Consider the following 110,412-nt stretch of genomic DNA (forward strand, 5'->3'; position numbering starts at 1 on the left):
CCTTTGGTACTTATTTCCAAAAACAAATAATGAATTTTTTTCCATAACAATAAGTTATATTCATATTCCTCCGCAAAATCCTGTTTATCTATGCAATGTAAGTGCATAACCCTAAAAATGAAGGGTTGCGCAGCAGGCTATCGGGATGGTACTGATACGTTGCTTTAAAAAACCCCGCTTAACACCTGATGTTTGTCATACCCCCTTTCAGTTTGTGACCTTCTCCTGAGTCAACAGCATGGGAATGGCGTTTTTTTGAGGAACTGTCGTCGTTATGAAAAACTTTAAAATGAGCCTGGCCTGGCAAATCTTGCTGGCGCTGGTGCTGGGCATTATCCTGGGAAGTTTTCTGCATTATCAAAGTGATAGCCGTGAATGGCTGGTCGCTAACCTGCTGTCACCGGCGGGTGATATCTTTATCCACCTGATCAAAATGATCGTCGTGCCGATTGTGATCTCCACCCTGGTGGTCGGGATTGCGGGCGTCGGCGACGCCAAGCAGCTTGGCCGCATCGGCGCTAAAACCATCATTTATTTCGAAGTGATCACGACGGTTGCCATCATTCTGGGCATTACGCTCGCGAATGTTTTCCAGCCGGGCCACGGCATAGATATGTCACAGCTTGCTACCGTGGATATTTCGAAATACCAGCACACGGCGCAGGACGTACAAAGCCATGCTCATGGCCTGATGGGGACTATTCTGTCACTCGTGCCTACCAACATTGTGGCATCAATGGCGAAGGGCGAGATGCTGCCGATCATCTTCTTCTCGGTGCTGTTTGGCCTGGGGCTGTCGTCGCTGCCCGCGACTCACCGCGAGCCGCTGGTGACCGTCTTCCGCTCCATCTCTGAAACCATGTTCAAAGTGACGCACATGGTGATGCGCTATGCGCCGGTGGGTGTTTTCGCGCTGATTTCCGTGACCGTTGCGAACTTTGGCTTTGCCTCGCTCTGGCCGCTGCTGAAGCTGGTGGTGCTGGTGTATGTGGCGATTGCCTTCTTTGCGCTGGTGGTGCTGGGCGCGGTGGCGCGCCTGTGCGGGCTGAAAATCACCATCCTGATGCGCATCCTGAAAGACGAACTGATTCTGGCGTTCTCTACCGCCAGCTCCGAGAGCGTGCTGCCACGCATCATCGAGAAGATGGAAGCCTATGGTGCTCCGGCGTCGATCACCAGCTTCGTGGTGCCGACCGGTTACTCGTTTAACCTGGACGGTTCCACGCTTTATCAGAGCATTGCGGCGATCTTCATCGCTCAGCTGTACGGCATTGAGCTGTCGCTGTGGCAGGAAATCATTCTGGTGCTGACGCTGATGGTGACCTCAAAGGGGATTGCCGGCGTGCCGGGCGTCTCTTTCGTGGTGCTGCTGGCCACGCTTGGCAGCGTCGGTATTCCGCTGGAAGGGCTGGCGTTTATTGCCGGGGTTGACCGTATTCTGGATATGGCGCGTACCGCGCTGAACGTGGTCGGCAACGCGCTGGCGGTGCTGGTTATCGCCAAGTGGGAACATAAATTCGACCATAAAAAAGCCCAGGCCTATGAGCGTGAGCTTTTTGGGAAGTTTGACAGTAAGGCGAACAGTTAAGTAAAGCCCCTCACCCCGGCCCTCTCCCCAAAGGGGAGAGGGTTAGGGTGAGGGGATGTTTTACCCCATCGCGCTTTCGCGCAGCCGGGCCTTCAGCTTATTGTACTCATCAATCACATACTGCTCGGCGGCCTGCTGGTCGACGATCGGCTCGACGCGCACGGCGCAGTACTTGTACTCCGGCGTTTTGGTTATCGGGCTCAGGTTCTCCGTCACCAGTTCATTACAGGCACCAATCCACCACTGATAGGTCATGTAAACTGCGCCTTTATTCGGACGCTCGCTGACCGCTGCCCGGGTAATAACCCGGCCTTTGCGCGAATTCACCCAAATCAGCGCATCATCTTCAATGCCCAGCCGGGCGGCATCTTCGACGTGGATTTGTGCATAGCCCGGTTCATCGGCCAGCGCGGCCAGTGCCGCACAGTTCCCGGTCATTGAACGGCAGGAGTAGTGACCCACTTCACGCACCGTAGAAAGCACCATCGGGTACTCGTCGGTGACGCGATCGATAGGCGGTGCCCAGTCGCAGGTGAAGAACTGCCCCCGGCCGTTAGGGCGCTCAAACTTGCTTTCATAAAGGTAAGAAGTCCCCTGATCCGCGTCAGATGTGTCCCGGCAAGGCCACTGGATATAGCCCAGCTCGCCCATCTTCTCGTAGGTTGCCCCGTAGAAGTCCGGACACAGGTGGCGCAGCTCGTCCCAGATTTCCTGGGTGTTGCTGTAGTGCATCGGGTAGCCCATGCGGGTGGCGATTTCACTGATAATCTGCCAGTCCGTTTTGAGATCCCACTTCGGCTCAACCGCTTTAAAGAAGCGCTGGAAACCGCGGTCGGCGGCGGTGAAGACGCCTTCATGCTCGCCCCATGAGGTGGACGGTAAAATAACGTCGGCCTCGGCGGCGGTTTTAGTCATGAAGATGTCCTGCACAATCACCAGCTCAAGCCCGGCAAACGCTTTGCGCACGGCGGAAAGCTCGGCGTCGGTCTGGAGCGGATCTTCCCCCATAATATAGGCCGCGCGAACTTCCCCGTGCTCAACCCGGTGAGGCAGTTCGCTGATGCGGTAGCCGTTAGCTTCCGGCAGCGCGTCAACGCCCCAGGCTGCTGCAAATTTACTGCGGGTTTCCGCGTCACGAACATACTGGTTGCCGGGGAACATGTCCGGCAGCGCGCCCATATCGCAGGCACCCTGCACGTTGTTCTGGCCGCGAACCGGGTTCACGCCCACGTTAGGCTTGCCGAGGTTGCCGGTCATCAGCGCCAGGCTGGTGAGCGAGCGTACGGTTTCCACGCCCTGATAGAACTGGGTCACGCCCATGCCCCACAGGATGGTGGCCGTTTTGGCTTTGGCGTACATGCGCGCCGCCGCACGGATTTCCCCGGCGCTGACGCCCGTGATTTCCTCTACGGATTCCGGCGTGTAGCCTTCAACAATTTTGCGATATTCCTCGAAGCCCTCGGTACGAGAAGCGACGAAAGCGTGGTCGTAAAGATTCTCTTCAATAATGACGTGGCCAATCGCATTCAGCAGCGCGATGTTTGAGCCGTTGCGTAACCTTAAATGCATATCGGCAATGCGCGCGGTTTCAATTTTGCGCGGATCGACAACGATAATCTGAGCCCCTTTCTGCTTTGCCTTAATCACGCGATTAGCCACGATAGGGTGTGAATCTGCTGGGTTGTACCCGAACACAAAGACTAAATCAGTATCCTCAATCTCGACGATAGAGTTACTCATCGCGCCATTCCCGACCGACTGGTGCAGACCTGCAACCGATGGGCCGTGTCAGACACGTGCGCAGCAATCGACGTTATTGGTTCCAATAACGGCGCGCGCAAATTTTTGCATTACATAGTTGGTTTCGTTGCCTGTTCCGCGTGAAGAGCCGGTGGTTTGAATGGCGTTCGGGCCATACTTGGCTTTGATCTCGCTCAGGCGTGAGCTGACGTAATCCAGCGCTTCGTCCCAGGATACGGCTTCCATCTTGCCGCCTCGCTCGCGGCGAATCATCGGGGTTTTCAAGCGCGGGGTAAGGATTTTGGTGTCGGTGATAAAATCCCAACCGTAATACCCCTTCAGGCACAGGTCGCCCTGGTTGGTTTTACCCTGTGCGCCTTCCGCCTTGACGATTTTGCCGTTATCCACCACCAGGTTTATCTTGCAACCCGAGGCGCAATAGGGGCAAACCGTGACGACTTTTTTCATCATGTTGCTCCAGTCAATGCTGTCATTTAAGTGCGGCGATAAAAGCAAACCGCCTTGCTGAGCCACTCAATGCATTATCTATGCCACATAGAATGCATGGGTAATGACGCAGGGTTCTGGGGGATCCGACGAGAGCACTGACGAGAGAAGCAGGATTTCGTCATAAATGACGTGTCGAACTGACGGCCATTTGTGACAGTGATAGAAAATTCTACATGGATCTGTGTTCTTTCTGCGGCGCGCAATCAACAATCGCTCACACTAAAAAGAACCTCCTCCCCTCCGGAGAAAATAATGAAACCTGCAATCCTGGTGGTGGATGACGACAAGGCCATTTGCGACGTGCTGCGCGACGTGCTCAGTGAACATGTCTTTGACGTGCTTGTGTGCCATAGCGGTAATGAAGCGCTGCAGATTGTGGCGGCAGAGCCTTCTGTCGCGCTGATTTTGCTGGATATGATGCTGCCGGATACCAACGGCCTGCTGGTACTTCAGCAGGTGCAGAAACTGCGTTCCGCTTTGCCGGTGGTGATGCTGACCGGCATGGGCAGCGAGTCCGACGTCGTCGTGGGCCTGGAAATGGGCGCCGATGACTACATCGCCAAACCGTTCAATGGGCGCGTGGTGGTGGCCCGAGTCAAAGCGGTGCTGAGGCGCAGCGGGGCGCTGGCCGTAGAAAGCAGCCCGACCAAAACCAGCGGGCTGCAGTTTAACGGCTGGCGGCTGGACACCGACCGCTGCCAGTTGATGAATGCTCAGCAACAGCAGGTTGATCTCACTCAGGGCGAATATGGCCTGCTGCTTTCCCTGGTGCAGAACGCCAGGAAAGTGCTGTCGCGGGAAAAGTTGCTCGAGCTCACCCACAGCGAAAGCCTGGAAGTGTTCGACCGCACTATCGACGTATTAATCATGCGGCTGCGGCGCAAAATTGAGGTCAACCCGCACCAGCCCACGCTGATTCGCACCATCCGCGGCGTGGGCTACGTTTTTGCCGCCGATATCACTCACGGCGAGAATAATGCGGTTTAGCGTCTAGTTCCCGGTCGAAAAGTAGCGGGCCGGTGAAGTGCCAAAGGCATTTTTGAACATATGGATAAAATTGCCCGGAGAGGCGTAGCCCAGTAATTCTGAAACCTCCGATACCGACATGCCTTGTGCCAGCTTATCCAGCCCGTGGGTCAGCCGGACCTGCCTCCGCCATTGGGCAAAATTTAGGCCGGTTTCTGCCACAAAAAGGCGACGCAGAGTGCGGGGCGAAAGCGCGCCGAATGCCGCCCAGGCTTCAAAAGTCCGCTCATCGCCGGGGTTAGCGAGCAGTGCAGAAGCCACTTTTTTCAGCCGATGATCTGTCGGCATTGGCAAATGCAGCGCCTCGTGCGGTGCGCGGCAAATCTCATCGTAAATAACGGCGGCCATACGCTGATGTTCCGGCTCGGGTTTTGCCTGCTTATCCCATTCGCAGGCGCGACGGGCGAGCGCGTGAAGTACCTCCGAAACGGCAATCACGCAGGGCTTTTCCGGCAACCCCGAGCAGCTTTCAGGCGTAATCAGCAGCGTCCAGCCTTTTACGGCTCCGCTGATGCTGACCTTGTGGATTACGCCCGGCGGCAGCCAGCTGGCGCGATGGGGAGGCAAAAACCAGGCTCCGTCAGCGGTGTGAACGTGCAGTAAGCCAGACTCCACGCAAAAAACCTGGCCGCGCAGGTGCTGGTGCCAGGCCACTTCCCGCGTGCCGAGCAGATATTCACTTTCAGGGGCGACGCTGCCTTCAAGGGCAATCAGCGCCGGGCCGCTAAGCCATTCGCTGTAATCGGGGGCTGGTGGCTGAGGAGGATGTTTTATCATGGCCGGTTTTCACTATTTATCGTCCGTATAACGTTATCCTTGCGCGGGCGAGCCGTGCAACTCTTTTGTGGAACCAGAACAAACCACAGAGGAAACCTCATGAGTACTTCAGGCGTTGCAATTATTGGTGCGGGACTGGGCGGGCTGGCGCTGGCTCAGGGCCTGAAAAGCCATGGAATCAGCGCCACCGTTTACGAGGCAGATCCGGCGCCCGACAGCCGTATCCAGGGCTACCGGATTAGAATCGACGGCCAAGGGCAGCAGGCACTTGCCAGGGTGTTGCCTCCTGCGCTTTATCAACTCTTTCGACAAACGGCCTCGGTAGCCAGTACGGAAGGACGTTATTTGGATAGAACCGGACAACAGGCTAATGGCCGTCAGCCTGAAGGCTGGCATCGGGCTGAACAAAACCCCGATCTTGCCCCAGATTTAAGCATTCATCGCCAGACCCTGCGGGAAATCCTGATGTGTGGCCTCGAGGGGGCTCTGCGCTACGGACACGCTTTAGAGGGTTACCATCAGGAAAGTGAAGGCCGGGTAGGGCTAAGGTTTGCTCATACGGCTGACGCAAGCTGCCAGCTTCTGGTCGGCGCGGACGGCGTCAATTCACGGGTCAGGGAACAGCTTGCCCCTGATGCCGTGCCGGCGGATTCGGGCTATCTCTGCCTGTATGGCAAAAGCGCTTTAACGGTGGAGAAGGCGTTGTACGAAGGCACTAACGTGCTGTTTTGCGACGGATTCAGCGCCATTATTGATGAAATGCGCTTTCGGCAGGATTTTACAGCGCTCGCGGCAAAGGCGGGTTTTAACGGCAGTCTCACGCAGACCGAAGATTATCTTTACTGGGCGCTGATCGGCCCCGGTTCACGGTTAGCTGTTCCCTTCGACAGCTTGTCTCTTCCCCCGATGCTGCAAAAGCTTATACAACGGACTTTGCCAGAACATATTGCGACGCTGCCGGTCCGCTACGGCAATTCGAATATTGTCTGGCAGCCCGGAAACGTCACCCTGCTGGGCGATGCCGTCCACGCCATGAGTCCGGCCGGTGGCATAGGGGCTAATACTGCGTTGAAAGATGCCGCCGATCTTGCCACCGCGCTTCACGGCAAGGGCCTGTCCGGTTTAGCTGAATATGAACGCCTGATGCTTGCCAGAGGCAAAGCGGCCGTGGCAGATTCCGCCGTGGCGGCCGCAAAGCTTTCCGGCTAGATAAACTGCCGGTACTCATGGCACAAAAGCAGGTCCGGGGAGGTATCTTCGGTAAGGGTGCTGAAGCGCTCAAGCGGTTTTAAAAAGCGATTGTCGTGGTCGTCATCGTTGACCATCGACACTTCGCCGACCAGCACGTCGCCGTAGCCCGGCTCACCCCAAAAGCTGTGGTACATCTCCGGCACCAGGCTGATGCTTTCTCCGGGCGATAAGCGCAGCTGGCTGCCCGCCGCGTGCGTCTGGCGGCAGCCGTCAATCACCACCGTGATGTCTGTTTCGTCAGGCTGTTCGAAGGGATCTGACTGCCACAGTTCGACAATCAAGTTCCCGCCGCCGCGGTTGATGATGTCCTCCTGTTTGCTCCAGTGAAAATGCATCGGCGTCATCTGGTTATCACGCACGTGCATGACTTTCTCTGCGTAGGATTTGGCGTAGGGCGCGCCTTCCGGCGAGCCATTGCGCAGGGTAAACAGCGTCAGGCCCATGGTCAGGAAGTCGCCGCCGCCGAAGTCGGTGATGTCCCACCCGAGTTTCAGATCGAATACCTCCTGCCAGCTGCGGGGGTTAACCTGCAGCCATTTTTGCGGCGAGAAGCTGGCGAACGGGGGCAGTTGCACCCCGTGGCGGGCAAAAAACTGCCGGGTTTCATTCAGGTACTGATTGACCTCGGAGCGTTTCATCTGGCCTTCCTTTGATGTGGACCCTCACCCTAACCCTCTTCCTGGAGGGAGAGGGGACTGGCGGCGTTCTGACTCGACCGGAGAGGATAAATTCTCACCCTAACCCTGGAAGGGAGAGAGGACTAACCATTTTCGCCCTCCCCCCTTTGGGGAGAGGGCCGGGGTGAGGGGCAAATTACTTCACCGTCCACCCTTTGTAGCTGCCGATATTGCTCTTATCGATCATCGTCACCGGGATCAGCACCGGGCCTTTCGGCGCGGGTTTGCCCTGCAAAATGTCATAGCCGATCTCGACCGCTTTCGCCGCCATCACCTGCGGATCCTGAGCCGGGGTCGCCACAAACAGCGAGCTGCCGCCGCGCTTCAGGGCTTCTTCACCGTCCGGGCTGCCGTCCACGCCGACAATGAAGAACTCGTTACGTTGAGCTTGTTTTGCCGCCAGATCGGCCCCGATCGCCGTCGGATCGTTGATCGCAAACACGCCGTCGATCTTCGGATTTGCCGCCAGCAGCGAGGTCATCACTTCCAGGCCACCTTCGCGGCTGCCCTTAGCATTCTGGTTAGACGAAAGGATCTTAATGTCCGGGTGTTTTTTGAATTCGGTTTCGCAGCCCTCAACGCGGTTCTGCACGGCGGAAACCGGCGGCCCGTTAATGATCACCACATTGCCTTTGTCTTTCAGGCGATCCGAAATGTATTTACAGGCCATTTGCCCGGCCTGAGTGTTATCGGAAGTGATCGTGGCATCGGCGCCGTCTGCCGCAACGTCCACCGCCACAACGACGATCCCGGCGTCTTTCGCGCGTTTTACCGCCGGGCCGATCCCTTTGGAATCCGCGGCGTTAAGAATGATCATGTCCACCTTCGCGGCAATGAAGTTATCGATCTGCGCCACCTGCTGGCCGAGATCGTAGCCGCTGGAGACCAGCGTCACTTTCACGTTATCACCGGCGAGCTTGCGGGCTTCCAGCTCGGCACCTTTGGTGATCTGCACGAAGAACGGGTTGGCGAGGTCGCCCACCGTCACGCCGATCGACTTTAACTCTTTCGCCTGGGCAAACGGCGCGCCTGCGATCATTGCACCAGCCAGTAACGCAGTAACTATAGGTTTCAAACGCATGCTGTTTTCCTCACTCGTAGGGTAGGGTTTTGTTGTTATGCACTTTGATTGTGACGGGTACGGTATTTGTCAATCAGCACCGCTATGATGATCACCGCCCCTTTGATCACCAATTGCCAGAAATAGGAGACGCCCATCAGCGTCATGCCGTTGTTGAGCGTGGCGATAATCAGCGCCCCCACCAGCGTGCCGGTGATGGTGCCAATCCCGCCCACGAAGCTGGTTCCGCCGAGGATAACGGCGGCGATGGCGTCCAGCTCGTAGCCCACGCCGAGGTTACCGTTGGCGCTGTATAGCCGTGACGCACTCATGATGCCGCCCAGGCCGGAAAGCAGCCCGCTCATGCCGTACACGAACAGCAGCACCATCCACACTTTGATGCCGGTCAGGCGTGCCGCCTGCATGTTGCCACCCACCGCGTAAATATGAACGCCCAGCGTGGTGCGGCGCAGAATGAACCAGCACACCGCAATCACCAGCAGGGCGATAACCACCAGCCACGGCACCGGGCCAAGATAGGCGTTGCCAATCCACTCGAAATTGATGTTGGAGTTAATCACCGTCGTGCCGTCGGCCAGCAGATACGCCGCGCCGCGCAGCGCGGTATAGGTGCCGAGCGTGACGATAAACGGCGGTAGCCCGGCCCAGGCGACCAACATGCCGTTAAACAGCCCCAGCCCGGTGCCCATCAACAGCGCCGCCGGAATCGACAGGCCTTCCCAGCCAGGCATCAGCGACACCACCATCGCCGTGACGGCGGTGGTGCCGAGGATAGATCCGACGGACAGGTCGATGCCGCCGGTCAGAATGATGAAGGTCATCCCTGCCGCCAGCACGATGTTAATAGACGACTGGCGAGCGATATTGAGCAGGTTAGATTCGGTGAAGAAGTTAGGGGCGACAAAGCCAAAGACGGCAATGATGAGCACCAGAATCGGCAAAATACCGACGGTTTGCATCAAATCGCCGAACAGGGCTTTTTTGAGCGAGGCGGATTTTGCCACCGGTTGCGTGCCTGAGTTAGTCATGGTGCACCTCTTTCTTATGGGCCTCGGTCACGCCGGTAGCCAGGGTCATAATATTTTCTTGTGTAATGTCGTGGCGCAGCAGCTCGCCGGCAATGCTGCCTTCGCGCATGACGTACACCCGGTCGCTCATGCCCACCACTTCGGGCAGCTCGCTGGAAATCATTAAAATGGCCACGCCCTGGCGGGCCAGCTGGTTCATGATGCGGTAAATTTCGCTTTTAGCCCCCACATCCACGCCGCGCGTTGGCTCGTCGAGGATCAGGATGCGTGGGCCAATGGCAACCCAGCGGGAAATCAGCAGTTTTTGCTGGTTGCCTCCGGAAAGACCCCCGGCACGAACCTGCGCGTGAGGGACGCGAATATTCAGCAGGCTGATGGCGTCGTCTGAAATGGTCTGGGCTTTTTTGCGGTCGAGCATGCCGAAGTGGGCGTCACGCTCAAGCGTGGCCATGGTGATGTTGTCCTGCGCGGCCAGCTCAAGGAACAGCCCCTGCTCTTTGCGGTTTTCGGTCAGGAAGCCAATGCCGTGCTGAATCGCCTCGCGGGGGGAATGCAGCGTCACAGGCTGGCCGTCGATCTCAATCGATCCGCCTGCAGGTTTGCGTACGCCGAAGATCAACTGCGCCAGCTCTGAACGTCCCGCGCCTACCAGCCCGGCCAGGCCGACTATTTCCCCGGAGCGAACGTGCAGGCTGACGGGCTGCACTTTGCCGTTGTCCGTCAGGTGATGAACATTCAGGCGCGGGCTGCCCAGCGGGATATCACGCTCTTTGTTAAACAGGTCGCTAAGGGGCCGACCCACCATCATTTTCACCAGCTCGCTGGCGTTCAGGTTTTCGCGCGTCAGGCTGCCGACATACTGGCCGTCGCGCAGCACGCTGACCCGGTCAGACAGCTCATAAATCTCTGCCATGCGGTGGCTGATGTAGATAATCGCCATGCCTTCATCGCGCAGGCGGAAAATCAGCTCAAACAGGCGATGCGTTTCGCGAGAGGAGAGGGCGGCGGTGGGTTCATCCATCACCAGAATACGGCTGTTGCGCTGGAGCGCGCGGGCAATCTCAACCTGCTGCTGCTCGGCAATGGTGAGCTTCATCACGAGGTCGGTGGCTTTGAACTGCGCGCCGAGGCGGTCAATCACCGCCTGCGCCTGCTGTACCATCTCTTTGCGCTGCACGAGGCCGCCGCGCGCCAGTTCGCTGCCGAGGAAAATGTTTTCCGCCACGGTGAGATTTGGCGCGAGCTGCATCTCCTGGTAGATCAGCGTGATACCCGCGTTGAGGGCATCTTTGGGGCCTTTGATGGCGTAGGGCTCACCGTCAATAAGCACTTCGCCGCTGGTGGCGATGTAAGCCCCGGCGAGGATCTTCATCAGGGTACTTTTGCCCGCGCCGTTCTCGCCCATTAGTGCATGGATTTCACCGGGAAAGACCGTTAAATCGACGCCTTTAAGCGCATAAAATTTGCCAAACGACTTGGCAATATTGCGCATTTCCAGAATGGGGACTCTGCTCATGGTGCGGCGCCTGTGGTGGTTATTTATGAGGCCAGTCAACCACGCGCCGGTAAATGCAAAATGTCAGCGGCCGTTCATATTTGTCATAGAGTTGAATAGTTAACCTGGATCACATTCCCGATGTGGAAATATTTATCAAAATTCGTGCAATGCTTAACTGGAGTGAATGTGTGACCCTCACCCCGGCCCTCTCCCTGCAAGGGAGAGGGGGAAAGACGGTGTGCAATGCTTAACTGGAGTGAATATGTGACCCTCACCCCGGCTCTCTCCCTGAAAGGGAGAGGGGGAAAGGCGGGACGCAATGCTTTGGCCTCAGTCCGTATTTGGGGAGAGGCTGCCCCCTTATTCCCTGTGCCACTTAGGGAGAGGTTACCCCCTTTTTTCCCTCTCCCCTCTGGGGAGAGGGTCAGGGTGAGGGGAAAAAAACAACCACGGAGCCCCTATGACCCAGCCTCGTCCGTCCTTCTTCGCCAGCGCCCGTGGCCGCCTGCTGTTTTTCAACCTGCTGGTAGTGGCGGTCACGCTGATGGTCTGCGGCGTGGCGGTGCTCGGTTTTCAACACGCCAGCCGCCTCCAGGAACAGGTGCAGGGGCAAACGCTGCTCGACATGTCCGGCAGCATGGAGCTGGCGCGCGACACCTCCAACGTGGCGACGGCGGCGGTCAGGCTTTCTCAGGTCGTCGGCGCGCTGGAATACCAGAGCGAAGCGGAAAGCCTGAAACAGACCCAGCTTTCGCTGCAAAACTCGCTTTCTCATCTGGCTACCGCGCCGCTGGCCCGGCGTGAACCGCAGCTGGTCGGCCGGATCATCGCCCGCAGCAACGAGCTGGAAAGCAGCGTCACCAACATGCTGGTGATGGGGCACCGCCGCCACTTGCAGCGCAACCTGCTGCTAAGCGCCCTGTACCAGAACCAGAGCTATCTTGAGCACCTGCAGGAGGTTAACGCGCGCGAAGGGCTGAACGTGCCGGATGCCGCGCTGCTGAAAGAGATGGATCGCCTGATGCTGGTGGCGATTCAGTCTTCCTCGCCGAGGCCGGCGGTACGCCAGCTGAGCGAAGTGATGCGGCTTCTGCCCGAACGAGCGCCGTCGCCGCTGGCGGACAGTATTTTGCAGCAGTTCAGAAGCGGCCTGCAGCAGCTGCCACCGCTCTCCGCCCAGCTTGAGGAGAGTGACCTGGGCATCGCCTGGCACATGTATCACATCAAAGCGCTGGTAGCTTTTCTGAATCAGGACATCAACCTGTACGTGCAAAAAGTCGGGGAAGAATCCCGGCAGCGCAGCCAGCAAAGCCACCGGGATTTGCAGTCCATTATCGCCTTTATCGGCCTGTTCGCCCTGCTGGCGCTGGTGATCACTGGCTTCGCCGGGCTGTATATCTACCGCAACCTCGGCTCTAACTTAACGGCCATTTCCCAGGCGATGACGCGGCTGGCGAAGGGTGAAAAAGAGGTCAGCGTGCCCGCGCAGCAGCGGCGCGATGAGCTGGGTGAACTGGCCAGGGCGTTTAACGTCTTTGCCCGCAATACGGCGTCGCTGGAGCACACTTCACGCCTGCTGAAAGAGAAAAGTACCCTGCTGGAAACCACCTTCCACGCCATGCGCGATGGCTTTGCGCTGTTCGACAGCGACGGTTTCCTGGTGGTGTGGAACCAGCAGTACCCGCTGCTGCTGGGGCTGGATCCGCAGCGCCTGCAGCGCGGCCAGCACTATCTTGGGCTGCTCAAACAGGTCACGCCGCTTCAGGAACACATGCTCGGCAATCTCTCCCGACCTCTGCCAAAGCCGCAGGAACTCAGGCTGGCGGACGGGCGCACCATCGAGCTGCGCTTTAGCCCGGTGCCGGGGCGGGGCATGGTGAACGTGGTGCTGGAGCGCAGCGAGCGCAAGGCGCTGGAGGAGGCGCTGGTGCACAGTCAAAAAATGAAGGCGGTGGGGCAGCTCACCGGCGGCCTGGCGCACGACTTCAACAACCTGCTGGCGGTGATCATCGGCAGCCTGGAGCTGACCGCGACAGACTCACCGGACGCCGTGCGCATTCAGCGCGCGCTGAAGGCCGCCGAACGTGGCGCGCAGCTTACCCAGCGGCTGCTTGCCTTTTCCCGTAAGCAATCGCTGCACCCGCGTGCGGTGGCGATGAAAAGCCTGCTGGAAAACCTCGACCCGCTGATGCGCCACTCTTTGCCCGCCCACCTCACGCTTGCTGTTGAAGCCCAGCAGCCCGCCTGGCCCGCGTGGATCGACGTCAACCAGTTGGAGAACGCGATCATCAACCTGGTGATGAACGCCAGGGATGCGATGGAAGGCCGCAGCGGGGAAATTAAGATCCGCACCTGGAACCAGCGCGTGGTGCGTGGCGAAGGGCGCAAACAGGATATGGTGGTGATTGAAGTGGCCGACACTGGCCACGGCATGACGGACGAAGTGAAAGCGCAGGTGTTTGAGCCGTTCTTTACCACCAAACAGACCGGGAGCGGCAGCGGGCTGGGGCTGTCGATGGTTTATGGCTTTGTGCGCCAGTCCGGCGGACGAGTGCAGATTGAAAGCGAGCCCGGCAAAGGGACTCGGGTCATACTGCAACTGCCTCGTGCGTCTGCGGAGGTGCAGCCGGAAGCCTTGCCGCTGGCCGGTGAACAGGCTGATATCGCCGACCAGCTTGTGCTGGTGCTTGAAGACGAGCCGGACGTGCGCCAGACGCTGTGCGAACAGCTGCACGAGCTGGGTTACCTGACGCTGGAAGCCAGCGACAGCCAGCAGGCGCTGGAGTTAATGGCTGAGGTACCGGACATCGGCCTCGTGATCAGCGACCTGATGCTGCCCGGCGAGCTAAGCGGCGCGGATGTGCTGCAGCAGGCTCGCCGCCACCATCCTCACCTGGATTTGCTGCTGATCAGCGGGCAGGACCTTCGCCGCAGCGAACAGCACCTGCCCGACGTGGAGCTGCTGCGTAAGCCGTTTACCCGAGCGCAGCTTGCTGAGGCGCTACGTAAAGCGCGGGCAGGAAACAGGCGCGGGCAAGCGTAGCCGCACCCTGAGCGCCATTGAAGGCCGAGGAAGACGCGTCGATAAAGCGCACGGCATCATGCGGCAAAGGACGGCGCAGATAGCGTTTCGTCTGTGCCACCAGCGCCTCGCGCGGAAAATCGACCATATCCATCACTCCGCCGCCGAGGATCACCGCATCCGGGTCGAACAGGTTGATGCTGGTGGCGATGGCGCGTGCCGCGTGGTCGATCAGGGCAGCGACAAACGGCGCCTGGGCGGCAAAGGTAAACAGCTCGCCAATTCCATACGTTTTCGGGCTGGCGTCGTACCAGCGTTTCAGGGCTATCCCCGAGCACACCGTCTCCAGACAGCCAGCATTGCCGCAGCCGCAGGTCAGGTGCATATCGCCCTGAGGAATATGGCCCAGTTCCCCGGCAACGCCGTGGGCGCCGGTCCAGGGGGCGCCGTTCAGCCAGACGGCAAAGCCCATGCCGGTGCCGAGATAAGCCCCCAGCACCTGCTGATGCTGCAGGCCATTTTGCGCGACATCGAAAGAGAGCTGCAGGTTTACATCCCGAGAAAACTCGACCGGGCAGCCGAGAGCATCCTCCAGCTTACCTGCCAGCTCGTTCAGTTCCAGCGCGGAAAGCGGCAAATTGGGGGTGGAGATGATCGTCCGCTTGTCTTTGCCCACCAGCGCCGGGAACCCCATCACCATGCCGCGGCAGCGGGCGTGAAGGCTGCCTAGCCGCTCGTTCAGCAGATGGGCGATCCCGCAGACCACGCCCCCTGCGATAATGTCTGCCGTGCGCTGTTTTTCACAATGCAGCACCGTGCCGGACTCGTCCTGCAAACACAGGCGGATATGGGTGGCGCCCATATCCACTCCGGCTACCACGTTAAGCGGTTTTGGCATGGGGCATAACCTCGTCTTTGGCCGCCAGGATCTGCTCGCTCATCACCTGCCAGGCCTCGTCGATATCCCGGGCGTGGTTAAACAGCCCGGAAGTGCCGACGATAAACACATCTGCCCCGGCGGCCATGAGTCGTTCATAGGTTGCCGCGTTGCAGGAACCGTCAATTTCAATCTCGTAGCTTAGCCCTTCGCGCTCGCGCCAGGCTTTCAGCTCGGCCACTTTGTCCAGCATTTCCGGGATAAACGGCTGGCCGGCAAACCCTGGGTCAACGGTCATCACCGTCACCTTGTCTGCCTTATGAATGTAGTACTTCATCGCCTCAACCGGCGTTTCCGGGTTCAAAATCAGGCCAACTTTCATGCCGTGGCGGCGAATCTCTTCGATGAGGCGGAAGGCCTGGCCGTTAATGGTTTCCGGGTGCAGGGTGATAATGTCCGCCCCGGCCTCCGCCAGTGGGACGATGTAATCCTGCGGACGGGTGACCATTAAGTGGCAGTCCAGCGGCTTACTGGCAAGCTTCCTGACCTGGCCGACGAAGAACGGGGACAGCGTCAGGTTCGGCACAAAGTGACCGTCCATAATGTCGATATGGAAGTAGTCCGCGTGCAGGTCGATAAACGCAATCTGTTCCTGGAATTTTGCCAGATCCATGCACATCAACGAGGGGGAAATTTTCATTACAAGCTCCTGTAAATCTATGGATTTCTGACAGCGGGTGCGGCCAACGCATCTGCCGTTCTTATTTACTGATTAACCGATCCAGGGCCACCGCAGCGATGATAAGCCCCCCCATCACCACCAGTTGGTAATAGGTTTGTACCTGGAGAATATTGAGCCCGTTGTTGATGGTGCCGATGATCAGGCCGCCAATCACCACCGAGAAAATCCGGCCCTTGCCGCCGAAGAAGCTGGTGCCGCCGATGATGGCGCTGGCGATGGCGTAGGTTTCAAACCCCATGCCTGCCAGCGGCTCTGCCGCACCAAGACGCGCGGTTGAGACCACGCCCGCCAGCCCGGCGCAGATGCCGGAGATGATGAACACCACCAGCATGTGGAACTTCACGTCGATGCCGGAGTAGAACGCCGAGTTCTTATTGCCGCCGAGGGCGTAAATATTGCGGCCCAGGCGCGTGCGGGTGGTCAGGAACCACAGTATCCCGGCGACAATCAGCGAGAAGATCACCGGCACCGGAATGCCGAGCGGCGTGGCGGCGAAGAAATTCACGAAATCGAACGAGAAGCCGTACACCGAGTTGGCATCAGAGATAACCAGCGTGATGCCGCGGAAAATGGCGTTGGTGCCGAGGGTGATGATGAACGGATGCAGCCCCGTCCAGTTCACCAGGCAACCGTTAATCGCCCCCAGCAGCCCGCCGACAATCACGCCGCCAATCAGCGCCGCAAGGAACGGATCGACGCCCGCCAGCATCAGTTTGGCGGTGACCATGCCGGAAAGTGCCAGAATCGCGCCCACCGACAGATCGATCCCCGCCACCAGAATGGCGAAGAACTCCCCCATCCCGATAAGCACCGTCACCGAGCTTTGCACAAAGATGGCGCTGATGTTGCTGGCCGTCAGGAAGTACTCAGCGGAGAGCGTGCCGAAGATGGCGACGATAATCGCGAGGATGAAGAAGGTGCCGTATTTGTCCCAAAACTGGGCGAAATTGAACGGTTTTTTCTCGCTTTCTTCGCGTTTCATTCTTGTGGTAATGCCCATGCCATAATCTCCTCTTCGCTGATATCGTCGCGATTGGTCAGGATTTGCGTCAGTCGCCCTTCGCAGAACACGGCAATGCGGTCGCAGACGGCGATAATTTCGGGAAGCTCAGACGACACCATCAGGATGACTTTTCCGTCATCCGCCAGCTGGCGCATCACTTTGTAGATTTCGGCCTTCGCGCCGACGTCGATGCCGCGCGTAGGCTCATCGAAAATGATCACTTCCGGGTTGCAGCACAGCCACTTAGAAATCAGCACCTTCTGCTGGTTGCCGCCGGAAAGCTCGGTAATGTTCTGGTCGACGCTGTGGCACTTCAGCGCCAGCAGCTGGCGCTGGGCTTCGGCGGTCTGGCGCTCCTCGGCTTCGTTAAACAGGCCCATCGCGCCTTTGTAACCGCCGCGCTTGAGGCTCTGGCTGACGGCCATGTTCTGCGCGATGGAGAAGTTGGCGAAAAAGCCGTTATCGCGGCGGCTTTCGGTGATGTAGCCCATGCCTTTTTTCAGCGCGTCCATCGGTGAGCTCGGCGAGATATTTTTGCCGTTAAGCAGAATTTCCCCGGACGAACGTTTGTCCACGCCAAACAGACAGTCCATCAGCTCGGTACGCCCGGAGCCGACGAGGCCGGAGAAGCCCAGGATCTCGCCCCGATTCACGCTGAACGAAATATCTTTCACTTTTTTGCGGTCGCGGCTGCTGACGTTCTTCACTTCAAACACCACGTCAGGCTCCACGTTCCCGGCGCTCTCTTTCATCGCGCTAAAGCGGTTTTGCAGCTCGCGGCCAACCATCAGGCGCACAATGTCATCGTTGGAAACGTCGCTGACCAGGCCGCTGCAGACGCTGCTGCCGTCTTTCATTACCGTGTAGCGGTCGCAGATGCGGCGGATTTCGGCGAGTTTATGGGAGATGTACACCATCGCCGTGCCTTCTTTCCGCAGCTGGTTCATGATGAGAAAAAGATAATCGACTTCTTTATTGGTTAAAGAAGAGGTCGGCTCATCCATAATAATGACTTTGGCGTCCAGCATTAATGTTTTGGCAATTTCTAACATTTGCTTGTGACTGATGGATAAATTACCCACCTTTTCATCGAGATCCACTTTTAAGCCGACACGTAAAAGCATCATCGCGGCGCGAATGCGCATCTCTTTCCAGTCAACAATATTAATCCCGAAGATTTTTTTGGTGGTATGACGGCCAATATAAAGATTTTCTAAAACTGTTAATTCATCAATGACGCTGAGTTCTTGATAAATAATCCCAATGCCGAGCTGTGCCGCTAATTTATGATCAAGTTTTTCATAATTAACGTCATTAATCGTAATGGTGCCTTTGGTCGGTTCGTGAATACCCGACAGGACTTTCATCAGGGTTGATTTACCTGCACCGTTTTCCCCGAGCAGCGCGTGAATTTCGCCGGGAAATATTGTTAAATCAACCGATTTTAATGCGTGAACCGGACCAAAGGATTTGCCGATCCCCGCCATTGCAATGTATGGCGTGACCATGACGAGCCTCAATCATTTTTAGCGAAGGTTTCCCCTCACCCTAACCCTCTCCCCACAGGGGAGAGGGGACGGTACCGAGCTGATGTTGGTTTTCTCTCTCATCCCGAAAGGGAGAGTGAATAACTGCTGCCACTGCTTTTCTTTTAGTACTCTTTTCGCCCCTTTGCCCGCGGGGGAGAGCTACCCCTTTTTTCACTTTCTCCCTATGGGAGAGGGCCACTCAGTCTTTCTCCCTCTCCCCTTTGGGGAGAGGGCTGGGGTGAGGGGATAAAGCCACTCAAACCTTAACTATTTCGTCACCAGCACCGAATCCACCAGGCTAAACTGCGGGGCCTTATCCAGCGCAATCACCTTGCCGGTTTTCGCCGCATCTACCAGTAGCTTCAGGCCTGTCGCGCCGATATCCGCCGGGTTCTGCGCCACGGTGGCGGTCATCTGTCCGTCAGCCACCATCTTGCGGGCTTCCGGGATACCGTCGGTGCCGACCACCAGAATTTTCCCGGTCTTCCCGGCGTTAGCCACCGCCTGAGCGGCACCCATTGCCATGGTGTCGTTCGCGCAGTAGAAGGCTTTCAGATTTGGGTTACGCTGCAGCACGTTGGTGGCTACATCGAGCGCTTTGATGCGGTCCCAGTCGGCGGGCTGGCTGGCAACCAGTTTGATCTGGCTGGCTTTCTTAAAGGCATCGCTGGCGCCTACGCGGCGGGCTTCGCCGGAGGCGTTACCTGCTTTGCCTTCGATGATGGCGACGTCGCCGCCTGCGGCACCGAGCTTATCGATGATGAAGCCTGCGCCCTTCGCGCCGACCGCCACGTTATCGGTGGTGACAAAGGCTTCGACGTTGCCGCCGGCTTTTTTCAGGTTATCCATATCGATTTTTTCATCGAGGTTGACCAGGTAAATGCCTTTTTTCCAGGCATTCGCGACCGGCACCACGAGGTTGACCGAGGAGAGCGGCGCAAAAGCGATGCCTTTGTATTTCTTATTGGTTAAATCTTCAAAAAGCTGTAATTGCGACTGGAAATCCCCCTCCGAAGGTGAAGCAAAAATATCTACGCTAACGCCCAGCGTTTTGGCTTCATCTTCAATACCTTTTTTCATATCCACCCAATAAGGGTTGGATAATGTTTTTAATACCACCGCATAATCGGCAGCCGCAAAAGCGCTGGTGGATAACATCAGGCCCATAGCAGCGCCGCTGAATATTTTCAGATATTTATTCATAATAATATTCTCAGTGTAGGGTACAGTCAGATCCCGCTGAGGCGGGATCTCTTTTTTACTTCAGCGCCCCTGGGGAAAAGAAATCCACAATTGCGCCGGTTTTTTGCATATTTAATGTTGCCTGTTCAATATTTTGCTGTGCGACTGAAACAAAAAATGCATCGAGTAACGTTAATTGTAATATACGCGCCGAGGCGTTACGGCCCAATAAAGGTGTCTCCGGTGCGGGCGAACAAATAATAAAGTCAGCCAGTCGGGCAATCGGCGAATGATAGCTATGAGTAATACAAATTATTTTTGCGCCGTTCTTTTTCGCCAGCTCCACCGCCGCTTTTAAATCACCGGTTCGCCCCGAATGGGATACCACCAGCACCACATCACCTTCTTTTAGCAGCGAGGCCGACATCATCATGATGTGGGCATCCTGGTAAGCCTGACAGCGCACGCCGATGCGCAAAAACTTATGCTGAATGTCGTTACAAATGGCGTTTGAACCCCCCACGCCGTACAAATCCCGCTGTTTTGCCTTCGCGAAGTAGCGCGCCGCGCGGTGGATTTCGTCCACGTTGACGATCGACTGCCCTTCCATGATGGTGCGCAGGGTGATGTTAAACACCTTGTTGACCACATCCTGCGGCGCTTCGTCGAAGGCAAGCTCGGTGGGCAGCACCTGCTCTGACTCGGAAAAGTAGGTGACCAGCGCGCTGCGCAGGTTACGGAAGCCGCTGAACCCCAGCAGCTTCGAGACTTTAACGATCATCGCTTCCGACACCGCAAGGGCTTCGGCAACGTCTTTAATGGCCGGGGCATCGCTCAGATTACCGGGCTTCAACAACCAGTCGACGATGCGGCTTTCGTTGTCCGTCATCCCCTCCTGCTTCATGCGCAGCCAGGGGGCAAGGCCGATGCCGAACGGCGGCTGTGAATCAATATCTGACTGACTCATCCTGTTCTCTCGTGTCCGTAGAGTGAAGACGCCACTATAACACCACAGCATGTGCAGAAAATATGCTGCATACTTCACAAAAATAATTAATTCATAAAGTTTTACTTTTTGTGAAGTTGGGTGAATGCGTAAATTTATTTATTTTCATGAAAAATAATGAATTAGTTTAATTTTTCTCGTTAGTGGAAGTCGTTTTATGACGCCAGAGTGACAAGTTGATGCATTGTGTTGTGAAGAGAATCGGTGTAGAAATGGCCACGAACCCGGCAGTTTTGCCGATTAATTGGGCAGTGAGCCGGTCTTAAATCACGAAAGCTGTCGGGTTCGTAAAGTAACGGCAACGGTGAGGATAAAATGAAAAAAATTGCATTTGGCTGTGACCACGTAGGCTTCCTGCTGAAGGCGGAGATTGTGGCGCATCTTCAGGAGAAAGGTATTGAGGTGCTGGATAAGGGGACCTGGTCCGGTGAGCGCACCGATTACCCGCTCTACGCCAGCGCGGTGGCAGAAGCCGTGGTGAATGGCGAAGTCGAGGGCGGCATTTTAATTTGTGGCACCGGCGTGGGGATCTCGATCACCGCCAATAAATTTCCCGGTATCCGGGCGGTGGTCTGCAGCGAACCTTATTCCGCGCTGCTTTCCCGCCAGCACAACAATACCAACGTGCTGGCTTTCGGCTCCCGCGTGGTGGGGCTGGATTTAGCTAAAATGATCGTCGATGCATGGCTAAGCGGGGAGTTTGAAGGCGGGCGGCATCAGGCGCGAGTCGAGGCCATTGGCGCGCTGGAATCGCCGAGAATTTGAGATTCCTCCGCTACTGCATATGAGGTCGCCTGATTACGCTGAGGCCAGTCCATCCTGGAGACTGACCGATGAAATCTTATGCCGCCGCGCTGCTGCTCGGCACGCTGTACCTGGCCTCGCCGTTCGCGCAGGCCGACGTGATTGATGACGCGATTGGCAATATCCAGCAGGCGTTTAGCGATGCCTACAAGCCGGGCAGCGACCGCGTTTATCATGATGACAGTGATGATTCGGCAGATCAGCGTCGGCTCAGCCGCCAGGACGAAGCCCGCTATCGCCAGCTGGAGGACAGACGCCGCAGCCTTGATGAACGGCAGAATCAGCTCGACCGCGAGCGCCAGCAGTTGGATGACGAAGAGGGCCGCCTGCAGGACGACGACGATCGCTAGTCCAGCACGATCTCCATGCCGTCAAAACCGGCTTCAAACCCTTCAGGCAATACGTTGTGCATCAGCCATGCATCAAACTGGTGGCTGATGTGGGTCAGCACGACTCGCGGGCTGCCAATCTGCTCGTTCAGGGCGATCACCGTGGTTAGGTCGCAATGATTTTTCGGCGTGTCAGGCCGGGGTTCGCGGCTGCAATCTATCACCACTACTTCCGGGCGGTTGGCGGCCAGAAACTTCAGGGTTTTATCCGGCAGCCCCGCCGTATCGCTCAGCCAGGCAAGACGGCTGTAGGCAGTTTCAAACAGATAGCCAAACGTCAGCTTTGAGTGCAGCAGCGGCAGCGGAGTGACGCGCAGCGCCTGCAGAGTGAAGGCGACAAACGGCTCGACGGTATGGCTAAAGTCCAGCAGGCCGGGGTGCTTGAACAGATCGTCGCAGCCTTGCTCATCCGGCGGGCCGTAAACCGGGATTTTCTCGCCCACGCCCCAGCGCAACGGGAACAGCCCCTGGACATGATCCATATGGTAATGGGTGAGCAAAAACTGCTGAAAATCTCCCGGCTGCCAGCTGTCCATCAAGTCGGGCAGCCCCGCGTCTATCAGCGTAATCGCATCGTTATACTTGAGTACCGCGCTGCACGGGCGGCGGCGGTGGGCCGGATTGGTTCTGGCTCGTGAACAGGCGGCGCAGCGGCAGCCCCAGGCCGGGACAAGCTGCGCCCCGCCGGTGCCGCTAAGCGTTAGCGTCAGCGTCATCAGGTGTCTCCACCGGTTTGGTAAAGCGGATATGGGTGGCGCGGTAGCCTTCACGCTCGTAAAAACGATGGGCGTCTTTGCGGCTGGTGCTGGTCGAAAGTTCCGTCAGCTCCGCATCGGCTTTGCGTGCTTTTGCTTCTGCCCAGGCAAGCAGCTGTTTGCCTACGCCGTGGCCGCGGGCTTCTTCCAGCACCACCAGCTCCTGGATCTCGCCGATGCGGCGGGCGTGATGCAGATGGTATTGCAGGTGCAGGCTGATCATCCCCACGGCTTTATTCCCCAGCCACGCCAGCTGATAAAAGATATTCGGATCGCGCAGGTTCTCCGTGAAGCAGGCGTTAAAGCCTGGGCGGTCGGCCTGAGCCTGTTTCAGCTCGCAAATCATGCGGTAAACGGTGTCGCTGTCTTCGATAGCGGCGGCTTTCAATTTAACAACATCAGACATGGCGGGGCTCCTTGCGGTGAAGAGGGATAACGTTCGAGCGGTGCTGGGCTAACAGTCGCATAAACAATGCGGCAGACTGTAGCAGACTCCCGTCGTTGTTGAGTATCAGGCAATCGCCTCCCTCTGGCGAATAAAGCGCGGCCCGCTGCAGCCGCTGCTCGATTTGCTCTGCGTTTTCCCGCCCGCGCTGTTCCAGCCGCTGGCGCAGCACGTCCGACGAAACCTGCAGGCAGATGGGCACCAGCCCATCGCCATAGCGTTCCCGCGCCTGTTTCAGGTGCTGGCGCGAGCCGTTCACCACCACGTCAAATCCGGCTTCGAGCCATATATCCATTTCCACGCCGACCCCGTAGGAGTGCTCATGCGCCTGCCAGCTCAGAGCAAACAGCCCCAGCTGCTGGCGCTGCTCAAACTCGTTTGCGCTTAGCGCAATGTGGTTCTCGCAGCCTGCGTCGGCGGCGCGGGTAATGTACCGGTGCGCCACCAGCAGCCTGGCATGCTCCTGCTGGCGCAGGGCGCTCAGCAGGCTGTCTTTGCCGGAGCCGGACGGGCCCATCAGCCAGATTAGTTTACTCATCAGAACACCCGAATTCCCTGGCGCCAGACGTGATCGACATGGATATGGTCGCCGTGCATGTGCGCCAGCACCAGATCCGCTCGTTTCCCTTCCGCCAGCGTTCCCCGGTCGGCCAGGTTCAGCGCCCGTGCCGGATTGCGAGTCACCAGGTGAATCGCCTGCGCCAGCGTGAAGCTGTTGCTGTCGTCGTGCGCCACGCGGAAGGCCGCATCCAGCAGGCTTGCGGGGTAGTAATCCGAGGAAAGGATATCCAGCAGCCCGGCCTGAGCAAGATGGCTGGCCGCCACGTTGCCGGAGTGAGAGCCGCCGCGCACGATGTTTGGCGCGCCCATCAGCACGCTCATGCCGTGGCGACGAGAGGCTTCGGCGGCTTCTTCCGTGGTCGGGAATTCGGCGATCACGCTGCCGATTTCGTGGGACTCCACCACGTGGGCGGTCGTCGCATCGTCATGGCTGGCGAGGGCGATATTGCGGTCGCGGCAGCGGGCGGCGATGGCCTGGCGGTTTGGCTGCGACCAGCGGGCCGCCAGCGTCAGCTGTTCTTCTTCAAAGCGATCCATCTGCTCGTTGGTGAGATGGTATTTGCCCTGATAGTAGTCGCGGTATTTGGACAGCTCTGCGTACTGGCGCTGGCCCGGCGAGTGGTCCATCAGCGAAACGAGGGAAACCAGTTCGCGGTCAACCAGCTTGTCGAACAGCTGCAGCGTGGTGTGGTGCGGCAGTTCGCAGCGCAGATGCAGGCGATGTTCGGCGCGGTTGAGGCCGCGCTTTTGCGTATCCTCCACGGCGTTGATCATTTTTTCGAGGTTTTCCAGGCGGTCGCCACCGTCGCGCACGTCGCCGATGGCAACGGCGTCCAGCACGGTGGTAATGCCGCTCGCCACCATCAGCGCGTCGTGGCTGCTCATGGCGGAGTGCGCCGGCCAGTCAACCTTTGGCCGTGGGGTAAAGAATTTATCCAGGTTGTCGGTGTGCAGTTCAATCAGCCCCGGCAGCAGCCAGCCGCCGCCGCCGTCGTGCGCGCCCGGCAGCTGGCTTTGGGTCTCGGCAAAGTTGCGAATCACACCGTCGGCCACTTCCAGTGAGCCACTGACCACTTCTTCTTCCAGCACCAGGCGAACATTATTGATAATCATGTTGGGGCTCCATCGCGGACATCGTATGCAGGCGGTCGGCCACCTGTTCACGTACAGCTTCATCGTGGAAGATGCCGACAATGGCCGCTCCACGCGCTTTTGCTTCCTGAATCAAAGCCACCACGGCGGCGCTGTTTTTGGCGTCCAGCGAGGCGGTAGGCTCATCAAGCAGTAAAATGGGGTAATCAACAATAAAGCCGCGGGCGATGTTCACGCGCTGCTGCTCGCCGCCGGAGAAGGTCGACGGGGCAAGGTGCCACAGGCGCTCAGGTACATTGAGCCGGGTCAGCAGGCTGGCGGCTTTTTCCTCGCACTCTTCGCGCGACACGCCCAAATCCAGCAGCGGCTGCATGACGACTTCGAGCGCCGAAATACGCGGGATAACGCGCAGAAACTGGCTCACCCAGCCGATGGTCTGGCGACGTACCGCCAGCACTTCGCGCGCCGGGGCCTGCACGATGTCGATCCATTCGTCGTTGTGCTTAACCCAGATGTGTCCTTCATCCGGCAAATAGTTGGCGTAGAGCGAGCGCAGCAGGGTGGATTTCCCGCTGCCAGAGTGGCCGTGCAGCACCACGCATTCACCGCCTTTGACTTCCAGCGAGGCGTTGGACAGCACCGGCAGGCGAATGCCGTGCTGATGGTGCAGGACAAAGGTTTTGCTCAGGTTTTCAACCCGTATTCTGGTCATAGCGAGTACCTAATTCTGAAGGACGGAGGACACCAAAAGCTGGGTATACGGGTGATGCGGGTCGTCCAGCACGCGGTCGGTCAACCCACTTTCCACCACTTTGCCCTGTTTCATCACCAGCAGGCGGTCGGCCAGCAGGCGAGCCACGCCCAGATCGTGGGTGACTATCACCACGGCCAGGTTCAGCTCCACTACCAAACCACGCAGCAGGTCGAGCAGGCGCGCCTGCACGGACACATCCAGCCCGCCGGTCGGTTCATCCATAAAGACCAGCTTCGGATGGGTGACCAGGTTGCGGGCGATCTGCAGGCGCTGCTGCATCCCGCCGGAAAACGTGGTCGGCAGGTCGTCGATACGGGCCGACGGAATCTCAACTTCTTCCAGCCAACGCTGGGCGGTGGCGCGAATGTCACCGTAGTGGCGCGCCCCGGTGGCCATCAGCCGTTCGCCGATGTTGCCCCCGGCGGAAACGTGGCGGCGCAGGCCGTCCATCGGATGCTGGTGAACCACGCCCCATTCAGTGCGCAGCAGGCGGCGGCGTTCGCCTTCCGACATGTCATACAGCGAACGGTCGAGGTAAATCACTTCCCCTTCCTGCGGCGCAAGGCGGGCGGAAATGGCTTTCAGCAGCGTCGTTTTGCCGGAGCCGGACTCGCCCACAATGCCCAGCACTTCTCCGGGCCAGAGATCAAACGACACGTCCATAAAGCCTTTACCGGGCGCATAGAGGTGGGTGAGGTTATTCACCGAAAGTAACGGGCTGGTCATGACTGAGAGGCCTCACTGTTCTGGCGGCAGTAGTCGGTATCGGAGCAGACGAACATGCGGTTGCCCGCGTCGTCGAGCACCACTTCATCAAGGTAGCTGTGGCGTGACCCACAAATCGCGCACGGCTCTTCCCATTCCTGCACCTGGAAGGGATGGTCGTCGAAGTCGAGGCTCTCTACGCGGGTAAACGGCGGCACGGCGTAAATGCGTTTTTCGCGTCCGGCACCGAACAGCTGCAGCGCAGGGGACATGTGCATTTTCGGGTTATCGAATTTCGGGATCGGCGACGGGTCCATCACATAGCGATCGTTCACCTTCACCGGATAGGCGTAGGTGGTAGAGATATGGCCGAAGCGGGCGATATCTTCGTACAGTTTCACCTGCATCACGCCGTACTCTTCCAACGCGTGCATGGTGCGGGTTTCCGTTTCGCGTGGTTCGATAAAGCGCAGCGGTTCAGGGATCGGCACCTGATAAATCAGGATCTGATCTTCTACCAGCGGTGTTTCCGGGATGCGGTGGCGGGTCTGCACCAGCGTCGCGTCTTCGGTGCGTTCGGTGGTGTTCACGCCGGTCACCCGCTTGAAGAAGTTGCGGATTGAGACGGCGTTGGTGGTGTCGTCCGCGCCCTGGTCAATCACTTTCAGCACGTCAGACTCGCCAATCAGGCTGGCAGTCAACTGAATGCCGCCGGTGCCCCAGCCATAAGGCATTGGCATTTCGCGGCCGCCAAACGGCACCTGGTAACCTGGAATCGCCACCGCTTTTAGCATTGCGCGGCGGATCATGCGTTTAGTTTGCTCGTCCAGATAGGCAAAGTTATAGCCGCTCAGGTTAGCCATTGGCTCGCTCCTTTATCAGGCGGTTAAGCAGCTCCAGTTCGGCCTGGAAATCCACGTAATGAGGCAGTTTGAGGTGGGACACAAAGCCTGCCGCTTCCACGTTATCCGCGTGGGATAACACGAACTCTTCGTCCTGCGCGGGGCCGGCGACGTTTTCGTCGTAGTCCGGGGCCTGTAGCGCACGGTCAACCAGCGCCATCGCCATGGTTTTGCGCTCGCTCATGCCAAACGCCAGGCCATAGCCGCGGGTGAAGTGCGGCGGTTCGTCTGCCGGGGCAACAAAGCCGTTCACCATTTCGCATTCGGTCATCAGCAGTTCGCCGATGTTCACCGCAAAACCTAGCTCTTCCGGCACAATTTCGATGTCTACGTAGCCGCTGCGGATCTCGGCGGCAAACGGGTGGTTGCGCCCGTAGCCGCGCTGGGTGGAATAGGCGAGCGCCAGCAGGTAGCCTTCGTCGCCGCGCACCAGTTGTTGCAGACGCGAAGAGCGTGAGCACGGGTAGACCGGCGGGTTGCGGGTGATGTCGTCCGGCTGTGCGCCATCGTCTTCTTCGACTTTGGCCAGACCCTGTTTCGCCAGCATGCTGAACACATGCGGGGCTGGAGCGCTTTGCTCGTCGGCCTGTTCGGCGTCAGGAGTTTCGCCGTTAGCCAGCAGCGTGAAGTCCAGCAGGCGGTGCGTGTAGTCGTAGGTTGGGCCCAGCAGCTGGCCGCCAGGGACGTCTTTATACACGGCGGAGATACGGCGCTCGAGGCGCATTTCGGCGGTGTTCAGCGGCTCACTGACGGCAAGACGAGGCAGCGTGGTGCGGTAAGCACGCAGCAGGAAAATCGCCTCGATCATGTCGCCGCTGGCTTGCTTGATGGCCAGCGCGGCGAGTTCCCGGTCGGCGATGCCGCCTTCCGTCATCACGCGGTCCACGGCCAGGCCAAGCTGCTGCTCAATCTGCGCGACGCTAAGCTCTTTTAGCGTTTCATCGCCGCGTCGGTTGCGCTCCTGCAGGGCGTGGGCGGCGGAGATTGCCTTCTCGCCCCCTTTGACGGCAACGTACATCAGCACACCTCCACGTGGGTGGTCCGTGGGATAGCCAGCAGGCGATCGCCACAGGTCAAAATCAGGTCAATGCCCAGCGGGAAGGGGTGCGGGCGTTCGGTCAGTTCGTGCAGGACGCATTCCGGCAGCTGTGGGGCAATCATGCGCTCTTCGTTGATGCCCGCGCCGGTCAGGCGAAGCATGCGCCCACCGCTCAGGCTGGACACCTGTAGAATCAGCGTCGCGCTGGTATCGGGGGCGATGTCGCAGCCCTGAGCCAGCAGGTTCAACTGTTCGGAAGAGATTGCGTCGCTGGCCACGGCGAACTGCGCGTGGTCAGGCTGTTCGCACAGCGGCGCATTGGTATGAAAACGAATGTTCTGCGCGGCAATATCGTTGCCCAATGTGGCGTCTATCCACACCGGCGTGTCGTTATCGGCCAGCGTCAGGAGCACGCTGGTGGTCGCCACATTCAGCGGCAGCCAGCCCTGCTGCAGCGAAGTCAGCGCGACAATCACGCCCGGCTCGCTCATCGCTTTGAGCAGGCGACGAAAACTCTGCTGGGCATCCTGCACCGGAAGGGTAAAAGCGGTCATTAAAGTCATGCGTTGTCTCCGCGTACCAGCGTGAAGAAGTCCACGCGGCTGCTGTTAACTTCTGCACGGCGAGCGGCAAGGCGTTGTTCACGGTTGGCCGCCAACGGTGCAATTAGGGTCTCTTGTAGCGTTTGAAAATGCGTGGCTTCCTGCATCAGGGCGTCGATCACCGCGCAACATTCGGCGTGCTGTTTGTCGCGGCCAAGCAGGTAGCTGTAGCCGTAGGTGCCGCTCGCCAGCTTGACCACCGAGCGGGTCAGCGTGGCGTCGCCGGTGAAAAAACGTTGGCCGGTGCCGCCCATGCGGGCCTGCACCTGAACCAGGCCGATTTCCGGTGCGCGAATAAGCGTGTAGTCCGCCTGAATGTTCAGGCTGCGCCAGCGCTCAAGAAGCTCCTGCGGCTGGCTGTGGGACAGCACCGCCATCCACTCGCGGCGCTGTTCGGGGTTGAAATGGCTGGTGTCCATTTAGTGCTCCATGGTGAATTCAATCATGTCGGCGCGGGTCAGGCTGACGGAGTATTCCGTCGCTTTGGCCTCGCCTTCACGGTGGTTAAGAGTGCGAACACAGAGCAGCGGCGCCATGTTGGGGATTTCCAGCAGGCGGCTCTCTTTGGCCTGGGAACGACGAGCGCTGATGCGGGTTTGGGCGCGGGTCAGGGCAATACCTAACTCGGCCTGAAGGAAATCGTGCAGCGATCCGTGGCTGAAGGTTTGCAGCGCGGGCCACCAGGCCTGCTCGGCGAAGTAGTGGTCGATGATGCACACCGCGATACCGTTCACCCGGCGCAGGGTGCGCAGGTGAATAATGTTGTCCCCTTCGGCCAGCCCCAGCGCATTCGCCACGTCCTGGGAGGCCGGGCGAATTACCGCCAGCAGGCGTTCGCTGGTGGGATGGCTGCCCTGATCCAGCAGGTTCTGGCTAAAGCGCGCCTGGGCGTTCAGCGGGTAGTCAAACGGGCGCATCAGCACCAGGACGCCGACGCCCTGGCGGCGCTGAACCCAGCCTTTATTAACCAGCTCGTCAATGGCGCGGCGCAGCGTGTGGCGGTTGACTTCGTAGTAGGCGGCCAGCTGAGTTTCGGCAGGCAGATAGTCGCCACAGCGGTAGTTGTTGCGCAGCTCCTGCTCGAGCCGGGCGGCTATCTCCTGATAGCGCGTGGGGTAACTGGTCGGATGTCTGGACAAGTGCATAACAGTCAAAGCCTCTCAAATCAGATAAAGCGAATGCGCACGCACGGCGGCTGGGCTGTGCATAGGTTTTGCTTGATGAGGTGAAGAGTCGTTTGCATCACGGGCCTCCTTCAAAAGTTGCCTCATGGTGCCGGGGGAAAGTGACGGTTTTGTTAATGATTGGTTTCTGTACGATGAAGAGTTGAAGTTTGCGGTTGGCTGGCTGCCCTGTTTTTCGTGGAATCAGGGAGTTGCCTTGTTAAAGCGAAAAAAACCGGTAGATGGCGGGGATAGGTTAAGTCAAAGCGATCGTCAGCAAACAATGTTTACGCACGCTTGCAATTGATCTTCTAATATATTCTATATCCTGATGATGATTCTCTTTAAATATATTGTCTTATTCCTGAAATAATATGCTTAGACTCGGAATGATTAATTTACCGGTTATACCGATTGCGCGCTGGCATGTTGGCTCTTTTTGTCAGGAATAAATTCTTTAAAAAGGAATAATGAAATGGCATCAAAAAAATGAATATATAAGCTGCTTTGATTTTCTTGAATTTTTAACCATTGGTAAAAATAAAGGGCCCGGATTAGCGGACCCCAAAAGAATAAAAGAATATGCCTCTTTATCTTTCGACGTTGACCATCCACGGAATGCCGAACTTATCCGTCAGTGAGCCATAGCCTTTTGCCCAAAAAGTTTCGCTCCAGGGCATGGTGACGGTGCCGCCAGCGGAGAGGGCGTCAAACCAGCGTTTACCCTCTGCCGGATCCTGGCTGGCAAGGCAGAGTGAAAAGCCGCTGTGCTGTGGTTTTTCCCCGCTCATGCTGGCGTCGGTCATCATCAAATCGTTACCGGCTACCCGCAAATTTGCGTGCATAACGCTGTCGTCAGAATAGACGCCCGCGCCGCTACAGCCCTCGGCATTGGTTGCTTCTTTGGGCATTTCACCGAAGGTAATTTTGAACGTCAGTTCGGCGCCCAAAGCCTGTTGGTAAAAGGCGATGGCCTCCGCGCAGCGACCGTTTAATGAGATGTAGGGTCCTAAAGGCATAACCGAATCCTCTGTAAGGAGAGTGCAGAAGAAGTGTAGGTTGTGCGGGGCAGGTAAGCCAGGCGGGGCAGGCGGCAAGACCACCTGCCGGGGGAGATTAGTTCTTTTTCACAAACTCGGACTTCAGCTTCATCGGGCCAAAACCGTCGATTTTACAGTCGATATTGTGGTCGCCCTCTACCAGGCGAATATTCTTCACTTTGGTGCCGATCTTTAACATCGAAGAGCTGCCTTTGACCTTCAGATCTTTCACGACGGTAACGCTGTCGCCGTCGGCCAGCAGGTTGCCGTTGGCATCTTTTACAACCAGCGCGGCGTCTTCTTCGCTCGCCGCGGCCGGGTTCCATTCATGAGCGCACTCCGGGCAAATCAGCATGCCGTTGTCTTCGTAGGTGTATTCGGAATTGCACTTCGGGCAATGAGGGAGTTGCATTATCTGATCCTCAAGGTGAGATAAAGTAATGAAAAATAGCGATTTGGCCGTAAAAATATGCTGAATCGCGAAAAAGTGCTGAGATTATACATCAAATCCCTACATTTGCAGGGATTATTGCCGTAAACCTATGCCCGGCGGGCTTTCTGGCCGCCATAAAGTGCAAAAAACCTTTCATTCAAAGAAATAAGCACCAAATTTAACTTAAAGTTCAGGCTTTAATTGCCGTTAAATAAGGCTAATTTAACTTAGTTTCACTTTGCTTCGAGCAAGTCTGCCAGCAGGGGCTGCTGCGCTATACCTGTTTGAAAAAATAAAAAAAAGCGTATTGCGCTGACACCTCCTGTCACTTGACAGGGGTATGGTTGGGCCTATGGATGTACCGATACAGAGGCAGGAACCGATGAGAATGAAAGGCGCGAAAGTAAAAGTTGCAGATCGACTGGCCGAAATCGTCTTAAGTCTTTATCAGGGGGAAACCCTTTCCGCTGATATTATCCGCCAGCGTTTTGATGTAGATATGCGAACTGCGTATCGTGATTTGAACCGGCTTGGTGCTATTCTGGAGGACGTCGGCGAGGGGAAAAAGCGTCTCTCTTCGCATTTAAAAGGACAGTTTAACGTAAACGACCTGTTACGCATTACTAAACGCGTAGGGCTTGCTGCGTTTTATCCATGGTACGACATAAAGAGCCATAATCAATATATTACGCTGCGCGCTATTCCAGATTTATTGGTTGTAGGGTATGAATATGAAAATAGCCCACAGCGTAAAGCTATTTTTTATCCATTATTTGACGATCGGGATGATCCTGGTGGGGAAAGGGTAAAAACGGAAGTGCTGTTACAGGTTTCGGCGCAGGCGGCTGAACATTTTAAACAGCGCAAGCTATTACCTTTTCAAAAAACCGTCAGAGAGCTTGATAACGGAGAGTTACTTCTGGCGAGTCATATTGCTTCGCCAGAACAATTGTTTCCGCTGGTGCAGTATTGGATACCGCATCTCACCATTATTTCTCCGCAGGTCTGGCAGAGCGACTTAAAAGCCAGGATCGCGGCATGGTGTAATGTTAATTAATAAATTATTTCCCTCACGTAATTATAAAAACCGGTATTGCCATGATTACAACTAAACGATGGCGGTGATAAAGCCGGGTAATTTGAGTTAAGGAAAGATTTTTTATGCACACACAAACTATTTTTGAATTGAGTCAGGAAGCCGAGCGGCTTTTGCAATTAGCGTTGCAAAACCTTAGCGCTTTAAAAGTCGCTCCGCTGGCTTTGCAAAATGAACAAAATAGCGCTTTAACGAACCCTGTGGCGACGGTACATCCATTGAAATTTAGCCCACGCGGAATCGAACTGCAGAAAGATATGCTGCAAAACGAAAGGCGTAAAATAACCCAACATGAAATGGTTCTGGCGATTGTCGGCACCATGAAGGCGGGGAAGTCGACCACCATTAATGCCATCGTGGGCACGGAGGTTCTGCCTAACCGCAACCGGCCCATGACGGCGCTGCCGACGCTGATCCGTCACACGCCGGGTCAGCGCGAGCCGGTGCTGCATTTTCCCTATGTGCAGCCGATAGAGAGCCTGATGGGGGAGTTGCAGGAGAAACTGCTGATCACCAGCCGGGAAGCGCTGGCGCGCAAGCTGGAAGTGGACCGGGATATGGAGGCGCTTATCGCCCGGATCGCCAACGGAAAAGGTTTTGAGCGCCATTATCTCGGCGCACAGCCTATTTTCCATTGCCTGAAGAGCCTGAACGATCTGGTGCGCCTGTGCCGGGTGCTGGATGTGGCTTTCCCCTTCAAAGCCTACGCCGCTATTGAGCATGTGCCGGTGATTGAGGTGGAGTTTGTGCATCTGGCCGGCCTCAAAAACGGCCACGGCCAGCTGACGCTGCTGGACACGCCTGGGCCGAACGAAGCGGGGCAGCCGCACCTGCAAAAAATGCTTAAAGAGCAGCTGGCGCAGGCTTCTGCCGTGCTGGCGGTGATGGACTATACGCAGCTTAAGTCCATCTCCGACGAAGAAGTCCGTGAGGCGGTGCTCGGCGTCAGCAAATCGGTGCCGCTGTATGCGCTGGTGAACAAGTTCGATCAGAAGGACCGCAACGGCGACGATGCCGCTCAGGTGAAGGCGATGATCGCCGGGACGCTGATGAAGGACAGCATTGCGCCGGAAAACGTGTTCCCGGTATCGAGCATGTGGGGCTACCTTGCCAACCGCGCCCGCTATGAGCTGGCCACGCATGGTCGTTTGCCCGACCCCGAAGAGCAGCGCTGGGTGCAGGACTTTGCGGAAGCGGCATTAGGCCGGCGCTGGCGCAGCGCGGATTTGGCGGATATTGAGCATCTGCGCCATGCGGCGGACTTGCTGTGGGAAGACTCGATGTTTGAGTCACCCATTGGGACTATCCTGCATACCGCGCACGCCAACGCTTCTCTCTACACGCTGCGCGCGGCGTGCCACAAGCTGCTGGACTATGCCGAGGGCGCTGAACGCTACCTGAGTTTCCGCTGCCAGGGGTTGCAGGTGGCTAACGACAGCCTGCAGGAGAATATTCAGCAACTGGAGCAGGATATTCAACTGCTGCTGCAGACTCAGCAGTCGGTGAGTGCGGTGATTCAGCGGCAGGTCAGCGATGCCCTCGCCGGCATAGGCGATTTTATGCAGCGCTTTGAAACGCAGATTCATAGCGACCTGAAAACTTATTTCCGGGAAGGGCGGCTGGGCGCTGAGAAGCTGCATCCGTTATACCCGCATACCTTAACGCGAAACGTGGATTTTTCGCCGGGCAGCGACAAGCTGATGGGCGAAGATGAAGCGACGGCCCGCACCCTGCTGCACAAGGTTCGCGCGTCCAGTGAAAGCATTTTATTTGCCGCCCAGCAGACGCTAAGCGGGGAGCTTGGGGCGCTGCTCAGCAACCTTGAGGCGAGCCTGGGCTATACGCTGCAGTCGGCGTTGAAACCGATTGAACAGCGGGTAAGCGACGGCCTGAAAGTAGCCGGGTTCCGCGCCCAAATCAGCCTGCCTGCGTTCCAGGCCAGCCAGCTTAATTTTAATACCCACTCGGCGTTCACCAACGTTATCGAAAACCAGGAAGTGGCGATGTCGGAAATGCAGCCGCAAAACGGGATGCGGGGCGTGCTGGCGCGCTGGCTGAACGGCGTGGACTGGGGCTGGGAAGATTACGCAGCCACCCATAGCCGCTACGTGATTGATCTGGATAAGTTACAGCAAAAGCTGCATGACCATGTGTCGACTTTCCTGGGCCAGATAAACCAGGCCATTACCGCGCAGGTGGATATTTCCGTCACGGCCGGGATGGCGACGTTTTTCGCCGATTTTGCCGGTGCACTGGACGCTATTCACAGCAATTTACGCCAGAGTCTTTCCGCGAAGCAGCAGAACGACAGCGTGCTGTTTTCTCTCCAGAGCAAGCTGGAACAGAGTGTCAGAACGGCACGTTACATTCACGAGGATACCCGCCTGTTGCGCGATGATATCCAGACGCTTTTCTCAGCGGAGCAATGATGAGCAGTGTATTAATGGAAGGGCCAATAAGAACCCTCAGCTGTCTTAGCGAAAAATTTGTCGTCGATTTTGCCATGGGGATTGATGTTGCCCGCCAGCCGTGGAGCAGCCCACAAAGCCAGGCGTTTTATGAGCAGCTTCTGGCGCTGTTCGTCGTCGTGGCCCGGCGACAGGCCGGGATGGCTGGAACACCGCCGCAGGACGAGCTTGACGCGTCGCTGATAAGCCTTGGCCAGCTGTCGGCAGATCTGGCAAAAAGCTACTTAGCCAACAGCCAGATAAGCGAGAGAATTGCTCAGCTGGAGCCGGTATCCGCCCGCACGGCACACCATTCGGCAGCGGCTCGCGAGCGGCTTCAGGCCCTGCGCGAGCACTTTTCTCAGCGGCTTACCCGGCTGGAAGAAGAGTTTCAGCACAGCGATCTTGTTCGTCAGGGCATGGTCCACAGCGAGCAGATTTTTTCCCGCTGGCGCAGCGGGCACTACTTTTCATTTTCTCCGGCGGCGCGCTGCTACGTCGCGCTGGAAGAGTTGCGCTGGGGCACCTTTGGTGATGCTGTTCGTCTGGGGACGCCCGAGCAGGCGGAGGCGTTGATTGAGCATGTGCGCAGCCTCGCCATCAGCCGTCTGGCGGAAGAAGTGAATGCTTCCCCCCGCACCCGCCACTATTTCCATGACTGGCTGGCGACGCCAACGTCTCCGGGGTTGCTGGAGCATAAAGATGCTTTAACCTGGCTCGGCGCCGGCTGCGACATTGAACGCCAGCCGATCTGTTACTCGGTGACCCAGAGCTGGCAGGGCGTGGCGCTGGGGATGCCGCGTATTTGTTCGGCCATGCGCCTCGGCAGCGCGCTGGTCGATGAAGTTTTTGGCTAACTGATTTAGCTTTCTCAGGGAAGAGACAGTTCCATCTCACCGGCATTCTCCCTCATCCATTCGGCGAGTGAATCCAGCGTTGGGCGCAGAGATTTACCGAGCGCGGTGATCTGATATTCCACTCGCGGCGGGACTTCCGCAAAAACTTGCCTCACCACCAGGCCGCGAGCTTCAAATTGACGAAGCTGGCGGGTGAGCTCCTTCTGCGTAATGGGGCTGACCGCCCGCTGCAGGTCGCTAAACCGCACCGGATCGTTGAGCAGGATCAGGCGGTACAGAATCGGAATGGCCCATTTACCTGAAATGAGGTTCACAAAATTCACCATCGGGCAGTCGCTGCCCGCCGGTGGCAGGACTGAAAAATTTTTTGTCATGCTGGCTCCCGGCACACGCTAATGCGCCCCTTGTGGTTCCTTAGTATCCATTTGGTGCCTACTATCTAAAGGATACTATAGCGGAAATAATGCCCTCACCAACCCTTTATAAGGACACGACGATGGGCAGACTTAATGGCAAATACGCGTTAATTACCGGCGGTACCAGCGGAATTGGACTTGAAACGGCGCGGCAGTTTATTGCCGAGGGCGCAACGGTGGCGATCACCGGGCGGAGCGAAGAGGGGCTACAGGCAGCCAAAGAGGTTTTGGGCAATGTGCACCTGATGAAAAGCGATGCGGGCGATATCGCCGGGCAGCGTACGGTGGCGGCAGAGTTGAAGCAGCTCTGGCCGCGGCTGGATGTGCTCTACATTAATGCGGGGGATGTGACGCACCATTCGCTGGAAGACTGGGACGAACAGGCGTATGACCGACTGATGAACATCAATCTCAAAGGCCCGTTCTTCCTGATCCAGGCGCTGTTGCCGCTGCTGGCTAACCCGTCTTCGGTGATTGTGTGCGGTTCGGTCAGCGCTCGTATCGGCCTGCCGCAGACTAACGCCTATGCGGCGAGCAAAGCAGGGATCCTTTCTCTGGCTCGTACGCTTTCCGGTGAGCTGCATCCGCGTGGCATTCGGGTGAACGGCCTGAGCCCTGGCCCGACGGAAACCCCGGCGCTGGGCAAACTGGGCAATGGCGTAGCCGCCGACACGCTGCGGGAAGCTATCCGCGATCTTGTGCCGATTGGGCGTCTCGGCACCGCGCTGGAGCTGGCAAAAGCCGCTGTGTTCCTGGCGTCTGACGAATCAGCCTTCGTGGTCGGCACCGATCTGTTGGTCGACGGTGGCGTGGGGAGTTTGTAGCTCTTTACCCTCTCCCTGGAAGGGAGAGGGGATAAATAAAACAGGCTGAAGCTGCTGTTCCCATTTGATGATGGAGTGAGGGAATAAACCTTGTTATCTGGCACTTGTTTTCCCCCTCTCCCTCTGGGAGAGGGCCGGGGTGAGGGCATGGTGCAATACTAAGATGAACGTCTGCCTGTGACCGCCCCACCATTCTCGTGAATAAAACCGCGCTAAAAGACGAACGCCACCAGAAAAGTAACATTCTTATCCGTCTGTTTATTATTACTTTTAATGTAAGTTCTGGCGTTCATTCGCCAAAAGTACCAGCCGCTAAAAGCAAATCTGTGCCCACCCTCACTTGTGGCTTTTTTCACCGCTACCCAGAATATATTTGGCCGCATACCGCGGACACTGCATTGATTCTCTGAGGGAAAAGTGATGAAAAAAATCTTCTTATGCTGTGCTGCGGGGATGTCCACCAGCATGTTAGTGGAAAGAATGAAGCAGTCCGCGCAAAGCCGCGATGTGGCGGTGGAAATCACCGCCGTGCCGGTGTCCGATTTTGACCAAATTATCGAGGAGGCTGATGTCATCCTCCTCGGGCCGCAGGTGAAATTCCAACTGCAAAACCTGAGCGCGGCGGCAGCGCCCCACGGCGTTCCGGTAGCGGCCATCGACATGATGCATTACGGCTCGATGCAGGGTGACAAGGTGCTGGATCACGCACTGTCGCTGCAGAAAACTGCTGACTAGGGGGCCGTATGAAATACCGCTTTCCTGAAAAATTTTGGTGGGGTACGGCGACCAGCGCCACGCAGTCAGAGGGGCGAGTTGAGGGCGATGGTAAGGGGGATAATATCTGGGATTTCGCCTCGCATGAGTTTAACGCCCGTTTTTATGACGGCGTCACCTCCGACGAGACTTCCACGTTTTATCAGCGCTGGCGGGAAGATATTCAGCTGGCGAAAAACATTGGCCTGAATGCTTTCCGTACGTCGATTTCCTGGTCTCGCCTGATCCCCGACGGCGACGGGGAAGTTAATCCTTTTGCCGTGCAGTTTTACAACGATGTGATTGATGAGCTGATTCGCCAGGGCATTGAGCCTTTTATCAATCTCTACCATTTTGATATGCCGCTGGCGCTGCAGGCCAAGGGCGGGTTTGAGAACCGGGAAGTGGTGGACGCTTTCGCTCGCTACGCGGGGATTTGCTACCGCCTGTTCGGAGACCGGGTGCGCTACTGGTTTACCTTCAACGAGCCGCTTATTCCCGCCGAAGCGGGCTATCTGCATCCTCGCCATTATCCTTACGTGACGGATTTCCGCCGTGCGGCTCAGGTGCTGCACCACATTGTTATCGCCCACTGCAAAGCGGTCGCCGCCTGGCGCGAGCTGGATCTTGAAGGGCAGATTGGCATCATCATGGATGTCATTCCCGTGTACCCACGCAGCGACAGCCCGGAAGATCTGCGGGCGGCGGAGATGGCTGACCTGTTCTATACGCGCAGCATTAACGAGCCGATGCTGCTTGGGCGCTACCCTGCCGAGCTGGTGGCGTTGCTGAAAGAATACGATGTGCTGCCGAAGACGGCGCCAGGGGATTGCGAGCTGATTGCCGCGACCCGCATCGATTTGCTGGGCATCAACTATTATCGCCCGCGCCGGGTTAAAGCGCGTGAGACGCTGCTTGAAGAACCCCACGGTTTTGTGCCGGAGCGCTTTTTTGAAGAGTACGTGATGCCGGGGCGGCGGATGAATACCTCGCGCGGGATCGAGATTTACCCGCCTGCGCTGTACGACATCGCTATGCTGGTGAAAGAGCGTTACGGCAACCTGCCGTGGTTTGTCTCCGAGAACGGCATCGGCATCATGGACGAAGAACAGTTCATGGTGGACGGCGAAGTGCAGGACGATTACCGCATTGAGTTTCTTCAGGAACATTTGACGTGGCTGCACAAAGCGATGGCGGAGGGCAGCCAGTGCCTGGGCTACCAGATGTGGACCTTCATCGATTGCTGGTCGTGGCAGAACGCCTATAAAAACCGCTACGGCTTCTACCGGCTGGATTTAGCCACCCAACAGCGTTCGCTGAAAAAGTCCGGGCGCTGGTTCCGGGCCGTGATTGAGCACAACGGGTTTGAGGGGGCAGATCATGTCGGGCTTCGATAAGTTAGCTGAAAAGCTGATGCCGGTGGCGAACGCTATTGGCAACCAGCGGCATATGCAGGCGATTCGCAACGGGCTTATTTCGATTCTGCCGTTGACCATCGTCGGCTCTTTCTTCGTGATTTTGCTGAACATCCCGATTAAGGGCTACATGGATTTTATTGCGCCGTGGCGCGATATGCTGGACGTGCCGTTCCGCTTTACCGTCGGGCTGATGTCGCTGTATGCCGCGTTTACCATCGGTTCGTTCCTCGGCAAAAGCTACAAGCTGAATGACATTACCAGCGGCCTGCTGGCGATGCTGGCGACGCTGCTGATGATTGTGCCGGTGAACATTAAGCAGGGCGTAACCGTGGCGGGCGAGGCGGTGGCGGGGCGCTACATCCCTATCACTTCGCTGAGTTCTCAGGGGCTGTTTGGCGCGATTATCTCTTCGCTGATTGCCATTGAGATCTACCGGTTTATCAAAGTTCGCAATATTGAAATTAAAATGCCCGCGGGCGTGCCGCCGGTGGTCGCCAGCTCGTTTTCGGCGCTGTTCCCGACGCTTGCCGTGGTGCTGGTGTTCTGGATCCCTCGTCATTTTCTGAACATCGATATCAACGCCATCATCAGCTACATCATTATGCCGCTGAAGGGCTTTATGACCGGCACCAACCTGTTTGGCGGGATTGTGACCCAGTTCTTTATCGACGTGTTCTGGGTGCTGGGGATCCACGGCCATGCGGTGATGGGGCCGCTGATCCGCCCGCTGTGGGATCAGGCCATTGTGCAGAATATGGAGCTGTTCCAGTCCGGCGTGAGCGCCTATGAGCTGCCGAACATTTTCACCGAGCAGTTCTTCCAGTGGTATGCGCAGATGGGTGGCACCGGCTCAACGCTTGCGCTGGTGGTGCTGTTTATCCGCTCGCGGGTTATCTACCTGAAGCAGTTGGGTAAACTGTCGTTTATCCCGGGGCTGTTTAACATCAATGAGCCGATGATTTTCGGCGCGCCGATCGTAATGAATCCGATCCTCGCGATCCCGTTTATTCTGGCGCCAATGGTGAATACCGTAGTGGTGTATCTGTTCACCATTAGCGGGCTGATCCCACGGATGATGGTGAAGCCACCGTTTACCGTTCCGGCGCCGCTAGGGGCGCTGATCACCACCAACTGGAACCTGATTGCCTGTGGGCTGGTGTTTATCTGTTTCTTTATTTCGCTCGCAATCTATTACCCGTTCTTTAAGGTGTATGAGAAGAAGATGCTGGAAACCGAGCTTCAGCAGAAGGAAGAAGAGGAGAGGGCTAAGGCGCTGGCCGAGGCTAAGTAAATTTTCTGTGGCCCTTCAGCCCCTCACCCTGACTCTCTCCCCAGAGGGGGAGAGGGGGAATTTAGGTAAGTGATTGGTTTTATACCCTCTCCCTTTCAGGGAGAGGGTGAGGGTAAAATCTAGAACGCCGTCTCTAACTCATCCAGCACGTTATATTCGTCATCCACCAGCAGCAGCGCCTTCCACTTATCAAACGTCAGGCACGGGTGAGAAGTGCTGAACACCAGAATATCCCCAACCTGCACGTCCGCACCCGGCTTGAGTTTTAACATGGCATGCTGATCCATAATCCCGGTGGCTTCGATGGTTTCCGACGGCGAAGCCAGCGCCTTGCCCCGGCGATAGTGGGCTATCGGCTGCGGCAGGCCGGCATCAAACGCGCTGTCGCGCTTGCCAAAATTCACAATCGCCCGATCGCTTTCCGGTACCGACTGCACCATTGCCACCAGCTCCAGCGCGGAAACCAGATCGCCACCGAGATCGCAGGCGATCCGATCTCTCGCCATCAGCTGATCCTGGGCTTCCTGATAAATTCCGCCATCGTGGGTAATGTAACAGCCCGGTCGGATCGCAATGCGGCAGTTGGCCGGTTTTGCTGCGGCGAGCCAGATATTGCACACTACGTCGTACCAGACTGAACCCGCGCCGGTGAGCAGGAACTCGCCGTCAACATAGCGTTCCATCTGGCAGGCTAACGCGGCCGCCTCTTGCAGCAGCGCTTCTATTTTTGGCTGCGGATTGTCGCCGTGCAGCACGCCTTCGTACAGCTCCAGGCCGCGTAAATTCAGGCCGGGTAATTCTGCTACCCGCTTTGCCAGCGCCAGCGCTTGTTCCGGGCTACGACAGCCGCAGCGTCCACCCGGCACACCAAGCTCAATCAGCACGTCGAGGGTTTGCCCCTGTTGGCTAAAAAAGTCTGACAGGGTACGGGCGTTTGCTTCGCTGTCCACGCAGCAAATGTAGTCGACGGCGGTATGTTTATGCTTTAGCTGCGACACCAGCGTGATGTTCGCTTTGCCCACCAGTTGGTTAACCATCAGCACTCGCTCGATGCCCGCGGACATCGCGATGCTCGCCTGCCATGCGCTGCCTACGCCGATGGCCCACGCGCCCGCTTTTTGCTGCTGCTGGAAGATCCACGGCGTCATGGTGGTTTTCCCGTGTGGCGCCAGCGAAACGCCGCGCGCATCGGCGTAGGCCTGCATCCATCGGATGTTGTTCTTCAACGCAGATTTTTTGATCAGCGCGGCGGGCAAACAGACGTCTTCGTTGAGGACATTGGCAGGGGAATGCATGAGGGCGGACTTATGGGGTACGAGGTTAATTTCCTGGTATTTCATAACGTATTTCCTCCGGAATTATTCTTTCTTTCAGATTAAGTATCAATTTTAACTTGATGTTATTTATATTAATTATCCAATGATCTTGAATTTTATGAATAAAAGTATCATTGATTTGCAAGGATTTTGTTTAGTTTTTCACTGTTTTTATGGCTTGTAAATGGTTAACTTGCACGCAGATTATGACTGGCGTGAGGCGCAGATGAAGTTCGATTATCTCTTCAGGAATGTCACCGTGATTGACGGCTCCGGCGGTGCGGAATACCTGGCCGATGTGGCGGTGCAGGGTGACCGAATAGCCGATATTGCGCCGGGGATTTCCGGCGAGGCCGTGCATGAGATCGACGGCAGCGGGCGGGTATTAGCGCCGGGGTTTATTGATGTTCACACCCATGACGACATTAACGTGATCCGTTTTCCTGAGTATCTGCCGAAAATTAGCCAGGGCATTACTACGGTGATCGTCGGTAACTGCGGCATCAGTGCGGCGGGGGCGACCATCAATGCGCTGGTGCCCGACCCGATGAATTTGCTGGGTGAGGCGCACCAGTTTGTTTATCCCACCGTCGAAGCGTACGCCCATGCCGTGGAGCAGGCTCGCCCGGCGATTAACGTGGGTACGCTGATAGGCCATACCGCGCTGCGTAACAACCAGATGGATGATTTGTTCCGCCCGGCGACGGAAGCGGAGATTCTCGCCATGCGCGGCCAGCTAAAACAGGCGCTGCAGCAGGGGGCGCTTGGGCTGAGCACCGGCCTGGCCTATGCCAGCGCGTTCCAGTCCACCACCGAAGAGGTGATGGCGCTGGTGGAGGAATTAGCGGCGGAGAAGGGGATTTACACCACCCATTTGCGCTCCGAGTTTGAGCCGATTCTTGAGGCGCTGGATGAGGCTTTCCGCATTGGCCGCCACGGGAAAGTGCCGGTTGTGGTGTCGCACCACAAATGCGCCGGGGCGAAAAACTGGGGCCGCACGGTTGAAACGCTGAAGTTGTTCGACAAAGTACGCGAGCAGCAGGATGTCTCTTGCGACTGCTATCCGTATTCCGCCAGCTCTTCAACGCTGGACATGAAACAGATCACCGACGAGTTCGAGATCGTGATTACCTGGTCTGAACCGCACCCGGAGGTCGCCGGGCGGTCGCTGAAGCAAATTGCTGATGACTGGTCGATGTCACTTCACGAAGCGGGAAAATTACTGATGCCCGCAGGGGCGATTTACTACAACATGGACGAGCAGGACGTGCGGCGTGTGCTGCGCTACCCGGCGACAATGGTCGGGTCAGACGGGCTACCGAACGATCCGATGCCGCATCCCCGCCTGTGGGGCGCATTCCCCCGCGTGCTGGGGCACTACAGCCGCGATGAGAAGCTTTTCCCGCTGACGCAGGCGGTGCATAAGATGACGGGAATGTCGGCGGCACGGTTCCAGTTGCCCGAACGGGGCCTGGTGAAGCGCGGTTATTATGCTGACCTGGTGTTGTTCGACCCGCTGACCGTGCGCGACGTCGCGAGCTTCAATAACCCGAAGCAGCCTGCGGCGGGTATTGAAGCGGTGATGGTGAACGGCGTGATGAGCTATGGGGTCGAGCAGAAGGTGACTGGCCGAGCTGGGCGATTTCTGCGTCGGCAGAAGTGAATTTAGACCCTCTCCCCAGAGGGGAGAGGGGGAAAACAAGCGTGAATTTGGGATTAGATCTTTTCTTTTTCCTCACTCCGGCCCTCTGCTCAATGGGGAAAGGTGAAGCCGTTCCCGAGCTGGACGTTTGTCCCCGGACCGTACACAGGGAGAGGGTTAGGGTGAGGGTAAACCGATCAACAAGGAGCAATGATGAGCATTAAACGTTATGGCGTGGGCGGCAGTACCGGCACCGGCGGGCAGCCGCTACCTTTTGCCAAAGCCGTAGAAGCGGCCGGGTGGCTGTATGTGTCCGGCCAGACGCCGATGAAAGACGGCGAAGTGGTTGAAGGCGGGATTGTCGACCAGTCGCGGCTGGCGATTCAAAACTGCGTGGATATCATGACTGAAGCGGGCTACACCCTCGCTGACGTGGTCCACGTGAAGGTCTACCTGACTGACGCCCGCTACTTCCAGTCCTTCAATAAAGTGTTCCGGGAGTTCTTCGGTGACCACCCGCCGGCCCGCGTGTGCTGCGTGGCGGACCTGGTGGTGGACTGTAAAGTTGAAGTGGATGTGACCTGCTACCGCGCCGACCGGGGTTAATCGCCTAGCGGCTGCCTGTCTGCCCCGCCGCGATGGCTGTCCAGCGCCAGCTTGATGCGGCGCAGCCGGTCCTTCGCCTGGCTTTTGTTGGCCATCGCCAGTTCGGTGGCCAACACATCAATCATCGCCAGCATGGCGTAACGCGAAGTGCTCGGCTTAAAAATGTAGTCGTTCTCGCGAATAATCAGCGGTAATACGATATCGGCCTGTTCAGCCAGAGGTGTTCCCTGCGGGGTAATGGCGATGATCTTTGCGCCGTACTGGCGGGCAATCGCCGCGCTCTCCACCACTTCCGGCGTGTAGCCTCCCAGTGATAGCGCCACCACCACATCGTTGGAGGCCACCGACGCCGCCATCATTCTCGCCAGCAGGCCATCGCTTTGGCTCACCACCGGCAGGCCCAGGCGAAAGAGACGAAACTGTAACTCCTGCGCGCAAATGGTTGATCCGCCGCCCATGCCCAGCGCCAGGATTTGCCGCGCGTTGCTCAGCCAGGTCACGGCCTTGTTGAGTGACTCCGGGTTTAGCGCGCGGCGGTTGATATCCAGCACGTTGATGATGGTTTCGTAGATCCCCTGCACGCCTTCGAGGTCCGGCACGTCGAGAATAAAGCGCTGCCCCACCGCCAGCGACTGGGCTAGTTTGACCTTCAGTTCGCGCACGTCCTTGCAGCCGATGGCGCGGGCAAAGCGGGTTATCGACGCCTGGCTGGTTTGCGTCTGGCGCGCCATTTCCGAAATGGGCAGCGCCGCGGCGGTTTGCACGTCGTCCAGAATAAACTGCGCAATGCGCTTTTCGGTGGCGGTCAGCTCAACGAAACGGTCGGTGATGCAGGAGATAATATCGATGGTGTAGCTCATGGCGCGACCCTGGTACTTGTGCAAAAAAGAGAAGGTACTTTGTACCATAAAACCGTTGCCAGGGTCGCTTCACTTGGATTCAGAATGGCTCACTAATCGCTTCCATACGTCGTTGCTTGATCGTGGCCCGAATAAACGCGGCGATGAAGACCAGGGCAGAAAGCACAACGATGGTCGGCGCGGGGGCGCTGTCGATAAAGAAGGAAAGGTAGACGCCAAGAAACGACGTGACGATAGCCTGCCCAAGCGCGACCAACATCATGCCTTTAAAGGTACGGGTCAGCAGCGAAGCGATAGCGCCTGGCGCGATAAGCAAGGAAATCGCGAGGATAATCCCCACCGCCTTCAGCGCCGCGACGATGGTCAGCGAAACCAGGCAGAGCAGGCCATAGTTCAACAGCTTCACGTTCAGGCCGGAGACCTGGGCCTGAATCGGGTCGAACGCATGCAGCAGGAAGTCCCGCCATTTTAGCCCCACAACAATTACCGTTAGCAGCACGATAGCGCCCGTTTGCAGAATATCGCTGCCGCTGACGCCCAGCATGTCGCCGAACAGAATATGGTCTAGATGGATATCTGGTTTCAGGTAGACGTAGAGCACCAGCCCGGCGCCAAACATGCCGGAGAAGACGATGCCCATCACCGTATCGCGCTTGATGCGGCTGTTGTCCTGCAGGTAGCCGGTGGCGAAGGCGCAAAACAGCCCGGCCACGAACGCGCCGAAGCCCAGCGGCAGGCCGACCATCCAGGCGATCACTACGCCGGGGAAGACCGCATGGCTCATGGCATCGCCCATCAGCGCCCAGCCTTTTAGCACCAGGAAGCAGGAGAGCAGCGCACACGGAATGGCGACCAGCGTGGTCATGGTCAGAGCGTTGATCATAAAGCCAAACTGGAAGGGCGAAAGCAGCGTGTCTAACAGGCTCATGGCGTTTGCTCCAGGCTCAGGCGCGCGCGCCGACGGTTAGCCAGCAGGCCGTGTTTGGGGGCAAACACGAAGGTTAGCAGGAAAATAAGCGTTTGCAGCACCACGATAATGCCGCCGGTGGCGCCATCGAGGAAGTAGCTTATCCAGGTGCCGAAGGCGCTGGTAAAGGTGCCTAACGTGACGGAAATGATCAGCAGTTTCGGGAAACGGTCGGTCAATAGATAAGCCGTTGCGCCCGGCGTGACCACCATGCAAATCACCAGAAACGCGCCAACGGTTTGCAGCGCCGCCACGGTGGTGGCCGACAACAGGGTGAAGAATAATCCTTTGAGCCACAAAGGGTTAAGGCCAATGGACCGCGCGTGGTTTTCGTCGAAGAAGGTCACCATCAGGTCTTTCCACTTCAGCAGCAGAATCGCCAGTGAGACAAAGCCGATGATCGCCAACTGCACGATATCCGACGGGGCGATGGCGAGAATATTGCCGAGCACGATGGTCTGGATGTTTACCGACGTCGGATTGAGCGACACCATAAACAGCCCGAGGCCAAAGAATGACGAAAAAATAAGGCCAATAATGGTGTCTTCGCGCAGGCGTGTGCGCTGGTTTAAAAACAGCATGGTGCCTGCGGCGAGGCCACCGGAGAAAAACGCGCCGATGGAAAACGGCAGGCCGAGCATATAGGCTCCGGCTACGCCAGGCACGATGGAGTGGGAAAGGGCGTCGCCGATCAGCGACCAGCCTTTCAGCATCAGGTAGCAGGAAAGAAAGGCGCACACGCCGCCGACCAGCGCTGATACCCAGATGGCGTTAAACATGTAGCCATAGCTAAACGGTTCAAGCAGGACGGACATTACGGCTCCCCTTTTAACGGCGCGCCGTGGATAAACGGCCTCTCGTCGTCGGTGAGGACGCTGGTTTCTTTCCCGGTTAAGGTGACGTGGCGCAGTACGCCGCTGAACGCCAGTTCCAGGTTTTCTTGCGTAAAAGTGACATTGGTCGGGCCGCAGGCCAGCACGGTGCCTTTCACCAGCACGGTGTAGTCGCAATAGTCGGTCACGGCGCCAAGGTTGTGGGTTGAAACCAGCATCGTGCGGCCTTCGTCCCGCAGCTCGCGCAGCAGGGCGATGATCTGCTCTTCCGTTTTCACGTCCACGCCGGTGAACGGTTCGTCCAGCAGAATCACCTGGCCGTCCTGGGCAATTGCCCGGGCGAGGAACACGCGCTTTTTCTGGCCGCCGGACAGTTCGCCAATTTGTCGCTTGCGGAAGTCGCTCATGCCGACGCGGGCGAGGGCGTTGTCTACCGCCTGTTTGTCGGCCTTGCCGGGAATGCGCAGCATCCCCATGTGGCCAAATCGGCCCATCATCACCACGTCTTCCACCAGCACCGGGAACGTCCAGTCCACGTCCTCGGACTGCGGCACATAGGCCACCAGGTTGTGGCGCAGTGCTTTTTTCGTGGGCATATCCAGAATCGAGATGCTACCGCTGGCCAGGCGCACAAAGCCCATGATCGCTTTAAACAGCGTGGATTTCCCGGAACCGTTGACGCCGACCAGCGCCGCAATGGTGCCGGTCGGGATTTCAAAGCTGGCCGCCCGCAGCGCGGTGTGGCCATTGCGATAGGTGACGCTGGCGTCCTGAACGACTATGCCGGGACGACGACTCATTTTTTCAGCCCTGCATTGATGCCGTTCACGATGGTGCTGGTGGTGACGCGCAGCAGATCAAGATAGGTGGGTACCGGGCCGTCTGCGGCACTTAAAGAATCGACATAAAGCACGCCGCCATAGTGTGCGCCAGACTCCCGCGCCGCCTGGCGAGCAGGTTTGTCGGAGATGGTGCTTTCGCTGAAGATCGTTGGGATCTGGTATTGGCGAATGCTGTCGATCACTTTGCGCACCTGCTGCGGGGTGCCCTGCTGATCGGCATTGATCGGCCACAGATAGAGTTCTTTCAGGCCAAAGTCGTTGGCGAGGTAGGAAAAAGCGCCTTCGCTGGTGACCAGCCAGCGCTTATCCGCCGGAATTTTTGCCAGTTCGTTGCGCAGCGGCTCGATGGTCTGCTGAATTTTCTGTTTGTAGGCTTCGGCGTTGCGGGTATAGGTCGCCGCGTTGTCTGGATCGTATTTGACGAACGCATCCCGGATGTTATCGACATAGATCAGCGCATTTTGCGGGGACATCCATGCGTGAGGGTTAGGTTTACCGTTATAAGGGCCTTCGGTGATGCCCGTAGGCTGAATGCCGGTGGTGACGACGACTTCGGGCACGCCTTTCAGATGTTGATAAAACTTCGCGAACCAGAGTTCCAGATTCAGCCCGTTGGTCAGGATCAGCTGCGCGCCCTGCGCCCGGCGAATGTCTCCCGGCGTCGGCTGGTATTCGTGAATTTCCGCTCCGGGCTTGGTGATAGACTCCACGTCTGCCGCGTCACCGGCTACGTTCTGCGCCATATCGGCGATGATAGTAAAGGTGGTGATCGCCTTAAATTTTGCCTGCGCCTGAGCGGCACCCAGCAACATCGCCAGCGCGGCGGCGGCAGCGACAATACTTTGCGTTAACTTCAGTTTCCCGGGCATCGTCTTCCCTCACGAGTGATTATAGATTCGGCGTTTATAGCAAGTGCTATAAAACATAGCTGCTGCTATAACTAAATGCAAACTATTATCATTTGTGTGATTTAAATGTGGGGGGCTTGTTCTGGTTGTTTCTTCATAACAAAGCTCTCGGTCTATGTCGGACAGGCTAAGGTCCGTTCACTTCTCCCCTTGTTTTATATACAGCCACCGTCACTCCCCCGAGACCCCGGACTCCCGGCGAAATAAATCGACCGCTGAAGCGGCAGACCTCCGTTTTATCTCCCAGTCCTGGGTCGGCTGAGACGCGTTCCCGACGCTCTCAGCCTCCGGCCGTTCCCGACGTCCGGACCCTGGCCAGTCGGAGAGAAAACAGAGGCGATTTAAGCCGGAACCGTGCCTCGCTTTTAACCTACAGCAACGTTTAAACGTTATATTCGCTTCAGATCTCAAAGCCACGCCCTTGTCCCCGGCTCTCATCGCCCCCGGTGATGACCCAACTCAGGCGGGGTTGAGCTGTCGGGAACAGAGAAAGAGAGCGATCGTCGGGAACGAATCGCGAACGACCCCGAATGTTTGGGTGATAGCCGGTGGGTTTACCGCTTCAGCGGCGATGAGCTCGCCGGGCGCCGGGGCTGTTCGGGGGATGGCGTTATCCCCCGGACACGTTCACCGTGCCGGGAACGTGCAGGTGAAAGCGATCTATTGGTGAACGGAAAAACTACGATATGAAATAGATCCTCCCCCTTCCCGAGAGAGGATTGGTGTGAAAGGCCTACAACCCTAATGCATCAAAATCTGAAGCATTGTGGCGCTCGGCCAACTGCACATCGCCCCAGGTGCGGTTCACGATGCGGCCACGCTTCACCGCCGGGCGGTTAGCCACTTCATCGGCCCAGCGGCCAAAGTGTTTGTAGGAGGCAATGTCGAGGAACTCGGCAGATTCGTACAGGCCACCTTTCGCCAGCGCGCCGTACCAGGTAAAGATAGCAATATCGGCGATTGTGTATTCATCTCCGGCGATAAAGCGGTTTTTCTCCAGCTGTTTATCGAGCACGTCCAGCTGACGCTTGGTTTCCATCGCGAAGCGGTTGATGGCGTACTCGATTTTGACCGGGGCATAGTGGTAGAAGTGGCCGAAGCCGCCGCCCAGATAAGGGGCGGAACCCTGCAGCCAGAACAGCCAGTTCAGCGCTTCGGTGCGCCCGGCGATGTCCTTCGGCAGGAAGTGGCCGAATTTTTCCGCGAGATAAAGCAGGATGTTGCCGGACTCAAACACGCGCAGCGGCGGCGTGACGGAGTGGTCAAACAGCGCCGGAATTTTAGAGTTTGGGTTCACTTCCACAAATCCGCTGGAGAACTGGTCGCCTTCGCCGATGCGAATCAGGTGCGCATCGTATTCTGCCCCGCTGATGCCCAGTGCCAGCAGCTCTTCCAGCAGAATCGTGACTTTCTGCCCGTTCGGCGTACCGAGCGAGTAGAGCTGCAGCGGGTGTTTGCCGACAGGCAGCGTTTTTTCATGAGTCGGGCCGGAAATCGGGCGGTTGATGCTGGAGAACTGACCGGCTTCGGTCTTGTTCCAGGTCCAGACTTTTGGGGGCTGGTAGTTGTGTTCGGACATCGCGTGATCTGCCTTCTTCTCAGGTTAGTTATCTGATGAAACTATCTTGAAGTGTAGCAAGAGGGAAGAGCCTGCCGGGCTATACCGCCAGAAAAGCGAAAGCCCGGCGTGGCATCAAACCGGTTTAAGCCCCGGTTGTACAAGGCCGTAAACCTGGTGATTCAGGTGGGAGGATTTTGCCAGTTCTGCGACGTGCGCGGCGACATCGGCCCGCATGACCATACCGTGAATTTCGGGGGTCTGGCTCAGCACAGCTTTGCCGGTGGGTTCACCGTGAAGCAGGCCACCGGGGCGAACAATAGCAAAGTTCAGCGTGCTGGTTTGCAGCCAGCTTTCGGCGAGGGATTTTTCCCGTACCGCCTGACCAAAGGCCGCTTTTGCCCGGTCGGATAAATAAGCCCAGCTTTCTCCGCAGCCTAAAGAGGTGACCAGCACCATGCGTGAGATCCCGGCTTTTTCGGCGCAGTCGATAACTGTCCGGTGGGCCTGGTAATCCTGTGAACCGCCCATCGTCGAAATGACGGTGGCGTCCTTGCCCGCCAGGCGGCAGGCTTCTGCGACAGCGTCTGCGTCGCAGGCGTCGCCGGTAATAACCTGGGCACCTGCCTCACGCAGTTTTGCGGCGGCTTCTTCGTTACGCACCAGTGCAACAACGGGGCGATTTTCTGCCAAAGCCAGCTTCGCGGTTAGCGCGCCTACGCCCTTGCCCCCGGCCCCAAAAATTAACCATGGCGTCATGCAATATTTCCCTTAAGTGTCTCTGCCAGCGCACGAAAAGCTGCCAGCTGGTCTGCCAGTAATTGGCGGTGATCGTCGCGCCCGATGAAGATTTTCAGCATCGCGCTGCCCGCCTGATTGAAGAACAGAATCGAGGCGGTGTCCATCCCCATAAACTTGCGCTCCACCAACGCGATGTGGGTGCAGTTGGCCGCTTTGATATGCCCCGTCATGCCTTTTTTGCCGCGCAGGTTAAAATAGCCGTGGCGGTGGAAGCCGGAGGGCAGTTCTCCGGAAAATTCAATAATCACATCGGCGGTGTGTACCAGCGTGGTGACGCTGCCCCATTCGACAACGGTGTCCCAAACGGTGTCGAACTGCTCGCCGCTAACCAGCGCCTGAGCGGGGAGCTGGGAGACAACATCCAGCAGGGTGACATTATATTGTGTGGCAATAGATTCCAGCGTGCCGTCCGGCTGGGTTTTTAAGTAATCGGCGAGGGAAACGGAAGTCATAGCGTTGCTCCTTGTGGTTTTTTGTCCGTTGTTATTGGGGTATTGAGGGCGGCAACCAGCGTCTGCAGCGACTGGAAGATATTGCTGGCCCAGAAGCGGCCTTCGTCGGTCAGGCGCAGGCAGGTTGAGTCATCCCGGGTCAGGCCAGAGTCGTGCCATTGAGTCAGCAGCGGCTGGAGCAGATGCGCATCGGCGGTTAACTCGTCGAGAGGCACGCGGGCGGTTTCAATGCCTGCCTGGAGGCGATGCCGCCAGCGGTAGCCTGGGTCAGTGGTGCGGGCCATCATCATCAGCGGTTTTTTTCCGGCGGCGACGGCGGCGTGCCAGGTCTCCAGGTTGCGTTCAACCATCCAGGAGTAGCCGTTAACCGAGCCGCCCGCGCCGGAGCCAAAGGCCAGGCAGTCTGCCCCCTGTTTAATCAGCAGGTTGTAAAGGTTGCGTTCCCGCGTGGTGCGAGCCCAGTGGCTGTTGCTGATGCAGCGCCAGCCTGCGCTGTCCATGAAGTCGCAGCCCTGCAGGTACAAATCCCTGCGTTCGGCTGGGGAAGGCAGCGTGACGCGTCCATTTTCTACAGCTTTACCCAGCGGCGTTTGCGGTAGCAAATTCAGGGCATAAAGATCGACCCCGTCGAGGCCGATGTCCCGCGCGATAGCCAGGTCTTCGGCCCACAGCTTTTGATCCTGCCCCGGAAGGCCAAACAGCAGATCGCAGACCACGGCGGCACGATCGCGTTTGCAGAGGTTTTCCATAAAGCGTCGGGCGGTGGGGCCGTCGGAGGTGCGCGCCATTTTTTTGCGGATTTTGCTGTTAAACGACTGGATGCCGATGGAGAAGCGGTTGGCTCCGGCGTCGAGGCAGGCGTCGATGCGCTCATCATTAAAATTCAGCACCCGGCCTTCAATGGTGATTTCGCAGTCCGGGGCCAGCGGCAGGCTGCGGCGCAGGGCGGTAATGATCCGCGCTAAATCTTTGGCTGACAGCGCCGAAGGCGTGCCACCGCCAAAGTAGATGGCGTGAATGGGGGCCGACTGGTGCAGCGGGCTGCTGGCCTCCAGCTCGATTTCCCTGAGCAGCGCGTCGGTATAGCGTTCGCAGTGGTCTGCTTCATAACGATTCTGGTAAAAACCGCAGAAGGTACAGTGCGTTGCGCAGAAGGGAATATGGAGGTAAACCAGCCTTTTGCCGGGAGGCGTTGGGCTGGTAATCACCTGTTGCCAGGTGTGCTCCAGCTGTTCTTTGGCGATGGGCATTGCGCCGCGCCACGGCATGGTGGCGTGACGATCCTTAAAGGGTTGCCCGCCGGGGAGCGCAAAGTGCGCCTGGAGATCCAGTTCAGGTTTCATGTTCAACATCGCTCATTTCAAAGTAATCCTTAATCTTTCTGGCCGGACTCGGGCCAAAACTGGTGATGCAGCAGTTCCACGGCCTCTGCGACGCGCGGGCCCATGCCCAGAATCAAAGCCTGATCGATAATGACTATCCGCTTGTTTTTCCAGGCGGAGGTATGGGTGATCCCGGGAATGGCCTTCAGCGCTTCGGGGTTGCCCTGGGTCATTTGAGTCGTCGCGACGATGACCTCAGGGTTGGCGGCGATCATCGCCTCGGTGCTGTAGCTCTGGTACTGACGATGCCGGGCGATATTTTTTGCTCCGGCCATGCTAAGGATGGAGTCGGCCACGCTGCCCGCGCCGGCAACCTGCGGCACGCTGCCGCCCGCGGAGAGAATAAACATCGCTTTGACGGGGTGTGGCTTCAGCACGTTACGTTTGCTAATCACCTCCAGCCGCTGTTTAAGGCTGGCAATCAGCGCCTCTCCCTGCGGCTGGCGCTGTAAGGTCATCGCCAGAGTTTGAATGTTGGTGTACATCTGCTCGACGGTGGCGGGCACTCGCGGGAGCTGCAGGACATTCACCTTTGCCTTTTCCAACTGCCCGATGACGATGTGCGGCCCGGCGTCCTGCCAGGTAATGAAGCGCCCGGGGCGCAGCGACAAGATGGATTCACTGCTGAGCTGCATCCAGGAACCGATGTGCGGCAGCTTTGCCGTTTCCGGCGGCCAGGTGGTGGTTTCATCCACGCCAACCATCTGGCTACCCGCGTCGAGGGCATAAACAAGCTCGCTCAGGGAGCCGCCAGCGACGACCAGCCGCTCGCTAGCCTGGCTGGAAAAAGAAGTCGTCAGTGCCAGCAGTGCGGCAAAAAAATGTCTCTTCATCAGAATTTCCACCCAAAGCCGATGGCCGTGTTGAAGCCCGCTTCCGGGATAGATTCGTGGGCGGTCTGGTAGCGTTTGTTGGTCAGGTTGTTCAGCGCCAGGTTGACCAGGTACTGGTCGTTGTCACCAAACTCGGCGTTGACGGCCAGGTTTAACGTGGCCCAGCCGGAGTAGCGCCTTTCACTGTCACCGGTGTTTTCTTTGGCACGCGAGGCCGCGCGAATAAAGGCGTCGGAGGTGATATTCATGGCGTTAAGCATCAGCGTATGTCTGACCCCGAAGCGGCCATTGACGACAGGCTCGCCGGTATCCCAGGTTTTTAGCGAGTCGCTTTCATACTGACGACGCAGGAGATTGCCGCTCAGGTAAGGGGAGACGGCCCAGCCGTTGTACTCCGCGCTCAGCTCAATGCCGTAGGTTTTGGCCCGGTTGATGTTGTCATAAAAGCGGTAGTTGGCCCGGGAACTGCTGCTGTTCCCCAGACAGAGGGCTTGCCCTTCGCAGGCTCGTGATGCGACGTAATCTTTGGCTTCGGAATAGTAGAGCGTGCTGTCAATCAGCCACAGGTTGCCTTTGTAGCGGGCGCCAATTTCGTAGTTGTTGGAGTGTTCCGGGCGCAGATCAGGGTTGCCGTAAGTCACGCCGCCGCCGGCGGAAGTCTGCATAAACTGCTGCACCAGCGTCGGGAAGACGTAGCCCTGGGCAAAGGCTGCACGCAGCTCGATATCTTTAAACCCGGAGTAGTTCAGGCTGGTCGCCGCCACGAACTGGCTATCGCTGGCGGATTTGTTGCCGGTTGCGGTGTGGGTTGTGACGCCGCCTTGGGTTTTTTGTGTGCTGCTATCAATGAGTTTGGAGGAGAGCCAGTACTGGCGGGCACCCGCCGTCCATGTCCAGTCATCGGCCAGGTGCCAGGCGTTCTGCGCAAACAGTGAGGTATTGCTTTGTTCCGATTTGTCCTGCGACTGGCTGTGGGTTTCAGTATCAAAGATCCCGGTTTTGGCCGTCTGCCGCGTGTAGCCGCTGCCGCTCTGGTCTACCTTGTCGTGCTGATACTGCGCCCCAAGCACCAGATCGTTTCCGGCGGGCAGGGAGAAGTTTGTTTGCAGCGTGACGCCCTGGGTGTACTGCTTGTCATTGGTCTGGGTCTGATTTTTTACGCTTAGCGCCTGAATGGCCGGCGAAGGAATCACCTGTGTAGTCGCGACTTCATTGTTAAACCGGCGTTCGACGGTTTGGCTGTAGGCATCCAGATGGATTTTTTTCAGGTAATTTCCGTCGACATCAAGGTCGTAAAACAGCCCGATTTTTTCCCGCGTCATTTTCGGGATCCTGACGCTAAAGGCGTCGAACTGTTGGTCTGGATCGTTGTACCAGGTTTGCGTGGCGAGGCTGTAGCGGTCGAGAGACAGGCCAATTTTCTGACGATCGAAACGGTAACCCAGCCACAGTCCCTGGCCGTTATTGCGGAAGTGCGTGTTATCCAGCCGCCCATCCGGGGTTTTTCTGTTGCCCTGGTCCGAGTAGCTGCCGTTGATGCGGTAGTCTAACTGGCCGATGCTGCCCCAGGCGGCGGCGGATTCCTCCCAGCCTGCGGTGGCGGAGTTCCAGGTTGCTTTGACCAGCCCGGCCAACGGCTTATCACCGCCTTTTTTGGTGATGAAATTCACCACGCCGCCGATGGCCTGTGAGCCGTAGAGCACGGAATAGGGGCCTTTAATGACTTCAATACGCTCCAGAGCCGATTCATCCACCAGCAGCCCCGCGCCGTAGTCCTGCCCGGCGCGTTGGTAGGTGACTTGCTGACCATCAATCAGAATCAACACGCGCGATGAGGCTTCGCCCCGGATGCGGATTTGCTTGCGGCCCGCGAGCGCGTTATCGGTGACTTCTACCCCGGGAATATCTTTGAGGTCGTCTGCAATGGAGACGCTGGTGGAGTTTTCCAGCGTTTTGCTGTCAACCACCTGGACGGTAACCGGGCTGTTCCAGAGGTTGGTTTCCGTGCGGCTGGCACTGACGATAATCGTGTCATCAGGCGCGGTGTTTGGCTGGGCGAAAGCGCTATCCGGTGCGGTAAGTGCGCCGGCAATCAACAGAGGTACGACTGAAAAGGTTGCGTAGGTTTCACATTTCCCTGGCATAAACCCATCCTTGTGAACGTTAATGATATTTATTATCGTTCGCCTTTATAGCCAGGAGTAGCGTACATATCCACCGTTTAACCTGCTAACCAGATGCAACTTTGATTTTGGTCAAAGGAGATGGGCCCGTGCGCGGTGAGCCTGCCAAAGAGGGGTAACTTTCTGCGCCCGGGCGCAGAACGTATCACTTTTATGTTGCTAACCTGTTTATTTCCTCAACGAACCTACAAAAAAAAGCAGTGAGTCTGGAAAGAGGAATGCCGTTTATTTTCCATTGCATTGACGCTTTGTAATGTCCTGTGGTGGGAAAATATTATTATCCCGAACGTGTTTCCGATGAGATACAGCCAGAAACAATTAGCCAATTTATGTAAAGGAGTGATGTTTATATGTTGCAGCACAGGGACGGGAAAATACTCCTTTTATTTATTAGTTTCCTTATTATTTATCTGCTACCGGGAATATACGGCCATACGCCGTGGAAGCAGGATGAAAACTATACCTTCGGCGTCATTCAAACCATGTATGAAACGGGCAATTGGTTAGTGCCTGTGAACGCCGGTGAGCCGTTTATGGAAAAGCCGCCGCTTTATTACTGGACGGCAACGCTAATGGCGCATTTATTTTCCGGTATGATGCCGCTCCACGATGCTGCCCGAAGTGCGACGCTTTTGTTTTCAATTATTAATTTTTCCTTCTTTATTCTGCTGGCGAGAAGAGTATTCCGCAGTGAAAGCCTGGTAGATTACCGTATCTGGCTGGCCTTCGCCGTTTATATCAGCGCCCCGGGCATCCTGCGCCACAGCCATGATATGTTCAGCGATACCGCGCTCACCGCAGGCGCAACCGTGGCGCTGTATGGCATTGTCGGGTTGATTCGCCAGGAGAAAGTGGCCGCCTCGGCGGTATGGCTTGGCCTGGGCACAATAGCAACGATGTTATCCAAAGGCGTATTTATTCCCGGCGTATTATGGATAACTTTATTTTTAAGCGCTTTCTTTTTCACACAATGCCGGACTAAAGCATTTTGGTATCCGGTTATTCTCTCAGGACTGCTAGCGCTTATTTTTATTCTTCCCTGGCCAGTGTTGCTTTACAGTAAACATCCCGATCTTTTTATGGCGTGGTTTTGGGAAAATAACATTGGCCGTTTTCTTGGCTTTTCCGTTGCTAAGCTGGGCGCCAAAGCAAACCTGATGCGTGTGCCTGAGGCCGTTGCGCTTTTTGCTCTGCCAGCCGGGATGTTAGCGACAGTTTATTTTCTTCGTCATCCACTTCAGCGGTTGAGAAACCCGGATGAGTTTGTGATTACGCTTTTTCCGTTGCTCGGCATTATTATTCTGCAGATGTCGGCCACCAGTCGCGCTTTATATTTAATGCCCTTTGTGGCCCCAATGGCTATATTGGGATCCCAGCTTTTACCTGCAATAAAAGAGAAAGCACTGCGTTATTTCTCCTGTTTTGCCGTCGCGCTATGGTCAGCTTCGCTTGCAGGGGTTTGGGGCATTTATCTGCTTAAGGTGGGTGGCGATCAAAAAGGCTGGCTGGCTCCGCTTGAGCGCTGGCTGCCGGCGAGCTACGAGCTGCATTTATCCTGGCCGCCATTTGTGTTTGCCCTGGTCGTTACCGCGCTGTGGATCTGTCGGGGGCGTTTATCTGCGGCACTCAACCCGGTGTTGCGCGCGGCATTCAGTTGGGGGTTAGGCGTGACCGTTGTCTGGAGCGTGGCGTTCACGTTAATGGTGGGCTGGTTCGACTACAGCAAAGGTTATGCTGGGGTATTTAAGGATCTCAAAAGCCATCTGGCGGGGCAGTACCTGGCGGATGACTGCATGGCTTCTTACCGGCTGGGGGAGTCAGAGGCGCCGATGCTTTATTACTTTGCCGGGATCCTGCATCAGCCACAAACAACCTTCCGCCAGCCTGAGCGCTGCCGCTGGCTGATTGTGCTGGGCGACAAGCTGCAGCCCGCGCCGAAGGGAATGGTTTTTTTCTGGGAAGATAATCGCCCCGGTGAGAAGCGTAACAACCTGATGGTGTACCGGGACGTTTCAAAAAATAACGACTAAAAACCTGGGCCGGGTTTACAAGGCTCAGCCAGGCAGGCCTTCTACAATAGTGATCATCGCTTCTGCGACGCTGGCCCTTTCCTGGCGAGCGCGCTGGTATTCCGGTGAGTGGTAGCAGGCCAGCGCCGTCTCCATATCGGCGAACTCAATGACGACATGCCGGGCGAAAGCCGCATCACCCTCTACAACTTCCGCTTTGCCGCCTCTCGCCAAAAAGCGGGCGTTGTAGCGCGTAAAGGCTGCCGGGGATAAATCGATATAGTTTTGATACTGCTTAGGGTTGTGAACGGTTACGTGGGCAATCCAGTATGCGGCCATGCTTTGCTCCTGTAGGGGGGAAGGCTGTTTGTCAGCCAATCTAGCACAGCGGTGAACGGCCGTGTTGCCGGAAAGAGGCGGCATGATGTGGTGGCTCATCGCTCAATTTGACGTTGTACATTTCATTACACGCCGATACCAATCACTCACTGAAGAGTTTGTTCCACGCGCCTATAGTTCATTTCAACGGCCCCGCAGTGGGGTAAACACGAAAACAAATTCGAGGATGTCGAAATGAAAAAAGTATTAGCTCTGGTTGTTGCCGCTGCTATGGGTCTGTCTTCCGCCGCTTTCGCTGCTGACACTACCGCTACCGCACCAGCTGCTGCGCCGGCAACCACCGCCGCTGCGCCTGCTGCTAAAGCGCCAGCGGCAAAAGTAACGCACCACAAGAAACACAAAAAATCTGCCGTTCAGAAAGCACAGGCCGCTAAAAAGAAACACAAAAAAGCCGCTAAGCCAGCCACCGAGCAGAAAGCTCAGGCTGCTAAAAAGCACCACAAAAAAGCAGTAAAACCAGCTGCGCAGAAAGCTCAGGCTGCTAAAAAGCACCACAAAAAAGCAGTAAAACCAGCTGCGCAGAAGGCTCAGGCTGCTAAAAAGCACCACAAAAAAGCAGTAAAACCTGTTGCTCAGAAAGCGCAGGCTGCTAAGAAACACGTGAAAAAACATCACAAAGTTGCTGCAAAACCGGCTGTTAAGCCAGCTGCATAAGTTTGACGGGGCAACCCCGTTAGCTTGAAGCGTTAACACAAACACCCGGCTTGCCGGGTGTTTCTTTCTGGAGTTCAGATAATGTTGCGACGCTACAGTTTCGAATTAATCCTCACCGCGCTGCTGACCTGCGGCCTAATCACGCTGAATTTTTGGCTTCAGTAGATTCTGTTCTTCCTGAGTTCTAAAAAACCACCAGCCCCTGCTTTACTCAGAAATACAGGCCAGCGCCTGGTTGAGATACTAGTGCAGATTAGCGCTGTAGTTTTTATTTGGCTCTGGAAAAGCGGTTGGAAGAGGGCGATGTCGATGCAGTCGTGTAATCGTTCAGTTCGATGTAGAGTCCGTATCGCCAAAAGCAAAAAAACCGCCATAGGCGGGTTCTTCTAAATAGTGGTGCCCGGACTCGGACAAAAACGTCAGGAACGTTTTTGAACAGCGCTTGCGCTGGCCCCTTATGGGGTGAGTCTCAGGGATGAGACGAATAATCGACTTTCAGTTCGATGCAGAGTCCGTATCGCCAAAAGCAAAAAACCCGCCATAGGCGGGTTCTTCTAAAGAATGGTGCCCGGACTCGGAATCGAACCAAGGACACGGGGATTTTCAATCCCCTGCTCTACCGACTGAGCTATCCGGGCAACGGGCCGCATTAAACCGTAAAGGCCGCCAGGCGTCAACGGCTTTGTCATAAAAATTACCTAAAACTATGCTGATTGCCTGCTTTTCAGTCAAAGACAGCAAAAAGACGTGCTTCAGGTTAATGCCCCGCCGGTGCGGCACAGCGCAAAGCGCAGAATATCTTCCGCAAGGGTTCTGGCCGTGTCGATATCAGCCTGGCTACGCTTCACCAATAGCTTGCTCAGGCAGCCTTCCAGCACCAATTCCATTTGGTGCGCGACCATGGTTGGGTCGTCCACTTCCATTTGTGTGAGCAGCTCGTGCGTGTATTCCCAGGCCGCTTTTTTCTGCTGGTCCGCCAGTTGATGAATCGGGTGCGCGGCATCAGGGTAGAAGGTGCAGGCGGCAATAAACAGGCAGCCGGGATAACGCTGGTTGCTCACGCATTCGGTCAGGGCGTGGTAGCGCTTAAGCAGCTTTTGCTCCGGCGTTAACTCTTCGTCCAGCATCAGCTGACGCCGCCAGACATCCACCTGCGAACTTAAGTAGCGCAGGGCGTCGTACAGCAGGGCTTCGCTGTCGGGCCAGAACTGGCGAATCTCAGCGAGCGGATAATCGGCTTCTTTCGCCACCATCTCCAGCGTCGTGCTGGCAATGCCTTCACGTTCAAGGACATGCAGGGCGTGCTCTAAAACTTCTTCGCGTTGCACGGTTTTCTCCTTACGTTTCCCAACGGATCAAGTGTTGTTTACTGGCTGCGATTGCGCAAATGCTCGCTGAACGCGGAGGCGTCCATAAAGCCTGTGACGCGGTCTGCCGGTTGTTCAACGCCGTTAGCATCAAAGAATAAAATGGTTGGCAGGCCAAGCACCTGTAAATGCTTCAGCAGGGCTTTGTCGTCGGCGTTATTTGCCGTGACATCGGCCTGCAGTAAAACGGTGCCAGACAGCGCTTTTTGCACCTGCGGATCGCTAAAGGTGTATTTCTCAAACTCTTTACACGCCACGCACCAGTCGGCGTACAAATCTAACATCACCGGTTTGCCTTTCGCCCCGGCTAGCGCGGCGTCGAGCTGCTCAACGTTGGCTATTTTGTTAAAGCTGAGGTGAGGGACGGACTGAACGGATGCCGGAGAGCCAAAAGCCCAGTCCTGCAGCGGACGAGCGGACACCAGCGCGGCACCCAGAAGAATAATTTGTAGCATGCGTAGCCAGGACTTCTTCGCTCCAAGGCTGGTGATAAATGCCCAACTGAAGAAGGCGACGCCCAGCAGGCCCCACAGCCTCAGCCCCCAGATGTCGCCCAGCACACGCTCCAGCAGGAAGACCGGCAGCGCCAGAATCACAAAACCAAAGGCGGTTTTGACGCTTTCCATCCACGGCCCGCTTTTCGGCAGCAGGCGATTACCGAAGACGGTAATCAGGATTAGCGGCAGGCCCATGCCCAGCGCGTAAAGGTAAAGCGTGCCGCCGCCGAGCCACATATTTCCGCTTTGCGCGATGTACAGCAGGATAGCGCTAAGCGGCGCGGTGGTGCACGGCGAGCAGATAAGCCCGGCCAGCGCGCCCATAGCAAAGACGCCGCCCGCCGAGCCGCCCTGCTGGCGGTTGCTCATCAGCGCCAGGCGCGTTTGCAGCGACGAGGGCAGTTGCAGCGTGAACAGACCGAACATCGAGGCGGCGAGCAGGATAAAGAGCGCCGACAGGCCAATCAGCACGTATGGGTGCTGGAGTGCCGCCTGGAACTGGAGTCCTGCGGCGGCAACGACAAGACCGAGTGCGGTGTAGGTCAGCGCCATGCCCTGGACGTATACAAAGGCCAGCAGCAGCGCCCGGGCAGTGGACAGGCGTTGTTTACCACCTAGTACGATGCCGGAAATGAGCGGGTACATCGGCAGCACGCAGGGCGTGAAGGCGATGCCGATGCCGATCAGGAAGGCCCACAGCGCGGAGAAGGGGAGCGATGCGGGTGCGGAGCTGTCTGTTCCCCTCACCCCGGCCCTCTCCCCAGAAGGGGAGAGGGAGGAAGAAATATTGGCCTCGTCTCTTGATGGGGAGAGGGAGGAAGACACATTGGCATCATTAGCCGACGCAGCAATAGCACTCAACGGCACAACGCGCGTTTCCGGCGGATAGCAGAATCCGGCTTCGGCGCAGCCCTGGTAAGTGACGCTGACGGACGAACCTTTATTGGCGGCATTTACCGTAATGGGCAGAGTTAGCTGCTGGGTGAAGATCTCCGTTTTGCCGTAGAACTCATCTTCGTGCCAGGTGCCTTTAGGCATAACCAGGGGCGTAATGTCCGCGCTGGTGGGCACCACTTTGATCTGCTGGCGATAGAGATAATAGCCGGGTTTTATCTGCCAGCTGAGCGTCAGCTTGTGCTCGGCCTGCTGAAAGTCAAAGGCAAAAGCCTGGTCGACCGGGACAAACTGCGTTTTATTCTGGGCGTCAAACAGCCCGGCGAAGGCCTGCGAACTGCATAACAGCAGGACTAGCGTAATGATGCGTAGAGCCATGAGAGATATTCACTGTTTCCGTGTGCAACTGGCAGAACCAGTAGTTCTGGCGTTTGATAAGGGTGATGGGTTTTCAGGCAGGCAAGCAGTGCCTCCTGGCGTTCCACGTCGCTCTTGAGCAGCATTTGGACTTCGTACTCCTGCTCCAGCTTTCCTTCCCAGTAATAGAGCGAAGTTGCGCCCGGCAGCAGCGTCACGCAGGCGGCAAGTTTCTCCGCCAGCACTTTCGCGGCCAGATCCTGCGCGGTGGCTTCATCCGGGGCGGTACAGAGTACAACGACAGCCTGGGTCATCGACATCGCAAACCTCATCTGAGAAGAAAGTGCGATGACTATAACATGAGCAGAAGAAAACGGGCTGCATTGCAGCCCGCGTCTGGCGGAGATTTACAGTACGATCCCGCCGATGATAAAGCCGAGGATAACGCACAAAGTAATGGCAATGACGCCGGGGATCAGGAAGGCGTGGTTGAACACATATTTGCCGATACGGGTTGAGCCGGTGTCGTCCATTTCGACCGCTGCCAGCAGCGTCGGGTAGGTTGGCAGGACGAACAGCGCAGATACCGCTGCAAAAGAGGCGACGGCGGTTAATGGCGTGACGCCGAGCAGCAGGGCCGCAGGCATCAGCGCTTTCGTTGTGGCTGCCTGTGAATAGAGCAAGGTGGCCGCGAAGAACAGCACCACAGCCAGCAGCCACGGGTAACCGTTCAGCAGGTCACCGGCAACCGCCTGAATGTCGCTGATATGGGACTTAACGAAGGTATCGCCCAGCCATGCAACGCCGAGTACGCAAATACAGGCGCTCATGCCGGACTTAAAGGTGCTGGCGTTCAGCACTTCGCCAGTGTCGATTTTACAGGTGATGCTAATCAGCGTGGCGATGGTGAGCATAAACACAACAATCGCTTCGTTACGCGGCAGAACCGGGTTCTGAATCAGGCCGACGGTGTCGCTGATCGCGGTGGCATAGAACATCACGGCGACAATACCGATCAGGAATAGCAGTACCGAACGCTTGGCGTGCGGCTTCAGCTCGAAGACCTGGCTACCGCGCAGCTTCACTTCGCCTTTGGCAAGACGTTCCTGGTAAACCGGATCGTCTTTCAGCTCGCAGCCGAGGAAGTTACACACCACCGCGGTTAGCATCACGGCAATCAGCGTGACCGGGATACAGATACCTAGTAGCGTCAGGTAGCTCACGCCCATCGGCTCCAGAATGCCGGCAAAAAACACCACTGCAGCGGAAATCGGCGATGCCGTAATGGCAATTTGTGAGGCGACAACGGCGATAGAAAGCGGGCGAGAAGGGCGAATGCCCTGCTCTTTTGCCACTTCGGTAATCACCGGCAGCGTGGAAAAGGCCGTGTGGCCGGTCCCGGCCAGAATGGTCATAAACCAGGTGACCAGCGGCGCAAGGAAGGTGATGTATTTCGGATGGCGGCGCAGCATGCGTTCCGCAAGGCTGACCAGGTAGTCCATGCCACCTGCGACCTGCATGGCCGCAATCGCGGCGATCACCGCCATGATAATTTCGATCACGTCGAAGGGGATTGCCCCCGGTTTGATCTGGAAGATAAGGGTAAGCACCAGCACGCCGAGACCACCGGCAAAACCAATACCGATCCCTCCCAGCCTTGCCCCGAGATAGATCGCCAGCAGGACGACCACGAGTTCAGCACCAAACATAATTGCATCCTTGAGATTTAAATGAGATGAAAATGAAATGTTATGTTTTCGTATACCGTTAAAATGAAAAAGGCACGTCCGACTGGACGTGCCTTTTGGCGTTTATGTGGATGAGTTATTGTTCGCTTTCATCGGTATAGCGCTTAGCTTTGTAGACCGGGTGCATCAGGTTGTGGACGGAGAAGATATCGTCCAGCTCGGCTTCGGTCAGCAGGCCGCGCTCTAGCACGACCTCGCGCACGCTCTTGCCGGTTTCTGCGCAGATCTTGCCGACGATGTCGCCGTTGTGGTGGCCAATGAACGGGTTCAGGTAGGTCACGATACCGATGGAGTTGTACACGTAGCTCTCACACACTTCTTTATTCGCGGTGATGCCGTTAATGCATTTTTCCAGCAGGTTGTAGCAGGCGTTGGTCAGGATATGAATGGATTCGAACATTGCCTGGCCAATCACCGGCTCCATCACGTTCAGCTGCAGCTGACCTGCTTCGGATGCCATGGTCACCGTGGTGTCGTTGCCGATGACTTTGAAGCAAACTTGATTCACCACTTCCGGGACAACTGGGTTCACTTTGGCCGGCATGATAGAAGAACCCGCCTGCAGTTCTGGCAGGTTGATTTCGTTCAGGCCAGCGCGCGGGCCGGAAGAGAGCAGGCGCAGGTCGTTACAGATTTTGGACATTTTCACGGCCAGGCGCTTCAGGGAGCTGTGCACCATCACGTATGCGCCGCAGTCGGAAGTGGCTTCAATCAGGTCTTCTGCTGGTACGCAGGCAAGGCCGCTGACTTCTGCCAGTTTCTGTACGGCCAACTGCTGGTAGCCATCTGGCGTGTTGAGGCGGGTACCGATGGCGGTTGCGCCAAGGTTCACTTCCAACAGCAGTTCAGCGGTGCGCAGCAGGTTTTTAGTCTCTTCAGTCAGCAGCACGTTGAACGCGTGGAACTCCTGACCGAGGGTCATCGGAACAGCGTCCTGAAGCTGGGTGCGGCCCATTTTCAGGATCTCAGAAAACTCAACCGCTTTACGCTGGAAGCCTTCGCCCAGCTGATTAATGGCATCGATCAGTTTCACGATGGAAGCGTAAACTGCGATGCGGAAGCCGGTTGGGTAGGCGTCGTTAGTGGACTGGCATTTGTTGACGTGGTCGTTCGGGTTCAGGAACTGGTATTCACCTTTCTGGTGGCCCATCAGTTCCAGACCGATGTTAGCGAGGACTTCGTTGGTGTTCATGTTGACGGAAGTACCGGCGCCGCCCTGGTAGACGTCTACCGGGAACTGATCCATGCATTTGCCGTTGTTCAGGACTTCATCACAGGCCTGAATGATGGTGTTCGCGATGCTCTTAGGAATGGTTTGCAGTTCCTTGTTCGCCATTGCCGCCGCTTTTTTTACCATCACCATACCGCGTACAAATTCCGGTATGTCACTGATTTTACTGTTGCTAATGTAGAAGTTTTCAATCGCTCTCAGAGTATGAACGCCGTAGTAGGCATCCGCTGGCACTTCCCTGGTACCCAACAAATCTTCTTCGATACGAATGTTATTTAACATGTGAACCTTCTTAGTAAAGCTGCAGATAAATGCACTGTTTTATTCACACACACGAAATGTGGTTGTGAGCTTAATAGGCCGACGATTATGTCCATATTCGACCGCGTTGACGTGATGATATGCTGATGATAGCGAAAAGCAGTAACCTGGATCACTTATTAAAAGCCGCCACGCATAACAATTATTAATATGTGATATAGGTCAACAGTTGAAAATTTCCAGAAAAAATTCACGCAATAAACATTGATCTTTGTCTACAGCGTCGCCATCTCCCTCCTACGCGTAATTGCTAATCTATTTTTCGCGAGACCATTAACGGGCTCGCCCGATGACAGGAGCGTATAGTGCGCTGGATCCCGTTTATTGCCGTTTTCCTTTATGTTTACATCGAAATTTCGCTGTTCATACAGGTGGCACACGTTTTGGGGGTCTTTATGACCCTGATTCTGGTCATTTTCACTTCGGTGATTGGCCTTTCTCTGGTGCGTAACCAGGGCTTTAAAAACCTGATGCTGATGCAGCAGAAGATGGCGGCAGGCGAAAGCCCTGCGGCGGAGATGATCAAAAGCGTCTCGCTGATCATGGCCGGTATTTTGCTGCTGTTGCCGGGCTTTTTTACCGACTTCCTCGGTCTGCTGCTGCTGTTGCCGCCGGTGCAAAAGCACCTCACGCTCAAGCTGATGCCGCATTTGCGCTTCTCCCGCATGCCTGGCGGCGGTTTTAGCGCCGGTAGTGAAGGGGGCAATACATTCGACGGTGAGTTCCAGCGTAAAGACGACGCGCCAAAGCGCCTCGACGACCAGCACCGGAATGATCGTTAAATTTTAGTTTTTTTTGTTTTCCCCCCTTGAAGGGGGGAAAGCGCATCCCCATTAATCAGGTCACCAGCCGATTACCCCTGTGGGACGGCGTTACCTAACTATCTGATACTGACTTTCTCAAAGGAGAGCTATCAATGAGCATTCGTCCATTACATGATCGTGTCATCGTCAAGCGTAAAGAAGTTGAGTCCAAATCTGCGGGCGGCATCGTTCTGACTGGCTCCGCAGCGGGCAAATCAACTCGTGGCGAGATCATCGCTGTCGGTAAAGGCCGCATCCTGGAAAACGGTAGCGTGCAGCCGCTGGACGTGAAAGTGGGTGACATCGTTATCTTCAACGATGGCTACGGCGTGAAGTCCGAGAAAATCGACAACGAAGAAGTGCTGATCATGTCCGAAAGCGACATCCTGGCAATTGTTGAAGCGTAATTTGACGCACGAACCTGAACGAATTTGAGGAATAGAAGAAATGGCAGCTAAAGACGTAAAATTCGGTAACGACGCTCGTGTAAAAATGCTGCGCGGCGTTAACGTACTGGCAGATGCAGTGAAAGTTACCCTCGGTCCTAAAGGCCGTAACGTGGTTCTGGATAAATCTTTCGGTGCACCGACCATCACCAAAGATGGCGTTTCCGTAGCGCGTGAAATCGAGCTGGAAGACAAGTTCGAAAACATGGGTGCACAGATGGTAAAAGAAGTTGCCTCTAAAGCGAACGACGCTGCAGGCGACGGTACCACCACCGCAACCGTACTGGCTCAGGCTATCATCACCGAAGGTCTGAAAGCCGTTGCTGCGGGCATGAACCCAATGGACCTGAAACGCGGTATCGATAAAGCCGTTGTTGCCGCTGTTGAAGAGCTGAAAGCGCTGTCCGTGCCGTGCTCTGACTCTAAAGCGATTGCTCAGGTTGGTACTATCTCCGCTAACTCCGACGAAACCGTAGGTAAACTGATCGCTGAAGCGATGGATAAAGTCGGTAAAGAAGGCGTGATCACCGTTGAAGACGGTACCGGTCTGGAAGACGAACTGGACGTGGTTGAAGGTATGCAGTTCGACCGCGGCTACCTGTCCCCATACTTCATCAACAAGCCAGAAACTGGCGCTGTTGAGCTGGAAAGCCCGTTCATCCTGCTGGCTGACAAAAAAATCTCCAACATCCGTGAAATGCTGCCAGTGCTGGAAGCCGTTGCGAAAGCAGGCAAACCGCTGGTTATCATCGCTGAAGATGTTGAAGGCGAAGCGCTGGCTACCCTGGTGGTTAACACCATGCGTGGCATCGTGAAAGTGGCTGCGGTTAAAGCACCTGGCTTCGGCGACCGCCGTAAAGCTATGCTGCAGGACATCGCTACCCTGACCGGCGGTACCGTTATCTCTGAAGAGATCGGTATGGAGCTGGAAAAAGCGACCCTGGAAGACCTCGGCCAGGCTAAACGCGTTGTGATCAACAAAGACACCACCACCATCATCGATGGCGTGGGTGAAGAAGCCGCTATTCAGGGCCGCGTTGGTCAGATCCGTAAGCAGATCGAAGAAGCAACTTCTGACTATGACCGCGAAAAACTGCAGGAGCGCGTAGCGAAACTGGCAGGCGGCGTAGCGGTAATCAAAGTTGGTGCTGCTACCGAAGTTGAAATGAAAGAGAAAAAAGCTCGCGTCGACGATGCCCTGCACGCTACCCGTGCTGCGGTTGAAGAAGGCGTGGTTGCTGGTGGTGGTGTAGCGCTGGTTCGCGTTGCCGCTAAACTGGCTGGCCTGACCGCTCAGAACGAAGACCAGAACGTGGGTATCAAAGTTGCGCTGCGCGCGATGGAAGCTCCTCTGCGTCAGATCGTTTCTAACGCCGGTGAAGAGCCATCCGTTGTCACCAACGCGGTGAAAGCGGGCGAAGGTAACTACGGTTACAACGCCGCGACCGAAGAATACGGCAACATGATCGATTTCGGTATCTTGGACCCAACCAAAGTTACTCGTTCTGCTCTGCAGTACGCGGCTTCCGTGGCGGGCCTGATGATCACTACCGAGTGCATGGTCACCGACCTGCCTAAAGGCGATGCTCCTGACTTAGGCGCTGCTGGTGGTATGGGCGGCATGGGTGGCATGGGCGGCATGATGTAATTCGCCTTAGCACCTTGTGTTAAAGAAACCCTCAGTCAGAAATGTCTGGGGGTTTTTTCTTTTGTTCACACTCTGGTATAAGTGCTTACCGGGCAATAACGGCTCAATACCTTGATTACGGGGAATAACATGCGCATGAAAGTCTCATCAGGAGTGGTTCTGGCAGCGCTGCTGCTGGCAGGATGTAGCACGGGCAATCAGCTTAGCTCCAGCGGCCAGAGCGTTCGTTTTGTTGAAGACAAACCAGGAAGCGAATGCCGTCTATTAGGCACCGCGACCGGGGAACAGAGCAACTGGCTGTCTGGCCAGCACGGCGATGAAGGCGGGTCTATGCGCGGCGCGGCAAACGCACTGCGTAACAATGCGGCCGAAATGGGCGGCAACGTGCTGTACGGCGTGAGCAGCCCAACCCAGACGCTGCTCTCGAGCTTTGCGCCAACGGCCAGCCAAATGACGGGTCAGGTTTATAAGTGCCCGAACTGATTCGGTAAGTATTACCCTCACCCCGGCCCTCTCCTTCAGGGAGAGGGAGAAAAACGGACGTGCTTTTACTGATAGAGATCGAGGAAGGACTTGCGGTTCCCTGTCACTGGTAAGGAATAAAGTCGTGGGGCTTTTTCTACAGTTGAAGGCAGCACTAAGCGGTTCCCTCTCCTGAGGGAGAGGGTTAGGGTGAGAGCGTTAAGCTCTCACTTTTGCCGTAGCTGCAAATCCAGCGGCGTCTTACTTGGCTCTCCGCCTATTTCCCTCGCCAGCTTCGGCACCATATAGCCTGAAACCAGCGTCAGCAGCTTACGCATAATCGCCCGGGCCTCTTCGTCTTCTACCATAAAGTGCGCCGCACCTTGCACTCTGTCGAGCACGTGCAGGTAATACGGCATCACGCCCGCATTAAACAACGCATTACTAAGGTCGGCCAGGGTTTGTGCGTTGTCGTTCACGTCTCGCAGTAACACGCTTTGATTCAGCAGCGTGACGCCCGCCAGGCGTAGCTTTGCCATCGCCGAGCGGAAATCGTCGCCAATTTCCTGGGCGTGGTTAATATGATTAACCAGCAGCACCTGAAGCGATGAGCGGGCGATTCTTGCTGCCAGCCCATCGGTAATACGCGCCGGGATGACAATCGGCAGGCGGCTGTGAATACGCAGGCGTTTGATATGAGGAATGGCCTCCAGCTCGCTCATCAGCCAGTCCAGTTCATGATCTTTGGCCATCAGCGGGTCGCCGCCGGAGAAAATAATTTCGTCCAGCTCAGGATGTTCGCTGATATACGCCAGCGCCGTTTGCCAGTTGCGTTTGTTGCCCTGGTTGTCGGCATACGGGAAGTGGCGGCGGAAACAGTAGCGGCAGTTTACGGCGCAGCCACCTTTCACCAGCAGCAAGGCGCGGTTGCGGTACTTATGCAGCAGCCCTGGGACAACGCTGTGTTGCTCTTCCAGCGGATCGGTGGTGAAGCCGGGCGCGGCAACGAACTCCTGTTTTGCCGTCAAAACCTGACGCAGTAACGGGTCGTTGGGGTTACCTTTTTCCATGCGCGCGACGAAAGCGCGAGGGACGCGCAGGGCAAAAAGACGCCTTGCTTCACGCCCGGCAAGCAGTTCTTCATCGTCAGCTACATTTAAAATGTGCAGCAGTTCATCAGGATCGGTTATAACATCGGCAAGTTGCGTTAACCAATCTTCTCTGTGAGGGGGATTTAGGGTTACAATGTGTGCCATTTTTTTGGCTAAGCTACCAGTTAACAAATTCAGAGGGCCTTATGGCGACTTATTCTAGCAACGATTTCCGTGCCGGTCTTAAAATCATGATGGATGGCGAACCGTACGCGGTTGAAGCCAGCGAATTCGTAAAACCGGGCAAGGGCCAGGCATTCGCGCGCGTTAAGCTGCGTCGTCTGCTGACCGGTACCCGCGTTGAGAAAACCTTCAAGTCTACTGACTCTGCAGAAGGCGCTGACGTTGTCGATATGAACCTGACTTACCTGTACAACGACGGTGAGTTCTATCACTTCATGAACAACCAAACCTTCGAGCAGCTGGCTGCAGACGAAAAAGCCGTTGGCGAAAACGCTAAATGGCTGCTGGACCAGGCTGAGTGCATCGTGACCCTGTGGAACGGTCAGCCAATCTCCGTTACCCCACCGAACTTTGTTGAGCTGGAAATCGTTGAAACCGATCCAGGTCTGAAAGGTGACACTGCAGGGACCGGCGGCAAGCCAGCAACCCTGAGCACCGGCGCTGTGGTTAAAGTTCCGCTGTTCGTCCAGATCGGCGAAGTCATCAAAGTTGACACCCGTTCTGGTGAATACGTTTCTCGCGTGAAGTAATTCTCGTGAAGGTTCGCGGCGCGGTGCCTGAGGCTCGCGCCGCCGCTTTGTCAGGGCAGGGAAGATGAACCGTTTGTTGAAACAGATTCTTTTTATCTCGCTGCTGGCCGCTGCGCTGTCGGGTTGTAATACCACGCGTGGGTTTGGCGAAGACTTGCAACATCTCGGCGGCGCCATTGAGCGCGTAGCCAATAAATAGTCCCTGCCAGTTATCCGAAATCGCCTCGCTTTTCCTTCGTTGTTCATTTTTTTAGCTATGCTTAACAAGCTATACACAAACAACATAGTTATAAGGAAAAGCTCATGATTAAGAAAACCATTGCTGCGTTTTTCTCTCTCGTCGTTCTTTCATCCTTGTTGACCGCCTGTAACACCACCCGCGGCGTGGGCGAGGATATACAAAGCGGCGGTAAGGCTATTTCTGGTGCGGCAACAAAAGCGCAGGAATAATACTGTTCGGTACGGTGCTAGTGCCGTACCGTTATTCTAAAACAGCCTCCGGAATATTTAAAAAAAGCGATAATCTATTGTCGGCTCCCAGCTTTAATCGAATGTTTCGCTTATAGGTGTAAACCGTTTTTACGCTTATTTCCATCACTCTGGCAATATATTCGTTATTCGCCTCTTCCTTCCAGAGTTTTAATATTCTCTCTTCGCGTAAGGTCAGTAATGGCGTAATATGTCGTTTCACTTCACGGAATGGCGGGCGGGTCGCAATAGTCTGCTGAATCAATGCCGTTAATGCCGACAATGATACTGACTTATCCCAAATATCGTTAGTGCCTTGCGCCGCGCAGTACTCAGCAATGGTGGGGTGTTGCCCGCTTTGCAGCAGCAGCAGGCGCGTCGTATCGCCACAGGCAGAATAAATAGTCGAAAGCTGTTGGATATTATGCAATGCGGTTGAGAAACTGTTGAAGTCGGCGATCACCATATTCGGCTGCCATTTTATAATTTTTTCCCGGGCGAGAAGTAAACTGTCTGTCTCTGAAATACTCACTGCCGTAGCCAGATTATTTTTCTGATTGAGCAAGTGCGTCAGTCCCTGACGGCTGAAGTAACACCTATCAACCAATAATATTTTATACATTTTCACGCTTCACGTTAATCATTACTGCGGCGTTTGCAGGCTGGCAAACCACGTTTTATCATATGAATAAATTTGCCAAAATGAATCACGGAAATACGCGCGAATTCGCTGTCAATTCCAGGCTTAGCAAGGCCCGGCGAGTGAAACGATTATTTCATTGCGTAGCATTTGGATACGGATTTTCAGGCAGCCGTTTGGGTGCTAAAATCAGCTTCTCACCTAAGCCTTACGGGACGACCCGCAAGCGCATCTCACACCGGGGACGGCCCCATTTCTACTGGAGCTGTTATGGCCTGGATCGTACTGTTAATTGCCGGATTACTGGAAGTTGTTTGGGCGGTAGGACTGAAATATACCCACGGCTTTAGCCGCCTGTGGCCTAGCGTTATCACCATCGTCGCGATGGTTGTCAGCATGGCTTTGCTCGCCTGGGCGATGAAAACCCTGCCCACCGGCACGGCCTACGCGGTGTGGACCGGGATCGGTGCCGTCGGCGCGGCGATTACCGGCATTCTGCTGCTGGGAGAGTCGGCTAACCCGATGCGTCTGGCTAGCCTGGCTCTGATTGTGGTCGGGATCATTGGCTTGAAACTTTCCACGCATTAACTGCCTGGTTGTTTCACCCAAATCAATTTATCCACCGCAAAGCCCTGGCGAGCGGCGATAGCCAATAGCTGTTGCTTGAGATCGTGGCTGATGGTTGGTGTGCGGGACAGGATCCACAAATAGCTGAGATCCGGCCCGCATACCAGCGCATGGCGATAGTCTTTATCCAGCGCAATCACGTTATAGCCGCCGTAAAACGGGCCAAAAAAGGAGACTTTCAGCGCAGCGACGCTCGGGTCTCCGGTGAAATAAGCCTTCCCTTCCGCCTGCTGCCACATCTGCCTGTCCGGGTTGAATCCCCGGTTTATCACGCGCAGGCCGCCGTCATCCATAAAACTGTAGGTGGCCGTGACCTGATTCAGGCCGCTTTCAAAGCTGTGGTCCATTCGCGCAATTTCATACCAGGTGCCGATAAAGCGTTTTGCCTCGAAGTTTTGCACGACCGTGACGCTGGGGGGAGGAGTTGGTGAGCTACAGGAGACAACGAATAATGCGACCGCAAGCGCGGTGACAGCGGGCCAAATGCGCATAGCAGATTCCTTCCGAGGTTTTTTAGCTAAGTGTAGATGGCGACAGGAAATAAAGTGTGAGCGAAGCCGGAAATAATACGGCCTGTGTTCAACAGGCCGTGGTCATTTTTATTGCAGTGCTTCAAGAATGGCGTAAGCGGCTTTTACTCGCTCGGTGTTCGGGTAGCTTTTGTTGGCCAGCATCACGATACCCAGCTGTTTTTCTGGGATAAAGGCCACGTAGCTACCAAAGCCGCCGGTCGACCCGGTTTTATGTACCCATGAGGCTTTCACCGCAGGTGCTGGAGGCTCAATCAGCGTTGCCGGGTGCGGCGCAAGGGCGATCTTGTTGTCACTGCCATCAATAATCGTTTTCCCCTTCACCGGCCAGTTCAGCATTTCCCAGCCAAGCCCCTGATACATGCTACCCACGCGCCAGTAACGTGACTGCGCGAGCTGGATACCCTGAGCTAACGTTTTGTCTCCCAGACGATCGGGGGCCATGTTCGCCTGCACCCAATGGGCCATATCTTCGATGCTGGATTTCACGCCGTAGGCTTCTGCATCCAGCATGCCCGGCGAGACGCGCACGGCTTTGCCGTCCCGGTAGCCCCAGGCGTAGTGGCTGTCTTCCGTCGCCGGCACGTTAATCCAGGTGTGTTGAAGATTCAGTGGCTCAAAGACGCGTTTTAACATCGCCTGTTCAAAGCTCATGCCTGACGGTTTCACCATCAAGGCTCCGAATAGTCCAATACTTGCGTTGGCGTAGAGGCGCTGTGTGCCAGGTGCCCACTTCGGCTGCCAGTTCTGGTAAAACTTCAGCAGGGCATCGCTGTTGGTTACCTCGTCCGGCACCTGCAGCGGCAGGCCACCGGCGGTATAGGTGGCAAGCTGCAGCAGGGTGATCCCTTTCCACTGCTTGCCGTTCAGCTCAGGCCAGTATTTCTGCGCCGGGTCGCTAAGGCTAACTTCGCCGCGAGCCAAAGCATCACCGCCCAGTACGCCGGTAAAGGTTTTACTGACCGAGCCCAGTTCAAACAACGTTTGCTGCGTTACCGGCACGTTGCGCTGCACATCGGCTTTTCCCCAGGTGAAATACAGCGGGTAGCCTTTGTAGATAACGGCCACCGCCATGCCGGGGATCGCCTGCTCTTTCATTAGCGGGGCAACGGTGCGGTTCACCAGCTTTTCAATCTGCGGTGCAGTCAGTTCTTTTTGTGCAGCAAAGCTGGAGCATGAGGCGGCAAGCAGCAGCGTCAGGCAAAGGGTTTTTTTCATGATGGATAACCTTCCTTAGAGAGATGATAGCAGTCCGGGCCCGTCAGACGAGGCAAGTTTGTTGGATTTGACACCCGATGACAAACGATTAAATTTGGCATTAGGCTTAAGATTTTCTAACAGGTAATGTCATGACCCGCAGCTATATCCCGCTCAACTCCCTGCGCGCTTTTGAAGCCGCAGCCAGGCATCTTAGCTTTACCCATGCTGCCATCGAGCTGAATGTCACTCATTCTGCCATCAGCCAGCAGGTGAAAGCCCTGGAAGAACATCTGCGTTGCCAGCTGTTTGTGCGCGTTTCTCGTGGGTTGATGTTGACCACGGAAGGTGAAAACCTGTTACCTGTGCTAAACGATTCCTTTGACCGCATTGCCGGGGTACTGGATCGGTTTTCCGGCGCGCAAGCGAGAGAAAAACTTAAGCTAGGTGTGGTGGGCACTTTTGCAACAGGCTTTCTGCTGCCGCGCCTTGAGGCGTTTCGGCGTCGCTATCCGCATATCGATCTTCAGCTTTCGACGCACAACAACCGGGTGGATCCGGCGGCGGAGGGGTTGGACTATACGGTGCGATTTGGTAGCGGAGCCTGGCACGGAACAGACGCGATTTATCTGTGTGATGCCCCGCTGTCACCGCTTTGTTCTCCTGCGCTGGCTTCTGAACTCCAGCGCCCGCAGGACGTGCTGAATCATACGCTACTGCGTTCCTACCGGCGTGACGAATGGGCGGCATGGCTGCAGGCGGCGGGCGAGGCGCCACCGTCGCCAACGCATCTGGTGATGGTTTTTGATTCTTCGGTAACTATGCTTGAAGCCGCACAGGCTGGCGCGGGTGTTGCCCTTGCCCCGGTGAATATGTTTACCCACTTGCTGAACAGCGAGCGGATTGTTCGCCCGTTTGAGGCTGAAATCAGTCTCGGCAGTTACTGGCTGACAAAGCTCCAGTCCAGGGCGGAAACGCCCGCCATGCGAGACTTCTCCGGCTGGTTAGCCGGAGAGTGTGAGAAAGCGTAGGGCCTGATTGCCAGAACCAGGACGGGTTATTTTACCAGCCCAAACAGGTCATTAAGCGCTTCGCTCATGGTAGGGTGCGTGAAAATTTGGTCGCGCAGCGTGGTGTAGGGCAGCCCGGCATCCATGACGGTTTTAACCAGGTTAATGATCTCATGGGAGTCAGGGCAGAGCAGCGATGCGCCGAGGATCTCCTGCGTTGAGGTATCCACGATAGCTTTGAGCAAGCCGCGAGTGTCGCCCATGACTCGAGCCCTTGGAATTGCCGCCACGGGAAGCGTAACGATCTGAATGGGTTTACCGCTGGCCTGGGCCTGTTCTTCAGTCATGCCAATGCGAGACAGCGGAGGGGTCATAAACACGGAATAAGGCACATTTTTTCTGTCCCCGGTATGGCGTTTACCTTCGCCCAACAGGCTGTCACGCACGATACGGAAGTCATCGAGCGAGATATAGGTAAACTGTAGCCCGCCGGTTACATCCCCCATTGCCCAGATGTTGTCTGCGGAGGTACGCAGGTATTTATTCACCATGATGGCCCCACGAGCATCGACATCAATCCCGGCGTTTTTCAGGTTCAGGGTATCCGTAGCGGGTTTTCGCCCTGAGGCAACAAGCAGCGCGTCAACCGTGTAGACACTATCGTTCGTCTGCAAATGCACCCTGTTGTCATGGGATTCAACGTGCTGAACTTTAGCGTTTAGGATCAGCTCCACGCCCTGCTGCTGAAGTATGTTGGCGACCGCTGCGGCTACGTCACGGTCCTCACGCGGCAAAAAATCTTCGGCGGCTTCGAAAATGGTGACCTTGCTGCCGAAACCGACAAACATTGAGGCAAACTCAACCCCGATGTAGCCGCCGCCCAAAATACCGAGGTGCGTTGGGAGCGTGGTCAGATTAAGCAGCCCGGTGCTGTCATATACCCCAGGCGTAGCCGTCAGCCCGTCAATCGGCGGCAGAACGGACTGCGCACCGGTGTTGATAAAGATTTTCTCCCCCTGCAGTTCAATAGTTTCACCGTTCTGCATCACGCGAACAGTATGCCGGTCGATAAACTCTGCGTGGCCGTTGATAACGTCCACATTATTCAGGTCGGCCAGCAAGTGGTAATTCTTGTCCCGCAGGAAACTGACAATTGAAGACTTACGTGCGATGGCTGTCGTAAAGTCCTGATGCTGTTCTGCATCGTGGACCAGCGCTTTGGTGGGAATGCAGCCAATGTTAATGCAGGTACCGCCGTACATTTCGGCGGATTGCTCGATAATGGCGACTTTCCAGTTTTGTTTTGCCAGGGTTGCCGCCAGGGTTTTACCTGCTTTACCAAAACCAATAATGATTGCCTGATAGGTCTGCATGGAGGTTCTCCGTCAGTGAGCCAGCCGTTAAGTTAATGGCAATCATTGTGTCTGCATGGCGTCAATGTGATTTCTTCAGGTATCTTTAAATCCTGTCTTATCGTCTGATTTTTTTGGAGTGAGCGATGGATCCCCTCAGCCAGTTGATGGCGTTCAGCGCCCCGCAGGGTTCGATTGATAAAAATTGCCTGCTCAGCTCGGGCTGGAGCCTGCCCCATGCGGCGGGATCGCTGGCGACCATTCGCTGGCACACCGTTACGCAAGGTGCCGCATGGCTGGAGCTGCCTGCCGGCGAAAAGCTGACGCTACTGCCTGGGCAGGTGGTTGTGCTGACGCAAAACTCTGCGCACCGACTGCGGCAGAAGGGGCAGGAAGAGACCTGGGTCGTTTGTGGGAGCCTGCATTTATCTTCGGCTTCCCGTCATTTTTTGACGGCGCTGCCGGAGGCCCTGCTGATGGCGCCCGAACAAGACAGCCCCGAACATACATGGCTGCTGGCGGCCGTTGCGCTGCTGCAACAGGAAGCGGAAGTGCCACAGCCTGGTATGGCGGCGGTATGTAGCCAGCAATGTGCCACGATGATTGCCCTGGGCTTGCGGCAGTGGCTACGGGTGAATATTCAGGATAAAAGTCAGTTGAACCTGCTGCTGCATCCACGACTGGGCGTGGCAATCCAACGCATGCTGAATGCACCACATACGCCGTGGACCGTCGCCTCGCTGGCTGAACAAGTGCATATGTCTCGCGCCAGTTTTGCGTTGCTGTTCCGCGAGGTGAGCGGCACCACCCCGCTGGCAGTGCTGACCCGAATCAGGCTGCAAATTGCCGCACAGCAACTCTCGCGTGAAGCAAGTTCGATTATCACTATCGCTGATGCCGTGGGCTACGCCAGCGAATCGTCGTTCCATAAGGCTTTTATGCGGGAGTTTGGCTGTTCGCCTGGGGAATACAGAAAGCGGGTGAAGGCGTTGGCCATGGAATAAAAAAGGCCCGCGCGATGGCGAGCCCTGGTGTGTGCTGAGTACTTAGAGCGTCAGCAGGCCAATAATGGTCACCACCGTCAGAATAGCGGCCAGGCCGTAGAACACCCATTTTCCGGCCGGCACGTGGATCTTCAGGTCATGCATCGCATGGTGGATACGGTGCAGGCCACACCACAGCGGTAGCACAATCATCAGCAGCAGGAACAGGCGGCCAATCCAGCTGTGGGCGAAGGCATAAACGCGATCAAAGCTCAGCGCATCGCCGGGGAACAGGCCGAGCGGCAGCATAATACCAACCAGCAGCACGATAACCGGCGCGAAAATCGCCCCCCACATGCCACCTGCGCCAAACAGGCCCCAGAATACCGGCTCGTCGGAACGTTTTGGATTTTGGTTAATCACCTCAGCCTCCTTACCAGAACAGTGCTACAAGCAGCACAACGACAGTCACTAGTGCAGTGACAACCCACAATCCCTTGATGACCGGTTCCGGCCCCATTTTCTCGCCCTTAACGATGACGTTAGCGGCCTTTGGCGCCAGCTCAAACCAGGTTTTGGTGTGCAGCACGGCGGCGGCAAGCGTAATGAGATTGAGGATGACAACCACCGGGTTTTGCAGGAAACCGACAAAGCCCGCCCAGCCTTCTACGCCGTGTTTCAGCGAGAAAAGACCATAAATCAGCACGATGCTGAACCAGACTGTCGGAACCGAGGTGCCTTCACGCAGCATATAAAAACGGTAGAAGCCCAGCTGCCGCCACCAGGTTGGCGCCATGGGACGGACATAAGGCTTACGTTTCGTGGTCATGGTGCACTCCTTAGCGTGGTTTCAGGGTGGCAATCAAAAAGTCTTTCGAACTTTCGACTTTGCCCTGCTGGATGGCCGCGGCCGGATCGACGTGTTTGGGACAAACTTCGGAGCAGTAGCCAACAAAGGTGCAGCTCCACACGCCGTTTTGCCCGTTGAGCTGCGGCATACGCTGTTTCTTGCCGTGGTCACGGCTGTCCAGGTTGTAACGATGGGCGAGGGTAATCGCCGCCGGGCCGATAAACTCAGGGTTCAGGCCAAACTGCGGGCAGGCGGCATAGCACAGCCCACAGTTGATGCAGCCGGAGAACTGATGGTATTTCGCCATCTGCGCGGGCGTCTGCGTGTTTGGCCCCTGATCCGGCGTGCGCGGGTTGCCGATGATATAAGGCTTAATCGACTCCAGGCTTTCGATAAAGTGGGTCATGTCGACCACCAAATCGCGCTCAATCGGGAAGTTTGCCAGCGCTTCGACCTTGATGCCGTTGGTGTATTCGCGCAGGAACGTTTTACAGGCCAGCTTCGGCACTTTGTTGACCATCATGCCGCAGGAGCCACAAATCGCCATGCGGCATGACCAGCGGTAGCTGAGGTCCGGTGCGAGGTTATCTTTGATATAACCCAGCCCGTCCAGCAGCGAGGTTTGCTCGTCAAACGGCACCTCGTAGATTGCGCTATGCGGCTGGCTGTCCGTTTCCGGGTTGTAGCGCACAATCTCAATCTTCAGGGTTTGCATCTCAGCCATTTGCCTTCTCCTTTTTCTTCTCAGCATCTTCCGCTTCAGCGCCGTATACGCGTTTTGCTGGCGGCAGCGTGGTGATCTTCACATCGCTGTAGTCGAGGCGAGTTGTGCCGTCGGCGTCGCGGAAGGCCAGAGTGTGCTTCAGGAAGTTGACGTCATCGCGTTCGGTGCAGCCTTCATCCAGACGCTGGTGGGCACCGCGGGATTCTTTACGTGCAAGGGCGGAGTGCGCCATACATTCGGCAACGTTCAGGCCGTGACCCAGTTCAATGGTGTACAGCAGGTCAGTATTGAAGACGCTGGAGGTATCGGTGATGCGCACGCGCTTGAAGCGCTCCTGCAGCTCTGCCAGCTTGTCGACGGTTTTCTGCATCAATTCCGGGGTACGGTAAATCCCGCAGCCTTCCTCCATAGAAAGCCCCATTTCGTCGCGGATTTTTGACCAGTTTTCGTTGCCTTCCTGGTTGACTAGCTGCTTCAGGCGGCCTTCAACATCGGCGGCCTGGGCGTTCAGCGCGGCATCGTTAGCCGGTTGCGCTTGTGCGGCGCGCTCCATTGCCTGCTCGCCCGCCAGGCGGCCAAAGACCACCAGTTCTGCCAGCGAGTTAGAGCCCAGACGGTTGGCACCGTGCAGGCCAACGGAGGAACATTCGCCCACTGCGAACAGCCCTTTGATGCGGGTTTCGCATTGGGTATCGGTCTCGATGCCGCCCATGGTGTAGTGCGCCGTTGGGCGAACCGGGATCGGCTCTTTGACCGGGTCAACGCCCACGTAGGCTTTGGCCAGTTCGCAGATGAACGGCAGGCGCTCGAGCAGTTTTTTCTCGCCGAGGTGGCGCAGGTCGAGGTACACCACGTCGCCGCGTGGGGTGGAGATCGTGTTGCCTTTGCGCCATTCGTGCCAGAAGGCCTGAGAGACTTTGTCGCGCGGGCCGAGTTCCATGTATTTGTTCTTCGGCTCGCCGAGCGGGGTTTCCGGCCCCATGCCGTAATCCTGCAGGTAGCGATAGCCGTTTTTGTTCACCAGAATGCCGCCTTCACCGCGGCAGCCTTCGGTCATCAGGATGCCGGAACCCGGCAGCCCGGTTGGATGGTATTGCACAAACTCCATGTCGCGCAGCGGCACGCCGTGGCTCAGCGCCATGCCCATGCCGTCCCCGGTGACGATGCCGCCGTTGGTATTGTAGCGATAGACTCGCCCTGCACCGCCGGTGGCCATCACCACCGCATTGGCGCGGATCTGCACCAGCTCGCCTTCCATCATATTCATAGCGACGACGCCGCGCGCCTGGCCGTCATCGACCAGAATATCGAGCACGAAATGCTCGTCGAAGCGTTGAATTTGCGGGAACTGAAGGGAGGTCTGGAAGAGTGTGTGGAGCATATGGAAGCCGGTTTTGTCGGCGGCGAACCAGGTCCGTTCGATCTTCATCCCGCCGAAGCGCCTGACGTTGACGCTGCCGTCCGGGCGGCGGCTCCACGGGCAGCCCCACTGCTCAAGCTGGGTCATTTCGGTAGGGCAATGGTGAACGAAGTAGTCAACCACATCCTGCTCACACAGCCAGTCGCCTCCGGCAACGGTGTCGTGAAAATGGTAGTCGAAGCTGTCGTGATCCTGCGCGACGGCTGCGGAACCCCCTTCGGCAGCAACCGTGTGGCTGCGCATCGGGTAGACTTTGGAAATCAGAGCGATTTTTGCCTGTGGATTAGCCTGGGCCGCCGCAATGGCTGCTCGTAGGCCTGCTCCGCCGGCGCCTATAATGGCGAGATCGGCTTGAAAGGTTTGCACGACATTCCTCCAGATTTTAGTAATTCGCAAAGCTATACGACCAAAGGGTATTCACTGCCTGAAAGGCGGTGGCTGCGAAAGGTGTATCCCTGCTCCTTTTTAGGTAGGGAAAGTATAACCGGAGGGATTTTAGGGAAATTTGATTTGTTCGATTTTTTTGCTGTTCTACAGGGCGATTAATTACCGCTCTTAATGAATTGCGTCACAAAAATGAATGTTTAAATGGTGTAATGCGAACAAAAAGCGGCGAAAAATAGTCGTCTGTTTTTCGGTTGTTGCCGCCCCGGCTGGAGCTCAGAATCTTTTCCATTCTATAAAAGCAGGGGATAAAAATGAGCTTCAGTCAGATGCATTATCAGAGCACGCCATTGCTGCTGGCTAACGTTTGGGATGTCAGCAGCGCTCAGGCGGCACAGGACGCGGGTTATCAGGCGCTGGGCACCTCAAGCGCGGCAATCGCCGATATGTTGGGCTACAAGGATGGCGAAGCGCTGCCATTTTCTGTACTTCTTGCCCTGGTGGCCCGCATACGTGAGCGCGTCAGCTTGCCGCTTTCCGTCGATATGGAAGCCGGATATGGGGCAGAGACCGAAATGGTTGTGAGCCAGGCCATTCAACTGGCACAGCTGGGCGTTGTCGGCATTAACCTTGAAGACAGCAAAGTTGAACAGGGAACGCGTCGTTTACTGGATGCAACACACTTTGCTGTCCGCCTGAACGCGATCAAAGCAGGGCTGGATGCCGCGAAAACGCCGCTCTTTATCAATGCCAGAACCGATGGCTTCTTGCTTGGTGAGTTGGATGCGCTGAATCAAACGATCGCCCGCGGCAGGCTATATCAACAGGCGGGGGCTGACGGCTTCTTTGTGCCCTGCGTGACCTCACCTGAAGATATTCAGGCGATTGCCGGCGCAGTTGATCTGCCGCTGAATGTGATGTGCATGCCGGGTCTGCCCGATTTTGATCAACTGGCGGCGCTGGGGGTGAAACGTATTTCAATGGGGAATTTCGTGCACGCCGCGCTGAACCGTAAGTTACAGCATCTGTTGTTTAGCCTCCGCCAACGGGGCGCATTTGACGAGATCTTTGCCGATGAAAATCCTTGATATCGAGCAGTGCAATACCTGGTACGAGGCGCTGGTGGCGCGCTCTTCCGAGCATGTCGGCGTTTTTTTCGTGGGCGTGAAAACCACCGGCGTGTTCTGCATTTCCAACTGCCGCGCCCGTAAGCCTAAGCGGGGTAACGTTGAGTTTTATGACGACTTCAAATCCGCGCTTCACGCGGGCTTTCGTCCCTGCAAGATCTGCCGCCCCACTGAAAACGCCTTCTCTGCGCCGCCCATAGTCGAGCAGGCCATTGCCCTTTTCAGGGCGAGCAGTGAGAACCGGGTCAGCGATGGTGAGCTGCGTGAGCACAACATCAGCCCTGAACGTCTCCGGCGCTGGTTTGTGCAACACCACGGGATGACTTTTCAGGCCTGGCAGAGAATGCTGCGTGTGAATGTGGCGTTGCAGGAGCTCAGGCGTGGGAAAAGTGCGACGGATGCGGCGTTTAGCAGCGGTTACGACTCGCTGAGTGGGTTTGGCTATACCTGCAAAAAGCTCACTGGCGATGCCCCCAGTCGGGCGGCAGATATCATCGTTATTCACCGTTTTACCACGCCCATCGGGCCGATGTTTGTGTGCGCCTCCGAGATGGGCGTCTGCCTGCTGGAATTTGTTGACCGACGCGCGCTGGAGCGGGAATTTGACGATCTGCAGTCGCGGCTCAATGCCCGTATCATCGCCGGGGAAAATGATCATACGCGGCAGGCGGAAAAAGAGATCGGGGAATACTTTGCTGGAAAAAGGCAGCAGTTCACCCTTGCACTGCAGACGCCGGGCAGCGCGTTTCAGCAAAAAGTCTGGCAGCAGCTTGGGACCGTGCCTTATGGCGAAACGTCCCACTATCAGGCGCTGGCGATAAAAATGGAGAATCCAGATGCCGTGCGTGCGGTGGCCGGAGCCAACGGCGCGAACCGGGTTGCCATCGTCATTCCGTGCCACAGAATCATCGGTAAAAACGGGACTATGACGGGATACGGTGGCGGCATTGCACGAAAAAAATGGCTGCTTGAGCATGAGAAAAAGTTTGCGTAACGCGGGCCATAAAACGCTCAGAACAAAATTCTCTGCACAAAATTTGTCTCCTTTCTGTGATGCGGGTAGACTTCTCGGCCTTGCATAAATACGGAGACTTTCTCATGAGCGAAACGGCCACCTGGCAGCCGAGCGCATCCATCCCCAATTTGTTAAAACGCGCCGCCATTATGGCGGAGATTCGGCGCTTCTTTGCCGACCGAGGCGTTCTGGAGGTGGAAACACCCTGCATGAGCCAGGCGACGGTAACCGATATTCATCTGGTGCCGTTTGAAACCCGTTTCGTCGGCCCAGGTCACTCTCAGGGCATGAATTTGTACCTGATGACCAGCCCGGAATACCACATGAAACGCCTGCTGGCGGCGGGCTGTGGCCCGGTGTTCCAGCTGTGTCGCAGTTTCCGTAATGAAGAGATGGGGCGCCACCACAACCCGGAATTCACCATGCTGGAGTGGTATCGCCCGCATTACGACATGTACCGCCTGATGAATGAGGTGGACGATCTCCTGCAGCAGGTGTTGGAATGCGGCGCCGCAGAAAGTTTGTCTTACCAGCAGGCCTTCCAGCGCCATCTGGATATCGACCCACTGTCTGCAGACAAAGCGCAGCTGCGTGAAGCGGCGGCGAAGCTCGATCTGAGCAACATCGCCGACAAAGAAGAAGACCGGGACACGCTGTTGCAGCTGTTGTTCGCGATGGGCGTCGAGCCACAGATTGGTAAAGACAAGCCAACCTTCGTGTATCACTTCCCGGCAAGCCAGGCCTCTCTGGCGCAGATCAGCACCGAAGATCACCGCGTGGCGGAGCGCTTTGAGGTTTACTTCAAAGGTATCGAGCTGGCGAATGGCTTCCATGAGCTGACCGATGCCCGCGAACAGCAGCAGCGTTTCGAGCAGGATAACCGCAAACGCGCGGCGCTTGGCCTGCCGCAGCAGCCGGTGGACATGAACCTGCTGGCGGCGCTGGAAGCGGGCATGCCGGACAGCTCCGGCGTAGCGCTGGGCGTTGACCGCCTGATTATGCTGGCGCTGGGGGCGGAAAGCCTTGCCGAGGTCTTAGCCTTTACGGTGGACCGCGCTTAACGCCCGAAGAAAACTGGCCCCTCTGCGGGGCCATTTTTTTATCTGCTGGCGAACGGTTAGCGGCTCGCTTTAGCCATCAGTTGGTGGAACAAGTTTAAAACGGTCTCGTCGCCTATCGGCAGCATGTTGTCGCCTACATACCATTCCGTTTTACACCAGCCCGGTACTTCGGCCTCTTCCAGCGCATTGAACAGCCAGTATCCCTCCTGCCTGGCTATTTCATCCCTGGCGCTGAGTAATGTTTCTTTATCCGCATCGAAATAAACATGCAGCATGTTGACCTGAGGTCTGCGGGGCAGGATACGAATGCCCGGCACGGCCTCCAGGCTGGCGGCGAGACTGAGGGTGCGCTGATAGCAGCTCTCAAGGATGGCCAGCCGTTTTTCTAAGCGCATTGCCGTGGAAACCACCGCGGGACTTTGCGTCACCACGTTACCGCCTAATCGTCTGAGCCAGACGCGAGCCTGGCGGATAAAGTCTTCATCGCCAGCGAGTAACGAACCTGAAATACCCCCGAGGCCCTTGTAGACGGAAACATAGACTGAAGAAAAACCCTCAGCAATTTCAGCCCAGGTGCGCTGGTAATACGCCCGGCTCTCCCAGAGGCGAGCCCCGTCCATATGCAGCGGCGTGCCAGCTTCTGCGGCTGCGGCTTTCAGGGCTTCCAGCTCGCCCCACTCCGGGAGTTGTCCGCCAATCTCACGCGCGGGAAGTTCAACCACAAGGCAGCTTAAAGGCTCCGCTATGGCGGTAAAATCACTGGCAAGGATAGGCCGTAGTTTATGGCCTACGACGACGCCATGCATCTTCACCAGGGCCTGAAAAGTTTGCTGTTCATGAATCAGCAGGTGCGATGTCGCGTGCGCGCCAAAGCGAGGCAGGCGGTTACGTTCGCTCCAGATAATGACCGCTATCAGCTGCGCCATCACTCCGGTAGGAATAAATATTGCCGCTGGTTTACCCAGTAGCTGAGCGATTTTGGTCTCAAAACCCGCGATAAAATCCCCCACGCCGTAGCTGTCATGGGTGACTTCATTTTCCCTGGCCCAGTCGGCCATCTCCCGGAATTGCTCCGCAGGTGTCATTTCTTTAAATCCTCTCAGCTCGGTTTTACAGGCAAGCTTAAGAGCGCGTCGTTGGGCATCGATATCTGGCATCAAAGCAGAGAACCTCTATCTGGACGGGTTAAGTCAAAGGGGAACGTAGGGCATTAGCGCAATGTGAATAAGCTACCCGAAATGGCGATCGTAAAGTGTATACATTTGGTAAACTGCGCTCATGCTAACGATAAAACGAATTACCGACCGCAGCTCCCCGTATTTTGAATGCGTGGACGAGCTGTATGAAAGCGCCTTTCCGCGCCATGAGAAACGCCAGCCCGCCGCAAAAATTAGCGCGCTTTCTCACCCGAATTACAGCCTGCAGGCCTGGTTCGACGGCGAGCAGTTTGTCGGCATGATCGGCGCGTGGGATTTTGGCGACTATGCCTATATTGAGCACCTCGCCGTGAACGGCCAGCTGCGTGCGCAGGGCTACGGCAAGCGAATGCTGAGCCAGTTTTTGCGGCTTTACCCGCAAACTATCCTCGAAATCGATCCGCTCACCACTGAGATCGCTCATAAGCGGCTGCGTTTTTACCAAAGCCTCGGCTTCTGCGAAAACGACTATGTGCATCACCATCCTACTTACCATGCGGATATCCCCGATCATCAGCTGATTGTGCTGAGTTATCCGCAGCCCATCGGTGACGCTCAGTATGGCCGCTTTTTTGACGATCTCTGCCACATCGTGATGGAACGCCCGCTTTAATCTAAACGTTTTTAAAGTACCCGGCAGGCAGTCGCCGCCGGGCGCTAATCTATTTTTTACCAGGACTTAATAGATGGATATCACCACGCTGTTTCTTTACGTCATCGCCGTTAGCGCGGTTATGGTGACGCCAGGCCCGTCGATGCTTTTAGCACTCAATAACGGAGCCACCTACGGAATGCGCATTGCGGGCTACGGCTTCCTCGGTGCGGTGCTGGCGGACCTGCTGCTGATTGGCGCGGTGGGCTGCGGCCTGGGCGCGTTGTTGCAGGCTTCTGAACAGCTGTTTGCAGTGGTGAAATGGGGCGGCGCGCTTTACCTGGTCTATCTGGCTTACGTGCTGTGGCGCGCACCTGCTAAGGCGCTAAGCGTGAGCGCTTCGGCGACAGTGGCCACGGGCAAAACGGCGTTTCTGCGATCGCTGATGGTCGGCTTATCCAACCCCAAAGGGCTGCTGTTCTTCTCGGCATTTTTACCGCAGTTCATCCGCCCGCAGGAGCCGGTGGCGATGCAGTACATGATTCTGGCGCTGGTCAGCGCGATGATTGACTGCATCATGATGACGATTTACGCCTGGGGGGGCCGCCACGCGATGCGTAAATTCTCCGCCAACGTGATGCGCTGGGTGAACCGCAGCTGTGCGGGTATGCTCGCCGTGCTGGCGGTGGGCGTGGCGCTGTATCGACGCAGTAATTTGACCTGAGAAAGGTCAGAGGAAATTGAGCGCTGGCCGGGGAGAAAACAGGCCAGCGCTAACGTCTTAGCTTTCCTGCTCTTCGGCGAGTTCGCGAAGGTAAGAGAAGATCTGACGGTATGACTTAGGCGGCTTATTGGCCGCTTTTTCTTTTTGCGCGTTACGGATCAACACGCGCAGCTGCTGGCGATCCGCCTGCGGATAAAGTCTCAGGACTTCGCTCATCGCGTCATCGCCTTCTTCAACCAGGCGGTCGCGCAGGGCTTCCAGCTTGTGGAACAGCGAAACCTGCTGGTTGTGGCGGTTCTTCAGCTTGTCGAGCGCCTGACGGATTGGATCCATGTCGCGGGAACGCATCATCTTGCCGATCAGCTGCACCTGGCGGCGGCGGCCTTCTTTCTTGATGCGCTGCGCCAGCTCAATGGCGGCACGTAAATCATCGTCGAGCGGGATTTTTTCCAGGGCATTTTTGCCCAGTTCCATCAGCTCAACGCCCAGGCGTTTTAGCTCTTCGGCGTCGCGCTTAATCTCACTTTTACTGACCCAGATAATTTCATCATCTTCGTCTTCATTTTCATCATCGGGCACGTCGTCGAGCCAGTCTTCGGGCTGCTTGGTCATATTAGGCTCCTTAAAAAGTTGACGCGGATATTACCAGCAATGGGCCTGCACTGCGAAATTGTTCTGATCCTGTTAGACTTGAACGACTCACCTTACATTATGGCAGTAGCGATGAAAGTAAACACGCAAGTAGCACAACAACGTCAGGTTCTGGAGCAGGCGGTTTCACAGGCGCTGGAGCTGGCAAAGGGCAAGTCAGACGGCGCGGAAGTGGCGGTCAGTAAAACCACGGGTATCAGCGTCAGCACCCGCTACGGTGAGGTGGAGAACGTCGAATTCAACAGCGATGGTGCGTTGGGCATCACCGTTTATCACCAAAACCGCAAAGGCAGCGCTTCGTCCACGGATCTGAGCCCGGACGCCATTGCCCGTACCGTACAGGCCGCGCTGGACATCGCTCGCTATACCTCGCCGGACCCTTATGCTGGCGTGGCGGATAAAGAATTGCTGGCCTTTGATGCCCCCGATCTGGATCTCTTCCACCCAACGGAAATTGACCCGGAGCGCGCCATTGAGCTTGCCGCGCGAGCGGAAAACGCGTCCCTGAACGTGGACAAACGCATTACCAATACCGAAGGCGGCAGCTTTAACAGCCATTACGGCATCAAAGTTTTCGGCAACAGCCACGGTATGCTGCAGAGCTACTGCTCCACCCGCCATTCTCTTTCGAGCTGCGTCATTGCCGAAGAAAACGGTGATATGGAGCGGGATTACGCATACACCATCGGTCGCGCGATGGAAGACCTGAAATCACCTGAATGGGTCGGGGCCGACTGCGCGCGCCGCACGCTGTCTCGCCTGTCTCCGCGTAAACTGTCCACCATGAAAGCCCCGGTGATTTTCGCTAATGAAGTGGCGACCGGGCTGTTTGGTCACCTGGTCGGCGCGATTGCGGGCGGTGCGGTGTACCGCAAATCAACTTTCCTGCTGGATTCCCTCGGCAAGCAAATTCTGCCGGACTGGCTGACCATTGAAGAGCATCCGCACCTGCTGAAAGGCCTGGCTTCCACGCCGTTTGACAGCGAAGGCGTGCGTACCGAACGCCGCGATATCATCAAGGACGGTGTGCTGCAGCAGTGGCTGCTGACCAACTATTCCGCACGTAAGCTGGGGCTGAAAAGCACCGGCCACGCGGGCGGGATCCACAACTGGCGCATTGCTGGCCGGGGCCTGGGCTTTGAGGAAATGCTGAAACAGATGGGCACCGGGCTGGTGGTGACCGAGCTGATGGGGCAGGGCGTGAGCGGCATTACCGGCGACTATTCTCGCGGTGCGGCGGGCTTCTGGGTTGAAAATGGCGAGATCCAGTATCCGGTGAGCGAAATCACCATCGCCGGCAACCTGAAAGACATGTGGCGCGAGATAGTTACTATTGGCAACGATATAGAAACACGTAGCAACATTCAGTGTGGTTCAGTCTTACTTCCGGAGATGAAGATAGCCGGTCAGTAAAGCAATGTGGCGCGTCCTGCCGCGCCCGTTTCTCATATAAAAAAGATAAGGTGAGTAAATGCGTAAGCAACTGATTGCAATGTTAGCCGTATCATCCGTGTTACTGTCCGGCGCTGCGTTTGCCAAAGATGTCGGTGACGACATGGACATTATCGCGAAAAACTACAAGACCGTGCTGAGCACCAAAGATGCCGCCGAGCTGAAAACCTCACTGGGCAACATGCGTGAAGCGGCTCTGGATGCGCAGAAAGGCACCCCGCCTAAGCTGGAAAATGAGGCTGCCGACAGCGCCAACATGAAAGAGTACCGCCATGGGTTTGATATTCTCGTGGGCCAGATTGACGGTGCCCTGAAGCTGGCCAACGAAGGCAAAGTGACAGAAGCTCAGGCTGCTGCCGCAGACTTCAAAACCACTCGCGATACCTACCACAAGAAGTTTCGCTAAGATTTAACAACGGGCGGGATATTCCCGCCCGCTTTCTTTACCGCAGTGCTCCCACCGCCTGCTCCAGCGCAGCAATATCGTTATTGCTCAACAGGGGCCGAATAGCCTGAAAGTGCTCGTCGCTTAGCTGGTAAATGTGCAGCTTCAGCAGCCGCTCAATCACCTCGGGTTCGAAACGCAGGGCGATTGGTTTGGCCGGGTTACCGCCGACGACGCTGTAAGGCGCGACGTCTTTCGTCACCACGCTGCCAGCGGCAATAATTGCGCCTTCACCGATGGTTACGCCGGGTATGATGATTGCCCTCATGCCTATCCAGCAGCCGTCTCCGAGCGTCGTGTCGCCTTTGGCGCGGTAGGCGTCTTTGATGGTTTCGATAAAGGGGTAAAGAGAGAACCAGTCGCCTCTGTGTGTGTGGTTGCCGCCCATCAGGATCACCGCCTCGGCGGCGATACAGACGTAATCCCCTATCCACAGCTGGTCAAGCTCGCCAATGGGTTCCCACTCCCGGCTCACCGCGTCACCCTGCAGGTAGCGCACCACGCTTCGCTCAAAACCGCTATCCCAGCAGTCGCTGTAATAACTGTGCTGGCCTTTAATATGAATATTGGGGTTGGTCACCGTTTCGTGCAGGTACTCGACCTGAGACCAGTGCTTTTCAGTCTTTGACATGTTTTTTCTCACAACAAAAGTGTGCCCACGGAACAAGGTTCCGTTTCAAATTGCAGACGGGAATGTGTGAGCGCGCTAAGCGATGCGCGGCTGTTTTAGCAGAGGATTGTTGAGTATGGCGACGAGCAGCATGACGTTTAAACCTGCATTTGAGACTCGACAACCTTAACATCGGGGGCAGCGGAGTACACCTTTTTCCTCCTTCATCCGCGTAGCGCACCCTGGCCATCTTCGCCTTCTACTCCGATCACAAAACGATAAACCCATTATTACTCTAAGGCTAATGATTAACGCCTGAGCTTAATTGATAGCCAACCCCGCGTGGCGCACACTTTTAACCAGACTAAAGCCAATCAAAATGATGCGCTGAATCAGGAGGTTAATAATGAGTGCTAGCCAAACGCCTGCCCGCGTCTGGAACACGCGTCGCACCGAGAAGCAGCGACGTATGGCGTCCAGTAACGTACAGGGCAAGGTGATCCCGACCGGGGACCTCGTCGAAGTGATGGAAAAGCTGATTGCACCGGGCGACCGGGTAGTGCTGGAAGGAAATAACCAAAAACAGGCTGATTTTCTCTCCCGCATGCTGGCAGAAGTCAGCCCGCAAAAAGTACACGATCTGCATATGATCATGCCGAGCGTCGGCCGGAGTGAACACCTTGATATTTTTGAAAAAGGTATCGCCCGCAAGCTTGACTTCTCTTTCTCCGGCACCCAAAGCCTGCGTATTTCTCAACTGCTTGAAGACGGGCTGTTAGAAATTGGCTCGATTCACACCTACATCGAGCTTTATGCACGCTTGTACGTCGATCTTGCGCCTAACGTCGCGCTCATCGCCGGTTATAAAGCCGACCGCAAAGGAAACCTGTACACCGGGCCGAGTACTGAAGATACGCCTGCATTGGTTGAAGCAGCCGCCTTCCATGACGGGATTGTTATCGCCCAGGTTAATGAACTGGTGGACGATGACTGCGATTTGCCGCGCGTGGACATTCCCGGATCCTGGATTGACTTCGTGGTGGTTGCCGACAAACCCTTCTTTATCGAACCGCTGTTTACCCGTGACCCGCGCCTGATCAAGCAGGAACACATCCTGATGGCGATGATGGCCATCAAAGGCATTTACGCCGAACACCAGGTTCAGTCGCTGAACCATGGGATCGGCTTTAACACCGCCGCCATTGAGCTGCTGCTGCCGACTTACGGCGAACAGCTTGGTCTGAAAGGTAAAATCTGCAAACACTGGACCCTGAACCCGCACCCGACGCTGATCCCGGCGATTGAAAGCGGCTGGGTCGAGAGCGTGCACTGCTTCGGCGGCGAGCTGGGCATGGAAGAGTACATTCGCGCCCGCCCGGATATCTTCTTTACCGGTGCCGACGGCTCTATGCGCTCCAACCGAGCCATGTGCCAACTGGCCGGGCAATACGCTGTGGATATGTTTATTGGTTCCACCCTGCAGGTTGATGGCCTGGCTAACTCTTCAACCGTGACGCGTGGCCGCTTATCGGGCTTCGGCGGCGCGCCAAATATGGGGCACGATCCGCACGGTCGTCGCCACGCCACGCCGGCTTGGCTGAATATGATCACCGAGCCCGATCCGATGCAGCGCGGTAAAAAGCTGGTGGTGCAGATGGTCGAAACCTTCCAGGCGGGCGTGAAGCCCACCTTTGTGGAAACCCTGGATGCTGTAGAGGTGGCCAAAACCTCCGGCATGCCGCTGGCCCCGGTAATGATTTACGGCGACGACGTCACCCACGTGCTCACCGAGGAAGGCATTGCGTATCTCTACCGTGCGGAGAGTCTGGAAGAACGCCGTGCGATGGTAGCGGCGGTCGCCGGCATCACCGACATCGGCCTGGGCGTGGACGCTAAACGTGTCGCCGCACTTCGCCAGAGCGGCAAAGTGGCTTACCCGGAAGATATGGGGATCCGCCGCAGCGAGGCGACCCGTTCTCTCCTGGCGGCAAGCAGCGTGGCCGATCTCGTCGAATGGTCCGGCGGTCTTTACAACCCGCCAGCGAAATTCCGGAGCTGGTAATGAAATTACATCCACAGAAAGGCGTCGAGGCCGAAGCGGGCTGGCTGGCAAGGGCTGCGACCCAAAGCCTGATCGAAGAAGCCCGCCTGAGCCCGAAACCCGGTCTGGTGGACAGCCGGGGGAATGGCGCCCATCACGACCTCAGCCTGGCGCTGATGGAGCGATCGGCCCTCAGCCTGACCCCGACATTTCATGCTCTGGCATTACAAAGCTGGGAACGTCCGGCAGACATCGCGCTGCGCCAGCTGATAGGGCGCCTGGGTCGCGAAGGTGAGCAACAGATGATGGCGGCGACCGGGGGAGTGAATACCCACCGGGGAGCCATCTGGGCGCTCGGCCTGCTGATTTCCGCCGCCGCTATGCACGGTATGAATGGCAGCAGCGTGGAGATCGCCGCTACGGCAGCGCGACTTGCCGCACTTACTGATGAAGCCGCGCCAAAAAGCTTCAGCAAAGGGTTAAGAGCCACAAGACGCTATCGCGTGCCGGGTGCACGAGAAGAGGCCCAGCAGGGTTTCCCTCACGTGATGCGCCTTGCGCTGCCCCAGCTTCGCCGTAGCCGCCAGTCCGGGGCAACGGAAGGCGAGGCCAGGATTGACGCTTTGATGGCGATTATGACTTCACTTTCAGATACCTGTGTACTTTCTCGTGCCGGTTTACCTGGCCTGGAAACAATGCAGAAAGGTGCCCGCAGCGTACTGATGAACGGGGGGATTTCGCGCAAAGAAGGCCGTGATGCACTGGATTTGCTCGACCGCAATATGCTGGCGCTGAATGCCTCTCCGGGCGGCGCGGCTGATTTGCTCGCCGCCACGCTCCTGCTGGACCGCATCGATAACGATGCCACTCCGCTTCACTCACTTAATTAACGAGGGCGTTATGGAACACATTACGTTGTCATTTCCGGCAACCCGCACGGCCACAGGCAAAGCTCTGGCTGGCGTGGTGGGCTCCGGCGATATGGAAGTCCTGTTTACTGCCGCACAGGGGCAGATTCTGACCATCGACATTACCACCTCCGTCGATAACAGCGAAAAACGCTGGAAAGCGCTTTTCGAGCGCCTGGCCGCGCTGAGTCAACTGCCTGCCGGGCAAATGCACATTCATGATTTTGGCGCGACGCCGGGCGTGGCGCGTATCCGCATTGAACAGGTTTTTGAGGAGGTGGCTCATGCGTGACGACAGCAGTTTTATTGAATTAAGAGCACGCGAGCGTGCCCGTCTGCTGCTTGATGAAGGCAGCTACCGCGAACTGCTCGATCCTTTTGAGGGCATTATTTCGCCATGGCTGGGGCCTCAGGGCATTGTGCCTCAGTCAGACGACGGTATGGTCGTGGCCAAAGGTACGATCAACGGTGGTCCGGCGGTGGTGATTGCCATCGAAGGCGCATTCCAGGGCGGCAGTATGGGCGAAGTCTCCGGGGCGAAAATGGCTGCCGCGCTTGAGCTGGCGGCGGAAGACAACCGCAACGGTATTCCGACGCAGGCGGTGCTTTGCCTGGAAACCGGCGGCGTGCGCCTGCAGGAGGCTAACCTCGGCCTGGCGGCGATTGCCGATATTCACGCGGCGATTGTCGATCTGCGTCGCTATACCCCGGTGATTGGCGTTGTCGCTGGAACCGTGGGTTGCTTTGGGGGGATGTCGATTGCCGCTGCACTTTGCAGCTATCTGATTGTAACTCGCGAAGCGCGCCTGGGCCTCAATGGTCCTCAGGTTATCGAGCAAGAAGCGGGCATTGAGGAATACGATTCCCGGGATCGGCCGTTTATCTGGAGCATGACCGGTGGCGAAGTTCGCTACCAGAGCGGGCTGGTGGACGCGCTGGTTGGGGACGGCGTTCACGCAGTCAAGCAGGCGGTCAACAAAGCCATCGCCAAAGGCGTTCCGGCACTGCATCGCACCGATAACTACGCGTGGTATCTGGATCGCCTGACCCATTTCGACACCAGTCAACAGGCTGATGCCGAACAAATCAAACAGCTTTTTGGGGAGAAACGCTAATGAGCCAGAAACTGAATCGTGCCGCTGTTTGGCTGGGCACTCTGGTCCCGGATGCACCACGTATGGCGGGACTGTGCGCCTCCGTACAGGTCGCCGACGGTAACGTTGACGGAAAACCTGCACGCTTTATCGCTGTGGTGCCCGATGCCAATAACCATTACCCCCGGGCTGCTGGCGGCGAAGTCGGGCTGTTAGAAGGCTGGACGCTGGCAAAAGTGGTCAGCGAAACCATCGCTGAAGATGCCGACAAAGCTGAAAAGCGAGCCATCATCGCCGTTATTGATGTCCCTAGTCAGGCCTATGGTCGCCGCGAAGAGGCATTCGGTATTCACCAGGCGCTGGCAGGTGCCGCAGGCGCTTACGCCAACGCTCGTCTGGCCGGGCACCCTGTTGTGGGCCTGATTGTCGGCAAGGCGATGTCCGGGGCATTTCTCGCTCACGGCTACCAGGCTAACCGACTGATCGCTTTTAACGACCAGGGCGTAATGATTCACGCGATGGGGAAAGAGTCCGCCGCGCGGATCACCTTACGCACCGTCGAGGCGCTGGAAAAACTGGCCGCGACCATTCCTCCAATGGCCTATGACATCAGCAATTACGAAACCCTGGGTCTGCTCTCGATGCTGCTGGATATCCATAATCCGGATGAGCCGAAGAGTGACGATGTGACAAAAGTACAGGCTGCCCTGAGTACGGCAGTGAAAGAGGCTCGGAGCGATACTTCGCTGAAATGTCGTCTGTTGGCGAAAAATCGCCACAGTTCGGCGCTGGTTCGTGAACGCATGCGCGCCAGCTGGTAAGAAAAAAGACAGACCTGCCGGATGCTATAACCAGACACGGCGCGCCGTGTCTGAATAAAAAGACGTCCGAAAAAATAATAAATATCGCGACCGTGCTAACTCTCTTTATTGACTCAAGGTGAAGTTATGACTTACGTGATCGTTCATGCTCTGGCCCCTATTTTTGTCATCATGCTGCTGGGATTTTTCGCCGGCAAAGCGAAAATGGTCGATAACAAAAATGTCTCGCTGCTTAATATTTTTGTCATGGACTTTGCTCTACCCGCCGCGCTGTTTAGCGCGACAGTACAAACGCCGTGGCTTGGCATTGTTCAGCAGTCACCGCTAATCGTGGTACTGGTGCTTTCGATGTGGATTACCTATGCGGCGATTTACTTCCTGGCGACCAGCGTATTTAAAAAGTCGCCGCAGGATGCCGCCGTGTTGACGCTTACCGTGGCGCTGCCTAACTATGCCGCGCTTGGCCTGCCGATTTTAGGCAGCGTGCTCGGGGAAGGCTCCTCGACTTCGCTTTCCGTCGCGGTGTCGATTGCCTGCGGCTCCGTCCTGATGACGCCGTTCTGCCTGCTGATTCTTGAACGTGAAAAAGCACGTGCGGCAGGGGAAAACACTGGCTCAACGCTGACAATGTTGCCTGTACTGATGTGGCGTTCGGTGAAAAAACCTATCGTGTGGGGACCGTTGCTGGGGGTTGTACTGTCGGCTGTCGGTGTCCGGATGCCTGACTTGCTGCTGGCTTCTATTAAACCGCTGGGCCTGGCCGCTACCGCAGCCGCATTGTTCCTGACCGGCGTGATCCTGTCTGCGCGTAAGCTGCAGATCAACACTATGGTTATCACCGCGACCGTTACCAAACTGCTTATCCAGCCGTTTATCGCCTGGGGCATCGTGCTGGCGCTCGGCCTGACTGGCCCGGTGGCCATTACCTCCATTCTGATGATTGCCCTGGCCGCCGGCTTCTTTGGCGTAGTTTTTGGCAACCGGTTTGGTGTGCAATCGCCGGATGCGGAAGCCGTGTTGTTGCTGAGCTCGGTACTCTCTATCCTGTCGCTACCGCTGTTTATTACGCTGACTTCAGGAATTTAACCTATGCCGACATTGCGCCCCCACGATCTCCTTTGGCTTACCGACCGCGAAGCACTGGAGGGGGTTCGCGAGGAGTGGATAGCCAGCCAGTGGCGTCCTGCGCTGCCGGTAGTGGTACGGCGTGATGTCGAACGTGACGGACGTGTGCCGGTAGGCGTGCGGGGGATGCGACGCGATCAGCGAGCAGCGGGCTGGGTAAGTACGGCGAGCGTTAAACGCGTTGTTAGCCCTGAAGCGTTATCCAGCCGTGAGCTGCTGCTCAATTCCCCGTTTGTTTCCATGCCGCCGGTGCAGGGCGCTATTCAGCTGGCGAGCCGCCCGTGGGCATGGTGCTGGGGTATTACCGGGAGCGTAGGTTACGCGCTGGCAACAGAAATGCCGGTGATGCATGCCGCGAGCGATCTGGATGTGCTTATTCGCAGCCCACAGCCGATATCAAAAGAGGCGCTGACAGAGTGGCAGAGCCTGACCGGGCGACTGCTGTGCAGGGTTGATACGCAAATCGAAACGCCTTACGGCGCTTTTGCGCTGGCGGAATGGCTAAGAGAAAAACGCGTGTTGCTGAAAACGAATCAGGGGCCGCTGCTTGTGATCGACCCCTGGTTGCCGGAGAACAACGGATGAAAATACTTTTTACTTTTCCCGGGCAGGGAACCCAGCGTGTGGGCATGCTACAGGATCTACCCGAGCGCGACGCCATCCTGACGCAGGTCAGGGCGGTCTTAGGGGACGAAGCAGGCCAGTTAGATAGTGCTGCTGCGCTGAGGCATACTCGTGCCGTACAGCTTTGCCTGCTAATCGCAGGTGTCGCCTGGGCGCAGGAGCTTGAGCGTAGCGGCGTAAAACCAGACATGGTCAGCGGACTGTCTATCGGCGCGTTTCCGGCAGCCGTAGTCGCCGGCGTTATTCCCTTTTCAGATGCGCTGCGGCTGGTGGCGCTTCGCGGCGATCTGATGGAGCAGGCTTATCCTGAAGGCTACGGCTTAACGGCTATCGTCGGGCTGCGTCTGGAACAGGTGGAACTCCTGGTGGCGGGCAGCGGCACTTACATCGCGAATATTAATGCTGAACAGCAAATCGTCATCGCCGGTAGCGAGGAGGCTATGGCGAAGGTTGCGGGTAGGGCGCTTGAGCAGGGGGCTCAAAAAGCCCGGCAGCTGGCGGTTAGCGTGCCCTCTCACTGTGCCTTGCTGAATGCGCCTGCGCAGAAGTTAAAACAAGCATTTGCTGATGTGGCGCTAAGTCGTCCCAACTGCGCTTATCTCAGCGGCAGCACGGGCCGGGTACTTTGGCAACCAGAGCTAATTGCGGAAGATCTGGCGCTGAATATGGCCCGCACGGTGCGGTGGCGAGAGGCGATGATTGCCGCCAACGAGCGCGACGTGCGGCTTGCGATTGAAATGCCGCCGGGTAGCGTGCTTTCAGGTCTGACGCGGCAGGCGTTTCGTGAGGGGATCACCGTTTGTCGCGAACAAAACAGCGTGGCGGCCATTGTCCACCTTGTGGAAAAAACTAGGGCGGCGCGTTAGGCGTATCGATGAACGTGCGGGCGTACATTCGCCCCTCGGCGGCCAGCGCCAGTAGGTTCGGGTCATGTTCACGGTTGCGGGCAAAGACGATAGCGATGGTTTGTTTCATCTGATATTGCTCGGCCAGCCTCAGCAGCTGCACTGAATTTTCATACACCTTCTTCATTCTTCCGGGCATCAAGGTTAGCCCTACACCCGCCTGTACCAGGCTGACCATTGAGAAAATGTCGTTTACCCGAGTAACGATTTCCGGCTCGAAACCGGCGACGTTAAAGGCTTCCTGAAATCCCGCATAGGTGGCAAAGCCTTCCGCCAGAGAAACGAATTTCTCCGCGTGGAACTCACGCAGATCTGCCGGGTGTGAGGTGTCCAGCGGGAAGCTGGCCGGTGCTGCCAGGAAAATATCGTCTCTAAACATGGGCAGGACTTCCAGCCTCGAGCGATCCACTTCACCTTCAGAAATGGAAATCAAAATAGCGTCCAGTACGCCGTCTTCCAGCATATTTAGCAGCACCTGGTTTGAGCCCATGGTGAGATCCATTTCCAGCTCCGGCCGCCTGAGCTTCATGCCCATGATAAGTTTCGGAACGGTTTCGAGCGTCAGGGAATAGAGGGTGCCGATACGCAGTCGTCCCTGGCCTACGCCTGCCGCCTGGCGGGTTTCATCGATGCCGCGCGCCATCAGCGCAACCACTTCTTTGCTGTGCTCCAGCAGGGTAAATGCCGATTCGAGCGGTACCAGGTTGCGCCCTTTATGAATAAACAGCGGGCAGCGCACACCTTCCTCCAGGGTATGCAACGCGCGGTGCACGCTAACCCCGCTAATACCCAGCGCTTCGGCGGTGCGCGCAATGTTCCCTTTCTCCATAAACTCCATGAATATCTCAAGCTTGCGGAAAGTGATTTCAGCGTCGATTTTCATTACCCGGCGATAACCCCAGTCGGAAAAATTATGCCATTAAGGTATAGCAAACGAGACCAGACGGCACTGATGAGCCGCAATAAGCAGCAGGATTTACCGTTGCGCCACGAACGTATCCATCATAAGCAACGCCAATGATGGCGCTAAAACGGTCCTTTCATCACACTTTCAAACAAAAAGCGCCGCTGGAAAAACGGCCTTTTATCACTCTGTTATGTGAGCCAATTCACGGTAAGCCAGCGGAAAAGCGCTATTCCGGCTCTTTATGTGGAACAGATCACTATTGCCGCCGCGATTTCCACTTCGAAGTGGAAAACAACTCGCTACAAACCTTTCCCCCCGCCAGGTAGCTTAAAAAACAGATTAGTTAACGAGGTACCCAAGGTGAATAACGGAGCGGTAATGGTTAATGAAGCCGAGGAGTTAACGGCGCGTATTCAGGGTTTTATTGACGCGCTGTTCAAAAGTAAGCACATCACGCCTAACGGGGTACAGGAACAAATGCTGGCCTCTCACGTGAAGGCGATGATTCATCGCTCTCTGACCGGAGAGCCGTTACCAGAAGTGGAAGAGAGCTTGTTCGAGGAGATCTCCGCGGAGTCGATGGAAATGGCGCAGGCGGTGGTCGATCAGTTCGGAAATCTGCCGGTAGAAGAAGCGTGGTTGCTGTCAGTGCATTTCGAAGTGGCGAAAGACAATCTTTGAATAATCAGGAGAAAACAATGGAACAAATTACCGTAGTCATTGGTGACCGTCTGGGCAAAGGCCAGAAAGTTGCAGCAGGGATCGAAAAAGCGGGCGGTCGCGCCGTGGTTATTCCAGGCGTCGCCGCCGACATGAAGCTGGGCGACGTGATGAAAGCGGAGAATGCCACCTTTGGTATCTCCTTCTGCGGCAGCGGCGGCGCAGGTGCTATCACCGCACAAACCAAACACGGCTACAAAGCTAAGTACGGCATGCGCTCCGTTGATGAAGGCGTGACGGCGATTAATGAAGGCAACAACGTGCTTGGCTTTGGCTTTATGGACAAAGAAGAGCTGGGTGAGCGCCTGGTACAGGCGTGGAACAAGAAGTACGGCAGTTAAGTATGAAAGAAAAATTCGCTACCACGGTGCGAGTTAGCGGGCGCGGCGATACCAAAGCCAAAGCCTTTTCCGACGCCCTGAATCACGTTCAGGGCACGGTGCTTAAATCCACCAACCACATTCTTCTGCGCATTGAGCCACAGGACGTGCAGGTTGTTCAGGCGCAGGTCAGGGTGCGCAAAGAAGCTTTTCTGTTCTTCTTCCTGCGCCGGGAAAGGCGGAGCTACAGCGTGGAGCTGGATGTTTCCGTCAACGTGACGGCTCTTAACCTCGATGAGGTGGATTTCGTCGCACAATAAAATAACACTAACAAGGGCAGACTCATGTTCTTAATCATATTATTCAAATCACTCATTATCGGCGGCCTCGTCGGTGTGGGCGTTGGTGCCGGGGCCGCGCGTATGTTCCATGCGCCGACCTCCCAGGGCATGGGCGCATTTCGTACACTCGGCGAGCTGAACTCCTGTGAAGGGGACCCGGCTTCTCACTTCTCCTTTGGGCTTGGCTTCTTCTTTAACGCCTGGGCGTCTTCCGTCGCGGCGGGGGCATTCACCCAGGACGTTGACCACCGCATCATCCCTAACTGGGGCGCGGCTGCTCTGATGGTGAAGAACCGTAACGTGGCGGAAACCCTCCACGACCCGAAAAAAATGGCTATCGCCTGCGGCATCATCGGCATGATCGTGGTGGCGTTCCTGAACTCTACGGCCTCTGCGGTGCCGGCGGCACTTCAGGTCACGGCAGTCAAAGTGCTGGTCCCTGCGGCTAACCTGCTGGTGAACACCGTGATGCCGGTCATTTTCTGGCTGGCGGCTATCGACGCGGGCAAAAAATCCGGCTTCTGGGCAACCATTTTCGGCGGCGCAGCGCAGCTGATCATGGGCAACGCCGTGCCGGGACTGGTGCTGGGTATCCTGATCGGTAAAGGCGTTGAAGAAAGCGGCTGGCACCGCGTCACCAAAGTGATGATGACGGCTATCGTGGCCCTGTTTGTGCTGAGCGCCTTCTTCCGCGGGTTCGACATGAAGATGATTGAGTCTTTCCACATGACCGTGCCGAACTGGCTGGATCTGCTGCATAACTCGCTGAGCGGCAAATAAGGGGATAACGCATGGAACAGAATAAAGGCTTTTGGTACGCGGACTGGTCATTCCCGATCTTTGTCGGCCTGCTCTCCTCCGGCGTGTTTGCCGGGACACACATGTACTACCTGTACGGCATCGGCGCGTTTAACGAAGTCGCCTTCGTGGCGATGCTGAAGTCCGGGATTGATACCGGCGTTTACGGCGCGGTGGCGGCGTTTGGCGCCAGCTTCCTGTTTGCCCGCATCATCGAAGGCTCTCTGGTCGGGATCCTGGATATCGGTGGGGCGATTCAAACCGGCGTAGGCCTCGGCGTTCCGGCGCTGCTGCTGGGCGCGGGCTTTGTCTTCCCGGTGGCAAACTTTGCCGCATCGCTGGTGACTGGCCTGGTGATTGGTCTCGCCATTGGCTACATCATCATCCTGGCACGTAAGTTCACCATCAATCAGAGCGACTCGACCTACGGGGCGGACGTCATGATGGGCGCGGGTAACGCCTCCGGCCGCTTCCTTGGGCCGTTGATTATCCTCAGCGCCATGACGGCTTCGATTCCCATCGGCATCGGCTCGTTGATCGGCTCTCTGCTGTTTTACCTCTGGGGCAAACCGATTACCGGCGGCGCGATCCTGGGCGCAATGATTTTAGGTTCCATTTTCCCAGTAGCGTTGTAAGCAGTATTTCCAGGGCGGACGGGCTGTGGCTCGCCCGCCAGTTAAGGAGAAAGATATGTTTGACCTGATCCTGCGCCAGGCGCGGCTGGTGGACGATACCGTAATCGATATCGCCCTGAAGGACGGCAAAATTGCCGCCTTAGGCAAAATAACCGGCGAGGCAACTGAAGAGCGCCAGCTGAACGGCGAATACTACGTCAGCGCCGGCTGGATTGACTCCCACGTTCACTGTTACCCCAAGTCCCCTATTTACCATGACGAACCTGACAGCGTAGGGATTCATACCGGCGTGACAACCGTCGTTGATGCCGGAAGCACCGGGGCCGATGACGTCGACGATTTCTATCAAATCACCCGCAGCGCAGCGACCGAAGTTTATGCGCTACTGAACATCTCCCGCGTGGGCCTGATTGCCCAAAACGAACTGTCCAATATGGCGAATATTGACGCTGACGCCGTGCGCGGCGCGGTAAAGCGCCACCCGGACTTTATCGTGGGCTTAAAAGCGCGCATGAGCAGCAGCGTGGTAGGTGACAACGGCATTACGCCGCTGGTGCGCGCCAAGGCTATCCAGAAAGAAAACGGTGATTTGCCGCTGATGGTGCATATCGGCAATAACCCGCCGGATCTCGATGAAGTGGCTGAGCTGCTGACCAGCGGCGATATCATCACCCACTGCTACAACGGCAAGCCGAACCGCATTCTCAATCCGGCCGGGCAACTGCGAGCCTCCGTGGCGCAGGCTATCCAACGTGGGGTGCGCCTGGATGTCGGGCACGGCACCGCCAGCTTTAGTTTTGACGTGGCGCGTGTCGCTATCCAGCAGGGCATTCTGCCGCACAGCATCAGCTCGGACATCTACTGCCGCAACCGCATCAGCGGCCCGGTGCATTCACTCGGCGCAGTGATGTCGAAATTCCTCTCCATTGGCCTGTCATTGCCTCAGGTGATCGACTGTGTGACCGCGCACGCTGCGGATGGATTACGTCTGAAAAATAAAGGCCGCCTGGCCGTGGGTCTGGATGGCGATCTGACCGTCTTTGAACTGCGCCGCCAGCCAACGGTATTTACCGACGCAGAGCAGCAAACGCTGACGGGTGACCAGGCGCTGGTGGCGCTGGCCGCAGTGCGCGTCGGGAAATGGTTTACTACCGAACAAGGGAAAGCTGAACATGTCTTCGATCTATGAAAAATACAATTTAAAACAGGTGATTAACGCATCTGGCCGCATGACCGCTCTTGGTGTGTCTACGCCTCGCCCGGAAGTGGTGGATGCGGTCACCACCGGCATGAATCACTACTTCGAAATGAAGGATCTGGTCAACAAGACCGGCGCCTACATTGCCGGACTGCTCGATGTTGAAGCGGCGACCGTGGTGTCCTGCGCTTCTGCCGGTATTGCCCAGTCCGTAGCTGCGGTGCTGGTTAAAGACAATCAATGGCTGATCGAGAACCTACATGCGGCCCCACTGGAGAACAACGAGATCGTGCTGCCGAAGGGCCACAACGTTAACTTCGGCGCGCCGGTCGGCACGATGGTGAACCTGGGCGGCGGCAAAATCGTTGAAGCGGGCTACGCCAACGAATGTTCGGCGGACCAGCTGGCCGCAGCTATTTCTCCGCGCACGGCGGCCATTCTGTACATCAAATCCCACCATTCGGTGCAAAAAAGCATGCTCAGCGTTGAGCAGGCCGTTGTCGTGGCGCGTAAGCACAATCTGCCGCTGATTGTTGACGCTGCGGCGGAAGAAGATTTGCAGTGCTACTACCGCGCCGGGGCAGACCTGGTGATTTACAGCGGGGCGAAAGCTATTGAAGGCCCAACCAGCGGGCTGGTGATCGGCAAAGAGCAGTACGTCGAGTGGGTTAAGCTGCAAACTGGCGGTATCGGACGTGCGATGAAAGTCGGCAAAGAAGGCATTCTCGGTCTGACCTGCGCGATTGAACATTACCTGAGCGCAGCCAAAGAGAGTGGGGCCGAAATGGTCGCCAAAATGACGCCGTTTATCGACAGCCTGAACACGCTGAATGGCGTGACCGCGCGCGTGGTGTGGGACGCCGCTGGCCGTGATATCGCCCGCAGCGAAATCAAGTTCGATGAAGCGACCGTTGGCATCAGCACCGGAGAGCTGGTCGGTAAGCTGAAGCAGGGCGAATACGCCATCTACTTCCGTGGCTACAAGGCCAACGAAGGCATTATTGAAGCGGATGTGCGCAGCGTAAGCGCGGCACAGCTGGAGATTATTTACCGCTGCATCAAAGCGCTGGTAAGCAAGGAGAAATAAGCATGAAACTGACCCCGAATTTTTACCGCGATCGCGTGTGCCTGAACGTCCTGGCTGGCTCCAAAGAAAACGCCAAAGAGATTTACCAGGCGGCGGAAGGTCACGTGCTGGTCGGTGTGTTATCCAAAAACTACCCGGATGTAGCAAGCGCGGTCGCCGACATGCGTGATTACGCGGCGCTGATCGACAACGCGCTGTCCGTTGGCCTTGGCGCAGGCGATCCCAATCAATCTGCCATGGTGAGCGAAATCTCCGGCCAGATTCAGCCCCAGCACGTCAATCAGGTGTTTACCGGCGTGGGCACCAGCCGCGCGCTGCTGGGCCAGACTGACAGCGTAGTTAACGGCCTGGTTTCGCCGACCGGCACCGTCGGGAGGGTAAAAATCTCCACCGGCCCGTTAAGCTCTGGCGCGCCGGACGGCATCGTACCCGTCGAAACAGCGATTGCGCTGCTGAAGGATATGGGCGGCAGCTCAATCAAATATTTCCCGATGGGCGGGCTGGACTGCCGCGAAGAGTACCAGGCGGTAGCGGAAGCCTGTGCGAAGCATGACTTCTGGCTGGAGCCGACCGGCGGTATCGATCTTGATAACTACGAGGAGATCCTGAAGATTGCGCTGGATGCCGGCGTAAGCAAAGTGATCCCGCATATTTACAGCTCAATTATCGACAAGGCCAGCGGCAATACGCGCCCGGCGGATGTTGCCACTCTGTTGGCGATGACGAAGAAGCTGGTGGGGTAAAGTGCTCGCTGTTTCCCCTCACCCCGGCCCTCTCCCCAAAGGGGAGAGGGGGAAAAGAAAGGCCGGTTCTTCTTCGAGGGAGAGAGAAACATTGATGCGAAAAAGAAAAGTCCCCTCTGCCTTCCAGGGAGAAAGACTGATGTAAAAATTCCCTTTTAGGGAGAGAGAAGGACTGATGTGAAAAAGAAAGATCCCCTCTCCCTTTTAGGGAGAGGGTTAGGGTGAGGGTATAATCCTCATCAACCACACTTCGAGGACAAACGCATGTCTGCACGCACTCTGCTTGTTGCTTCATTTGCCTTACTCGCCGCCGGCAACAGCGCGGCGCAAAGCCACTATGCCTGGGTTGGCACCTACAACCCCAACGGCGAAGGGCTTTACCGCTTCCAGGTTGACGCCAAAACCGGCGCACTTAGCGAGAAAACGCTGGTCAGCTCGCTGCCGAATGCCGCACAGCTCACCGCGTCGCCGGATGGAAAAACGCTATATGTCGCCAGCGAAGCCGAGAAAGGCGTGGTAGCGGCATTGCGTGTGGGTGATAACGGAAGTGTGACCGAGCTGAATCAGGTGTCTTCCGGGGGCGCAGGACCGGTCTATCTGTCCCTGACGCCGCAGGGTAAGCACCTGCTGGTGGCTAACTATGTGAGCGGTTCAATCGCCGTATTGCCGATTAATGCAGACGGTAGCCTGCAGGAAGCCAGCGACAAGCATCAGGACAGTGGTGAGCCGGGCGCGGCAAAACCAGAAGCTGCGGTAGAAGGTAGCTTTGCCGCCAGCGACCATAACGGCCCGCATGCCCATATGATTGCCGCCGATCCGAGCGGCAAGTTTGTCTTCTCCACCGATCTTGGCCTGGATCGGATCTACCAGTATCGCTTCGATCAAAGCAAAGGCGTGCTGGAGCCAAACGATCCGCCGTTTATCGCCGCCTCTTCAAAAGGCGCGGGGCCACGCCATTTTGTCTTTGCCGCAGACGGCGCGAGCCTGTGGTTGATTAACGAAGAAGCTTCTACGCTTACCCATTACAAGCTCGACCGTGAGAAAGGCACGCTGACCGAAGGAAAGACGATTTCTTCCCTGCCAAAAGGCTATAAGGGCACAAGCTTTGCCGCGGGCCTGGTACTCAGCCACGACGGCAAGCAACTGTATGTGGCCAACCGCCTGCATAACAGCATCGCGCATTTTAGCGTGGGCGCTAACGGCGAGCTTACGCATCAGGACGACATCTGGACCAGAGGCGACTATCCTCGAGGCCTGACGCTGGATAATACCGGCAAACATCTTTATGCCCTGAACCAGCGCAGCGACAACATTACTCGTTTTAGCGTGGCCCCGGGCAGCGGTAAATTAACTTTTATCGAGGATTATACGGCGGTGGGAAGCCCGTCACAGATGGTCTTCACCCCGTTTAAGTAAAGCAGGACGGGGCGCTTAAACGCCCCGATAACCAAAGGAAGCGGTAGTGAGATTCCCCAATCAACGGCTGGCTCAGCTTTTTGAGATGCTGCAAAACGAAACGCTGCCCCAGGATGAACTGGCGCGGCGTTTGTCCGTTTCTACTCGTACGGTTCGGGCCGATATCACGGCGCTTAATGCGCTGATGTCAGGCTTCGGGGCTCAGTTTACGCTTACCCGCGGTGCGGGATATCAACTGAATATCGAGGATACTGAGCGTTACGGCGAGCTGGTGCAGCATCGTCCGCGTCAGCTTCGTATTCCTCGTACTTCGCCAGAACGCGTGCATTACCTTGTGGTGCGTTTTTTGACGGCGGCGTTTTCACTGAAGCTGGAAGATCTGGCCGAAGAGTGGTTTGTCAGCCGGGCCACGCTGCAAAGCGATATGGCCGAAGTACGGGAGTGGTTTAACCGCTATCATCTGACCATTGAGACACGCCCGGGCCACGGCATGAAGCTGTTCGGCAGCGAAACGGCTATACGCGCCTGCCTGACTGACCTGCTGTGGCAGTTAACCTTAGAGGACAGCGAAAATCCGTTATTGACGGAAGAAGCGCTGAACGCGGGTGTCCCGGAGTTGCTCGCCGGTTCGCTGCACGATTGTTTTACCCGCTGCCACATCCGCCTGACCGATGAAGGCGAGCAGTTTATTCGCCTCTATTGTTCGGTGGCGGTTCGTCGCATCAGCGAAGGCTATCCGCTACCGGAATTTACGGCGGATAGCGTTGATGTCCAGGTGAAAGAGGCAGCCAGACAGATTGCCGCTCTTCTTCAGCAACTGGCGGGGAAGCCGCTTTCCGAAGCTGAAGAGCAGTGGCTGCAGGTGCACATCGCCTCGCGGCAGGTGCAGGAAGTGGCGCCGAGCGCGATCAGCGCCGACGATGATGAGGCGCTGGTTAACTACATTCTGCGCTACATCAATACCCACTATAACTACAATCTTCTCAGCGACGAGCAGCTGCACGCCGACCTGCTGACCCATATCAAGACAATGATCACCCGGGTACGCTACCAGATAAACATCCCGAATCCTCTGCTGGCTAACATCAAACAGCATTACCCGTTGGCTTACGACATGACGCTGGCGGCGGTCTCAAGCTGGGGAAAATATACCCCTTACGCTATCAGCGAAAACGAAATTGGTTTTCTGGTGTTGCACATCGGTGTGGGTCTGGAGCGTCATTACAACATTGGCTACCAGCGCCATCCTCGCGTGCTGCTGGTTTGCGATACAGGGAATTCGACGGTGCGTATGCTGCAGGCCATGCTGCTGCGTAAATATCCGCAGGTGGAAGTGACCAACATTATCTCTCTGCGCGATTATGAGCAGCTTGAAACCGTGGATGAAGACTTTGTAATCAGCACGGCGCGCATAAATGAGAAAGAAAAGCCGGTGGTGGTGATGGCGCCGTTCCCGACGGATTATCAGCTCGAGCAGCTTGGTAAGCTGGTGCTGGTGGACAGAACAAGGCCTTACATGCTGGAGAAATTCTTCGATGCCAGCCATTTCCGCATTATCGATCAACCTATGACTCAGCAGCAGTTGTTCCTGACGCTCTGCGAGCAGCTGGAGCGGGAAGGCGTGGTTGATGCAGACTTTCACCCGTCGGTGGTGGAGCGTGAGGCCATTGTCAGCACCATGCTGGGCGAAGGCATTGCGCTGCCGCACTCGCTGGGCCTGCTGGCGAAAAAAACGGTGGTTTACACCGTGCTGGCGCCGCACGGTATTAGCTGGGGGGATGAGACGGCGTACGTGATCTTCCTGCTGGCGATTAGCAAAAGCGAATACGAAGAGGCGATGGCGATTTACGACCTGTTTGTGACCTTCCTGCGTGAGCGAGCGATGGTTCGGCTGCGCGAGAGTAAGGATTTTGACAGTTTTAAAGCCGTGGCGATGGAGTGCCTGAGTAAGCTGTAATCACAGTTGACCCTCATCCAGGAAGGGAGAGGGAGAATTCTGTGGGCAACGTTTACTTCGCCAGAATGAAAACTGGCGGAAATTCAATCGACTGGCTGGTGTTATCCCCTCTCCCTTGTGGGGAGAGGGTTAGGGTGAGGGGCCGTTATTTCAGGATCGTGAACGCGGTGGTGACGTGCTTCACGCCGCTAACCCGGCTGGCAATATCCGCCGCGGCTTTACCTTCACGTTCGGTTACCAGGCCGAGCAGAAATACCTCGCCATTCTCGGTGGTGACTTTCACGTTAGACGATTTTACCTGGTCGCTGGTGAGCAACTGAGATCGAACTTTTGTGGTGATCCACGTATCGCTCGATGCGACACCCAGGCCGACCGGAGCCATAATTCGAATCTCGTTATAGACTTCGGTTGCGCCGTCTACGCCCAACGCAATTTGCTTCGCACGAGAGGCGAGGTCTGGGTTAGGAGACTGACCAGCCAGCAGCACTTTGCCCTGGTAAGCCGTCACGTTAATACGCGCTTCTTTCTTGATCTGCTCATCCTTGTTGAGCGCGCTGTTCACGCGTAATTCAAGCGTGCCGTCATCAACCTGCGTCCCGACTGTGCGTGGGTCTGTCGCAGTTTTTGTCGCTACGGCGGCGCTTCCCACAACAACGGCACCGACGCAGCCCTGCAGCAACAGCGCGGAAATAAGAACTGCGACTGGCGTAATGGCCTTCATGTTCATTCCTTCTCCTTTCTCAAAATTAGCTATTAGCCATCCTGGTGGGGAAATAGCGTATTGTCGATCAGATCGCATAAACAGTTCACCGTCAGCATATGCATCTCCTGGATGCGGGCGCTGCGATGAGAAGGGATTCGGATTTCAACATCCTGTGGCCCCAACAGTCCTGCCAGTTCGCCGCCGTCATAGCCCGTCAGCGCGACGATGGTCATGTCGCGGGTGACAGCGGCCTCAACCGCTTTGACAATATCACGGCTATTGCCTCGGGTGGAAATCGCCAGCAAAACGTCCCCGGCGTGGCCCAGCGCACGAACCTGTTTGGCATAAACTTCTTCATGCAGACGGTCGTTAGCGATCGCGGTTAAGACCACATTATCTGCATTAAGTGCAATGGCCGGTAAACTAGGGCGCTCTGTTTCAAAACGGTTGATCATGCTGGCAGCAAAATGCTGTGCGTTGGCGGCGGAGGTGCCATTGCCACAACAGAGGATTTTGTTGCCGTTCAGTAAAGACTGAACCAGCGTCATCGCTGCACGGGAGATGGCGTCCGGCAGGGCTTCCGCTGCGGCAATCTGAGTTTGAATACTTTCCGTGAAGCAGACTTTGATTCTTTCGAGCACGTTGATTCTACCTGGAGTTTTTTAGATATCGGCGGCAAACGCGTTGGTCAGCCACGCTATTTCATTGCCGGTGAAAGCTAACACATCGAAACGGCAATCTACAGTATCAAAACTTTGACCTTTGCCGCTAAGCCAAACCTGAGCGGCATGCAGCAGGCGCAGCTGCTTGCTGCGAGTCACGCTGGCAGCGGCTCCGCCGAACTTATCGTTACGCCTAAAACGCACTTCCACAAAAACGATAACCTGCTGCTGTTGCATAATAAGGTCGATTTCGCCGCCGCGAACATGCACGTTCGCGGCCACAAAGCGCATTCCCTCGCGCTCAAGATAGCGACGCGCCTGCTGTTCATAGCGCGCGCCGCGTTGCTTGCGGTTCAGGATACCGGAACGATCTGGCCCTGACTGAATTGCAGCCAATTTAACTTCCTGTTAATAACGCAGTCCTGGCTGGCGGTCAGCTGCCCGGTGTTGCCGTTTACCTGATAACCCGGCACCTGGCGTATCTGTGAGAAGTGGCTTGCCAGCGTCCAGGCATCAACGCCCATGGCATACAGACGCGCCAGCGAGTAGTCATTATTGACGCTGCTTAAGGCCTGCTGCATCAGCTGTGGATTACCGCCGGAAAGCATCGGGATTTCGCTAAACTGCAGGCCTTCCATTTCCAGTCGGTAGTCCGGGCCGTTCACGCCCTGCGAGCTGCGCGAGCTGGCATACAGCTGAGCGCTGCCGCGGCTGCCGGTGCGCATCGCAATCATCGGTTTGATCAGCGCCACTTCTTCGGAGGTCGCAATGATATAGACCGCGTCTACGTTGCCGCTGCTGCCTGCGGTAATTTGCGCATCCGTAGGTGCTGCCGGAATAGTCAGTCCGCCAATGGTGACGCCTGGCGGCGTATTGGACGGCGTACTTACCGGGGTGCCGGTCAGGGCGATGCCGGAGCCGCTGTTAATCCCGCGTTTCAGGTCGCTCACTGAACCAAATTTCTGCTGCAGAACCAGACCGCCGCCGAGTTTCTGCCATTCGGTGGCAAAGGCTTTCGCCACACGGTCGCCCAGAGCGTTAGAAGGGATCAGCATCAGCGGATTGCGGTGGCTTTGCTGCCAGATGTGATCCGCGGCGTCACGGGCTTCGTCTTCTGGAGAAAGTGCGAAATAGCAGATGTTAGGGCGATTCTGCACGTTTTCAGGCTGGTTAAGCGCCAGAATATTTAACGGGCTGTTGGTGCTGGCCAACTGGTCAACATTGTTTTTTAGCAGCGGACCAACGACCAGCGTGGCGCCGTCCTGCTGCGCCTGAGCCAGAACCTGAGAGAGCGGCTGGCTGCTGGTGTCGTAAATCTTAATGTCTGCCGAAGGGGTCGCGGCAAGAGATGGCGCGGTTTGTGCGTCTGGCTGGGCAGACGGCGTTGCTGGGGCTGCGGTTTGCGGCGTTGCGGCCTGTGCCTTCTGGTCTGTTAAATCGCTGACGGACGCACTTGCCGGGCTCACTGCAGCATTAGGATCTGCGGGGGCCTGGGACGCTTGCGGTTGAGGCACTTCTTGAGGCGGCGCAGCCTGTGGTTGCGCATTAGGATCTCCGGGCTGGGCGGCAGGCTGAACGGCTGCAACCGGCGCGACGCCGTTGTTTTTCGCCGCTTCAAACCCTTGCTCAATCGCGCGGCCAAACACCGCAGCCTGGCCGTTGAGCGGCAGCAGGAGAGCGATTTTACCGGTTGAGGCCGGTTTGAAGTTTTGAACATTCGCCAACTGAGTCGGCAGCGTTTTTGAACCCGGATTATTCGGGTAGCGCGTTTGCCAGTCCTGAATCCCGGCTTTCAGCATGTTAGGATCGTTACGGTTATCGCTCCAGACGTGCTGCAGGTCCAGCCAACCCTGCAGGGTATTTTCGTCGGCGTTAATCACCAGGCTGTTCATTTGCTCTGGGGAGAACTGCGACAGAACCTGCCAGGTGCCATCAATGTTCTTTTGATGTGCATCGCCTTTCAGCAGCGGTTCCTGAGCAATGTACGCGCGCAGCAGCGCTAAAGACGGGCGTCCCTGAGAAGCGTCAATCACAGCCTGGTAATAACGGCTCTGTTGGCCCTTGTCGAGTGCGCTCGGGTCAATCTTTTCCAGCAGGGCAGAGGCGGCGCTGAAATCTTTCTGCGCAATCTTCACTTCCGGCA

At 56.6% G+C, this 110,412-nt stretch carries 114 protein-coding genes and 1 tRNA gene (1 of these 115 only partly in view); 53 read left to right on the forward strand and 62 right to left on the reverse strand.

Translation table 11 applies throughout. The features are described from left to right. The first annotated feature begins 274 nt into the window (after nucleotides 1-274). Nucleotides 275-1,588, forward strand: coding sequence for a glutamate/aspartate:proton symporter GltP (gltP, locus tag AAIE02_RS15740; RefSeq protein WP_166993113.1), 1,314 nt, complete (start codon nucleotides 275-277; stop codon nucleotides 1,586-1,588). Between the two features lie 60 nt (nucleotides 1,589-1,648). Here gltP and fdhF read toward each other — a convergent pair whose 3' ends face one another. After that, nucleotides 1,649-3,796 (reverse strand): formate dehydrogenase subunit alpha, encoded by a 2,148-nt coding sequence (gene fdhF / locus AAIE02_RS15745; RefSeq protein WP_498532986.1) that lies wholly within the window; start codon nucleotides 3,794-3,796, stop codon nucleotides 1,649-1,651. A gap of 294 nt (nucleotides 3,797-4,090) precedes the next feature. Between fdhF and AAIE02_RS15750 the strand changes: the two genes are divergently transcribed. Next, a complete protein-coding gene (locus AAIE02_RS15750) occupies nucleotides 4,091-4,825 on the forward strand; it encodes a response regulator (RefSeq protein WP_498532872.1) in 735 nt (244 codons plus the stop codon). 3 nt (nucleotides 4,826-4,828) lie between these two features. On the opposite strand, the gene AAIE02_RS15755 is transcribed toward AAIE02_RS15750, so the two are convergent. Next, nucleotides 4,829-5,641, reverse strand: a complete 813-nt coding sequence (locus AAIE02_RS15755; protein ID WP_008455760.1) for an AraC family transcriptional regulator — start codon at nucleotides 5,639-5,641, stop codon at nucleotides 4,829-4,831. 99 nt (nucleotides 5,642-5,740) lie between these two features. Here AAIE02_RS15755 and AAIE02_RS15760 point away from each other — a divergent pair, with 99 nt between their 5' ends. Continuing rightward, nucleotides 5,741-6,850 carry an FAD-dependent oxidoreductase gene (locus tag AAIE02_RS15760; RefSeq protein ID WP_498532873.1) on the forward strand — a complete coding sequence of 370 codons (1,110 nt, stop codon included), beginning with the start codon at nucleotides 5,741-5,743 and terminating at the stop codon, nucleotides 6,848-6,850. Here the strand turns inward: AAIE02_RS15760 and AAIE02_RS15765 are convergent. The 4 genes from AAIE02_RS15765 to AAIE02_RS15780 all read right to left on the reverse strand — a co-directional run bounded on the left by AAIE02_RS15765 (nucleotide 6,847) and on the right by AAIE02_RS15780 (nucleotide 11,194). Beyond that, nucleotides 6,847-7,530 carry a D-lyxose/D-mannose isomerase gene (locus AAIE02_RS15765; protein ID WP_008455757.1) on the reverse strand — a complete coding sequence of 228 codons (684 nt, stop codon included), beginning with the start codon at nucleotides 7,528-7,530 and terminating at the stop codon, nucleotides 6,847-6,849. The genes AAIE02_RS15760 and AAIE02_RS15765 overlap by 4 nt on opposite strands. A gap of 175 nt (nucleotides 7,531-7,705) precedes the next feature. Continuing rightward, entirely contained in the window at nucleotides 7,706-8,650 is a 945-nt protein-coding gene (locus AAIE02_RS15770; protein ID WP_008455755.1) for an ABC transporter substrate-binding protein, read from the reverse strand. 35 nt (nucleotides 8,651-8,685) lie between these two features. Next, nucleotides 8,686-9,678, reverse strand: a complete 993-nt coding sequence (locus AAIE02_RS15775) for an ABC transporter permease subunit (RefSeq protein WP_008455753.1) — start codon at nucleotides 9,676-9,678, stop codon at nucleotides 8,686-8,688. Further along, nucleotides 9,671-11,194 (reverse strand): sugar ABC transporter ATP-binding protein, encoded by a 1,524-nt coding sequence (locus AAIE02_RS15780; RefSeq protein ID WP_166877515.1) that lies wholly within the window; start codon nucleotides 11,192-11,194, stop codon nucleotides 9,671-9,673. Before AAIE02_RS15780 ends, AAIE02_RS15775 begins: the two co-directional genes overlap by 8 nt. Before the next feature lie 442 nt (nucleotides 11,195-11,636). On the opposite strand from AAIE02_RS15780, the gene AAIE02_RS15785 reads away from it, so the two are divergent. Further along, a complete protein-coding gene (locus tag AAIE02_RS15785) occupies nucleotides 11,637-14,219 on the forward strand; it encodes an ATP-binding protein (RefSeq protein ID WP_336818251.1) in 2,583 nt (860 codons plus the stop codon). On the opposite strand, the gene alsK is transcribed toward AAIE02_RS15785, so the two are convergent. The 6 genes from alsK to AAIE02_RS15815 all read right to left on the reverse strand — a co-directional run bounded on the left by alsK (nucleotide 14,152) and on the right by AAIE02_RS15815 (nucleotide 20,498). Then, nucleotides 14,152-15,096, reverse strand: a complete 945-nt coding sequence (gene alsK, locus AAIE02_RS15790) for an allose kinase (RefSeq protein WP_498532874.1) — start codon at nucleotides 15,094-15,096, stop codon at nucleotides 14,152-14,154. The two genes, AAIE02_RS15785 and alsK, sit on opposite strands and share 68 nt — an antisense overlap. After that, nucleotides 15,080-15,775, reverse strand: a complete 696-nt coding sequence (alsE, locus tag AAIE02_RS15795) for a D-allulose 6-phosphate 3-epimerase (protein ID WP_008455746.1) — start codon at nucleotides 15,773-15,775, stop codon at nucleotides 15,080-15,082. Before alsE ends, alsK begins: the two co-directional genes overlap by 17 nt. A 61-nt stretch (nucleotides 15,776-15,836) precedes the next feature. Then, the gene (alsC, locus tag AAIE02_RS15800; protein WP_038476559.1) at nucleotides 15,837-16,817 is read right to left on the reverse strand and encodes a D-allose ABC transporter permease; all 981 of its coding nucleotides are present in this window, start codon (nucleotides 16,815-16,817) and stop codon (nucleotides 15,837-15,839) included. Further along, nucleotides 16,796-18,328: a D-allose ABC transporter ATP-binding protein AlsA gene (gene alsA, locus AAIE02_RS15805; protein WP_336983338.1), complete on the reverse strand. Its 1,533-nt coding sequence runs from the start codon at nucleotides 18,326-18,328 to the stop codon at nucleotides 16,796-16,798. Before alsA ends, alsC begins: the two co-directional genes overlap by 22 nt. Nucleotides 18,329-18,616: 288 nt before the next feature. Continuing rightward, nucleotides 18,617-19,552, reverse strand: coding sequence for a D-allose transporter substrate-binding protein (gene alsB / locus AAIE02_RS15810; protein WP_008455741.1), 936 nt, complete (start codon nucleotides 19,550-19,552; stop codon nucleotides 18,617-18,619). A 55-nt stretch (nucleotides 19,553-19,607) separates the two neighbouring features. Further along, entirely contained in the window at nucleotides 19,608-20,498 is an 891-nt protein-coding gene (locus AAIE02_RS15815) for a MurR/RpiR family transcriptional regulator (protein ID WP_008455739.1), read from the reverse strand. Nucleotides 20,499-20,852: 354 nt separating this feature from the next. On the opposite strand from AAIE02_RS15815, the gene rpiB reads away from it, so the two are divergent. Both rpiB and yjdP read left to right on the forward strand, forming a co-directional pair. After that, nucleotides 20,853-21,302 (forward strand): bifunctional allose-6-phosphate isomerase/ribose-5-phosphate isomerase RpiB, encoded by a 450-nt coding sequence (gene rpiB, locus AAIE02_RS15820; protein ID WP_166877505.1) that lies wholly within the window; start codon nucleotides 20,853-20,855, stop codon nucleotides 21,300-21,302. Nucleotides 21,303-21,370: 68 nt separating this feature from the next. Then, complete coding sequence (yjdP, locus tag AAIE02_RS15825) at nucleotides 21,371-21,691, forward strand: DDRRRQL repeat protein YjdP (RefSeq protein WP_008455735.1); 321 nt, start codon at nucleotides 21,371-21,373, stop codon at nucleotides 21,689-21,691. Here yjdP and phnP read toward each other — a convergent pair. The 13 genes from phnP to AAIE02_RS15890 form a co-directional block, all read right to left on the reverse strand. Further along, nucleotides 21,688-22,446, reverse strand: a complete 759-nt coding sequence (gene phnP / locus AAIE02_RS15830; RefSeq protein ID WP_336983339.1) for a phosphonate metabolism protein PhnP — start codon at nucleotides 22,444-22,446, stop codon at nucleotides 21,688-21,690. The two genes, yjdP and phnP, sit on opposite strands and share 4 nt — an antisense overlap. Then, on the reverse strand, nucleotides 22,424-22,891 hold the full coding sequence (phnO, locus tag AAIE02_RS15835) for an aminoalkylphosphonate N-acetyltransferase (protein ID WP_166993141.1): 468 nt from the start codon (nucleotides 22,889-22,891) through the stop codon (nucleotides 22,424-22,426). Before phnO ends, phnP begins: the two co-directional genes overlap by 23 nt. Then, complete coding sequence (gene phnN / locus AAIE02_RS15840) at nucleotides 22,884-23,471, reverse strand: ribose 1,5-bisphosphokinase (protein ID WP_237717570.1); 588 nt, start codon at nucleotides 23,469-23,471, stop codon at nucleotides 22,884-22,886. Before phnN ends, phnO begins: the two co-directional genes overlap by 8 nt. After that, entirely contained in the window at nucleotides 23,468-24,604 is a 1,137-nt protein-coding gene (gene phnM, locus AAIE02_RS15845; protein WP_498532875.1) for an alpha-D-ribose 1-methylphosphonate 5-triphosphate diphosphatase, read from the reverse strand. Before phnM ends, phnN begins: the two co-directional genes overlap by 4 nt. Then, nucleotides 24,591-25,295 carry a phosphonate C-P lyase system protein PhnL gene (gene phnL / locus AAIE02_RS15850; protein ID WP_498532876.1) on the reverse strand — a complete coding sequence of 235 codons (705 nt, stop codon included), beginning with the start codon at nucleotides 25,293-25,295 and terminating at the stop codon, nucleotides 24,591-24,593. The genes phnM and phnL overlap by 14 nt, the downstream gene beginning before the upstream one ends. A 9-nt stretch (nucleotides 25,296-25,304) precedes the next feature. After that, the gene (gene phnK / locus AAIE02_RS15855; RefSeq protein WP_008455724.1) at nucleotides 25,305-26,063 is read right to left on the reverse strand and encodes a phosphonate C-P lyase system protein PhnK; all 759 of its coding nucleotides are present in this window, start codon (nucleotides 26,061-26,063) and stop codon (nucleotides 25,305-25,307) included. Then, the gene (locus AAIE02_RS15860; protein WP_008455722.1) at nucleotides 26,060-26,905 is read right to left on the reverse strand and encodes an alpha-D-ribose 1-methylphosphonate 5-phosphate C-P-lyase PhnJ; all 846 of its coding nucleotides are present in this window, start codon (nucleotides 26,903-26,905) and stop codon (nucleotides 26,060-26,062) included. The genes phnK and AAIE02_RS15860 overlap by 4 nt, the downstream gene beginning before the upstream one ends. Then, nucleotides 26,898-27,962: a carbon-phosphorus lyase complex subunit gene (locus AAIE02_RS15865; protein ID WP_498532877.1), complete on the reverse strand. Its 1,065-nt coding sequence runs from the start codon at nucleotides 27,960-27,962 to the stop codon at nucleotides 26,898-26,900. Before AAIE02_RS15865 ends, AAIE02_RS15860 begins: the two co-directional genes overlap by 8 nt. Continuing rightward, nucleotides 27,962-28,546: a phosphonate C-P lyase system protein PhnH gene (phnH, locus tag AAIE02_RS15870; protein WP_008455719.1), complete on the reverse strand. Its 585-nt coding sequence runs from the start codon at nucleotides 28,544-28,546 to the stop codon at nucleotides 27,962-27,964. Before phnH ends, AAIE02_RS15865 begins: the two co-directional genes overlap by 1 nt. Next, nucleotides 28,543-29,004 carry a phosphonate C-P lyase system protein PhnG gene (phnG, locus tag AAIE02_RS15875; RefSeq protein WP_498532878.1) on the reverse strand — a complete coding sequence of 154 codons (462 nt, stop codon included), beginning with the start codon at nucleotides 29,002-29,004 and terminating at the stop codon, nucleotides 28,543-28,545. The genes phnH and phnG overlap by 4 nt, the downstream gene beginning before the upstream one ends. Continuing rightward, nucleotides 29,005-29,730: a phosphonate metabolism transcriptional regulator PhnF gene (phnF, locus tag AAIE02_RS15880; protein ID WP_498532879.1), complete on the reverse strand. Its 726-nt coding sequence runs from the start codon at nucleotides 29,728-29,730 to the stop codon at nucleotides 29,005-29,007. It lies immediately after the preceding gene. 608 nt (nucleotides 29,731-30,338) lie between these two features. Beyond that, the gene (gene yjdN / locus AAIE02_RS15885; protein WP_008455712.1) at nucleotides 30,339-30,767 is read right to left on the reverse strand and encodes a VOC family metalloprotein YjdN; all 429 of its coding nucleotides are present in this window, start codon (nucleotides 30,765-30,767) and stop codon (nucleotides 30,339-30,341) included. Nucleotides 30,768-30,864: 97 nt separating this feature from the next. Then, nucleotides 30,865-31,200: a zinc ribbon domain-containing protein YjdM gene (locus AAIE02_RS15890; RefSeq protein WP_008455710.1), complete on the reverse strand. Its 336-nt coding sequence runs from the start codon at nucleotides 31,198-31,200 to the stop codon at nucleotides 30,865-30,867. Between the two features lie 409 nt (nucleotides 31,201-31,609). Here AAIE02_RS15890 and AAIE02_RS15895 point away from each other — a divergent pair, with 409 nt between their 5' ends. From AAIE02_RS15895 to AAIE02_RS15905, 3 genes are all read left to right on the forward strand, one after another. After that, entirely contained in the window at nucleotides 31,610-32,278 is a 669-nt protein-coding gene (locus AAIE02_RS15895; RefSeq protein ID WP_008455708.1) for a WYL domain-containing protein, read from the forward strand. A gap of 104 nt (nucleotides 32,279-32,382) precedes the next feature. Beyond that, nucleotides 32,383-34,746: a clamp-binding protein CrfC gene (crfC, locus tag AAIE02_RS15900; RefSeq protein ID WP_498532880.1), complete on the forward strand. Its 2,364-nt coding sequence runs from the start codon at nucleotides 32,383-32,385 to the stop codon at nucleotides 34,744-34,746. Continuing rightward, nucleotides 34,746-35,621: a diguanylate cyclase regulator RdcB family protein gene (locus AAIE02_RS15905; RefSeq protein WP_286180214.1), complete on the forward strand. Its 876-nt coding sequence runs from the start codon at nucleotides 34,746-34,748 to the stop codon at nucleotides 35,619-35,621. The genes crfC and AAIE02_RS15905 overlap by 1 nt, the downstream gene beginning before the upstream one ends. Nucleotides 35,622-35,635: 14 nt before the next feature. Here AAIE02_RS15905 and AAIE02_RS15910 read toward each other — a convergent pair whose 3' ends face one another. Then, nucleotides 35,636-35,995: a winged helix-turn-helix transcriptional regulator gene (locus AAIE02_RS15910; RefSeq protein WP_336983345.1), complete on the reverse strand. Its 360-nt coding sequence runs from the start codon at nucleotides 35,993-35,995 to the stop codon at nucleotides 35,636-35,638. Between the two features lie 122 nt (nucleotides 35,996-36,117). On the opposite strand from AAIE02_RS15910, the gene AAIE02_RS15915 reads away from it, so the two are divergent. From AAIE02_RS15915 to AAIE02_RS15930, 4 genes are all read left to right on the forward strand, one after another. After that, on the forward strand, nucleotides 36,118-36,861 hold the full coding sequence (locus tag AAIE02_RS15915) for an SDR family oxidoreductase (RefSeq protein WP_498532881.1): 744 nt from the start codon (nucleotides 36,118-36,120) through the stop codon (nucleotides 36,859-36,861). Nucleotides 36,862-37,281: 420 nt separating this feature from the next. Beyond that, complete coding sequence (locus AAIE02_RS15920) at nucleotides 37,282-37,596, forward strand: PTS sugar transporter subunit IIB (protein WP_498532882.1); 315 nt, start codon at nucleotides 37,282-37,284, stop codon at nucleotides 37,594-37,596. Nucleotides 37,597-37,604: 8 nt separating this feature from the next. Then, nucleotides 37,605-39,011 carry a glycoside hydrolase family 1 protein gene (locus tag AAIE02_RS15925; protein ID WP_336709032.1) on the forward strand — a complete coding sequence of 469 codons (1,407 nt, stop codon included), beginning with the start codon at nucleotides 37,605-37,607 and terminating at the stop codon, nucleotides 39,009-39,011. Next, complete coding sequence (locus tag AAIE02_RS15930; protein ID WP_039289450.1) at nucleotides 38,995-40,323, forward strand: PTS sugar transporter subunit IIC; 1,329 nt, start codon at nucleotides 38,995-38,997, stop codon at nucleotides 40,321-40,323. The genes AAIE02_RS15925 and AAIE02_RS15930 overlap by 17 nt, the downstream gene beginning before the upstream one ends. A gap of 119 nt (nucleotides 40,324-40,442) precedes the next feature. Here the strand turns inward: AAIE02_RS15930 and AAIE02_RS15935 are convergent, their stop codons facing one another. Next, complete coding sequence (locus AAIE02_RS15935; protein WP_336983348.1) at nucleotides 40,443-41,663, reverse strand: amino acid deaminase; 1,221 nt, start codon at nucleotides 41,661-41,663, stop codon at nucleotides 40,443-40,445. A gap of 202 nt (nucleotides 41,664-41,865) precedes the next feature. Between AAIE02_RS15935 and AAIE02_RS15940 the strand changes: the two genes are divergently transcribed. Further along, nucleotides 41,866-43,302, forward strand: coding sequence for an N-acyl-D-amino-acid deacylase family protein (locus AAIE02_RS15940; RefSeq protein ID WP_498532987.1), 1,437 nt, complete (start codon nucleotides 41,866-41,868; stop codon nucleotides 43,300-43,302). 192 nt (nucleotides 43,303-43,494) lie between these two features. After that, nucleotides 43,495-43,887, forward strand: a complete 393-nt coding sequence (locus tag AAIE02_RS15945) for a RidA family protein (protein ID WP_166867347.1) — start codon at nucleotides 43,495-43,497, stop codon at nucleotides 43,885-43,887. Here AAIE02_RS15945 and AAIE02_RS15950 read toward each other — a convergent pair. The 11 genes from AAIE02_RS15950 to AAIE02_RS16000 form a co-directional block, all read right to left on the reverse strand. After that, a complete protein-coding gene (locus tag AAIE02_RS15950; RefSeq protein ID WP_008453334.1) occupies nucleotides 43,884-44,747 on the reverse strand; it encodes a MurR/RpiR family transcriptional regulator in 864 nt (287 codons plus the stop codon). The two genes, AAIE02_RS15945 and AAIE02_RS15950, sit on opposite strands and share 4 nt — an antisense overlap. A 79-nt stretch (nucleotides 44,748-44,826) precedes the next feature. Beyond that, nucleotides 44,827-45,675, reverse strand: a complete 849-nt coding sequence (locus AAIE02_RS15955; RefSeq protein ID WP_336983349.1) for a metal ABC transporter permease — start codon at nucleotides 45,673-45,675, stop codon at nucleotides 44,827-44,829. Beyond that, nucleotides 45,672-46,529, reverse strand: a complete 858-nt coding sequence (gene sitC, locus AAIE02_RS15960; RefSeq protein ID WP_008453328.1) for an iron/manganese ABC transporter permease subunit SitC — start codon at nucleotides 46,527-46,529, stop codon at nucleotides 45,672-45,674. Before sitC ends, AAIE02_RS15955 begins: the two co-directional genes overlap by 4 nt. Beyond that, nucleotides 46,529-47,347 carry a manganese/iron ABC transporter ATP-binding protein gene (locus AAIE02_RS15965; RefSeq protein WP_336983350.1) on the reverse strand — a complete coding sequence of 273 codons (819 nt, stop codon included), beginning with the start codon at nucleotides 47,345-47,347 and terminating at the stop codon, nucleotides 46,529-46,531. The genes sitC and AAIE02_RS15965 overlap by 1 nt, the downstream gene beginning before the upstream one ends. Beyond that, entirely contained in the window at nucleotides 47,344-48,258 is a 915-nt protein-coding gene (locus AAIE02_RS15970) for a metal ABC transporter solute-binding protein, Zn/Mn family (RefSeq protein ID WP_166993161.1), read from the reverse strand. Before AAIE02_RS15970 ends, AAIE02_RS15965 begins: the two co-directional genes overlap by 4 nt. Nucleotides 48,259-49,030: 772 nt before the next feature. Beyond that, on the reverse strand, nucleotides 49,031-49,876 hold the full coding sequence (gene yghU / locus AAIE02_RS15975; RefSeq protein WP_166877451.1) for a glutathione-dependent disulfide-bond oxidoreductase: 846 nt from the start codon (nucleotides 49,874-49,876) through the stop codon (nucleotides 49,031-49,033). A gap of 114 nt (nucleotides 49,877-49,990) precedes the next feature. Next, a complete protein-coding gene (locus tag AAIE02_RS15980) occupies nucleotides 49,991-50,614 on the reverse strand; it encodes an SDR family oxidoreductase (protein WP_498532883.1) in 624 nt (207 codons plus the stop codon). Next, nucleotides 50,611-51,108 carry a heme utilization cystosolic carrier protein HutX gene (hutX, locus tag AAIE02_RS15985; protein ID WP_008453789.1) on the reverse strand — a complete coding sequence of 166 codons (498 nt, stop codon included), beginning with the start codon at nucleotides 51,106-51,108 and terminating at the stop codon, nucleotides 50,611-50,613. The genes AAIE02_RS15980 and hutX overlap by 4 nt, the downstream gene beginning before the upstream one ends. Next, nucleotides 51,105-52,451, reverse strand: a complete 1,347-nt coding sequence (gene hutW / locus AAIE02_RS15990; protein WP_336818267.1) for a heme anaerobic degradation radical SAM methyltransferase ChuW/HutW — start codon at nucleotides 52,449-52,451, stop codon at nucleotides 51,105-51,107. The genes hutX and hutW overlap by 4 nt, the downstream gene beginning before the upstream one ends. A 29-nt stretch (nucleotides 52,452-52,480) precedes the next feature. Further along, nucleotides 52,481-53,323, reverse strand: a complete 843-nt coding sequence (locus tag AAIE02_RS15995) for a heme/hemin ABC transporter substrate-binding protein (protein ID WP_336983354.1) — start codon at nucleotides 53,321-53,323, stop codon at nucleotides 52,481-52,483. Then, the gene (locus AAIE02_RS16000) at nucleotides 53,323-55,467 is read right to left on the reverse strand and encodes a TonB-dependent receptor plug domain-containing protein (protein WP_498532884.1); all 2,145 of its coding nucleotides are present in this window, start codon (nucleotides 55,465-55,467) and stop codon (nucleotides 53,323-53,325) included. The genes AAIE02_RS15995 and AAIE02_RS16000 overlap by 1 nt, the downstream gene beginning before the upstream one ends. A 389-nt stretch (nucleotides 55,468-55,856) precedes the next feature. On the opposite strand from AAIE02_RS16000, the gene AAIE02_RS16005 reads away from it, so the two are divergent. After that, nucleotides 55,857-57,536, forward strand: coding sequence for an ArnT family glycosyltransferase (locus tag AAIE02_RS16005; RefSeq protein ID WP_498532885.1), 1,680 nt, complete (start codon nucleotides 55,857-55,859; stop codon nucleotides 57,534-57,536). A gap of 24 nt (nucleotides 57,537-57,560) precedes the next feature. On the opposite strand, the gene AAIE02_RS16010 is transcribed toward AAIE02_RS16005, so the two are convergent. Then, nucleotides 57,561-57,854 carry a DUF1330 domain-containing protein gene (locus tag AAIE02_RS16010; RefSeq protein WP_008453781.1) on the reverse strand — a complete coding sequence of 98 codons (294 nt, stop codon included), beginning with the start codon at nucleotides 57,852-57,854 and terminating at the stop codon, nucleotides 57,561-57,563. A gap of 234 nt (nucleotides 57,855-58,088) precedes the next feature. On the opposite strand from AAIE02_RS16010, the gene asr reads away from it, so the two are divergent. Then, a complete protein-coding gene (gene asr, locus AAIE02_RS16015; protein ID WP_336983357.1) occupies nucleotides 58,089-58,568 on the forward strand; it encodes an acid resistance repetitive basic protein Asr in 480 nt (159 codons plus the stop codon). Between the two features lie 81 nt (nucleotides 58,569-58,649). Then, nucleotides 58,650-58,733 (forward strand): small membrane protein YdgU, encoded by an 84-nt coding sequence (gene ydgU / locus AAIE02_RS16020; RefSeq protein ID WP_456297838.1) that lies wholly within the window; start codon nucleotides 58,650-58,652, stop codon nucleotides 58,731-58,733. 397 nt (nucleotides 58,734-59,130) lie between these two features. Here ydgU and AAIE02_RS16025 read toward each other — a convergent pair. From AAIE02_RS16025 to aspA, 6 genes are all read right to left on the reverse strand, one after another. Further along, a tRNA-Phe gene (locus tag AAIE02_RS16025) sits at nucleotides 59,131-59,206 on the reverse strand. Between the two features lie 114 nt (nucleotides 59,207-59,320). Further along, nucleotides 59,321-59,896, reverse strand: coding sequence for a transcriptional regulator (locus AAIE02_RS16030; RefSeq protein WP_008453778.1), 576 nt, complete (start codon nucleotides 59,894-59,896; stop codon nucleotides 59,321-59,323). 38 nt (nucleotides 59,897-59,934) lie between these two features. Further along, the gene (locus AAIE02_RS16035) at nucleotides 59,935-61,704 is read right to left on the reverse strand and encodes a protein-disulfide reductase DsbD (protein WP_336983661.1); all 1,770 of its coding nucleotides are present in this window, start codon (nucleotides 61,702-61,704) and stop codon (nucleotides 59,935-59,937) included. Next, nucleotides 61,680-62,003, reverse strand: a complete 324-nt coding sequence (gene cutA, locus AAIE02_RS16040; protein ID WP_166993185.1) for a divalent cation tolerance protein CutA — start codon at nucleotides 62,001-62,003, stop codon at nucleotides 61,680-61,682. Before cutA ends, AAIE02_RS16035 begins: the two co-directional genes overlap by 25 nt. A gap of 87 nt (nucleotides 62,004-62,090) precedes the next feature. Beyond that, nucleotides 62,091-63,392, reverse strand: coding sequence for an anaerobic C4-dicarboxylate transporter (locus tag AAIE02_RS16045; protein ID WP_008453775.1), 1,302 nt, complete (start codon nucleotides 63,390-63,392; stop codon nucleotides 62,091-62,093). Nucleotides 63,393-63,507: 115 nt separating this feature from the next. Then, the gene (gene aspA / locus AAIE02_RS16050) at nucleotides 63,508-64,944 is read right to left on the reverse strand and encodes an aspartate ammonia-lyase (RefSeq protein ID WP_008453774.1); all 1,437 of its coding nucleotides are present in this window, start codon (nucleotides 64,942-64,944) and stop codon (nucleotides 63,508-63,510) included. 344 nt (nucleotides 64,945-65,288) lie between these two features. Between aspA and AAIE02_RS16055 the strand changes: the two genes are divergently transcribed. The 4 genes from AAIE02_RS16055 (at nucleotide 65,289) to AAIE02_RS16070 (ending at nucleotide 68,363) form a co-directional block, all read left to right on the forward strand. Further along, nucleotides 65,289-65,765: an FxsA family protein gene (locus AAIE02_RS16055; RefSeq protein WP_336983662.1), complete on the forward strand. Its 477-nt coding sequence runs from the start codon at nucleotides 65,289-65,291 to the stop codon at nucleotides 65,763-65,765. Nucleotides 65,766-65,899: 134 nt separating this feature from the next. After that, the gene (locus tag AAIE02_RS16060; protein WP_008453772.1) at nucleotides 65,900-66,193 is read left to right on the forward strand and encodes a co-chaperone GroES; all 294 of its coding nucleotides are present in this window, start codon (nucleotides 65,900-65,902) and stop codon (nucleotides 66,191-66,193) included. A gap of 40 nt (nucleotides 66,194-66,233) precedes the next feature. Continuing rightward, nucleotides 66,234-67,880: a chaperonin GroEL gene (gene groL, locus AAIE02_RS16065; RefSeq protein WP_008453770.1), complete on the forward strand. Its 1,647-nt coding sequence runs from the start codon at nucleotides 66,234-66,236 to the stop codon at nucleotides 67,878-67,880. 129 nt (nucleotides 67,881-68,009) lie between these two features. Next, a complete protein-coding gene (locus AAIE02_RS16070) occupies nucleotides 68,010-68,363 on the forward strand; it encodes a DUF4156 domain-containing protein (protein WP_008453768.1) in 354 nt (117 codons plus the stop codon). 206 nt (nucleotides 68,364-68,569) lie between these two features. Here the strand turns inward: AAIE02_RS16070 and epmB are convergent, their stop codons facing one another. Further along, nucleotides 68,570-69,598 carry an EF-P beta-lysylation protein EpmB gene (gene epmB / locus AAIE02_RS16075; protein WP_336983663.1) on the reverse strand — a complete coding sequence of 343 codons (1,029 nt, stop codon included), beginning with the start codon at nucleotides 69,596-69,598 and terminating at the stop codon, nucleotides 68,570-68,572. 41 nt (nucleotides 69,599-69,639) lie between these two features. On the opposite strand from epmB, the gene efp reads away from it, so the two are divergent. The 3 genes from efp to ecnB all read left to right on the forward strand — a co-directional run bounded on the left by efp (nucleotide 69,640) and on the right by ecnB (nucleotide 70,656). After that, entirely contained in the window at nucleotides 69,640-70,206 is a 567-nt protein-coding gene (efp, locus tag AAIE02_RS16080; RefSeq protein WP_008453764.1) for an elongation factor P, read from the forward strand. A gap of 64 nt (nucleotides 70,207-70,270) precedes the next feature. Then, nucleotides 70,271-70,405 carry an entericidin A/B family lipoprotein gene (locus AAIE02_RS16085; protein ID WP_039289517.1) on the forward strand — a complete coding sequence of 45 codons (135 nt, stop codon included), beginning with the start codon at nucleotides 70,271-70,273 and terminating at the stop codon, nucleotides 70,403-70,405. 104 nt (nucleotides 70,406-70,509) lie between these two features. After that, nucleotides 70,510-70,656 carry a lipoprotein toxin entericidin B gene (gene ecnB, locus AAIE02_RS16090; RefSeq protein ID WP_008453759.1) on the forward strand — a complete coding sequence of 49 codons (147 nt, stop codon included), beginning with the start codon at nucleotides 70,510-70,512 and terminating at the stop codon, nucleotides 70,654-70,656. Between the two features lie 31 nt (nucleotides 70,657-70,687). On the opposite strand, the gene AAIE02_RS16095 is transcribed toward ecnB, so the two are convergent. Continuing rightward, nucleotides 70,688-71,296 (reverse strand): LuxR C-terminal-related transcriptional regulator, encoded by a 609-nt coding sequence (locus AAIE02_RS16095; RefSeq protein WP_008453758.1) that lies wholly within the window; start codon nucleotides 71,294-71,296, stop codon nucleotides 70,688-70,690. 288 nt (nucleotides 71,297-71,584) lie between these two features. On the opposite strand from AAIE02_RS16095, the gene sugE reads away from it, so the two are divergent. Continuing rightward, nucleotides 71,585-71,902: a quaternary ammonium compound efflux SMR transporter SugE gene (sugE, locus tag AAIE02_RS16100; protein WP_008453755.1), complete on the forward strand. Its 318-nt coding sequence runs from the start codon at nucleotides 71,585-71,587 to the stop codon at nucleotides 71,900-71,902. On the opposite strand, the gene blc is transcribed toward sugE, so the two are convergent. Then, complete coding sequence (gene blc, locus AAIE02_RS16105) at nucleotides 71,899-72,432, reverse strand: outer membrane lipoprotein Blc (RefSeq protein ID WP_008453753.1); 534 nt, start codon at nucleotides 72,430-72,432, stop codon at nucleotides 71,899-71,901. The two genes, sugE and blc, sit on opposite strands and share 4 nt — an antisense overlap. A 108-nt stretch (nucleotides 72,433-72,540) precedes the next feature. Beyond that, entirely contained in the window at nucleotides 72,541-73,692 is a 1,152-nt protein-coding gene (gene ampC, locus AAIE02_RS16110; protein WP_083845834.1) for a CMY2/MIR/ACT/EC family class C beta-lactamase, read from the reverse strand. Nucleotides 73,693-73,820: 128 nt separating this feature from the next. Between ampC and ampR the strand changes: the two genes are divergently transcribed. Next, nucleotides 73,821-74,699, forward strand: a complete 879-nt coding sequence (gene ampR, locus AAIE02_RS16115; protein WP_166993196.1) for a LysR family transcriptional regulator AmpR — start codon at nucleotides 73,821-73,823, stop codon at nucleotides 74,697-74,699. 26 nt (nucleotides 74,700-74,725) lie between these two features. Here the strand turns inward: ampR and rclA are convergent, their stop codons facing one another. After that, nucleotides 74,726-76,051, reverse strand: a complete 1,326-nt coding sequence (gene rclA, locus AAIE02_RS16120) for a reactive chlorine resistance oxidoreductase RclA (protein WP_336983664.1) — start codon at nucleotides 76,049-76,051, stop codon at nucleotides 74,726-74,728. 125 nt (nucleotides 76,052-76,176) lie between these two features. On the opposite strand from rclA, the gene rclR reads away from it, so the two are divergent. Continuing rightward, nucleotides 76,177-77,034 (forward strand): reactive chlorine-specific transcriptional regulator RclR, encoded by an 858-nt coding sequence (rclR, locus tag AAIE02_RS16125; RefSeq protein ID WP_498532886.1) that lies wholly within the window; start codon nucleotides 76,177-76,179, stop codon nucleotides 77,032-77,034. 42 nt (nucleotides 77,035-77,076) lie between these two features. On the opposite strand, the gene frdD is transcribed toward rclR, so the two are convergent. The 4 genes from frdD to frdA are packed head-to-tail and all read right to left on the reverse strand — an operon-like array spanning nucleotide 77,077 to nucleotide 80,373. After that, a complete protein-coding gene (gene frdD / locus AAIE02_RS16130; RefSeq protein WP_008453743.1) occupies nucleotides 77,077-77,436 on the reverse strand; it encodes a fumarate reductase subunit FrdD in 360 nt (119 codons plus the stop codon). A gap of 10 nt (nucleotides 77,437-77,446) precedes the next feature. Next, nucleotides 77,447-77,842 carry a fumarate reductase subunit FrdC gene (gene frdC, locus AAIE02_RS16135; RefSeq protein WP_008453742.1) on the reverse strand — a complete coding sequence of 132 codons (396 nt, stop codon included), beginning with the start codon at nucleotides 77,840-77,842 and terminating at the stop codon, nucleotides 77,447-77,449. A gap of 10 nt (nucleotides 77,843-77,852) precedes the next feature. Continuing rightward, nucleotides 77,853-78,587, reverse strand: coding sequence for a succinate dehydrogenase/fumarate reductase iron-sulfur subunit (locus tag AAIE02_RS16140; RefSeq protein ID WP_008453741.1), 735 nt, complete (start codon nucleotides 78,585-78,587; stop codon nucleotides 77,853-77,855). Beyond that, entirely contained in the window at nucleotides 78,580-80,373 is a 1,794-nt protein-coding gene (gene frdA, locus AAIE02_RS16145; RefSeq protein ID WP_273970217.1) for a fumarate reductase (quinol) flavoprotein subunit, read from the reverse strand. Before frdA ends, AAIE02_RS16140 begins: the two co-directional genes overlap by 8 nt. A 332-nt stretch (nucleotides 80,374-80,705) precedes the next feature. Between frdA and AAIE02_RS16150 the strand changes: the two genes are divergently transcribed. From AAIE02_RS16150 to epmA, 3 genes are all read left to right on the forward strand, one after another. Continuing rightward, on the forward strand, nucleotides 80,706-81,479 hold the full coding sequence (locus AAIE02_RS16150; RefSeq protein ID WP_336983667.1) for an isocitrate lyase/PEP mutase family protein: 774 nt from the start codon (nucleotides 80,706-80,708) through the stop codon (nucleotides 81,477-81,479). Next, nucleotides 81,466-82,512, forward strand: a complete 1,047-nt coding sequence (locus AAIE02_RS16155) for a bifunctional transcriptional activator/DNA repair enzyme AdaA (protein WP_498532887.1) — start codon at nucleotides 81,466-81,468, stop codon at nucleotides 82,510-82,512. Before AAIE02_RS16150 ends, AAIE02_RS16155 begins: the two co-directional genes overlap by 14 nt. A gap of 104 nt (nucleotides 82,513-82,616) precedes the next feature. Beyond that, entirely contained in the window at nucleotides 82,617-83,594 is a 978-nt protein-coding gene (gene epmA / locus AAIE02_RS16160; protein ID WP_045781084.1) for an elongation factor P--(R)-beta-lysine ligase, read from the forward strand. A gap of 56 nt (nucleotides 83,595-83,650) precedes the next feature. On the opposite strand, the gene AAIE02_RS16165 is transcribed toward epmA, so the two are convergent. Next, nucleotides 83,651-84,679: a threonine aldolase family protein gene (locus tag AAIE02_RS16165; RefSeq protein WP_498532888.1), complete on the reverse strand. Its 1,029-nt coding sequence runs from the start codon at nucleotides 84,677-84,679 to the stop codon at nucleotides 83,651-83,653. Nucleotides 84,680-84,872: 193 nt separating this feature from the next. Here AAIE02_RS16165 and AAIE02_RS16170 point away from each other — a divergent pair, with 193 nt between their 5' ends. Continuing rightward, nucleotides 84,873-85,403, forward strand: coding sequence for a GNAT family N-acetyltransferase (locus AAIE02_RS16170; RefSeq protein WP_336708766.1), 531 nt, complete (start codon nucleotides 84,873-84,875; stop codon nucleotides 85,401-85,403). A 73-nt stretch (nucleotides 85,404-85,476) separates the two neighbouring features. Further along, a complete protein-coding gene (locus AAIE02_RS16175; protein WP_336708768.1) occupies nucleotides 85,477-86,106 on the forward strand; it encodes a LysE family translocator in 630 nt (209 codons plus the stop codon). A 57-nt stretch (nucleotides 86,107-86,163) separates the two neighbouring features. On the opposite strand, the gene yjgA is transcribed toward AAIE02_RS16175, so the two are convergent. After that, the gene (gene yjgA / locus AAIE02_RS16180) at nucleotides 86,164-86,718 is read right to left on the reverse strand and encodes a ribosome biogenesis factor YjgA (RefSeq protein ID WP_008453724.1); all 555 of its coding nucleotides are present in this window, start codon (nucleotides 86,716-86,718) and stop codon (nucleotides 86,164-86,166) included. 99 nt (nucleotides 86,719-86,817) lie between these two features. Between yjgA and pmbA the strand changes: the two genes are divergently transcribed. Together pmbA and cybC are read left to right on the forward strand one after the other, a co-directional pair. After that, nucleotides 86,818-88,170 (forward strand): metalloprotease PmbA, encoded by a 1,353-nt coding sequence (gene pmbA / locus AAIE02_RS16185; protein ID WP_166993629.1) that lies wholly within the window; start codon nucleotides 86,818-86,820, stop codon nucleotides 88,168-88,170. A 58-nt stretch (nucleotides 88,171-88,228) separates the two neighbouring features. Next, the gene (gene cybC, locus AAIE02_RS16190) at nucleotides 88,229-88,615 is read left to right on the forward strand and encodes a cytochrome b562 (RefSeq protein ID WP_008453720.1); all 387 of its coding nucleotides are present in this window, start codon (nucleotides 88,229-88,231) and stop codon (nucleotides 88,613-88,615) included. 37 nt (nucleotides 88,616-88,652) lie between these two features. Here the strand turns inward: cybC and AAIE02_RS16195 are convergent, their stop codons facing one another. Further along, a complete protein-coding gene (locus AAIE02_RS16195) occupies nucleotides 88,653-89,285 on the reverse strand; it encodes a CatB-related O-acetyltransferase (protein ID WP_336708771.1) in 633 nt (210 codons plus the stop codon). Between the two features lie 385 nt (nucleotides 89,286-89,670). On the opposite strand from AAIE02_RS16195, the gene mdcA reads away from it, so the two are divergent. The 8 genes from mdcA to mdcH all read left to right on the forward strand — a co-directional run bounded on the left by mdcA (nucleotide 89,671) and on the right by mdcH (nucleotide 96,743). Continuing rightward, nucleotides 89,671-91,326, forward strand: a complete 1,656-nt coding sequence (gene mdcA, locus AAIE02_RS16200) for a malonate decarboxylase subunit alpha (RefSeq protein WP_213714773.1) — start codon at nucleotides 89,671-89,673, stop codon at nucleotides 91,324-91,326. Continuing rightward, nucleotides 91,326-92,195 (forward strand): triphosphoribosyl-dephospho-CoA synthase, encoded by an 870-nt coding sequence (locus tag AAIE02_RS16205; RefSeq protein ID WP_336708774.1) that lies wholly within the window; start codon nucleotides 91,326-91,328, stop codon nucleotides 92,193-92,195. Before mdcA ends, AAIE02_RS16205 begins: the two co-directional genes overlap by 1 nt. Nucleotides 92,196-92,205: 10 nt before the next feature. Then, entirely contained in the window at nucleotides 92,206-92,505 is a 300-nt protein-coding gene (gene mdcC, locus AAIE02_RS16210; RefSeq protein WP_008453713.1) for a malonate decarboxylase acyl carrier protein, read from the forward strand. After that, nucleotides 92,498-93,328, forward strand: coding sequence for a biotin-independent malonate decarboxylase subunit beta (locus AAIE02_RS16215; RefSeq protein ID WP_336708777.1), 831 nt, complete (start codon nucleotides 92,498-92,500; stop codon nucleotides 93,326-93,328). The genes mdcC and AAIE02_RS16215 overlap by 8 nt, the downstream gene beginning before the upstream one ends. Continuing rightward, entirely contained in the window at nucleotides 93,328-94,128 is an 801-nt protein-coding gene (gene mdcE / locus AAIE02_RS16220) for a biotin-independent malonate decarboxylase subunit gamma (RefSeq protein ID WP_336708778.1), read from the forward strand. The genes AAIE02_RS16215 and mdcE overlap by 1 nt, the downstream gene beginning before the upstream one ends. A gap of 126 nt (nucleotides 94,129-94,254) precedes the next feature. Beyond that, the gene (locus AAIE02_RS16225; RefSeq protein WP_166877368.1) at nucleotides 94,255-95,214 is read left to right on the forward strand and encodes an AEC family transporter; all 960 of its coding nucleotides are present in this window, start codon (nucleotides 94,255-94,257) and stop codon (nucleotides 95,212-95,214) included. Nucleotides 95,215-95,217: 3 nt separating this feature from the next. Continuing rightward, nucleotides 95,218-95,838: a malonate decarboxylase holo-ACP synthase gene (locus tag AAIE02_RS16230; protein WP_498532889.1), complete on the forward strand. Its 621-nt coding sequence runs from the start codon at nucleotides 95,218-95,220 to the stop codon at nucleotides 95,836-95,838. Continuing rightward, nucleotides 95,835-96,743, forward strand: coding sequence for a malonate decarboxylase subunit epsilon (gene mdcH / locus AAIE02_RS16235; protein WP_498532890.1), 909 nt, complete (start codon nucleotides 95,835-95,837; stop codon nucleotides 96,741-96,743). The genes AAIE02_RS16230 and mdcH overlap by 4 nt, the downstream gene beginning before the upstream one ends. Here mdcH and AAIE02_RS16240 read toward each other — a convergent pair. Further along, nucleotides 96,727-97,665: a LysR family transcriptional regulator gene (locus AAIE02_RS16240; protein WP_166877358.1), complete on the reverse strand. Its 939-nt coding sequence runs from the start codon at nucleotides 97,663-97,665 to the stop codon at nucleotides 96,727-96,729. The two genes, mdcH and AAIE02_RS16240, sit on opposite strands and share 17 nt — an antisense overlap. A 402-nt stretch (nucleotides 97,666-98,067) precedes the next feature. Here AAIE02_RS16240 and AAIE02_RS16245 point away from each other — a divergent pair, with 402 nt between their 5' ends. The 10 genes from AAIE02_RS16245 to AAIE02_RS16290 all read left to right on the forward strand — a co-directional run bounded on the left by AAIE02_RS16245 (nucleotide 98,068) and on the right by AAIE02_RS16290 (nucleotide 106,904). Further along, nucleotides 98,068-98,370, forward strand: coding sequence for a glycine dehydrogenase (locus AAIE02_RS16245; RefSeq protein ID WP_166877355.1), 303 nt, complete (start codon nucleotides 98,068-98,070; stop codon nucleotides 98,368-98,370). A 17-nt stretch (nucleotides 98,371-98,387) separates the two neighbouring features. Then, nucleotides 98,388-98,750: an SFCGS family glycine-rich protein gene (locus AAIE02_RS16250; protein ID WP_008453696.1), complete on the forward strand. Its 363-nt coding sequence runs from the start codon at nucleotides 98,388-98,390 to the stop codon at nucleotides 98,748-98,750. 2 nt (nucleotides 98,751-98,752) lie between these two features. Next, nucleotides 98,753-99,049 (forward strand): DUF4312 family protein, encoded by a 297-nt coding sequence (locus tag AAIE02_RS16255; protein WP_008453694.1) that lies wholly within the window; start codon nucleotides 98,753-98,755, stop codon nucleotides 99,047-99,049. 24 nt (nucleotides 99,050-99,073) lie between these two features. After that, nucleotides 99,074-99,850 carry a DUF4311 domain-containing protein gene (locus tag AAIE02_RS16260; RefSeq protein ID WP_008453692.1) on the forward strand — a complete coding sequence of 259 codons (777 nt, stop codon included), beginning with the start codon at nucleotides 99,074-99,076 and terminating at the stop codon, nucleotides 99,848-99,850. An 11-nt stretch (nucleotides 99,851-99,861) separates the two neighbouring features. Further along, the gene (locus AAIE02_RS16265) at nucleotides 99,862-100,503 is read left to right on the forward strand and encodes a DUF4310 family protein (RefSeq protein WP_008453690.1); all 642 of its coding nucleotides are present in this window, start codon (nucleotides 99,862-99,864) and stop codon (nucleotides 100,501-100,503) included. A gap of 55 nt (nucleotides 100,504-100,558) precedes the next feature. Further along, nucleotides 100,559-101,692, forward strand: a complete 1,134-nt coding sequence (locus AAIE02_RS16270) for an amidohydrolase/deacetylase family metallohydrolase (protein WP_498532891.1) — start codon at nucleotides 100,559-100,561, stop codon at nucleotides 101,690-101,692. Further along, on the forward strand, nucleotides 101,676-102,788 hold the full coding sequence (locus AAIE02_RS16275) for a DgaE family pyridoxal phosphate-dependent ammonia lyase (protein WP_166877349.1): 1,113 nt from the start codon (nucleotides 101,676-101,678) through the stop codon (nucleotides 102,786-102,788). Before AAIE02_RS16270 ends, AAIE02_RS16275 begins: the two co-directional genes overlap by 17 nt. Nucleotides 102,789-102,790: 2 nt before the next feature. Next, a complete protein-coding gene (dagF, locus tag AAIE02_RS16280) occupies nucleotides 102,791-103,531 on the forward strand; it encodes a 2-dehydro-3-deoxy-phosphogluconate aldolase (RefSeq protein ID WP_166993236.1) in 741 nt (246 codons plus the stop codon). A gap of 264 nt (nucleotides 103,532-103,795) precedes the next feature. Beyond that, nucleotides 103,796-104,947: a lactonase family protein gene (locus AAIE02_RS16285; RefSeq protein ID WP_498532892.1), complete on the forward strand. Its 1,152-nt coding sequence runs from the start codon at nucleotides 103,796-103,798 to the stop codon at nucleotides 104,945-104,947. Nucleotides 104,948-104,993: 46 nt separating this feature from the next. Then, nucleotides 104,994-106,904: a BglG family transcription antiterminator gene (locus AAIE02_RS16290; RefSeq protein WP_498532893.1), complete on the forward strand. Its 1,911-nt coding sequence runs from the start codon at nucleotides 104,994-104,996 to the stop codon at nucleotides 106,902-106,904. A gap of 145 nt (nucleotides 106,905-107,049) precedes the next feature. Here AAIE02_RS16290 and dolP read toward each other — a convergent pair whose 3' ends face one another. The 4 genes in view from dolP to AAIE02_RS16310 are tightly spaced (at most 32 nt apart) and all read right to left on the reverse strand, a layout consistent with a single transcriptional unit that may run on beyond the window. Beyond that, entirely contained in the window at nucleotides 107,050-107,625 is a 576-nt protein-coding gene (gene dolP, locus AAIE02_RS16295; RefSeq protein ID WP_008453679.1) for a division/outer membrane stress-associated lipid-binding lipoprotein, read from the reverse strand. 32 nt (nucleotides 107,626-107,657) lie between these two features. Further along, entirely contained in the window at nucleotides 107,658-108,248 is a 591-nt protein-coding gene (diaA, locus tag AAIE02_RS16300) for a DnaA initiator-associating protein DiaA (RefSeq protein ID WP_008453676.1), read from the reverse strand. A gap of 21 nt (nucleotides 108,249-108,269) precedes the next feature. Continuing rightward, a complete protein-coding gene (locus tag AAIE02_RS16305) occupies nucleotides 108,270-108,665 on the reverse strand; it encodes a YraN family protein (RefSeq protein WP_008453674.1) in 396 nt (131 codons plus the stop codon). Next, nucleotides 108,623-110,412 carry the 3' portion of a penicillin-binding protein activator gene (locus tag AAIE02_RS16310; RefSeq protein WP_498532894.1) on the reverse strand. The gene runs 313 nt beyond the window's last position, so the window shows 1,790 of its 2,103 coding nt (coding positions 314-2,103); its start codon lies off the right edge, out of view; it ends in the stop codon at nucleotides 108,623-108,625. Before AAIE02_RS16310 ends, AAIE02_RS16305 begins: the two co-directional genes overlap by 43 nt.

The sequence above is a fragment of the Cedecea sp. Ae19-4 genome (assembly GCF_059801165.1).

Bases quoted from the DNA above. Each gene is read 5' to 3' on its own strand.
- gltP (WP_166993113.1), top strand. From the start codon at position 275: ATGAAAAACTTTAAAATGAGCCTGGCCTGGCAAATCTTGCTGGCGCTG.
- AAIE02_RS15750 (WP_498532872.1), top strand. From the start codon at position 4,091: ATGAAACCTGCAATCCTGGTGGTGGATGACGACAAGGCCATTTGCGAC.
- AAIE02_RS15755 (WP_008455760.1), bottom strand. From the start codon at position 5,641: ATGATAAAACATCCTCCTCAGCCACCAGCCCCCGATTACAGCGAATGG.
- AAIE02_RS15760 (WP_498532873.1), top strand. From the start codon at position 5,741: ATGAGTACTTCAGGCGTTGCAATTATTGGTGCGGGACTGGGCGGGCTG.
- AAIE02_RS15765 (WP_008455757.1), bottom strand. From the start codon at position 7,530: ATGAAACGCTCCGAGGTCAATCAGTACCTGAATGAAACCCGGCAGTTT.
- AAIE02_RS15770 (WP_008455755.1), bottom strand. From the start codon at position 8,650: ATGCGTTTGAAACCTATAGTTACTGCGTTACTGGCTGGTGCAATGATC.
- AAIE02_RS15775 (WP_008455753.1), bottom strand. From the start codon at position 9,678: ATGACTAACTCAGGCACGCAACCGGTGGCAAAATCCGCCTCGCTCAAA.
- AAIE02_RS15780 (WP_166877515.1), bottom strand. From the start codon at position 11,194: ATGAGCAGAGTCCCCATTCTGGAAATGCGCAATATTGCCAAGTCGTTT.
- AAIE02_RS15785 (WP_336818251.1), top strand. From the start codon at position 11,637: ATGACCCAGCCTCGTCCGTCCTTCTTCGCCAGCGCCCGTGGCCGCCTG.
- alsK (WP_498532874.1), bottom strand. From the start codon at position 15,096: ATGCCAAAACCGCTTAACGTGGTAGCCGGAGTGGATATGGGCGCCACC.
- alsE (WP_008455746.1), bottom strand. From the start codon at position 15,775: ATGAAAATTTCCCCCTCGTTGATGTGCATGGATCTGGCAAAATTCCAG.
- alsC (WP_038476559.1), bottom strand. From the start codon at position 16,817: ATGGGCATTACCACAAGAATGAAACGCGAAGAAAGCGAGAAAAAACCG.
- alsA (WP_336983338.1), bottom strand. From the start codon at position 18,328: ATGGTCACGCCATACATTGCAATGGCGGGGATCGGCAAATCCTTTGGT.
- alsB (WP_008455741.1), bottom strand. From the start codon at position 19,552: ATGAATAAATATCTGAAAATATTCAGCGGCGCTGCTATGGGCCTGATG.
- AAIE02_RS15815 (WP_008455739.1), bottom strand. From the start codon at position 20,498: ATGAGTCAGTCAGATATTGATTCACAGCCGCCGTTCGGCATCGGCCTT.
- rpiB (WP_166877505.1), top strand. From the start codon at position 20,853: ATGAAAAAAATTGCATTTGGCTGTGACCACGTAGGCTTCCTGCTGAAG.
- yjdP (WP_008455735.1), top strand. From the start codon at position 21,371: ATGAAATCTTATGCCGCCGCGCTGCTGCTCGGCACGCTGTACCTGGCC.
- phnP (WP_336983339.1), bottom strand. From the start codon at position 22,446: ATGACGCTGACGCTAACGCTTAGCGGCACCGGCGGGGCGCAGCTTGTC.
- phnO (WP_166993141.1), bottom strand. From the start codon at position 22,891: ATGTCTGATGTTGTTAAATTGAAAGCCGCCGCTATCGAAGACAGCGAC.
- phnM (WP_498532875.1), bottom strand. From the start codon at position 24,604: ATGATTATCAATAATGTTCGCCTGGTGCTGGAAGAAGAAGTGGTCAGT.
- phnL (WP_498532876.1), bottom strand. From the start codon at position 25,295: ATGACCAGAATACGGGTTGAAAACCTGAGCAAAACCTTTGTCCTGCAC.
- phnK (WP_008455724.1), bottom strand. From the start codon at position 26,063: ATGACCAGCCCGTTACTTTCGGTGAATAACCTCACCCACCTCTATGCG.
- AAIE02_RS15860 (WP_008455722.1), bottom strand. From the start codon at position 26,905: ATGGCTAACCTGAGCGGCTATAACTTTGCCTATCTGGACGAGCAAACT.
- AAIE02_RS15865 (WP_498532877.1), bottom strand. From the start codon at position 27,962: ATGTACGTTGCCGTCAAAGGGGGCGAGAAGGCAATCTCCGCCGCCCAC.
- phnH (WP_008455719.1), bottom strand. From the start codon at position 28,546: ATGACTTTAATGACCGCTTTTACCCTTCCGGTGCAGGATGCCCAGCAG.
- phnG (WP_498532878.1), bottom strand. From the start codon at position 29,004: ATGGACACCAGCCATTTCAACCCCGAACAGCGCCGCGAGTGGATGGCG.
- phnF (WP_498532879.1), bottom strand. From the start codon at position 29,730: ATGCACTTGTCCAGACATCCGACCAGTTACCCCACGCGCTATCAGGAG.
- yjdN (WP_008455712.1), bottom strand. From the start codon at position 30,767: ATGCCTTTAGGACCCTACATCTCATTAAACGGTCGCTGCGCGGAGGCC.
- AAIE02_RS15890 (WP_008455710.1), bottom strand. From the start codon at position 31,200: ATGCAACTCCCTCATTGCCCGAAGTGCAATTCCGAATACACCTACGAA.
- AAIE02_RS15895 (WP_008455708.1), top strand. From the start codon at position 31,610: ATGAAAGGCGCGAAAGTAAAAGTTGCAGATCGACTGGCCGAAATCGTC.
- crfC (WP_498532880.1), top strand. From the start codon at position 32,383: ATGCACACACAAACTATTTTTGAATTGAGTCAGGAAGCCGAGCGGCTT.
- AAIE02_RS15905 (WP_286180214.1), top strand. From the start codon at position 34,746: ATGAGCAGTGTATTAATGGAAGGGCCAATAAGAACCCTCAGCTGTCTT.
- AAIE02_RS15910 (WP_336983345.1), bottom strand. From the start codon at position 35,995: ATGACAAAAAATTTTTCAGTCCTGCCACCGGCGGGCAGCGACTGCCCG.
- AAIE02_RS15915 (WP_498532881.1), top strand. From the start codon at position 36,118: ATGGGCAGACTTAATGGCAAATACGCGTTAATTACCGGCGGTACCAGC.
- AAIE02_RS15920 (WP_498532882.1), top strand. From the start codon at position 37,282: ATGAAAAAAATCTTCTTATGCTGTGCTGCGGGGATGTCCACCAGCATG.
- AAIE02_RS15925 (WP_336709032.1), top strand. From the start codon at position 37,605: ATGAAATACCGCTTTCCTGAAAAATTTTGGTGGGGTACGGCGACCAGC.
- AAIE02_RS15930 (WP_039289450.1), top strand. From the start codon at position 38,995: ATGTCGGGCTTCGATAAGTTAGCTGAAAAGCTGATGCCGGTGGCGAAC.
- AAIE02_RS15935 (WP_336983348.1), bottom strand. From the start codon at position 41,663: ATGAAATACCAGGAAATTAACCTCGTACCCCATAAGTCCGCCCTCATG.
- AAIE02_RS15940 (WP_498532987.1), top strand. From the start codon at position 41,866: ATGAAGTTCGATTATCTCTTCAGGAATGTCACCGTGATTGACGGCTCC.
- AAIE02_RS15945 (WP_166867347.1), top strand. From the start codon at position 43,495: ATGAGCATTAAACGTTATGGCGTGGGCGGCAGTACCGGCACCGGCGGG.
- AAIE02_RS15950 (WP_008453334.1), bottom strand. From the start codon at position 44,747: ATGAGCTACACCATCGATATTATCTCCTGCATCACCGACCGTTTCGTT.
- AAIE02_RS15955 (WP_336983349.1), bottom strand. From the start codon at position 45,675: ATGAGCCTGTTAGACACGCTGCTTTCGCCCTTCCAGTTTGGCTTTATG.
- sitC (WP_008453328.1), bottom strand. From the start codon at position 46,529: ATGTCCGTCCTGCTTGAACCGTTTAGCTATGGCTACATGTTTAACGCC.
- AAIE02_RS15965 (WP_336983350.1), bottom strand. From the start codon at position 47,347: ATGAGTCGTCGTCCCGGCATAGTCGTTCAGGACGCCAGCGTCACCTAT.
- AAIE02_RS15970 (WP_166993161.1), bottom strand. From the start codon at position 48,258: ATGCCCGGGAAACTGAAGTTAACGCAAAGTATTGTCGCTGCCGCCGCC.
- yghU (WP_166877451.1), bottom strand. From the start codon at position 49,876: ATGTCCGAACACAACTACCAGCCCCCAAAAGTCTGGACCTGGAACAAG.
- AAIE02_RS15980 (WP_498532883.1), bottom strand. From the start codon at position 50,614: ATGACGCCATGGTTAATTTTTGGGGCCGGGGGCAAGGGCGTAGGCGCG.
- hutX (WP_008453789.1), bottom strand. From the start codon at position 51,108: ATGACTTCCGTTTCCCTCGCCGATTACTTAAAAACCCAGCCGGACGGC.
- hutW (WP_336818267.1), bottom strand. From the start codon at position 52,451: ATGAAACCTGAACTGGATCTCCAGGCGCACTTTGCGCTCCCCGGCGGG.
- AAIE02_RS15995 (WP_336983354.1), bottom strand. From the start codon at position 53,323: ATGAAGAGACATTTTTTTGCCGCACTGCTGGCACTGACGACTTCTTTT.
- AAIE02_RS16000 (WP_498532884.1), bottom strand. From the start codon at position 55,467: ATGCCAGGGAAATGTGAAACCTACGCAACCTTTTCAGTCGTACCTCTG.
- AAIE02_RS16005 (WP_498532885.1), top strand. From the start codon at position 55,857: ATGTTGCAGCACAGGGACGGGAAAATACTCCTTTTATTTATTAGTTTC.
- AAIE02_RS16010 (WP_008453781.1), bottom strand. From the start codon at position 57,854: ATGGCCGCATACTGGATTGCCCACGTAACCGTTCACAACCCTAAGCAG.
- asr (WP_336983357.1), top strand. From the start codon at position 58,089: ATGAAAAAAGTATTAGCTCTGGTTGTTGCCGCTGCTATGGGTCTGTCT.
- ydgU (WP_456297838.1), top strand. From the start codon at position 58,650: ATGTTGCGACGCTACAGTTTCGAATTAATCCTCACCGCGCTGCTGACC.
- AAIE02_RS16035 (WP_336983661.1), bottom strand. From the start codon at position 61,704: ATGGCTCTACGCATCATTACGCTAGTCCTGCTGTTATGCAGTTCGCAG.
- cutA (WP_166993185.1), bottom strand. From the start codon at position 62,003: ATGTCGATGACCCAGGCTGTCGTTGTACTCTGTACCGCCCCGGATGAA.
- AAIE02_RS16045 (WP_008453775.1), bottom strand. From the start codon at position 63,392: ATGTTTGGTGCTGAACTCGTGGTCGTCCTGCTGGCGATCTATCTCGGG.
- aspA (WP_008453774.1), bottom strand. From the start codon at position 64,944: ATGTTAAATAACATTCGTATCGAAGAAGATTTGTTGGGTACCAGGGAA.
- AAIE02_RS16060 (WP_008453772.1), top strand. From the start codon at position 65,900: ATGAGCATTCGTCCATTACATGATCGTGTCATCGTCAAGCGTAAAGAA.
- groL (WP_008453770.1), top strand. From the start codon at position 66,234: ATGGCAGCTAAAGACGTAAAATTCGGTAACGACGCTCGTGTAAAAATG.
- AAIE02_RS16070 (WP_008453768.1), top strand. From the start codon at position 68,010: ATGCGCATGAAAGTCTCATCAGGAGTGGTTCTGGCAGCGCTGCTGCTG.
- epmB (WP_336983663.1), bottom strand. From the start codon at position 69,598: ATGGCACACATTGTAACCCTAAATCCCCCTCACAGAGAAGATTGGTTA.
- efp (WP_008453764.1), top strand. From the start codon at position 69,640: ATGGCGACTTATTCTAGCAACGATTTCCGTGCCGGTCTTAAAATCATG.
- AAIE02_RS16085 (WP_039289517.1), top strand. From the start codon at position 70,271: ATGAACCGTTTGTTGAAACAGATTCTTTTTATCTCGCTGCTGGCCGCT.
- ecnB (WP_008453759.1), top strand. From the start codon at position 70,510: ATGATTAAGAAAACCATTGCTGCGTTTTTCTCTCTCGTCGTTCTTTCA.
- AAIE02_RS16095 (WP_008453758.1), bottom strand. From the start codon at position 71,296: ATGTATAAAATATTATTGGTTGATAGGTGTTACTTCAGCCGTCAGGGA.
- sugE (WP_008453755.1), top strand. From the start codon at position 71,585: ATGGCCTGGATCGTACTGTTAATTGCCGGATTACTGGAAGTTGTTTGG.
- blc (WP_008453753.1), bottom strand. From the start codon at position 72,432: ATGCGCATTTGGCCCGCTGTCACCGCGCTTGCGGTCGCATTATTCGTT.
- ampR (WP_166993196.1), top strand. From the start codon at position 73,821: ATGACCCGCAGCTATATCCCGCTCAACTCCCTGCGCGCTTTTGAAGCC.
- rclA (WP_336983664.1), bottom strand. From the start codon at position 76,051: ATGCAGACCTATCAGGCAATCATTATTGGTTTTGGTAAAGCAGGTAAA.
- rclR (WP_498532886.1), top strand. From the start codon at position 76,177: ATGGATCCCCTCAGCCAGTTGATGGCGTTCAGCGCCCCGCAGGGTTCG.
- frdC (WP_008453742.1), bottom strand. From the start codon at position 77,842: ATGACCACGAAACGTAAGCCTTATGTCCGTCCCATGGCGCCAACCTGG.
- AAIE02_RS16140 (WP_008453741.1), bottom strand. From the start codon at position 78,587: ATGGCTGAGATGCAAACCCTGAAGATTGAGATTGTGCGCTACAACCCG.
- AAIE02_RS16150 (WP_336983667.1), top strand. From the start codon at position 80,706: ATGAGCTTCAGTCAGATGCATTATCAGAGCACGCCATTGCTGCTGGCT.
- AAIE02_RS16155 (WP_498532887.1), top strand. From the start codon at position 81,466: ATGAAAATCCTTGATATCGAGCAGTGCAATACCTGGTACGAGGCGCTG.
- epmA (WP_045781084.1), top strand. From the start codon at position 82,617: ATGAGCGAAACGGCCACCTGGCAGCCGAGCGCATCCATCCCCAATTTG.
- AAIE02_RS16165 (WP_498532888.1), bottom strand. From the start codon at position 84,679: ATGACACCTGCGGAGCAATTCCGGGAGATGGCCGACTGGGCCAGGGAA.
- AAIE02_RS16170 (WP_336708766.1), top strand. From the start codon at position 84,873: ATGCTAACGATAAAACGAATTACCGACCGCAGCTCCCCGTATTTTGAA.
- AAIE02_RS16175 (WP_336708768.1), top strand. From the start codon at position 85,477: ATGGATATCACCACGCTGTTTCTTTACGTCATCGCCGTTAGCGCGGTT.
- yjgA (WP_008453724.1), bottom strand. From the start codon at position 86,718: ATGACCAAGCAGCCCGAAGACTGGCTCGACGACGTGCCCGATGATGAA.
- pmbA (WP_166993629.1), top strand. From the start codon at position 86,818: ATGGCAGTAGCGATGAAAGTAAACACGCAAGTAGCACAACAACGTCAG.
- cybC (WP_008453720.1), top strand. From the start codon at position 88,229: ATGCGTAAGCAACTGATTGCAATGTTAGCCGTATCATCCGTGTTACTG.
- AAIE02_RS16195 (WP_336708771.1), bottom strand. From the start codon at position 89,285: ATGTCAAAGACTGAAAAGCACTGGTCTCAGGTCGAGTACCTGCACGAA.
- mdcA (WP_213714773.1), top strand. From the start codon at position 89,671: ATGAGTGCTAGCCAAACGCCTGCCCGCGTCTGGAACACGCGTCGCACC.
- AAIE02_RS16205 (WP_336708774.1), top strand. From the start codon at position 91,326: ATGAAATTACATCCACAGAAAGGCGTCGAGGCCGAAGCGGGCTGGCTG.
- mdcC (WP_008453713.1), top strand. From the start codon at position 92,206: ATGGAACACATTACGTTGTCATTTCCGGCAACCCGCACGGCCACAGGC.
- AAIE02_RS16215 (WP_336708777.1), top strand. From the start codon at position 92,498: ATGCGTGACGACAGCAGTTTTATTGAATTAAGAGCACGCGAGCGTGCC.
- mdcE (WP_336708778.1), top strand. From the start codon at position 93,328: ATGAGCCAGAAACTGAATCGTGCCGCTGTTTGGCTGGGCACTCTGGTC.
- AAIE02_RS16225 (WP_166877368.1), top strand. From the start codon at position 94,255: ATGACTTACGTGATCGTTCATGCTCTGGCCCCTATTTTTGTCATCATG.
- AAIE02_RS16230 (WP_498532889.1), top strand. From the start codon at position 95,218: ATGCCGACATTGCGCCCCCACGATCTCCTTTGGCTTACCGACCGCGAA.
- mdcH (WP_498532890.1), top strand. From the start codon at position 95,835: ATGAAAATACTTTTTACTTTTCCCGGGCAGGGAACCCAGCGTGTGGGC.
- AAIE02_RS16240 (WP_166877358.1), bottom strand. From the start codon at position 97,665: ATGAAAATCGACGCTGAAATCACTTTCCGCAAGCTTGAGATATTCATG.
- AAIE02_RS16245 (WP_166877355.1), top strand. From the start codon at position 98,068: ATGGTTAATGAAGCCGAGGAGTTAACGGCGCGTATTCAGGGTTTTATT.
- AAIE02_RS16250 (WP_008453696.1), top strand. From the start codon at position 98,388: ATGGAACAAATTACCGTAGTCATTGGTGACCGTCTGGGCAAAGGCCAG.
- AAIE02_RS16255 (WP_008453694.1), top strand. From the start codon at position 98,753: ATGAAAGAAAAATTCGCTACCACGGTGCGAGTTAGCGGGCGCGGCGAT.
- AAIE02_RS16260 (WP_008453692.1), top strand. From the start codon at position 99,074: ATGTTCTTAATCATATTATTCAAATCACTCATTATCGGCGGCCTCGTC.
- AAIE02_RS16265 (WP_008453690.1), top strand. From the start codon at position 99,862: ATGGAACAGAATAAAGGCTTTTGGTACGCGGACTGGTCATTCCCGATC.
- AAIE02_RS16270 (WP_498532891.1), top strand. From the start codon at position 100,559: ATGTTTGACCTGATCCTGCGCCAGGCGCGGCTGGTGGACGATACCGTA.
- AAIE02_RS16275 (WP_166877349.1), top strand. From the start codon at position 101,676: ATGTCTTCGATCTATGAAAAATACAATTTAAAACAGGTGATTAACGCA.
- dagF (WP_166993236.1), top strand. From the start codon at position 102,791: ATGAAACTGACCCCGAATTTTTACCGCGATCGCGTGTGCCTGAACGTC.
- AAIE02_RS16285 (WP_498532892.1), top strand. From the start codon at position 103,796: ATGTCTGCACGCACTCTGCTTGTTGCTTCATTTGCCTTACTCGCCGCC.
- dolP (WP_008453679.1), bottom strand. From the start codon at position 107,625: ATGAAGGCCATTACGCCAGTCGCAGTTCTTATTTCCGCGCTGTTGCTG.